Raw genomic sequence first — 88750 nt, 5'->3', positions numbered from 1 at the left:
GCGTCTGCCCAGTACGTTCTGATTGAAGCTGATCGACCCAACGTCTCATAGCAGTCTGACCCACATCTAAGGCACGGCAAGCATGTAAGATTGAATACCCTTGATCCAATACAAGACTAGCAGCTTCGAGTTTAAACTCTGGAGTAAATGTACGTCTTGGTTTCATAAGCACCTCATTGGTGAATCTATTATCACCTAATTGGGTGTCCAGCTTTATTAAACCACTACAAAGTCCCCCTTTGGAAAAGGGGGATTTAGGGGGATTTGAGGAGATTCAAACCTTACTTAATTTACTTAACCCTGAATCGCCGTGCCATAAGCAAACACTTCCACCATTCCGCCTTGCATCCCCATCTCGGTAGTACTTAAGCGTAAGCCCATAATATGGGTGGCACCGATTTTCTCGGCTTCCAGTTTTAAACGGATAATGGCTTCACGGCGGGCACGTTCAACCACACTTTCATAGCTGGTCAGACGACCTCCGAAAAAATTCTGGATATTGGCAATCACATATTTAAAGTAGTCATGCGAAATGACCACATTGCTGCTGACCAGTTGCCCCGGATGTGGAGAGGTCTTAAAACGGTTATTGTCCAAGGTGATATAGGCCAAACGCTGTTCTTGTTCATCCAGTTCAGTTAAATGCTTTGTTTCAGTATGGCGACCAAAGCCCCAGCCTATCGCAAATAAAATCACAAAAATGACGACTTTTAAAATAAAGGCATCCATGTCTTAGCCTTGCGTCGGGAAAGGATCTGGCAATTTTTGTGCATTTGCTTCAACCACCACCGCAGTGCCATAAACAAACAGTTCCGAAGCGCCTTGAGCAATATTGGATGTGGAAAAACGGATACCCACCACGGCATTTGCCCCCAGAGATTTTGCTTTCTCAATCATGCGGTTCATGGCTTCCTGACGCGATTCTTCCAGCAGTTCGGTATAAGCGGTCAGTTCACCACCTACAATATTTTTCAGACCTGCCAAAAGGTCACGTCCCACATGTTTACTACGCACAGTGCTGCCATAGACCACATCAATTTGACGGCGAATGGTATGTCCCGGAACAGATTCTAAATTACTCAGCAGCATGTTTTGATATTCAAATGAAATAGATTCTAGTGAAGATAGAAAATCAGGCTTTAAAAAGCAATAAAAAAGCCTGCATGGCGCAGGCTTTTTTATCACACTTGAAAACATTACTGAGCGCTGTTTTCCACTTTACGTTCAGCCGAAGAAGGTGCCTGTTGAACGGCATCACCGGTGTTGGCTTTAAGACCGCCGCCCAGTGTTTTATAGACTTCAACCTGGTTATTCATGTTGGCTTGTTCAAGCAACAATAAACCTTGTTCAGCTGCATAAGACGCACGTTGTGCATCCAGTACAGTCAGGTAACTGTCAATACCGGCACGGAAGCGGGCATTCGACAGTCGATAAGTGGTATTGGTTGCATCCACCAGACGGCGCTGTGCTGCTAAACGGTCACCAATATTTTGACGTACCGCCAAGGCATCATTCACTTCGCGGAAAGCGGATTGAATAGATTTTTCATAATCAGACAACGCAATTTGTTGATCTGTTTCTGAAATCTTGATGTTGGCCTTACGGGTGCCCCAATCGAAGATTGGAAGATCAATACTTGGACCAATAGACCAGACAAAACCACCCGATTTGAACAGGTCGCTTAAACTGGTTGAAGCATAGCCTGCATTACCGGTCAAACTGATGGTCGGGAACATACGTGCCTTAGCTGCACCGATATTGGCACCTGCTGCAGAAAGTTTATATTCGGCAGCACGCAGGTCAGGACGATTATTCAGCAAGTCACTTGGTAAGCCTGCACTCAGTGCATTGGATTTACTGATACGTGTTACGCGTTGGCTTGGCAACAGGTTCGCTGGAACCGCTTGACCGACCAGCAGATTTAACAGGTTCTGTGCCTGTGCAATCTGGGTCTTGTAATTGGCAACGTCGTTACGCGCCGTTTCGACAGAAATCTGTGCCTGACGAACAGGAACTTCACTGTCGATGCCGACATCGAAACGTTTTTTGTTGAGGTTATAAGACTCAAGTTGAGCTTTTAATGTTTGGTCTGCAAGTTTTAAATTTGCATTGGCAAACGAGTAGTTCAGCCATGCCTGAGCCACTTGACCAATCAGCGCAATCTGAGTGGCATCACGTGCACTCGAAGTTGCCAGGTAAGTGTCTAAAGCATTGTCTTTTAAGCTACGAACACGGCCCCAAAAATCCAGCTCATAGGCAGTTACACCTAGACCTACATTGTAGCTGGTCATGGCGCCACTGGTGTTGAGCGTGTCTTGACGAAGCACACTACCACTTGCTCCAATGGTTGGCAGCTGGTTGTTTTGGGTGATTTGATACTGTTGCTGTGCACGTTGAATGTTTAAGGTCGAAGTGCGCAAGTCACGGTTATTGGCTAATGCCAGATCAAGCACTTGAAGCAAGCGTTGATCGGCAAAAAAGTCTTTATAACCTTGCTCAGCAATTGAAGGTCCAGAATTAGCAGTTAGATAACCTTGTTCTGGAATATTTGCTTGAGCTACGGGCTCTGGGCCACGCATGCTTTGACAGGCTGTCAAAGCAAGCGCAAGTGCAGATACCGCAATGCTACGACCTGAAATAGACCATACCTTTTGCATCACGATGTTTGCTCCTGATCATTTCGTTTTTTAGGTTTGTATTTAAAGATACTTCGAATCCAGACATAGAACACAGGAATAAAGAAGATACCCAATAAAGTTGAACTGATTACGCCACCCAGTACACCATAACCGACCGAGTGCTGGCTACCAGCGCCGGCACCTGAAGCAATGGCCAGCGGAAGTACACCAAAACCGAAGGCAAGGGTGGTCATAATGATTGGACGTAAACGCATTTTTGCAGCATGCAAAGTGGCTTCAAGTAAAGGCTCGCCTTTATCTTCCTGCAGCTCCTTGGCGAATTCTACAATCAGGATCGCATTCTTCGCGGCCAAACCAATGACGGCAATAATCGCGACCTGGAAGTAAATATTATTCGACAAGTTTGGATCTTTCAGTACCACCATGCCGAGGAAAGTTAAGCCAATTGCACCGACAATACCTAAAGGAATCACCAACAGTACCGAGAATGGAATAGACCAGCTTTCATACAATGCAGCAAGACACAGGAATACAATCAGCATAGAAAGTCCGTATAGACCCGCGGTTTGCGAACCTGCTTCACGTTCTTCTAAAGATAAACCTGTCCATTCATAGTCGAATCCTGCCATGCCCATTTGCGGGAGCTTGGCAATGATTTCTTCCATTGCAAGCATCGCATCACCAGAGCTGACGCCCGGTGCAGGGGTACCCTGAATGTTCACCGATGAAATACCGTTATAACGTTCAAGACGTGGCGAACCATATGTCCATTCACCGGTTGCAAAGGCAGAAAACGGCACCATTTGTCCCAGGTTATTACGTACGTACCATTTGTTTAAATCTTCCGGCATCATACGCGCATCAGGTACGGCTTGAACATAGACTTTTTTCACGCGACCGCGGTCAATAAAGTCATTAATGTATGAGCCGCCCCAGGCAATACGCATGGTGTTGTTGATTTCAGCAATGCTTACGCCCATAGAGCTGGCTTTTTCGTTATCCACATACACTTTGTATTGTGGCGTATCTTCCTGACCGTTTGGACGTACACCGGCAAGGCGTTTGTCTTGCGCAGCCATACCCAGAATCATGTTACGTGCAGTGATCAGTTTTTCGTGACCGCTACCCGCAGCATCTTTCAACTGTAAGTTAAAGCCGGCAGAAACCCCCAGTTCTGGCATTGCAGGAAGCTGCAACGGCATCACATAAGAAGCATCTTTGGCAATCACGTTCAATGCCATACCACGCTGGATAATGGCACCGATTTGTGATTCAGGCGTAGTACGTTCGCTCCAGTCTTTCAATTTAATGAAGGCTAAACCGGCATTCTGACCAACACCTGTGAAAGAGAAGCCTGCGACACTGAATACAGAATCGACGTTGGCTTTTTCACCTTCCATAAAGAAGCCAGTCATCTGATCAATAACTTTCTCTGTACGATTAAGTGTCGCATTCGGCGGTAATTGAACCAGAGTCATCACCACACCTTGGTCTTCATTCGGCAGGAATGAGCTTGGCAGGTTCTTGAACAGGAACAATAGACCCGCAATCACCACAGCATAAATAACGCCGGCAATTACTTTATGGATTAATAGCTTACCAACCCATTTCTGGTAACCACCCGACATGCGGTCAAAGCTATGGTTAAACCAGCGGAAGAAGCGGGCGAACACACCATTACTTTCCGGCTTGTCTTTATCATGCTGTTTGAGCAAGGTTGCACAAAGGGCAGGGGTAAAAGTCAGGGCAATTGCGAGGGATAAAATCATCGCGGTCACAAGCGTGATCGAGAACTGGCGATAAATTACCCCGGTGGTGCCGCTAAAGAAGGCCATCGGTACGAATACAGCGGTTAATACTGTGGTAATCCCGACCAGGGCACCCGAAATCTGATGCATGGATTTTTCAGTCGCGCTAACCGGATCGAGATGTTCTTCCTGCATGACACGTTCAACGTTTTCGACCACAACAATCGCATCATCCACCAGCAGACCAATGGCCAGTACCATGGCAAACATGGTGAGCGTGTTAATCGAGAAGCCAAACAGGTTGATGATGGCAAAAGTACCCAATACCACCACAGGAACCGCCATGGTTGGAATCAGGGTTGCACGCCAGTTCTGCAAGAACAGGAACATCACCAGGAATACCAGGATGATCGCTTCAACTAAAGTGTGAACCACACTTTCAATAGAGAGTTTGATAAATGGAGTCGTATCAAACGCCAGTTGGTCTTTCAGATCACTTGGATAGTTTTTGCGAAGTTGTTGCAAGCGTTCTTCAACAGCTGTTGCTGTGTCGAGTGCGTTTGCACCGGTAGCCAATTTAATCGCTACACCACCTGCAGGTTTGCCGTTAAATTTAGAAGTGAACTGATAGTTATCAGAACCCAATTCAACTTTAGCGACATCACCAATCGTCACTTTTGCACCGGAACCGATATTTTTCAAGAAAATAGAACGGAACTGATCAGCTGTTTGTAACAGGCTTTGCGCGTTTACAGTGGCATTCAGTACCTGACCTTCAACAGCAGGCGCACCGCCCAATTGACCTACGGCAACCTGTGCATTTTGAGTACGCAGGGCAGCCACTACATCACTTGGAGTCAGTTGATAACTGCTGAGTTTTGCAGGATCCAACCAGATACGCATGGCATAAGAACCACCAAATACCTGTACTTCACCCACACCTGCCACACGGCTGAGTGGTTCAGAAATATTGGAGTTTACATAGTCTTTAATGTCGGCGTCAGTCATTGAGCCATTCGGTGAATAGAATGCTAAAACTTGCAGGAAGCTGGCACCCGATTTGGTCACCTTGAGGCCCTGACGCTGTACATCTTCAGGCAGTAGCGCAGTTGCAGACTGCAATTTGTTTTGTACCTGAACTTGGGCAATATCGGGATCGATCCCTTGTTCAAAGTTCAAGGCAATCGATGCCTGACCGTTACCTGCACTATTTGAAGAAATATAGCGTAAACCGTCAAGACCGTTCATTTGCTGTTCAATAATCTGGGTCACTGTATTTTCTACAGTTTCAGCAGATGCACCTGGATAGGTCGCAGCAATGGTTACCGTTGGCGGCGCAATAGTCGGATATTGTGCAATCGGCATTTTGCTGAGGGTTAAAATACCCGCCAGCATAATCACCAATGCAATCACCCATGCAAAAATCGGGCGATGAATAAAAAAGTGAGCCATTTAGTCTACCCCTTATGCATTTGAAGTAGCTTTTTGTTCAGTTTTCGGTTGAGCGGCTTTATTGGCTTCTGCTGCAGGTTGACCTGCACCTTGAGGCGCAGCGGCTTGAGGTTGGTAAGGCTTCGCAACCACAGTTGCACCTTCTTTCACCTTGGCAATACCATCAACAATCACTTTTTCACCAGTTTGCAAGCCCTTGGTCACAATCCAGTCTTTAGCTTGAACGCCGGCAGTTTCTACCGGACGTGTTTCAACCACACCTTTGGCATTCACGACCATGGCAATGGCTTGACCTGTTGGAGTACGGGTAATCGCTGCCTGAGGAATCAGCATGGCATTCGGAATCACACCTTGCACGATCTGCGCAGTCGCGTACATGCCTGGAAGCAATAAATGATTCGGGTTCTGGAACACCGCGCGTAAAGTTACTGTACCGGTTTCCGGGTTTACACTGGCATCCGAGAATGCAAGACGGCCTTCAACCGGGTAATAGCTGCCATCTTCCAGTTTAAGCTTCACTTTAGTGTTATTGCTGCTACCTAAGCTGCCTTGATTCAACTGCTGACGCAAACGCAATAATTCAGCACTAGACTGGTTAATGTCGACATAAATCGGGTCTAAACGCTGAATAGTCACCAATGGCCTTTCTTGGTTCATTGTTACCAAAGCGCCTGAAGTAACTGTTGAGCGGTTAGTCTGACCAGAAATCGGTGCACGTACAGTTGAGTAGCCCAAGTTGATTTCGGCATTCTTCAAGGTTGCACGGCTCGCATTCAAGGTTGCTTCAGCCAGTTTTACTTGCGCAGCGATATCGTCATATTCTTGTTTTGAAATGGCATTTGTACCGACCAATTGACGGTAACGGCCTTCTTTGACACGTAGAACATTCAGATTTGCTTCAGCGCTGGAAATAGAAGCACGGGCATTATCGACGTTTGCACGGTTTGTGCTGGAATCAATTTGATAAAGCGCCTGACCTTCACGTACATAACTGCCTTCAGTGAATAGACGCTTGAGAATCACACCACTGGTTTGTGGGCGGACTTCAGAAATTTCAAATGCCGTGGTACGGCCTGAAAGTTCTACAGATTGCTCTACGCTTTGTGGTTGGACAACAATGACACCGACTTCAGTAGGTGGCATTTGTTGGGCTGCTGCAGCTTGCTGCGCATCCTTAGGATCTTTGCTACAACCAACAAGTGCAATACTTGTTGCTAATGCGCAAGCGGTAAGGGCAGGCGCCCAGAGCTTTGCAGACATCATTCTTCCACCTCGATTAGATTATTATCTAAAAACTAATTTGTTTTCGCCCTACTCAATTTGGCATACAGCAGATAAAGTAGTGTGATCCAAATAAAACTTATGCTCCAACCGGCTAAGACATCAGAGAAAAAATGCACGCCAAGGTAAACCCTGGAAATTCCCATGATCAACAACCACATAAAAGCAACAATAACAATGATGTGCTGTTTGGAATGTCGAAGGCTTAGATAAATTGCAAGACAACCCAAGCTAGCGGCATAAACACTATGAGCGCTGGGAAATGCAGCACCATAGCTGTTGACCAGATGATACATTTCGGGTGGGCGAGGTCTTGAAATTACATATTTGAGCAGCCAAACCGTGGCTATACTTCCTATCAGTCCTAAACTAATGAAAATAACATTTGCATATTTTTTATACCCGGCTTGGTGGAAACACCAGACTGTGGTTAAAAATAACACAAACGGCATGCCACCTATAGTCGAAAGTGTGATGAATATCTTATTCAAAGGCAGGCTACGATGCTGGCTCAGCCATTCCGTGATCACCCAGTCGAAGTGATTCAAGGATGGATTTACTAGCATTAAAATACTGAAAATAAATAAGAAAAATCCTACACCAAGCAACAAGTAAGGCATGTAAGGAACCCGGGTTATGTTAGCCGATTGAAGTATGACTAATTCATGGTTAAAGTGTACTCATCAGTACACTTTATTTCAAGTGTGTGTAAATTATACTAATTTCTTTTTACCCATTTTTAACCAAGAAGTAAAACAAAAATAATAGATTACTTCTGTGAATATTTTTGTACCGGGCTAAGTTCATCGACTTCCAATGGGGTCTTCGGTGGCCAGAAAAAGTCACTCGGACGGGTTAGGAAGTGCATGAGTACCAGTTTGGCTAAGGGCTTCCATTGTTCAAAGCGAACACGACGGGCACGTAATGCCACAATAATGGTCAGGCTAAAACTGACAAACAGGTTGGTGAGACCAATCAGCAGTACACCTAAAAACGAAACAATAATTAAACCAATTTCTGGGCTGCCATTCACACAGAGTGTGCCTTGGATAAAGTTGGCCGCAGCAAAGGCAATATGGCGAATATCTAAAGGCAGGCCTAAAATAAACCCAATGGTTCCCATGCTGCCGAGCATAATCCCAAACAGGAAATTCCCTGCCAAGGCTCCTAAATTTCGTTCGATGTAGGCAGAAAATCTATCCAGGCGTTCTTGTCCCAATAGTTGCTTTAACTTGGCATGTGCTTTTAAACGTGGCCCAACTTTACGGTACACCGCCATATTGTCAAAGTAACCGGCGATCAGTCCCGAAAAGAACAAACACACACCGGCAATGGCAGCATGCGGAATCGCTAGGGATGTAAACGGATTCAGTGAATGTAAGGTCTTGGTGGCTTTGGCATAGCTTAAAAGTGGTTCATCCATGCCGTATTGCCAGAGCAGGGTAATCACTGCAGCAGTCGGAATGGCAATCGAGATATTGCCGAGAATGGCAATAAACTGGGTACGGATAATATTGATAATCAGCGCAGCCAGTTCAGCAATCTGTGCATTTTTAGAACCTTTTTGCTGCTGTACCGTGGCTGCCAGCGCGGCTGCTGTCATGGCGGGCTGTTTGGTGGCGACGGTGAAATGCAGGACATGAATCAACATGAAACCCAGTGAATAGTTCATGCTAAAAATAAACGCTTGCATCATCGGTGCCATGACCAGACGTGCAGCCAGAATTTTCAGGGTCGCCATGGTGGCAATAATCACACCCGCACCAGCGGCGGATTTGTACATCGACCAGAAGCCTTGCTTGTCGGTACTTACATAATGCTCACCGGTTTTACTGGCATTTTCGGTCACTTGCAAGGCAATTAATTCACTGTTATTTGCCAGTAAAGACCGCACACTGCGTTCACTATAAATGGCAGAAGTGATATCGACCAGCAAGGCACTGAGTGATTGATAACGAATTTTATCTTCTTCAACAATCAGGTTAATGAGCAGTTCGATCCGGTCTAAACACTGTTCCAGCAGTGACAATAAATAAGTCAGACTGATACTTACGCCAATGCGTTTAATGGCACGACGAATTTTTAACACGACATCACGACATTGCTCAATCATCACCAAGGCTTGTGAGGCATCGGGTGAAGCAATAATTGCCAGAGGATCGGTATTCTGATTCAGTGCCTTGTAATGTTGAATGAATTCATTGATTTCCCGGTTCTGTACCAGAAAAGGCGATTCATATTCGGTCAGATCAGGCTGGGCATTAATAAATTCGGGATAAAGCCCAATACCGCTAATCCGATAAGATAAAACAGTAATGGCTTTAATCAGCTCACTTTTAATTTGAAGTTTTTCTTTTTGGTTGCTATGCCCCTGATTGACTAAGGCAAACAGCTTTTGCCAGTCTTCATCGGCAATACTGTCCAGCCAGTATTTGTCACTGCGTTGATAAAAAACCCGACGGACCAAATCTTGCAGCTGGCTTTGATCATTAATCAGGGGAAGAAAATGAGCACCCAGGCGCTGAGCGAGCTGATTCCAGAAACCATCCAGCGACAAAATACCGGTATCAGCATATAGACTGGTTTGTTTGTAGTGGCTGATTAATTTTAAGATGAAATTTTGCAGTGTGGTGACTGCATGGGGAGTAATCAGTAAGGCTTGAATGAAAGCCTGAAATTTGCGGTTAATTTCTTCAACATCAGCCGGATAATCCGGCCGAATACGGTTCACTAATTCAATCAGCAGTGAACCATCCAGCACAGCTTGATTGGACTCAAGCTGTTGCTGCATTTTTGAAAATAAATCATTAAAATTGATATGCATAGGCAAGGGGTAAATATCTTCTTTCTAATCCCATCATTGAATTCGGTTTAAAGCCAGCTGGGTCAGGTTAATCAATGCCTGGCGATATTCGCTATCAGGAAGTGCATCCAGGGCATTCAGCGCAAACTGGGTTTCTTCGGTTGCACGTTGACGGCAATAATCCAGAGCGCCACAGGTTTGTACAATCTCGATCACACGTTCTAATTGGGCTGTACCACCCGTTGCAATACTGCGACGAACAATTTCATGTTCTTCATCGGTGGTTTTTTGCAATGCAGAGATTAATGGCAAAGTCGGTTTGCCTTCCATTAAATCATCGCCAATATTTTTACCTAATGTTTCAGCATCGGAAGTATAGTCTAAAATATCATCAATAATTTGAAAGGCATTACCAAAGTGACCGGCAAAGACGCGCAAAGGTTCACGGTACTCTGGTGTGCCCGATAAAATCGCAGCGCCTTCGGTGGCCAGTTCGAATAAACGTGAGGTTTTCCCGTGGATAATATCGAGATAAGTCTTTTCCGTGGTTTCTGGCTGATGCTGGGCTTGCAGCTGCAACACTTCACCTTCGGCAATTTCACAGGTGCCGGTGGAAAAGTCTTTCAGTAAGGTCATGTCGTTCAGATCGACCAGTAAATCGAAAGCACGGGAAATCAGGAAATCACCCACCAGAACCGCGGTCTGATTATTCCATGTGGCATTGGCTGTAGGACGACCACGACGCAAGCCTGATTCATCGACCACATCATCATGGACCAGCGTTGCGGTATGCAGCATTTCAATAATGGCAGCCAGTTTACGCTGACGTTCGATATCTTCTGCACCGCAGGCTTTTGCCGCCAATAAGCACATGATTGGACGCATACGTTTGCCGCCAGCTTCAACCACGTGTTTACTCACCGCCATTACTAAGGCAACTTTTGAAGTGATCCCTTCATTAATAAAAGTGTCCATCGCAGCAAAGTCTGAAGCAACAGGAGCGAGAATGTCTTGCTTAAAGTCGATGGCCATGTGAAGAGAAACCTCTAAAAATTGAATTGCTTATTATAGTGTAACAACTATAGCGGATATAAAGCCAAGATCTTAATATAGTTGTTTAAATCCTGCCTAGGCAAATGATTTTAAATTTGACTGGATTCTACTATTACACCAGATATGTGATCAAACTGGCATGGGGGTTTTATAGTAGCGAATTGATTTTAAAAATCTATTACATTTTATAAAATGTCAGCTTCAAATCTTCATGGTTATTTTTAATCAGTCTTAATCGTTTATAAAATCAACAACAGCTAGGCACAAAAAAACGCTGAAATGGCTTGTTGTTTGATTTATTATCACTTAATATGTTTGCCCTTAGATATCCCCCAGTGGCGTTCGTATTAAGATCGATATATTCCTTTATCGGCACGACGACACGGGCATGTTTGGAGTACATTATGTACGCAGTAATCCAAAGCGGTGGTAAACAACACCGTGTTGTTGAGGGTGAAACCCTTAAAGTAGAATTGTTGAAAGCTGAAACTGGCTCAACCGTTACTTTTGATGACGTGTTGATGCTTGTAAACGGCGAAAGCATTCAAATTGGTGCTCCAGTTGTTGCTGGTGCTACAGTAACTGCTGAAGTAGTTAGCCACGGTCGTCACGACAAAATCCGTATTGTTAAAATGCGTCGTCGTAAACATTACCGTAAACAACAAGGTCACCGTCAATGGTTTACCGAGTTGAAAATTACTGCTATTTCAGGCTAATTACGAGGAGTAAATAGACATGGCAACTAAAAAAGCCGGTGGTTCGACACGTAACGGTCGTGACTCAAATCCTAAAATGTTAGGTGTTAAAATGTACGGTGGTCAATCTGTGACTGCTGGTAACATTATCGTTCGTCAACGTGGTACAGAATTCCACGCTGGTACAAACGTAGGTATGGGCCGTGACCATACTTTATTTGCTACCGCTGACGGCGTGATCAAATTCGAAGTGAAAGGCCAATTCGGTCGTCGCTACGTATCTGTTGAAGCGTAAGCTTTAATAGAAAAAAACCCACATCTGATGTGGGTTTTTTTATGCTTGTAAATTGGTCAAAAATAATCTGAGTTCTTCATCATGATGTAGAAAAATCTACATTGAGCATTAATAACAATACAAAACTTCTTATTTTCTCAATTATTAGGAATAAAAATTGGTTTAAGATGGGACATTGAAGAAATTGCGATACTGCAAATAAAAAAGGTGATGATATGAAAATGCTTCGTAAAACCCTGTGTGCGATGACCTTGGGTGCTGCAACGCTTGCACCGGTAATGAGTACAACTGTTTTTGCTGCACCTGTAGCAGCATCGGAGCAGCAAGCAACGAACAATCTGGTTAAGCAGTTAAGTAATATTCGGACGTTGTCAGCAAATTTTGAACAAACCACCAAAGCAACTTCGGGTAAAGCTCCACAGAAAAAAGGCTTGACCGGACAACACATGAATCAAACCTTTAAAGGGGCAATGAAAGTCGCTCGTCCGGGAAAATTTTTCTGGGAAACCACCAGTCCTTCAAAACAAACCATTGTGACTTCAGGTAAAACTGTATGGATTTACGATCCTGATTTACAACAGGCAGTCCGTCAAAGTTTAGATGAACAAGTGGCTAATACCCCTGCATTATTATTGTCGGGCAATACCAGCCAGATTATGAAGTCTTATCGGGTGACTCAGCCGGATAAAGGCAAGACCTATTACACCTTGTATCCAAAAGTTAAAGATAGTGCATTCCAAAGCCTGACCATTAGTTTTGGTGCGAATAAGGCCCCAAGTTTGATGATTTTGCAGGATTCATTGGGTCAAACCACCTATGTGCGCTTTAATAATGTGAAATTGAATCCATCTATTGCTTCATCAACCTTTAATTTCGCACCGCCTAAAGGCACCGATATTATTGATCAATAATCAATTGATTGATCACTATTGAATTAAGTACTTATGTCATTTAAAAAGCAGTCCTACGTGGCTGCTTTTTTATTGGATATTCTGTTAAAAAAATGAGGGAAATTTTTATTCACTAGGCGTAACTGTACAAAAATATATTCGAGCCCGAACCTGGACATCATAATGCTCAATATTTCAAAATCAGCGAATGCACAGAAGGTGAGGGCTACCTGTTATCTTATGTGCATCATATCTATAAAGAATCATCCAAAGTGGTGATTCTAAAAGCGCAAGGTTTAATACTTCAGCCTCAAGCTGAAATTATTTTGGGTATACATGTGCCCTTGGGCTTTCATGGCAATTGGGTGGATTTGTCTTAATTTAAGCTGATTTTCATCTTTTTATGGATATATAAGTTTATCTTTTTTGAAGATACATATTTTAAATTTCATTTGCTTACTGAGCTTTGTATAGTGAAGCCGCATGATAACAGGCACTAGGTTGTTAAAATAAGATGAAAATACGCACGAATCAACAATGGCTCTGGGCTGTTCCAGTTTCTTTGGCTGTACTGGGCATGGCGGGTTGTCAGGAGCGACCTGCACCGCAAAAGGAACAGGTTAAGGTAGAAAAACAGGAAAATTCTTCTACAATTCCATTAATTCAAGCCAAAGTTGTTCCTGTGAAACTGAGCAAACCGGAAGCATGTGATGCAGAAGGATGTACCCAGTATGAAATTCAGACGGTAAAAACCAATCTGAAATGGGTGGATGACTATTTTATCGATCGGGTGAAAAAAGCCGATCCGATTGCGTTTTCTACAGCTCCCAATCAAAAGGTCAATACCGCCGAAGGGGCTACACCCAATTTAAGTCAAAGCTCGACCTATATCCGCTTTGTCAGTCAGCAGTATGACCGCGCAACTTTTGCCATTCAAACCTATACCTATTCATCCGGTGCTGCGCATGGCATGTATCATCAGGAATTTGTCAATTTCGATTTGAAAAACAAAAAGCGTCTGGCACTGCAAGATATTATGCTGAAAGGTACAGAACAGCAGTTACTGAATACCTTATATGATTCAAACAGCATCTGGCTGGAGCAGCACAGTATCGAAAGAGCGAAACTGAAATTAAGTGATAATTTTTATTATGGTGCCAATGGCATTGTATTTGTTTATCCCTTGTATGAGCTGGCTTCATATGCAGAAGGCATGACTGAGCTGACCTTGCCTTATTCGGCACTCACTAAACTGATTAAAGCTGAATATCTGCCAAGTTTGCCCAAGTATCCAACGTCATAATTTCAGCTTAATTCGGGTAAATTTGCTCTAATAAGCCCCAGCTGTCTGCTCGATCACTGTCTTTTTTAGTGTTTAGCGCTTACACTATAGCCAGTTTTTTTCTTTGCAAAAGATTGGCTATGATCGACCCGAAATTAATCAGAAATAATATTGAGGCTGTAAATTTAGCCTTGGCAAAACGTGGTGTACAGCTTAATGTAGAAGAGTGGGCTTCACTCGAAGCTCGCCGTAAAGAGCTTCAATCGAAAACAGAAGCTTTACAGGCAGAGCGTAATTCGGGTGCTAAACAAGTTGGCCAAATTAAAAAATCTGGTGGCGATGCATCTGAAATCATGGCGCGTATGGCAGCCATTGGTGATGAAATTAAAGCTGCTGAAGTTGCGCTTGCTGAATTGCAAACTGAAATTGAAACCAAGTCTTTAACCATTCCCAACATGCCGCATGAATCTGTACCTGAAGGTAAAGATGAAGATGACAATGTTGAAATTTTAAAATGGGGCACACCGCGTCAATTTGATTTTGAAATTAAAGATCATACTGATTTAGGTGAGTGGATGGGCGGTTTGGAGTTTGAAACTGCGACCAAATTAACCGGTACACGTTTCAGTGTTCTTAAAGGTTCATTGGCGCGTTTACAACGTGCATTGACCCAGTTCATGCTCGATACCCATACCCTGAAAAATGGTTATACCGAAGCGTATGTGCCTTATCTGGTGAATGCGGATTCTTTGCGTGGTACAGGTCAGTTGCCTAAATTTGAAGAAGACTTGTTCAAATTACAAGGTGAAAAAGAATATTACCTGATTCCGACTGCCGAAGTGCCAGTGACCAATTTCGTGCGTGATGAAATTGTTGATCCAGACCGTTTACCATTAAAATATGCCGCGCATACGCCATGTTTCCGTAGTGAAGCAGGTTCCTATGGCCGTGATACCCGTGGTTTAATCCGTCAACACCAGTTTGACAAAGTTGAGATGGTGCAGATTGTAAAACCTGAAGATTCTATGCAGGCTTTAGAAGAATTGACTGGCCATGCTGAAGGTATTTTGCAGGCGCTCGGTTTGCCATATCGTAAAATCATCCTGTGTGGTGGCGATATGGGCTTTGGCGCCATCAAGACTTACGATTTGGAAGTTTGGGTGCCTAGCCAAAATACTTACCGTGAAATTTCAAGTTGCTCATGCATGGGTGATTTCCAGGCACGCCGTATGAAAGCGCGTTACCGTGTAGACCAAAAGAAAACTGAATTTGTGCATACTTTGAATGGTTCAGGTTTGGCAGTCGGTCGTACCTTGCTTGCCGTGATGGAAAATTATCAACGTGCAGACGGTTCTATTGAGATTCCTGAAGCACTTCGTCCATACATGGGTGGTGCAGAATTTATTGATTAATCCTCGGATTGATCAATAAATTGATAAACGGCACAGTTTTGTGCATAAAAATTGCTTAAGACAGTCAGATCTAAAATACTGAGGTAGTTCGTGGATATCTTTCCAATCTCTTTAAAGTTGCAACAGCAACCTTGTCTGATTGTCGGTGGTGGACATATTGCCTACCGGAAGGCAGTCCTTTTGGCAAAAGCAGGCGCAATTATTCACGTGATTGCACCTGAAATTGAAAGTAATTTACTTGAGATTGTTAAATCAAGCCAAGGGCGATATGTCCAAGCACCTTTTAGCCCAGATATTCCATTACGTAATTACCGTTTGGTAATTGCGGCAACCAATGATAAAGCAACCAATATCCAAGTTTTTGAAGCTTGCGAAGCTGAAAGAATTCTGGTGAATAGTGTTGATGATCCACCGCATTGTCGTTTTATGGTTCCTGCGATTATTGACCGTTCACCCTTGGTGGTCTCCATTGCCACCAATGGCACCTCACCTGTTTTATCTCGTCAAATCCGAACCCAGCTGGAAGCTGCTATTCCTCATGGCATGGGCAAACTGGCAGATTTTTCTGGAAAATGGCGTGCTGCGGTGAAGGCAAAAATTGAAAATCCAGATGAGCGCCGTATTTTTTGGGAAGACTTATATGCCAGTCCACTCAAAGAACAGGTGTTTAATGACAACATTGCGCAAGCGGATCGTTTAATTGAACAAGCTTTAATGGAATGGAAAGCGCCTAAAGGCGAAGTCTATTTGGTTGGTGCGGGACCGGGTGATCCTGAGTTATTGACCTTAAAAGCATTACGCTTGATGCAACAGGCGGATGTGATTATTTATGATCGTTTAGTTTCTCCTGCGATTATGGACTTATGCCGCCGTGATGCAGAAAAAATCTATGTGGGTAAAGCTCGTTCCAATCATAGCGTTCCTCAAGAAGGGATTAATGCATTATTGGTGGAATATGCTGCCCAAGGGAAGCGTGTCTGCCGTTTAAAAGGCGGTGATCCATTTATCTTTGGTCGTGGTGGTGAAGAAATTCAAGAGCTCTTCGCTGCCGGTGTGGCTTTTCAGGTCGTACCAGGCATTACCGCTGCTTCAGGCTGTTCAGCCTATGCCGGTATTCCTTTAACGCATCGTGATTATGCTCAAAGTGTGCGTTTCCTTACCGGGCATTTGAAGGAAGGTTCGCCTGAATTGCCTTGGAATGAACTGGTTTATGAAAACCAGACCTTGGTGCTGTATATGGGCCTGGTTGGATTGGAAAAAATATGTGCGCAGCTGATTGCACATGGCCAGCGTCCAAATATGCCGGTAGCACTGATTTCTAAAGGTACTACACCAGAGCAAAAAGTTGTGGTGGGAACTTTAGCCGATATTGGATCGAAAGTGTCAGAACATCATATTCAAGCGCCGACCCTCACCATTATTGGTGAAGTGGTAAAATTGCGCGAACAATTACAGTGGCAAGGCTAATTCAGGCCTTGTTGCGTTGAAAGAGTAGAGAAATCCTGTGATTCATGTTGTTTTGTATGAGCCTGAAATTCCTGCAAATACTGGGAATATCATCCGTTTATGTGCCAATACCGGTGCGCAGTTGCACCTGGTAAAACCGCTTGGTTTTGAGCTGGATGACAAGAAGCTCAGACGTGCGGGTCTGGATTATCATGAATGGGCGCATATGAAAGTCTGGGAAAATTTTGCAGAGTGTCTGGCTCATTTAAAAGAGCAAGGTATTAATGATGATGCAATTTATCCTTTAACCACCAAGGGTTTTGAAACACCGCATACCTCAAATTTAAACCGTCCGGTTGCCTTGTTGATGGGGCCAGAAACCCGAGGTTTGCCTGAAGATGTGCGCATGATGTTCCCGAAAGAACACTGGATTCGTTTACCGATGGCAGCAAATTCACGCAGTTTGAACTTATCCAATGCTACAGCAGTTATTTTGTATGAAGCTTGGCGTCAACAAGGCTTTCAAGAATTAAAATAAAGATTGAGCCAATCATTAAAAACCACCTGAGGGTGGTTTTTTTTATGTCAGTTTGATGCATTTTGCCTTCATCATTTGATCAATTTTAGTTATAAAAACAGAATAAATAAGAATTAAAGTGAGTACACATTGAACTTGATATTGAATTGGATGAAGAAATATAAATTTTTAATTACTGGGTTGATTGCTCTTGCAATCGTTACAGCTATTATGCCAACAACTTCTTTTGCAGAATCTTCAGTTGCTCATCAGGCAGCAACGGAAATAGTAAAACCGATTACTCAAGCCGAAATTCAGCAAGGCTTAAAAGATATGCAGCAACGCATGAATCAGCAAATTGAAGCATGGGGCAAGACTTTAACGAGTGATGATTTTGAATGGAGTTGGCCTGGGCGGCAGCTTAAAAAAGAAAAACGTCAGCAAGTGTGCGGTATCTATCAAAATATCATTAATGACATCTATAGGCTGGCCGTTGAAAATAAAGCACGTTTGAGCGAGCAAGAGCAAAAACTGTTGCAGGATCGCAATGCCTTTATTCAGGTATTGGGTTATCAGGACAATCTTGTAGATAGCAAGATGGGATTTAATTGTCGGATTAAATAGCTTTGCGCTTAAAAAAATGACTTGATGAATAGGTATAAAAGGGGGGATGAAGCCTAAAAAACTCCTGAAAAAAATCAATGACCATAAAAAAGACGCATCAAGCGTCTTTTTTATTAAATCAAAACATTTATTTAGCGGTGAGTATCATCAAATTCATTATGTTGTGGAGCAGGGTGTTTAAAGCCCTTGGTCTTATAACCAAGATACAAAATCCCAAACATTGCCCACCATAGACCGAATTTCAAGGCAGTGTCTTCAATTTCAAGCCACATGGCAAAAATACTGATGAAACCGAGCATCGGAATAACCACAAAGTTAAGTATATCTTTAAAGTTTTTAGTACGGCCATCACGCAATGCATAACGTGAAATCACCGATAAATTCACAAAAGTAAATGCAGTTAATGCCCCGAAACTGATCATGGAAATCACGATATCCAAATTAATGAAGCCGGCAGTTAAAGCCACAGCGCCGACAATGAGGATATTGTAAACAGGGGTATAGCTTTTAGGACTAATGTGACCGAAGATTTTTTTATTGATCACACCATCACGACCCATTACGTACATCAAGCGTGATACGCCTGCATGGGCAGAAATACCAGATGCCATAACAGTCACAATAGCGAAATAAAGCACCACGGTTTTAAATGCAACGCCGCCAACAGCCTGAAGAATATCTGGCTGAGTTGCAGCTACATCTTCAAAGTAAGTTTTAGGATCATTCGGGAAGTAAATTTGCATGAAGTAAGTGCTGATGATGAAAATCACCCCGGCAATTAATGCAGTCAGGAAAATTGCTTTAGGTAAGGTTTTCTCAGTATCTTTGGTTTCTTCTGCCAGTGAACTCAGTGAATCAAAACCTGTAAACGAGAAGCATAATAAAGTTGCCCCTGTAATCAAGGCACCCACAGAAGTCATTGAATTCCAGAAAGGTTCCAGACTCCATAACTGATACTTGGCATTCACCAGAGAACCATCGGCATTTACACCGCCAGCCAGCAAGCTATAAACCATCCAGGTGAAGTAAACGATGACAGCGATTTGGACGAGTACAATCAGACCGCTAAAGTTCGCAACGAATCTGGCGCCACGGAGGTTCACCGCAGTCATAAATGCGGTTAAGCCAATAACCCAAATCCAGTGATTAATATCGGGGAACAAGGCTTCCAGGTAAATTACCGCCAAAATGATGTTGACCATTGGAGACAACAGGTAATCTAGCCATGATGACCAGCCCACCATAAAACCGACATTGGGATGAATCGATTTTTGCGCATAAGTATACGCAGACCCGGATGATGGGTAACGGCGGATCATATGTCCGTAACTGATGGAAGTAAACAGAATTGCAACTAGGGCAATAATGTAAGACGTTGGTACATGGTAATGACTTTCTTCGGAAACCAGACCGAACGTATCAAATAATGTCATTGGTTGAATATAAGCTAAACCAATAATAATAATGTGCCAGAGTCCAAGCGTTTTTTGCAGTTTAGCTGCCGGTTGAGTCCCAGAGATATTTGTCAACGGCGTTATCCTCTTATCGTTGATCAAGGATCAGTCATGTTTACAAGGATCGTTTGAGACGAACGATCCTCCCTAAATGAATAAAACAAAAGTGCGCCAATCTACTCTAGTTTGTTACCTTTTGCCAATATCTTTATGATTTTTTAATGCAAAAAATATGCCATCTGGTATAAAAAAGCAGCTTTAATTTTCCACAAAGCAAAAGCCTGATGCTTAAAAAAACATCAGGCTAATTTTTAGCTATATTCGCTTAATTTTCAATACTTACCAAGCTTTTTCTAAAATCGCTTTTAAATCACTAAACGTGGCTTCTTTAGGATTATAAATAATGGAACCATCATTTAATGCTTTATCTGCTACTTCATCTAATTGTGCTTCTGAAACTTTGCCAGTTTCACGTAAAGTACGCGGCAATTTGGTCAATGCATATAAGCGATCACGCATGGTTAGAATAGTAGCAATAGCTTTGTCAGCACGTAAATGTGCAGGCGTTTGTGCATAAATATCCGCACCGGCCAAAGGCAGCAATAATTCTGCAATTTTGTCACCATTGACTTCCTTATTGTACTCAAGCACATAAGGCAGGAACAGGTTCATGCATAGACCATGGGGCAAATGAGCCACCGCACCTAAAGCATGCCCGAGCGAGTGTACCAAGCCAACCATGGAGTTAGAGAATGCAATGCCGGCCATAGTCGAAGCTTGTGCTAATTCCAGGCGACCAAATTCATCTGTTGGATTATCCAGAACATTGAACAGGCTGTTGCTAACTTTTTTAATGGCAGCCGTTGCATAGGCATCACTGATTGGATTTGCTGCCATACAGGTATAGGCTTCAACCGCATGGGTAAGGGCATCCATGGCAGTCATGGCAGTTAAATGTGGCGGCAAGGTTTGCGTCATGCGCGGATCAAGAATCGCAGCATGCGGCATCAGGTAATACGATGCAAACGGCATTTTGACATTTTTTTCAAGATCAGAAACCACAGCAACCATAGTCACTTCTGAACCTGTACCTGATGTAGTCGGAATAACGAAGAATGGTTTTAATGGTTTTGGCAGGTTATGTGCACCTGAATATTTAAGCAGGTCATCACCACCTTCAGTCACCAGGATATTGGTTGCCTTGGAGGTATCGATCACTGAACCACCGCCCACGGCAATAATTGCATCACAACCATTGTCACGATAGGCTTGAGCTGCTTTACGTACGGTTTCTACGCTTGAATCGGGTGGAACATCATCAAAAATAGCACCAATCACGGCCTCTGTAGATTCAAAAGCAGCTTCAATTGGAGCAAGCAGGTTATTGCTGCGTACGCCTTTATCGGTAATGATCAGTGGACGTTTTGCACCTAAAGTGGCAAGTTCAAAAGGAATGTGCTCTAACGCGGCATGACCTGCGATCACTTTTACCGGACAGAAAAATTCGTAATAAGGCTTAGCCATGTTATGCACTCCGTTTAAAATAGGATTGAGCTAGTTTCAAATAAATATTTGTAGCTCCAGTAAGTTTTTCTTTTAGGCTCAACTCTGTTGGATATTGTTTTACAGCAAGCTCAGCAAGGAGTTTAGGTAAAATGAGCGCTTCCATTTTGTTTAAGCAACGTACCAGACGAATGGCAAATGAAATATCTCCATCAGCAATCATGCGGTCGTGGGCAAAAGCCTGTGCAGTGCTTTCCTGAAAAGAAAACACTAAAAAAGCATGACTTAAGTGCTTAAAAGTAATGGTAAGGTCAGGTTTGCTGTCTACAGATTGAAGTAATTGTAATTGATGGTCTTCCGTGACTTTTGCAATAAAAGCTGGGCCATTGGGAAATACTTTCATCGTTAGAACGAAACCCACAGGGAATTTAGCAACTTCCTGTTTTACTTCGGCGTCGACTTGACTCGCCATTACCAGACCTCTGCCAATCACATCCATCATGAGTTTGACGTAGGTCAGTTGTAAAGCGGGCTTAACGGATTTGGTTGAAATCACTCGTGTATCCCTTATCTAAAAAATATTTTATTAGTTTAGAGTAAATACTCTAATTTATTTTTATGTCAAAAGCAAAGTTATTGTTGCATGACTTGAACTTCATTAAAGTAACCGCTGTTGTGTAAAGTTTCAATGATATCGACGCATAAGTTCTCGAATTTAGGGTAGTCCTGGACTAAATCCTGAATACGGACCATTTCCAGACCGGCATAACCACATGGATTAATGGTATGAAAACCAAAAAGGTCACAATCAATATTTAGTGCCAAACCATGATAGCTGCGCCCTTTACGAATTTTAAAGCCTAAAGACCCAATTTTGCGCTCGGCTACATAAACACCCGGTGCATCCGGTTTGGCATAGGCTTCAATGCCGTATTTTTTCAGCAGTCCAATCATTAAATTTTCGGCATAAGACACTAGCGTGCGTACATTCCAGCCCAGACGGTTTAAATCAAACATGAAATAGGCCACCAGCTGACCTGGGCCATGCCATGTCACTTGTCCACCGCGGTCTGTTTGCACGACTGGAATATTACTCGGCAGCAGAATATGTTCCGGTTTACCTGCCTGTCCCTGGGTCAGCACATCATGATGCTGTAAAATCCACAGTTCATCCGGCGTGTTTTCATCGCGGTTTTCAGTCAGGGTTTTCATGTCCTGAAAACGATCAAGATAGGGAGTAAGCTGGTTAAATTGACGAATAATCAGTGTGGGTTTTAGAACAGCATCAGTCACGTAAAGTGCGTCCTTAAAAAAAGTTTAAATATTGTGAATGATTATAATGAAATCAGCATGGGATAGGGGATGATACCCAGAGGATTTGCTATTTTTATTAAAAGGGACTTAATGGTTTTTGTAGATATAAAAAAACACGCCTCGAAGCGTGTTTTTTTGATTTTCTTAAAGTGCAGTCTTAATCAGAGGACATGCAGCTAAATCTGCATAAAGCGCATGAACCTGTTCCAGCTCCACAAAGACAATCTGAGCAGTCAAAGAATGATATTTTCCAGTACGTGAAGGTTGTACCTTAATACTGGTACCATCGAAGTCGGGAAAATGTTTTACCAGGATTTCTACAACGGCAATGTGTAATTCTGTGCTGGCTTCACCAATCAGTTTGATTGGATAATTCATTGGGAAGACCCATAGATCTTCTCGGAGTTCGCGAGATGGCGTACGGTCTAACATGGTCATAGTAGTCCCCTTATATCAAACGCCTGCATGAATGCAGGCGTTATATGTCTTGAATACTAGATGGAGATACTTGGCAGTTTTTCAAGTCTCCATCGGTATCACAATGGCTTAGTCATTTTCCAAGAATGAACGTAAGTGTTCAGAGCGGGAAGGGTGACGTAATTTGCGTAATGCTTTGGCTTCAATCTGACGGATACGTTCACGTGTTACGTCAAACTGTTTACCGACTTCTTCCAGAGTATGGTCAGTTGGCATATCAATACCAAAACGCATTTTCAAGACTTTCGCTTCACGTTCAGTCAAGTTTTCAAGGACTTCTCGAGTCGCTTCTTTCAAGCCTTCTGAGGTTGCAGCATCAATCGGAGAGGTGATGTTGCCATCTTCAATGAAGTCACCCAAATGCGAATCTTCATCATCACCAATTGGCGTTTCCATAGAAATCGGTTCTTTGGCAATTTTGAGTACTTTACGCACTTTAACTTCGTCCATTTCCAGACGTTCACCCAATTCTTCAGGTGTTGGTTCACGACCCATTTCTTGAAGCAATTGACGTGATACACGGTTGATCTTGTTAATGGTTTCGATCATGTGTACTGGAATACGAATGGTACGCGCCTGATCCGCAATTGATCGGGTAATCGCCTGACGAATCCACCAAGTTGCATAAGTCGAGAATTTATAACCACGACGGTATTCAAACTTATCTACGGCTTTCATCAAGCCGATGTTACCTTCTTGAATCAAGTCAAGGAATTGCAAACCACGGTTGGTGTATTTTTTCGCAATCGAAATTACCAGACGCAAGTTGGCTTCAACCATTTCTTTTTTCGCACGACGGGCTTTGGCTTCACCAATCGACATACGTTTAGAAATGTCTTTAATGTCCTTAACATTCAAACCCAATTCTTTTTCGATGTCGGCAATCTTTTGCTGGAATGCCAGTACATCTGGACGTACTTTTTCTAAATAAGCTTTTTGCTCGGCAGGTGCCTTTGCAATTTGCTCATCTAACCAGGCTGGATTCGACTCCTGACCCGGGAAAGAAGTACGGAACTGGGTACGATCCATACGGCCACGACGTACTGCATAACGCATGACTTCACGTTCAGAAGTACGGATCTGTTCATGTGTGCCACGAATCATTTCAGAAATAATGTCAAATAAACGCGGGGTAAATTTGAACATCATGAACACAGTCGCTAAAGCTTGCAGCGCTTCTTCTGCCTGCTTGCTATTACGGCCATGCTTTTCAATCGCAGCTTTAGTTAGTTTCCATGCATCTTCCAATTCGGTGAAACGAATACGGGCAATTTCTGGATCAGGACCTGATTCGCCTTCAGAATCGTCATCACTTTCAGACTCTTCTTCGTCATCATCGTCCAGTTTTACATCTTTGGTTGTTTTAGAACTTGCTTCTTCATCTTCATCGATTTCAGCTTCCTCTTCTAAAACTTCTGGAATTTCTTCATCAGATTCCGGGTCTAAATAACCCGATAAAATATCAGCAAGACGACGTTCACCTTCAGTGACATCGTTATATTCTTTTAATACAACTTCAACTGCATTTGGCCAATACGCAATAGAATGAAGAACGTCACGAATACCTTCTTCAATGCGTTTAGCAATGCTGATTTCGCCTTCACGCGTTAATAGTTCAACCGTTCCCATTTCACGCATGTACATACGTACTGGATCGGTCGTGCGACCAGGTTCGCTTTCAACTGACGCAAGAACAGCGGCCGCTTCTTCTTCAGCAACTTCATCGGTTGTTTCAGTATTCGAGCCATCGAACATGGTGTCATCAGATTCAGGCGCACGTTCATGCACTGGAATGCCGACGTCTTGAAGCATCTGAATAATGTCTTCAATCTGTTCGCTTTCCGTGATCGAGTCCGGGAGATGATCGTTAACCTCAGCGTAAGTTAAGTAACCTTGCTCTTTGCCTCGGCTAATCAGAGCCGCTACTTGCGAAGTAGGGGAAGTCATATCGCTCATCTTTGCTTACTCTTCGTTGAATCTGTGGCAGTGAAAAACCGTGCATGATAGCACAATTCGATTAAAATTGTTTTGAATATTGATTGCTCAAGTCTCATTTAAAAAATATGAATTTGATTTAACAATTGTTTTCAATATGGGGCTGAAATTTTTTTTTTCAAGGCCGGGTGAGGGATCGCCTACAAAATATTTTGAGTTTGCTTTATCCGGCGTAATAAAAATTCTCAGCGTTCATAAATACACAATTTTAGAGGTAAAAAACAAGATAAAATGGTGTTTCTAAGATAAAAAAATAAAAATACTTGACAAAATTACATAGGTACGATAAATAGCGCCTAGGCCCATTCACTTTTTTTTCACCATGAGGTAGTTTTAGTGTCTTCTACAGATTTTGAACTAGATGATAGCTACAGTGATGATGATGTTAGTTTTGATGAAGTATCAAGCAAAATTAGTGCTAAAGAGTCGTTAGAAAAACGTCGTCTCATTGATGACCTTCTCGCACAACGTCGTTTAGAGCGTGAACTGAAAGATTTTGATTATGATCTTGATGATGACGACGATTTTGATGATGAAGAAGACTAAAATAGGATTCTGCACAGCCAGCTAAAATGCTATGCTATGCGGTAGTTATTTTACAAACTTGGATTTTAAATGAGTGCTTTAGATTTAGACCTTTTGAGCGATTATCTAGATGGCGACCAAAACGAATATGGTCTGGATTTTGCGGCAACTCATGGTTTTCTGTGTGCAATTGCAGTTGGCCCTGCTTTTGATAAGTGGCTCGATGAACTCTTTGACAACAATCAAAAGAAAGTTCCGAGTGAAATTATTGCACAAGTAAAAGCCTGGTTAGAATCGATTCGTCAAAACCTGGCGAACGAAGAGGGAATTGAATTTCCTTTTGAAATTGAAGAAGCAGATGTGGATTCAAGTTTAGGTGACTGGAGCGTTGGTTTTGTCGATGCCATGTTCTTAAACGAAGATGCTTGGTTTACGCCAGAACATGAAGAGCAACTGGTAGATTTAACTTTACCGATGATGGTCTTTAGTGGTGTAGATGAAGAAGATCCACAAATGGAATCTTTCCGCCGCAATGGTCAGCTCATGGATGAAATTGCTGAAGAAATTCCAGATAACTTGAATGAATTGTATTTGATGTACCATACGCCAGCGTGATGGTGCGCCTTGCGTCGTTCCAATAGCGGCTTATTTATTTACCCTAGATTAATTTGTTAAATAAAAAAGCACCATAAGGTGCTTTTTTATTTGTTCAACTAGCTATTTTCTGGATTTTAATTTCAAGAAGAGAGGACTCATCCACTGATAGGCAATAAAGAATAAAGCAAAATGTATTGCAACGATGAGCAACATAAATACGGCATAACCTGCTAGCCCCATTTTTTCAGCAGATTGAATAATTTGTTCTGCATTCGGGTTCATCATGACCAAAAAGAATATAATAAAACACTCTAAAGTAATGGCAATCGCGGTATTTCCCCAGACCAAGATATTGCGTTCTTGTGCAGTCGGCAAGCGTTGTTCTTTTTGCAGGAATTTAACCACATGACGAATCATGGTAACCAAAAAAATAGCGACGAAGAGCATCAAGCCAAGATTGGTGACAAACCATAGAAACAAAACGCTGAGAAGTAAAACCACGCCATAATCGATAGCAAAACTTTTTAGATATTGTTGCATTTAAGCCCCGGATAAAATCACAATTAGTTCTTCATTTTGCGTAGCTGTCTACGGTATACAATCCAGCCAATAAGGAGCACGACAATGACAATAATCACATCACTGACTTTACTAAAAATTTGCTGCATGAGCTGCTGATTTTCACCAAAATAAAATCCGACACAGGCAAGAAAAGTGGTCCAGATGATAGTACCCAAGCTGCTATAAAACATAAATTTCCAAAAGGGCATGTGGCTCATGCCCGCTGGAATACTAATCAGGGAACGTACGGCGGGAATCATACGGCCAAAGAATACGATGCGATGTCCATAATGCTCAAACCAGCCCAATGACTTTTTCACATCTTCAGATTTGATAAACAGATATTTGCCATAACGGTCTATAAATCGAAAAATGCCTTCATGCTTGAACTGATAGCCAATCCAATATAGAAAAGCTGCAGCGAGCAGTGAGCCGAAACAGCCTGCGATAATGACCCCAAGGAGTGTGAGCTGACCTTGTGAGGCTGAGTAACCTGCGGAAGGCATGATAATTTCAGAAGGAATCGGAGGGAATACATTGTCGAGAAACATGAGCAGGGCAATACCGAGGTAGCCCAGTTGTTCCATAATGGAAATAATCCACTCAGTCAGATTCATATGGTTATAAAAATAATAATGATATTTCAACCATCCTAAATATTATTCGGCTCAGGGTAAAGTATCCTTCTAAATACAGCAGGTTATTCTGGGCTATGGATTAAGGTATGGATATAAACTTTTCTTAAACTATAGGCTAGTGCAAAAGGAACCGCACTGAGCAGGGCGTATTCTATAAAATTAGGTGTAAGGTGATAAGCGATGAATATAGACAAGATACTGCCGATCATGGCACCTAATACCACAATAAAAAGATGTGATTCGTGCTCTAAAATCTGTTTTTGTTGTTCTATTTTTAGGTGATTTTTTTCCCGAACCTGGTGAAAACGACGGGTATAATCAATTGAACGGCTAATTGCTCTAGGCATAATTTTTATCCTTTTTCACGTTAAATATGAATAAGTTAGCTCTTATTGTGTGTTGTAGTTCTCAGATTAACAGATTATTGATGATTATATATACATTATTTGTGTGTCTTGGTATCTTTTTTTATCTTTTGTTTTTTTAGTACTTAGATTAGCATTTGAAGTGCAACACCATGTTGTTGCCATAATACCTGACTCGGACTTTTAAAGCCGAGTCTTTTTCTTGGACGATGATTCAATCGTTGAGTAGTTTCTGCAATATATGCATCCGCATAGTCATTCAAGTCACTGCCTTTTCTAATATATTGTCTGATCAATCCATTTGTATTTTCATTTGTTCCTCGCTGCCAGGCACTATAGGGATCAGCGAAATACCAGTCTACATCTAATTCCTGAGCAGCATACTCATGCAGGCTGAACTCTTTACCATTGTCCGCGGTAATTGTCTTTAGATGTGCTTTGATGGGTTCCAATAATTTGATCGTGGCTTGGCAAACTTCCTCAGCCTTTCGCGTGCTGCACTTTTTCAGCCAAAGATAACCCGTCTTCCGATCTACAATTGAAACCAGGGATTGTTGGTGATTCTTGCCAACAATCGTATCTATTTCCAAATCACCGAAGCGGGAGCGCTGCTCAATCTCAACAGGTCTATCGTGAATGCTTTTGCGGTTTGTCAGTTGGCCACGAGTCTCAATAGAGCCATATTTCCTCTTTCTTTGATTTCTGAGACGTAAGTTGTGGAAGAGCACACCGCCTCTGCTTTTATCCTGCTGTATAAACCTGTATATGGAATGTAGACTGACTGAAATATGAGAAGCAATCTGTTCGGGACTCCATTGGAGATCAAGATAAGCAATGACTTGTACCCAAATATCATAAGGGATTCTTTTGGGATTAGGGCAATGCCGTCTTTGAGCTAATTTATTAGCATGTTTAGCGAAATAACCATTCCTTGTTCGATTGCGTGCTATTTCTCTGGAAATGGTTGAAGGTGAGCGATTTAGCCTCCAGGCAATATAGCGCTTAGAAAAACCTTCACGTAACAACGTAGAAATCTGATATCTTTCTTCTTGAGTAAGATGAGTATAGTTCATGATGCAACTTTGACTTTGGTCGGTCGGAAGCAAAATGCTATCTCATCTTGCTTCCTTCCAATAATTTAATCTCTGTTGCACTTCATTTGAGAATCCAAGGTAAATAAAAAAGTCCTCTAAAGAGGACTTTTTAAAAGATTTTCTTAGTTTGAATTACAGACGTTTACGTTTAGCCGCTGCAATCTGCGATTGACGCATACGGAATCCGGCTTTCTGCTGTTCTGTGGTTTTGTCGATGCAGTATTTGCATGATACGCCATGTTCATAACTTGGAAGTTCAACTTCTTGAGGAAGTAGCGGCCAACCACAAGCATGACATTTAACGTTCTGACCTTCTTCTACACCGTGGGTAACTGCGGTACGGCCATCAAATACGAAACATTCGCCTTCCCACAGACTTTCTTCAGCAGGGGTTTCTTCCAGGTATTTTAAGATACCGCCTTTTAAATGATAGACTTCATTAAAACCTTCTTGCAGTAATAATGAAGTTGATTTTTCACAGCGAATCCCGCCGGTACAGAACATGGCAATTTTCTTGTCTTTGTGCTGTTCAAGGTTCTGTTTGACGTATTCCGGAAATTCACGGAAAGTTTCAGTTTTAGGATCAACCGCGCCTTTGAACGTACCGGCTTTATATTCGTAGTCGTTACGCGTATCAATCAAGATCACGTCATCACGTGCAATCAGTTCATTCCATTCTTTAGGATCAAGATAGTGACCGACTAAGTCGCGTGGTTTAACTTCCACACCCAAAGTCACAATTTCAGTTTTTAGTTTAATTTTCATTTTACGGAATGGTTTGTCAGAGCTGTGAGACTCTTTGTATTCCATGGCGTTAAAACCTTCATTCAGCAGAAATTGATGGATTGTATCAATCGCTGCACGGTCGCCCGCTACAGTTCCGTTAATGCCTTCACCAGCCACAATTAGAGTTCCACAAAGATTGATGGTTTTTACCAAATCAAGTAGGCGTTGTTGAAGATCGGCAGGATCTTGAACTTCTTTGAATTGATAAAGTGCTGCAACAACCCATTCAGTGGTCGCTTGCTGTTCTACAGGTGCAAGCTGTTCTACAGTAGCGTTCATGGAATACTCCAAATGTATTTAAGATAGGACAAAATTTAAGGCGCATATTCTAACGTGAATTGTCTGAATTAGCGAGAAAACCATGTATGAAATATGGTTTTTAATTTGCTGTTTGGAGATGTATTATGCCTGTGCTAATTGAATGTTAAATATAAAGTGGTCTTCATCTGTCAGACCTGAATGTTATTGAATTTCGGAGTTTATCTTGAATATTGATCGTCGAATTGCCTCTTTGACTCCATGTGCAGGGCGCTGCTCTACGGTGTTTGGTGATTCGGTATGCCGTGGTTGCCGTCGTTTTAATCATGAAGTGATTAAATGGAATACCTATACAGCAGAACAGCATACGGCTGTCTGGAAACGTCTGGATGCCCAGCTGGATCAAATTTTAGTGCCGATGTTGCCATTTGCCGATATTCGGCATGTCGAAGGCTTTGTATTATCTAAACGGGTTCGTTTGCGTGATGATGCCTCGAAGGGTCGTAAGCTGTATCACGCTTTAAAAATCTGTGAAAAGAATCGACATTTTACTGATGACAGTGGTTTAGGTATTCATTACAAAGATGTACGTCCTTTGTGGCAGGAATTTGAGCGTCGTGTACTGGCGCTGGCGACAGCAAGCTACGATTTTGCCTTTTTACGTGCCGATGGGATTAGTCATCACTTATTGCGTGAAGTGGAAGAGGATGACTAAGTCCTCTTTTTTTATGTGGTTTAAAATAATAAAAGATTAAATCAAGCGAGTTAGCCTGTGAATATTGGAGAATTCCTGCTGTATGTGGTTGCAGGTATTATTATGATTGCAACTCCAGGGCTGGTAATGTTACTGGTAGCAAGTGCTGGATTAAAAGGCGGCTATCGCAAAGCATTAAAAACCATTTTTGGAACCAATTTCGCTTCATTGATCCTGATCACTATTTCTATTTTGATCTTAAAAGGTTTTCTGGAGCTTAATCAGCAATGGTTTAACAGCATTAAAATTTTAGGCTGTATTTATATTGCTTATCTGGGTTTTCAGATTCTAACAGAAGCTTTCTCAAACTCAATTAAGGGTTATTCAGCACAAATAAAAGCAGCGGATGGCGGTTTTAAACAGGGTTTTCTGTGGGCATTTCCAATCCTAAAGACATTCTTTTCTTGGCTGCATTTTTCCCTCAATTGATCAATATTACTTCCGATCTGGATTACAGTTTAATACTTTTAACGCTGACTTGGATTATTTTGGATTTCAGCACATTATCAATGGTACATCTGGCTTTTAACCGGTTAGCTCGGTCAAAAATCTATCATCATTTAATGGCAGGATGTGGAGCGATTTTAGTATTGGTCGCAGTCTATGGAATTTATTCCGTATTATTTTAAAAATAAGAATGACTTAAATTCTTAGATGAAGTAGTAAAAAAGCCCCAGATAGTGGGGCTTTTTATCATGAATTAGACATTATGCGCTAAGCGGTATTGCACTAGTTCTTCAATGGTAATCACGGTTAATTGATGGGTTTGTGCATAAGACAATACCTGGATGCCCGATGCCATAGTGCCATCCGGATTGGTCAATTCACACAAAACACCAGCAGGTTTTAAGCCGGCCAAACGTGCTAAATCAATGGTGCCTTCAGTATGTCCACGGCGGGTCAAGACACCACCTTCACGTGCACGTAAGGGGAATACATGGCCCGGGCGGTTGAGGTCGCTAGCTACGGCACCATCTTTAATTGCTGCTTTAATAGTAGTGGTACGGTCTTTGGCTGAAACCCCGGTGGTTACACCTTCTGCAGCTTCAATCGTTACCGTAAATGCGGTTTTAAACTGGCTTGAGTTGTCAGCCACCATGGATGGAAGTTCCAGATGATTAGCCAATTCATCAGTTAAGCATAAGCAGACAATACCTGAACCGTCACGAATCATGCGTGCCATGGTTTCTACCGTTAATGTGTCTGCAGCTACAATCAGGTCGGCTTCATTTTCACGATCAAAGTCATCCATGACCAAAACGGGTTTGCCTTGGCGGATATCTTCTAAGGCTTTTTGAATACGTTGTTCAGCTGGGGGAAGGGCTGAAAAGAAAATTTCGGGTTGAATCAAACTAGACATTGAAACGCTCTCGTAAAATAAACATACGGTTGAACATTTCAGGACTGATGCAGAAATGGGGTCGCAGCGATATATCAAATATAAATATCCGTTACGTCGTCTTCTTTCATCCGGACTATACCGTCGGCTTTGGCTTTTCACCAAATCTGCGAGTAAACCATTTTTAGTTTACAGGCTCGTGGGCTGATTAAATGCTATAAAAATATAGTTTTAATTTACCACCGGTGGGGAATTACACCCCGCCCTGAAGCGATGTGCAATAAGTATAGACCTGTTTTGCAAGGATGACTTAAGTTTCTATAGATGAATCAGTCATATGTTTAGTCAAACTAAGCATAAATTAAAATGTGAAAAGTCGCGTATAAAAAAGCCCGCATGATTGCGGGCTTTTCATATCTTTAAATCTTAAGCCACTTGAACAGGAATACAGTTCGCTGTGTGATTTACAGTATTATTCGGGTTGGCATACACAAGACGTGGTTTGTGTGCATTTGCTTCAGCTTCGGTGAAATCACCAAATGTAGCAATGATCATCAGATCACCAACATCAGCTTGCAGGGCAGCACCGCCATTCACTGAAATAATGCCAGAATTTTCTTCACCACGGATGGCATAAGTGGTAAAACGCTTACCATTAGTCACGTTCCACATATGAATTTCTTCATATTCGCGGATACCAGCTAAATCCATTAACACGCCGTCAATTGCACAAGAACCTTCATAATGTAATTCTGCTTGTGTAACGACACAACGGTGAATTTTAGCTTTTAATAAACGAGAAAGCATGGCTAGCGTCTCCTTAGTTGACCTAAGATTTTGTCTTAGTTAAATCAAATCACTTCTTACTGGATCAGTAATCCGCAGAAAGCGCATTTTGCTCCGAAAAAAGCAACATGGCAAGAAGGAAAATTCAATTATTTGTAGAATGATCAGTTCGGTTTGTGAGCATTAATTTGATTCATGGCTTGCTGTATGTCACCGTTTACCAGCAATTTAATGCGAGATAAAGCGTGGGCAATGGCATCATCCATTAAATCTTGTTCGCTGCTCGGTGCTTTGCTGAGTACATGACCCGATACCCGCTCTTTGGAACCAGGATGACCAATACCGATACGCAAGCGATGGAAATTAGGGCCTGTATGCGGAACGATATCGCGTAAACCGTTATGTCCACCGTGACCACCACCTGTTTTCAGGCGGATGACACCGGGATTCATATCCAGTTCATCATGTGCGATGAGCATTGCTTCGGGAGCAACTTGATAGAATTTGGCGAAGGGAACAACACTTTTGCCTGAGGCATTCATAAAGGTTGTGGGTAACAGCAGACGGACGTCTTGACCTTCAATATTACCTCGACCACTGATTCCGTAGAATTTAGGATCGGCTTTGAGAGAAATGCCATATTGTTCTGCAAGGCGTTCAACGAACCAGAAGCCTGCATTATGGCGGGTTTGGGCGTATTCTTTACCAGGATTGCCCAAACCAACAATTAGCGAAAGTTTTGACACTAATTTACACCATCAACACTTATGCGCGTTTGAAGTCAGCGTGCATTGGAGTGTTTTTAGCTGGGTGACGTTGTAAAGCTTGGATTTTAACGCTTTCAACTTTATCACCAACTTTGATTTCAACAACTTCTTCAAAGAAAGCATTGTTTTCAAGTGCTTTAACAAGTTCGCGAAGTTCTAAAGTTACTGCAACAGGTTCACCTGAACCGTAGATGATTGCTGGAACTTTGTTTTGAAGACGAAGGCGGCGGCTCGAACCTTTCCCTTGAACTGCTTCTTCACGTGCTACTGCATTTAATACGAAGTTTGCCATGATAGACATTCCTAATTTAAGTTTAATTGACTAGGCCTTCGACCAGCCTAGTGATAGAAAACCCTGCCATAAGACAGGGTTTTGAAAATTCAGCGCTATATTATAGATAAGAATCGAACATTGCGCTAATAGATTCTTCGTTGTTAATACGACGAATTGTTTCAGCAACCATGCTAGCTACTGAAACTTGGCGAATCTTACCAAGTTCTTGGGCTTCTTGAGAAAGCGGAATAGTATCTGTTACCACAAGTTCGTCGATTACAGAGTTTTTCAAGTTCTCAATAGCTTTACCAGAAAGTACTGGGTGAGTTGCATAAGCAACAACGCGGCGAGCACCAAATTGTTTGAGTGCATCAGCTGCTTTACACAAAGTACCTGCAGTATCAACCATGTCATCTACGATGACGCAGTCACGATCTTTAACATCGCCAATCAAATGCATCACTTGTGATTCATTTGCTTTTTGACGACGTTTGTCGATGATTGCAAGATCGATATCACCCATTTGTTTCGCTACAGCACGGGCACGAACTACACCGCCTACGTCTGGAGAAACAACCATAAGGTTATGGTGTTGCTGTTGACGAAGGTCAGCAAGTAATGCAGGAGTACCGTAGATGTTGTCTACAGGGATATCGAAGAAACCTTGAATCTGGTCAGCATGAAGGTCGATCATTACAACGCGGTCAATACCTACAGTAGTGAGCATGTCTGCTACAACTTTTGCAGTGATTGGCACACGGCTTGAACGAGGACGACGGTCTTGACGAGCATATCCGAAGTAAGGAATAACAGCGGTAATACGACCTGCACTTGCACGACGTAAAGCGTCAGCCATAACAAGGACTTCCATCAGGTTGTCATTGGTTGGCGCACAAGTAGGCTGTACAACGAATACGTCTTTACCACGAACATTTTCAGTAATTTCGACAGCGATTTCACCGTCAGAAAATTGACCTACAGATGCTGCACCTAAAGGAATGTGCAGGTGGCTTACGACTTTTTGGGCGAATTGTGGATGTGCAGTTCCACTAAAAACGACAAGATTGGGCATGAAGCACCCTTGGCGGTTGGAATGTTTGAAAATAGATGGCAGGGGCGGCTGGATTCGAACCAACGGATGCCGAGATCAAAACCCGGTGCCTTACCACTTGGCGACGCCCCTAATGCGGCAGAACTTTAATATTTTTGCTGCTCTATGTCAAGGTGAATTAACAAATGAACAAGCAAATATTGTACTGTCTTTTTTGAGAAAATGGCAGGGGCGGCTGGATTCGAACCAACGGATGCCGAGATCAAAACCCGGTGCCTTACCACTTGGCGACGCCCCTAAATTCGATCACTGTAATATTAATTTAAACGACTGGTTTAAATGGCAGGGGCGGCTGGATTCGAACCAACGGATGCCGAGATCAAAACCCGGTGCCTTACCACTTGGCGACGCCCCTAATACAGTAATCTACAGATGAAAATGATGGCAGGGGCGGCTGGATTCGAACCAACGGATGCCGAGATCAAAACCCGGTGCCTTACCACTTGGCGACGCCCCTATCATATAACCTCGAAATGACGTAATGGTGATTCATTTAAACTATTAACCAAGTAAGCTTTACAAGGTGAATGAGCTAAAATCTCATCAATATTCATATCGGCAGTTACTTCAGTAAAAACACAAGCACCTGTACCTGTAAGTTTTGCAATACCGAACTGATCTAAATACTGCATCGCTTCATTGACTTCCGGATACAAGCTTCTTGCCAATGGCTCAAAGTTATTTCCGAAGTTAAATGGCTTTAACTGATAGGCGCAAAATTTAGTAGGCTTCGTGTCTCTTGTCAACGTTTTTTGTGAAAAAAGCAGTTGAGTGCTGATAAAACAGTCAGGTTTTAACACGATGTATTGTTTTTGATCTAAGTCTATGAATGTTAAGTGTTCACCAATGCCTTCTGCCCAGGCATTACGGCCATGAATAAAAATGGGCACATCGGCACCCAGTTTTAAACCCAGTTCTGCCAATTGCTCAATATTTAAACCGCATTGCCATAGTTGGTTTACCACAATCAGGGTGGTGGCGGCATCGGATGAACCTCCGCCCAGTCCAGCACCCATGGGAATGTTTTTTTCAATGCTGATATTTAAGCCTGAATATGCTTTTGCATAAGCTTTTAAAATCTGCGTGGCCTTGAAAATGAGATTTTGTTCCAAATCGACACTGCTTAATCCATCAATACTGATTTCAGGACTGGCTGATTGACTAAATTCTAGCCAGTCATACAGGTCAATCAGCTGAAAAATACTTTGCAATTCGTGATAACCGTTGTCACGGCGACCGGTGATATGCAAAAAAAGATTGAGCTTGGCAGGAGAGGGAACACGAATCATAGAATTTTGAACTTTTAAATAGACTTAACGATTTTGAATGAGCATTGTAATACGGTTTTCCTGACCGGACTCAAGGATCTGTTTCAAAATCAGCTTGTTCGGTAACTGGGCTTGCGTGTTATAACTCAGGTCGACGGTCCAGCCATCTTCCAGAAACTGGATGGGACGATTTTGCTCGTCTTTACTGATTTTTGCTTGTGTCGTTGCCGGTCGGGCCTGAACCCAGTCGACTAAATGGGTAATCGGCGCTTGCCAGCCGGTTGCACGTTCCAGTAATTCTTCAGGCGTACCCGCTTGAATCAGACCTGTTTTGGCACTGTTGAGGCTGACATTACCCGGTTGACCTGAAATCTGGGTTTTACCGACACCTAAAATTCCGCTTAACTCGATGTTAAATTCATCCTGCTGTTGTACCCAGGTGAAAAAAGCACTCCCTGATTGTCCGGGTGTTTTTACCCCAATTTTACCTTGCAGATTGAAATGATTGGCGGCTACCGGAGGTTGAGAAACGCCGGGTGCCTGAGGCTGGGTATATTGCTGGCATCCGCTTAGGATCAAGGTGCTGGTGGCAATCAGGCTTAAGCTCAATTTTGAAAAAATGTGCATACAGATAATTAACTCTTTTTCATTTGTTGCGGTAACAGTAACGATTTCAATTGCTCTAATTGCGGATCATTCGGATGATTTTTTTGTAATTGTTGTAACACTTTACTAAATTTTGTCAGATCACCTTGCATGTATAACGATTTTGCATAGCGCACCCCAATTTTCACGCTTTGACTCAATTGATAAGCCTGTTCTAACACCTGAGCCGAGGTTTTAAAGTCGTTTTGTAAAAAGGTGATATAGCCCAGGGTATCTAAAATAGACGCTTGTTCGGGAGCAAATTCCAAGGCATGTTCAACATACTTGCGGGCTTCGTTCAAACGCCGGTTTTGGAGTGCAAGGGTATAGGCATAGGCATTCAGATAGGTTGGGCTATTAGGCTCAATTTCCAGCAATTTTTGTAATAATTTATCAAGTTTGTCCCGATCTTGATAAGGATCGAGTAATAGCACTTCTGAATAGATCAGTTCCGGATCATCCGGGACATTTTTGATGGCTTCATCGAGCAGGCGAATGGCTGCCTTTTTATTGTCCATACGTTTTAAAATATCGGCCTGCGCCTGATATAAAAAACTGGCATATTGCGGATAATTGACCCGTTCTTGGGTCAGAAAGCGCAGTGCGTCAGTCAGCTGATTTTGGGCAGAAAAAATATTAATCATGTTGCGGCGTGAAACCGTGTACAGACTACCATCTACCAGCCGGTAATAGGCTTTTGCCGTTTCAAAATGCTGCTTTCTTTCGGCATTGACTGCCAGATAGTAATAAGCTTCATTCTGGTATTGGTTGGAAGAACGCAGTTCTACCAAATATTTTTCAGCGTGCTCATATTCTTTTAAGTCAATACTGGTCAAGCCGGCAATAAACAGCGCTTCTTCTTCATGGGGCCATTTTTTTAGTAAGCCTTGTAGTTTACTGAGGGCTTTTCCCGACTGATTGAGTTTAATCAGATATTTAATTTCGGCTAAACGCACTTCTAAATTGTTTTTATGTTTACGACTGGCTTTGTCATACCATTTTAAGGTTTCTTCTTCATTTCCCAAGGCACTAAGCAAATTGGCCTTCATCAAAATGAAGGCTGTGACATTAGAACGCTTCCTTAATGCACGGTTGATGGTGGTCAGTGCCTGTTCCAGCTGTCCGTTTTGTGCTTCTAGGCCTGCTATCAGTACCAGTACCGAGGGATTGTCCTGTTCTTTACTTTTGCGCAAGGCCTCAATCAATACTTCGCGATCTTCTGGCTGTTCCGGGGCAATACCGACTAGAATTTTTTCCAGGTCTGCATCTGGGTCGATGTTTAAAATCTTGTCCAGCGTGTCCGCAGCCAGTTCATACTCATGCGATTTCAGGGCAATATGTGAAAGATAAAATAAAGCTGGAACGTCGGTTGGTTCTTGAACCACCCAATGGGTGGCAATATCCAGTGCCGCCTTCAAGTCATTTTGCTCTAAAGCAACATTTAATGCGCGTTGTTTAACCGTGCTTGAATTGCTTTTAATTGCCAGCACGGTGTAGTTATGCAATGCTGTGGGAATGTCATGATAGGTCAATGCAAATTCAGCAATCATGCTTTGTTTTATGGCATTATAGTTTGAATTGGCATGATAAATTTCTCCAGATGCTCTAATATGAGCACTGGAAGCCATGCTACCCACAAGTAAGAATGTGGTAGAATATTGCTTAATTGTCATGCCGTTAATCCGGCCATTTGTTTGACGCAATTTTTCTTGATCCAAGTAATGCTTTTTATGACACCAATACCGCACAATAGCATAAATTTAGCGAAATGATGATCTGATATGTCTTTCTTTGCATTGGGTGTCAACCATCAAACCGCTTCTGTAGAACTGCGTGAGCAGATTGCATTTAATCCTGAAAAATTAATGCAATTGCTTAGCCTACAAAGCCAAAAACATGACCTGAACGATATGGTCGTGGTGTCTACCTGTAACCGCACCGAAGTTTATGCCATGTCTGAAGATGCAGACATGGTAATGAATTGGCTCGCCCAAGCAAATGGCATAGATGCTAAACAATTGTTTAATCATGTCTATCGCTATGAAAATGCACAGGCTGTAACGCATCTGATGCGAGTTGCCAGTGGACTTGATTCCTTGATGCTGGGTGAACCGCAAATTTTAGGACAAGTAAAGTCTGCACTTTCTCTGGCTAAAGATGCAAATACTGTTTCTGCAAACTTGAACGGTATTTTTGAATATGCCTTTTATGCAGCGAAACGTGTGCGCTCGGAAACTGCTGTGGGTAGCCATGCGGTTTCTATGGGCTATGCGGTTGCCCAGTTGGCCTTGCAAGTATTTAGCAAACCAGAAAAGCTGACCGTGATGGTGGTTGCTGCAGGTGAAATGAATAGTCTGGTGGCGAAACATCTGGCGGAAATGGGCGTGGGTAAGGTTTTGATTTGCAATCGGACCCGTGCTCGTGCTGAAACCTTAGCACAAGAAATTGCGCATCGTGTCGATGTGGAAATTATTGAATTTTCTGAACTGGCTGCAAATTTGCACCGTGCAGACGTCATTTCCAGCTGTACTGGAAGTTTGCACCAGGTCATTTCATATCAAGATGTCAAGACGGCTTTAAAAAAACGTCGCTATCAACAAATGCTGTTGGTCGATTTGGCTGTTCCGCGCGATATCGATCCCAAAGTTGAATCTCTAGATGGTGTCTATCTGTATGGCGTCGATGATTTACAGAGCGTGATTGATGACAATCTGGCCCAACGTCGCCAGGCTGCGGTTGAAGCAGAGGTAATGGTCAATCAGTTAGCTACAGAGTTGCTCACTCAGCAAAAAATTAAAAAAGCGGGTAGTACCATTCAAGCTTATCGTGAACAGGGTGAAGTACTTCGACAAGAAGAACTGGCTTTGGCGATGTCTCGTATGGCCAGTGGTGACAATCCGGAGCAGGTTTTACAGGAATTGTCGCATCGCCTGACACAAAAATTACTGCATCCGACGTCTATCTTATTGCGACAAGCCGCCAAGGCTGAAGATCCGGGTTATTTCGAATCGCTGCGTGATCAATTAGAAGATGTATTTGCCAAACGGCGTAACACCAAGCACGAATCATAAGCAGTAAATAACTGCCGCTCGCTTATTCTTCTAACAGGGTCAGTGAGCGTTTTTTATCAATCTCATAAATTTTCTGTTTCAGATTGCGCATTTCGGCAATGCTGGCAAATTTCTTCGATTTCAGTTTTTGTTGCAGGCACTGGTATTGCAGTTTAATGGAGAAATCTTCCGCCAGTTTATCGGCCTGCTCAGGTGAAGAGGTGTAATCACTGATATTGGCTTGCAGTAAAATATGTTGCAAGTCATGGTGATAAGCTGCGCAGGCTCCTAATACGTAATACTGCGACAACTCGATATCATCGGGTAAATCATCAAAAATAATATTCAAGATATTTAAAATTTTAAACAGCAGCTGATCAGGTGAAATCAAGGCCCGCAGCGGTTCAAAATGAATGTACAAATAAGGGTGATTCATTAAAATCGCAATCACATATTCTTCAGCATCAATCTTGGTGCTAAAGCTTAAGGATGCATCATTGTTGACTTGCGGCTGCCATTTGCGACTATAACCGAGCTTTTCACGGAAATATTGCTGTAGTAAATAACGATAAGAGCCATGTTTTGGTAGCAGTTCAGTGAGCTGTTTTAACTCACCCATGACCTGACTTTTACCTTCAGGCGATGTGCTGTTATGATTTTGAGTTAAATGCGCAAAAACAAACTCGGACAATAAAGGCGCGGCTTGCAACATGCGTTGGAAGCTTTCTAAGCCTTCACGACGAATCAGAGAATCCGGATCGTGATCATTGGGGAGTACAAAAAACTTCAGTTCACGGCCATCATTCAGCAGCGGCAGGGCTATTTCTAAAGTACGACTGGCAGCTTTTTGTCCAGCGGCATCTCCATCAAAAGCAATCGTGATACGGTTATTCTGCTTGAATAAAATATTCAGGTGTTCGGTGTTACTTGCAGTACCGAGTGTTGCGACGGCTCCAGCAATACCATATTGCTGCAAGGCAATCACATCCATATAACCTTCAACCATCAGCCAGTCTTGGGCTTTCTGTTTGCGGCCTTCATATAAACCATACAGTAACTGGTTTTTATGGAACACTTCAGAGTCAGGCGAGTTGATGTACTTGGGCTTGATTTCGTCATTTAAGGCACGACCACCAAAACCGACCACACGTCCTTTAGCATCACGGATCGGGTAAATCACCCGGTCACGCAGCAGGTCAAAATCACGGCCATTGTCACTGGTACGGATCAGACCAAGCAGTTTTAAGCCTTCGAGGTCTTGTGGAAAGGCCTTTTCAAGGTGTTGCCAATCTTCTGGTGCATAGCCTAAGCGCCAATAGTCAATGGTCTCTGCGCTTAAGCCGCGCTGCTTAAAATACTGTTGTGCACTGGCACTGTGCGGTAATTGACGTTGGTAATACTGGGCAATATTTTCTAGCAGATCAAACAGGTTGCCGTCTTGTGCAGTTTCCTGCATAGGCATCTGTTCAAAGGATGCAAAGGGGTCGTCATAGTAGTCATTTTCTTGAGCCTGAAATTCTGCAAAAGGATCAAAATGTGCTACAGGCGCTGCATTCGGTGCTTGATCGGGGCTGCCTTTCGGCTTATCTTGCACCTGTACTGTGGGAGCAGGTTTTGCTGCTTCACGTTTATATTTGATTTTATTGCTGTCGTTATTGTCTTTAGGCAGTTCAATCCCGGTTCGGCTCGACAGGTCCTTCATCACGTCGATAAAGTTGCGACCGTCAATATCCATTAAAAAGCGAATGGCGTTGCCGTTGGCCTGGCAGCCAAAACAATGAAAATATTGTTTGTCACGATAGACATGGAAAGATGGCGATTTTTCCTGATGAAAAGGGCAGCATCCTGAATAGGTGCGACCGGTTTTCTTGAGTTTCACGCGCTGACCAATCAGATCGACAATATCGGTACGATCCAGGATTTGATCAATCGTGTGTTGAGGAATAGCCATAGGTATGCAATCGGGTTGTGATCTATCTATAAATGACTGACAGATAAGCTGTCAGAATGTACGTAAGTTAAAATTGCGTCATGCGTTAAAAGTTAATTTGTATACCTTTTGCGCAAAATGATCAATATGATGCATTGAAATCACAAAAGGGCAAGTATGATAACTTGCCCTTCATGAAAATGCGACCGATTAAGCTAAGCTTATTTTGCGGCTGGTGCTTCAGTCGGTGTTTCTGGTTGAGGTTGTTGCTCTGGTGCGGGAGGAATGCTGCTTTCAGTTTTAGGACGATCCAGCAAACCAAAACTTAAACGATTGGTGAGACTGCGCTTTTCAGACTGTTCTGAAATTTGCTGTTGCTCTGCTTCGGTAGAGTTTTGCGCTTCACGACCAAAAACACCTAAAGTAGCGCGGTTAAACCAGCTACCTTCACCATGTGCGGCACGCATATTCACGCTACCGTCTGCTTTAACCAGATGAGGATAATTCAGCTTTAACACTTCAACGTATTGCTGTGAAGTTTGCGTATCGCCTAGCTTGTCATAACCATAAGCCATGGTCGCTAAAGCTTCAGGAACTTGAGGCGTTTGTGGATAGTGTTCGACTACCCATTGTGAGCGTTCAATAGCCGCTAGCCATGCTTTACGTTTAATATTAAAACGTGCTGCATTCATTTCACTTTCAGCCAGTTCATTGCCAATAAATTTCATGCGCTGCGCTGCATCTACCGCATAGGTACTCGACGGGAAACGACGGATGAAATCGACAAAGTTCTGATAGGCCACTTTTAAATAGCTGACATCACGGTGAGCCTGCTTTAATGAGGTATAACGCAATAGACTATCGTAGTTTTGTTCCATATTCGCTACGCCACGAACATAGTAGGCATAGTCCACATTTGGATGTTGCGGATTTAAACGAATAAAACGTTCGGCAAGGGCAATTGCCCCCTCATAATCTTTTTGTTGAAATTTAACGTACAACAATTCTAATTGTGCTTGTTGCGCATATTCACCTGTAGGGTAATAGGTATCTATGGCTTCAAGATGTTTGGCCGCGTCAGTATATTGACCACGTTCAAGGGCTTTTTCAGCTTTTTGAATATAAACTTGCTCGCTAGACTGCGGTCCTGTGTCCACCACATCTTTCTTTGGATTACTGCTACAGCCCACTATTGCCGACGCAACGCCTAAAGATAAAGCAAGCATTGTCATTTTATAACGTGGTAACGACATAAAAATTCCTCTGTTAATACGGGCAATGAGCTACAATTGCACTATTAAACCACTTTTGTCTGAATGAGCAAATGAGTCAAGCACAATCTTCTAATTCTAATGTCCCTGAAACTGATTTCAATTTACTTGAAGATTCTGAGGATGCAGATAACCATACTTCAGACTCAACTGCAACACGTTTATCGTTGCAATTTCAATTGGATGAAAGCTATTTGGGGCAACGTATCGATCAGGTTGCAGCGTTAATCTGGAATGATTTTTCCCGTGAAAAATTAAAGCAGTGGCTGAAAGATGGTCATTTGTTGGTAAATGGTAACACTGTTAAACCTAAGTATAAATGTGAAGGCAATGAGCTGTTAACGCTCGATGTTGAGCTGGAAGTTCAAACCACAAGCCAGCCGGAAAATATTCCCTTAAATGTGGTGTATGAAGATGACGATATTATTGTCATTAACAAACCGGTCGGCATGGTGGTTCATCCGGGTGCTGGAAACAGCTCGGGTACTTTGGTCAATGCCTTGCTTTATCATTATCCAAAATCTGCTGAATTGTCACGCGCCGGTCTAGTGCACCGTATTGATAAAGACACCAGCGGTTTGCTGGTAGTAGCAAAAAATCTGGAAGCACAATTTTCTTTAAGCAAGCAATTGGCGAAGAAATCGGTTTACCGTGTCTATGACCTGATTGTTTACGGCAATATTATTGCTGGCGGTACCATTGATGAGCCAATCAAGCGCCATCCGGTCGATCGCGTGAAAATGGCAGTATTGCCCGGTGGTCGAGATGCGGTTACCCATTACAACGTGAAAGAGCGTTTCCAGCATTTCACCCGTGTGCAGGCGCGTCTGGAAACCGGTCGTACCCATCAGATTCGTGTACATTTTAGTTATTTGGGCTTTGGTCTGGTTGGTGATCCGGTCTATATGAACCGTGTTCGTGTACCGGCAGGTGCTTCAGAATTGCTGGGTGATACTTTACGTAACTTTAGACGTCAGGCCTTGCATGCAGCCAAACTTGGCCTAGTTCATCCTCGTAGCGGTGAGGAAATGATGTTTGAAGCGCCATGGTCAGATGACTTCGCGCAACTGGTTGAGGTATTGCGTAGTGAAAATAAAGCCTATTAAGCCGTTTTAAGGCTGGGTATGAATCATAGGGAAAAGCACAAGGAAATAAACATGCAATTTGTTCAAGGGCTTCCACTAGGTGTATATGTTAGGCAGACCCGCGTGCATCATGAAAAAACGCTGGCCTCAGCTCAACCTGAACTTGCAGGATTTAACCTGGCATTGCATGTCCATGATGACGCAAAACGTGTACAACAGCACCGTATGGCCTTGCTGCAACAGTTTGCCGAGTTTGGGGTGGATAAAGTCACCTGGATGACACAAACGCATAGCACCATCTGCCATAGCATCAATGAAGAAATTTCTTTTCTGGCTTTGGAGGGAGATGGTCTGGTCACACAGCGTAAAGCACATGCTTTAATGATGATGACGGCCGATTGTTTGCCTGTCGTGCTTGGCAATGCAGATGGCACGGAAATCGCGAATCTGCATGCCGGTTGGCGTGGTCTGGCGGGTGGTATTGTGGAAAATACGATTGCGACCATGCAAACTCAGCCAACCTGGGCGTGGCTGGGTGCTGCAATCAGCCAGCCTTGTTTTGAAATTGGTGAAGAAGTCAAAACGGCTTTTTGCTCCAAATATCCTGAACTGGACAGTACTTTTAAAGCCGGTGAAAAAGCGGGTAAGTTTTATGCAGACTTATACGCTATTGCACGGTTTATCTTAAAGCAACACGGTGTTGAGCTGGTGCTGGGAGGCGATCAATGCAGCTATCAGCAGACAGGGGAATATTTTTCCTATCGCCGTGAAGCCAAAACAGGACGCATGGCGACATTCGTGTTTATGGCTTGAAACTGTTAAACTTGATTAAAATTTATTGTTTTTATTGATATGTCTTTATCTTCTAAATCGCTTGCCATCGTTTATCACAGCCCATATGGACATACCGCAAAGGTTGCTTCTTTTATTACACAAGGTGCCAAGCAAACGGGTATTCATGTGCACTGCATGAACATTGAACAGGTGGATTGGGAGGTGCTGGATCAGGCCGATGCGATCATGTTGGGTTGTCCTACCTATATGGGCAGTATTACCTCTGGCTTGAAACAGTTTATGGAGCAATCTTCCAAACGCTGGTTAGCACGTACCTGGCAAGGCAAGATCGCGGCCGGTTTTACCAATGGTGGCGGTTTAAGCGGAGATAAACTGGCAGTATTACAACAGATTAACCTGTTTGCCATGCAGCATGGCATGTTATGGACCGGTTTACCGCTGATGCCGACCGGACGTAGTTCGCAGGATCTAAACCGCATGTCGAGTTTTTTGGGACTCATGACCCAATCCGATAATGCGCCGGTTGAAGTGACGCCTCCCCAAGGTGATCTGGATACGGCAATCTGGTTTGGTGAGTACGTTGCGCTGTTGTTAAATAAATTCAAATAATCATTTTTGAGTATAAAAAAACCTCCTTAGTTGGAGGTTTTTTATTGATGCAAAATTATTTATGGATTATTTATGCATAATCCGGGCCTTATCGCGTTGCCAGTCACGATCTTTTTCTGTGGCACGCTTGTCATGTAACTGTTTACCTTTAACCAAGGCAATTTCCAGTTTGGCATTTGGACCTTTCCAATAACATGCCAATGGCACACAGGAATAACCTTTTTGGTTAATCGCACCCATAAGCTTTTCAATTTCACGGCGGTTCAGCAAAAGTTTACGTGTACGCGTTGCTTCAGGAACGACATGTGTTGATGCACTCAGCAAAGGCTGAACTTGTGCACCAAACAGGAAGGCCTCACCATTTTTAAAGGTAATATAGCTTTCTACGATGGTCATGCGACCTGCACGCATTGATTTGACTTCCCAACCTTGTAAAGAAAGCCCTGCTTCAAATTTTTCTTCAATAAAATAATCGTGGCGTGCACGTTTATTCAGTGCAATCGTGCCGCCGTTATTTTTTTTAACTACAATACTTGCTTTCGCCATAATCTGATACTTCCAAACTTACTGCTATTGTACCGCATCTTGAATTGAGTTGAAGTTTTTAAATTAATGGAGTTTCTTCACCAATAAATCAAGATTTTGCTAAAATACAGTTCTACATAACAAACAGGGTACAAATGGATGTCTAAAACTCGCGTGATTTATCCGGGAACTTTTGATCCAATCACCAACGGTCATATTGACCTTGTGACACGTGCATCAAAAATGTTTGATGAAGTCGTGGTCGCGATTGCTATTGGTCATCATAAAAACCCGGTGTTCAGTTTGCAAGAACGCGTAGAGTTGGCAAAAGCATCGCTTAGCCATTTGGACAATGTTGAATTTGTAGGCTTTGATGGTTTGTTGGTCAATTTCTTTAATGAACAGAAAGCCACTGCGGTGCTACGTGGTTTGCGCGCCGTCTCTGACTTTGAGTACGAATTTCAGTTGGCTAATATGAACCGTCGACTGGATTCCAAGTTTGAAGCGGTGTTTTTAACCCCTTCAGAACAATATTCATTTATTTCATCTACATTAGTACGTGAAATTGCACGTTTAAATGGTGATGTGACTCAGTTTGTACCGCAGGCTGTGGTCGAAGCTTTTAAACGGAAACAACAGCAAGGTTGGTAGCGTGTCTTTATATATTACCGATGAATGCATCAATTGTGATGTCTGTGAGCCGGTGTGCCCGAATGAGGCAATATTTATGGGTGAAGTCATTTATGAAATTCACCCTGATTTATGTACCGAATGTGTCGGGCATCATGATCAACCGCAGTGTCAATTATTCTGTCCAGTCGATTGTATTCCGCTTGATCCCCAGCATGTGGAATCGCAAGATGAGCTGATGGAAAAATATAAAAAGCTGATTGCACAAAAAAGCACCAGTAATTAGTGCTGGAATTTGTTAGCATACGCCCCGAAGTGAGCCAGACGATCGCTGCTGTGGAAATCTCCGTGATTGAAGCAGGGGAGGAAAGTCCGGGCTTCATAGGGCAGGGTGCCAGGTAACGCCTGGGCGGTGAAAGCCGACGGCAAGTGCAGCAGAGAGTAGACCGCCATCTTTGCAATTTCCTTTCGGGGAGACCAACAGAGATGGTAAGGGTGAAAGGGTGCGGTAAGAGCGCACCGCGTGTCTGGTAACAGTTCACGGCAAGGTAAACCCCACCAGAAGCAAGACCAAATAGGAATCCTTCAGGCACGGCCCGTGCTGGATTCGGGTAGGTCGCTTGAGCGTACGAGTGATTGTACGCCTAGAGGAATGATCGTTCACGACAGAACCCGGCTTATCGGCTCACTTCACCAGATTTTTTTACAATTATTGCGTGATATTTCTTGACATAAGATTGTTTGAAATAGATAATATGCGCACAGTTTTGGCTATGTAGCTCAGTTGGTTAGAGCACCGCACTCATAATGCGGGGGTCACAGGTTCAAGTCCCGTCATAGCCACCATTTTGATAGACCACGTTTCTAAAAGCGTGGTCTTTTTTTATGCTTAAGATTTATATTAAAAAATCATTATTCACACTGTATTGCACTAGCCTCGAGTTTTACTTTCGGAAATTCTTGATCATATTTTTCCAGAATCTGTTGCTTTTTATCTTTTCCAAATACAAGCAGTTGCAGTTATTTATTTTATGTTCTGAAACATAGAGTCGGGTGCAATGCAAGGCAATCTGGTTTTGCATGGCAATGGCTAATTTCTGATCTTGCGGAATCTGTTCAATTTGATAAAGTTTTTGTTGTGCTTTACTCAGCTGGGCAAGGTTACGTTTTTGTTGCATGCTCAGAAGCTGCTGATTGTTGATCCAACGTGCTACATCCATGCGTATCCCATTGTAGTTCACAAACAAGGGTGAAATCAGCTGGCAGGCTGTGGTGGTCAGGGTGATTAAACTGATAGTGATGAATTTGAATTGAGATATCTTTATCTCGACTTTTAAATGCTTTGTTGATGAGATTAAAGAAAAAATAGCATGAATAAATGGTGGTTTTGCTTAAATATTAACTGAAAAGAAATAAAGTGCTTAAACTCTGAACACTCATCAAATAAAGGGCTTGACGCTAATCGCTGAAATTTAGATAATGCGCACACAGTTTACGGCTATGTAGCTCAGTTGGTTAGAGCACCGCACTCATAATGCGGGGGTCACAAGTTCAAGTCTCGTCATAGCCACCATTTTTATAGACCATGCTCTCAGCATGGTCTCTTTTTTTGTGGGTTAAAAAAGTGGGTGTCATAACTAAATGGCACATATAAAAGAAACTTACAAATTTTCCTGAATGAACTGCTCAATAAATTGATGGGTGCTTTCACTTGAATAAAAGGGTGAAATCAATTCCTGAATAATACCGTCCAATAAACCTTGTTGTTCCAAAGCCTGAAGAGTGTAGGGTAAAAAGCGTCGTGCTTCTTGATATAAATCTTCTTCATTCAGTCCTACAGATTGCAACAGTTCCTGTAGATTGTAGTCGGAAAAGTAATCATAAAAACCTGCAACCACATCCAGAACTACTTGCTGTAGGTATTCACCTTGTCTGAGCTGTCGCCATGTTTCATAGACCAAGATGAAGAACTCTTCAAAGTCGATGGCCTGAAATTGAGAAAAAGCTTCTTGTAGGGTTCTTTGCTTAATATCTTCCCATAAATGCAGGCTGATATCAGCCAGTTCTTCATTGGGCAGTAAAAACAGATTGGCAAGCTGTTTAACCAAGGCGTGAGCCAGTTGTTGCTCAAGTTTGAGTTCAATATGCTGTTGCTGGTCTTGAATAAAACTTAATATTTTGGAACCCAAACCGGATTGATGGGTATTTAATCTACGTAGATGATCTAGCCACGGGGTATTGCTTTCAAGAATCTGATTGGCCAGCTGTAAGCTCACCTGCTTGACTTCAGGATTATGCTGCAGGTTGTCATGGATGTAATGACGCAATTGATCTAGTTCAAGTACCTTGTACAGCCATAATTCAAAGGAGTTATCCGACAACAGCTCGTTAATTTGAGTCTGGCTATTGACTGCGAATTGATGAACTCTTCGTGCAACCACGCCAATAAATTCCAGAATTTCAGGGCCTAAATTCAGCTCAAATGCATATTTTTGCACAACTTCTTGTAAAGACTGAAATGTGATGACCTGTTTTAACAAAACCTGTTCGGAATGGGTATATAGATAATGAACAAATTTTTCGATATAGGAATTATTTTGTTCTGCTAATAATTGTTTTTTTATAAAACGGGTTTGCTCAAGCAGAAGTGCTTGAGCAAACTGTTGGGCTAGGTCCTGCTTAGACACCTGGCACCCATCCATTCATGATTGGATAGCGGCGTTCGCGGCCAAATGTACGTGGACTAATACGTGGGCCAATCGCAGCTTGACGGCGTTTATATTCGTTACGGTCTACCAAACGAATCACTTTCTTCACCACCTCTGCATCAAAACCTTTGGCAATAATGTCATCCTGGCTAATATCTTCTTCAATATAAGCATACAGAATGGCATCAAGCACTTCATACGCCGGTAATGAATCCTGGTCTTTCTGGTCAGGACGAAGTTCTGCAGAAGGTGGACGGGTAATCACACGTTCAGGAATGACTGGCGCATCGGCAATGCTGTTACGGTATTTGGCCAGTTCAAACACAATGGTTTTATATACATCTTTAAGAACTGCATAACCACCGACCATATCGCCGTACAAGGTGCAGTATCCTACAGAAAGTTCAGATTTGTTGCCGGTAGACAGTACCATATTGCCAAACTTGTTCGACAAGCCCATCAACAAAGTGCCTCGAGCGCGCGCTTGCAGGTTTTCTTCAGTTGCATCAGCTGGGCTGTTGCCAAAGAATGGATACAGGGTTTGCATGAAGCTGTTCACAATCGGGTTGATTTCGGCAATACCAAAAGTCACACCCATAGTTTTAGCCTGTGCAGCTGCATCTTCCACACTGATTTGCGCAGTATAGGTATAAGGCATCATCACCGCCTGGACTTTATCTGCACCAATGGCATCTACGGCGATCGCCAAGGTTAATGCAGAGTCGATCCCGCCGGATAAGCCGAGAATAACGCCAGGAAAACCTGAGCGCTGAACATAATCACGGGTTGCCAAAACCAGACCTTGATAGATTTCGGCCATGGTATCCAGCACAGGGGTAACTTGTCCGACCTTAAAGGCTTTTTGTTCAGTTTCGTATTCTGCGTAATAAAGATCTTCTTTAAAACTTGGCGCCTGTAAGGCAATGCCGCCATCTTTATTGATCACGAAACTGGTGCCGTCAAAGATCAGATCATCTTGACCGCCAACCTGGTTGGCATAAACCAGATTAATGTTCAATTGTTTAGCCAGCTCACTCATGGTGCTCAGACGGTGCTGAGGTTTGCCGACTTCATAAGGTGAAGCATTTAACACTAAAGCAGTTTCAACATTGAGCTGAGACAATTGGTGTACGGTGTTGAGTGACCAGATATCTTCACAAATCAGCACACCAAACTTATGACCCAGGTATTCAAATACCAGATGCTGATGTCCTTCATTAAAATAGCGTTTTTCATCAAATACACTGTAGTTTGGCAAGTTTTGCTTGTTATAGATTCCAAGAACTTGACCATCTTTCATTACGGCAGCTGCGTTATAACGCTGACCATCTTCAGTTTGATTAACGAAACCAAACACCATCACAATATCTTTGACTTGGCTTAATTGTTCAAATGCTTTCTGCGTACGTTTCACCAAGCTAGGGCGAAGTAACAAGTCTTCTGCAGGGTAGCCTAATGTTGAAAGCTCTGGGAAGATAATTAAATCAGCTTTTTGTTTTTTGGCTTCATTCACCTGTTCAAGCATTTTTTGAGCATTTGCTTCGATATTGCCAATATGCGGAGAGAATTGTGCAAGGGCAATTTTAAAACTTTTCATTCCAACTTAATCCTATACCTATAGGGATGTATACACAGACTGATGATTGTTTATGGTTATTGATTCAACGCTGTGTATGCGATAATAAACAAAACAAAAAGAAGAATTAATCAATAATTAGCAATCCGATACTATATACGAATTGAGTCATTTGTAGAGAAAAAAACAAAAAAAAATCCGAATTTAGACAAAAAGCTACAGCGATCATGAGAAAATGAACAAGCGGTTCATTTGTAGTGGTGATGAGGCACAATGACATTTTTATGAAAGCTATTTGGCAAAGATTTAATCGCTTGTTTGAAATTAAAAGCCGAAAGCTGAGCGCAGGTGAGAGAAGGCTTGCGGAGTCGGTTTTTGGGCCTCATTTGCAGCTGGATGCTATTTGCATCGTGGCACATCGGGCGGTTTTGAAGAATTATGCAATCAGCCCGAACGGGCATATTTATTTCAATCCCAAGAACTGGTGTGAAGATTTTTCCAAAATGCCGCTGGGGAAACAATCCTGGTTTATTCATGAGTTAACCCATGTTTGGCAAATTCAGCAAGGTGTGGCGGTGGTGCGTAAAGCGCTATTTGACCGTAAATATCATTATGTACTGGAGCAGGGTAAACAGTTTTTGCAATATGGAGTAGAGCAGCAGGCACAAATGGTGCAGGACTATTTTATTAAAAAAATGCGTGGCGAAGAGTGCAGTGCATATGAAGCTTGTATTCCATTTTTGATACAAAAAGCCTGATTTCATCTTGTTCATCGAAAAAACGTATCAAATACTTTAAATTTTTTTATTTTAGATATTAAAAAACCACCCGAAAGGGTGGTTTTTTAAATCATCAATTCTTGAAGAATTAACGACCTTGGATGTCACGTTGAACTTCACCAGTGTAAAGCTGACGTGGACGACCGATTTTGTAAGGGCCGCTGTGCATTTCTAACCAGTGGCTGATCCAACCCACAGTACGTGCAAGAGCGAAGATTACAGTAAACATTTCAGTCGGGATACCAATCGCTTTAAGGATGATACCTGAGTAGAAGTCTACGTTAGGGTATAAGTTACGTTTGATGAAGTATTCGTCAGAAAGTGCGATACGTTCAAGTTCCATAGCCAAAGCAAGTTGTGGATCGTTGATGCCAAGAGCAGCAAGAACTTCATCACAAGTTTCTTTCATTACTTTCGCACGTGGATCGAAGTTTTTATAAACTCGGTGACCGAAGCCCATAAGTTTAACTTCTTTAGTTTTCACTTTTTCCATGAAGCCAGCAACATTTTCTACAGTGCCGATTTCATCAAGCATCTTAAGAACGGCTTCGTTCGCGCCACCGTGAGCAGGACCCCAAAGTGCAGAGATACCCGCAGCGATACATGCGTAAGGGTTAGCACCAGTAGAACCCGCTAAACGTACTGTAGAAGTAGACGCGTTTTGTTCGTGGTCAGCATGAAGCGTAAAGATACGGTCCATTGCTTTAGCAAGAATTGGGTTAACTTTGTAGTCTTTGTCTGCAGGAGTAGCAAACATCATGTACAAGAAGTTTTCAGCGTAGCTCAAGTCATTACGTGGGTAAACGAATGGTTGACCAACTGTATATTTGTAGCTCCAAGCTGCTAGCGTAGGAACTTTAGCAATCAAGCGGATTGCAGTAATTTCACGGTGGTTAACATCTTCGATGTCCAAGTTGTTGTGATAGAACGCAGAAAGCGCACCAACTACACCAACCATAATTGCCATCGGGTGAGCGTCACGACGGAAACCATTGAAGAAACGGCTAACTTGGTCGTGAACCATCGTATGGTTACGAACTTTAGCATCAAATTCTACTTTTTGTTCAGCTGTTGGAAGTTCGCCGTTTAACAATAAGTAGCAAGTTTCTAAATAATCTGCTTTAGTTGCAAGCTGGTCGATTGGGTAACCGCGGTGTAGAAGAACACCTTTGTTACCATCGATGAATGTGATTTTAGATTCACATGCAGCTGTTGCCATAAAACCAGGATCAAAAGTAAAGTGACCTGCGGCCAACACATCTTTAACGTCGATTACATCTGGGCCCAATGTGCCGCTGTAAATTGGTAATTCAATTTCTTTGCCATCAAGCTGTAAAACGGCTTTTTTGCCAGTTGCTTCAGACATTCAATAGATCTCCTGTCCTGGTGAATGTTTTATCTGACTCGTAGTACTAATCTTTTAATGCGCGAATCAGACGGGTCAAAAATTTGCTATAAGATTAGTGAGTACTGAAATTTTGTCAATTATACTTATGGATAAAAAGAGACGCTCTCGCAGGGATTTGGTCAAAAATAATCCAGTAGCGAAAAGGAAAATATCAGTATCGACGCAGTATAATATGTCAAATGAAAATAAGTTGCAGAAAAAAATATGCATGTTGTTTGAATTGTAAGCAATTTTTAATTCTTAAAAACTCTGATAAATCTCAGTTGTTTGTTGGTTTTTATATTCTAAATGATTAGGATTTTCGTAACTTACCTCTTTCTGGTGTTTTTGTTGTTGTTTTCTTGGTCATAATTAAAAGCGATAAGTGAAGCGTAAAATAAAGTTTGTTTGGTTAAAAAATAGCTGCTGAATATGTGCTGAAATGCTGTTTATTTGTTCAAAAGATGGAAAATATCCTATAATTTTGCTGAAGAATTAAGCGTGATTTTACTATGCAGGGAAGTTATACATAGACTAAGTGGTTATTTCGTTTCATGATGTTTAATAAGTATAATTTTAGTAAATGTTGTATATTTATATTAAAAATAAAATCTATTATAGAGAATGTAAATGTAGCTAAGGGTGTTATAAAATATAACAATTACTTGTTCATCTTTAGTCTAAATAAATTATTTAAATTATTAAAGTAAAAAACGATCAGTAGATTTGAACTTTAATTAATAAAAACCAACTATATAGGTTAATTTTGTTAGATTTATTTTGTCTGCATATATTGAACAATTAATGTTAATGATTCTTATTTAAGTGTTTTTTATGGAAAAGCTAAATGTGACTGTTTGTGTTTTGATAGTTCACGTTTTATAATTCAGTGTCGTTTTAAATTTAGGTATTGCTAGATATAGTAATGGCCTAAAAATGCTAGCTTTCCTTCGAATTAATTCCAACAAACTCCGGATGGAGTTTTTACTTACAGGATGCCCGCTGTGAAAAGCAACAGACCTGTCAATTTGTCCATGGGTCAAGTTTTAGAAGTAAACTTAAAATCCCCTGTGGCTATTGCATCAATTCTACACCGTCTTTCTGGTGTCATCGTATTTTTACTTGTACCGGTACTTTTGTGGCTTTTAGACAAATCATTGTCTTCTGCTGAAGGTTTTGCTGAAGTTCAGGCAATCTTTGGCGGCTTCATTGTGCGTTTTATCGTATGGGTATTTGTAGCCGGCTTACTTTTCCATTTCATTATGGGTGTTAAGCATTTACTTGCTGACCTTGGTTTTGCTGAAGAACTGCAAAGTGGTCGTGTAGCAGCTACTATTTCATTGATCTTGGCTGCGATTTCAATTGTCGCATCATTTGTATGGATTGTTCTCTAATGAAAAGTGCTACAGGTTTAACGGGTTCAGGTTCTCGCGATTGGTATATCCAACGTGTAAGTGCTGTTGTATTAGCTGTTTATACTGTTGTGGTATTGGGTTGGATCCTTTTTCATGGTGGATTCAATTACGAACAATGGTACGGCTTCATGATGACATTACCAATGAAGATTTTATCTTTATTGGCAGTCTTATCTCTTGTCACACACGCTTGGATTGGCATGTGGCAGGTATTCACTGACTATGTGACTACTCGTCAAATGGGTCCTTCAGCTTCAGGCTTGCGTTTGGTGCTGACTTCAGCAGTGATCATTGCTGTATTTGCATATGCAATCTGGGCGATCCAGATTTTTTGGGCGAATTGATAGGAAACAATCATGGGCGCTATAACCCCTAAAGAAGATTACACAAATATTCCACATCAAACTTTCGATGCAGTCATCGTGGGTGGTGGTGGTTCAGGCATGCGCGCTTCTTACCAACTTGCTCAAGCGGGTTTGAAAGTTGCAGTACTGACTAAAGTATTCCCAACACGTTCACACACTGTTGCGGCACAGGGTGGTATTGGTGCATCTCTTGGTAATATGCAAGAAGATAACTGGCACTATCACTTCTATGACACAGTGAAAGGTTCTGACTGGTTAGGTGACCAAGACGCGATCGAATTCATGACGCGTGAAGCGCCTCAAGTTGTTTATGAACTTGAACACCTGGGTATGCCATTTGACCGTAATGCGGACGGTACAATTTACCAACGTCCATTCGGTGGTCACTCTGCGAACTACGGTGAAAAAGCTGTTCCTCGCGCATGTGCTGCTGCCGACCGTACCGGTCACGCGCTTCTTCACACGCTTTATCAAAGCAACGTGAAAATGGGTACTCAATTCTTCGTTGAATGGATCGCGCTTGATTTGATCCGTAATGAAGCAGGCGATGTACTTGGTGTAACTGCAATTGACCAGGAAACCGGTAAAATCGCAGTATTCCAAGCGAAAGCAACATTATTCGCTACTGGTGGTGCTGGTCGTGTGTACCGTGCATCTACCAACGCATATATCAACACTGGTGACGGTCTTGGTATGGCAGCTCGTGCAGGTATTCCATTACAAGATATGGAATTCTGGCAGTTCCACCCTACAGGTGTTGCGGGCGCAGGCGTATTGTTGACTGAAGGTTGTCGTGGTGAAGGTGCAATCCTTCGTAACAAAGACGGCGAACCGTTCATGGAACGTTATGCTCCAACTTTGAAAGACTTGGCGCCACGTGACTTCGTATCACGTTCTATGGACCAGGAAATCAAAGAAGGTCGCGGTTGTGGTCCTAAAGGTGATTATATCCTTCTTGATATGACTCACTTGGGTGCTGACACGATCATGAAACGTCTTCCATCTGTATTCGAGATTGGTAAGAAATTCGCGAACGTTGACATCACTAAAGAGCCAATTCCGGTAGTACCAACAATCCATTACCAAATGGGTGGTATTCCTACGAATATTCATGGTCAGGTTGTTGTGCCTGAAAGCCGCGAAACTACGCCGCTTGAAGCACATTACAACAAAGAAACTGATGTTTATTCTACCAATGCTGAAGATCGTAACTTCACTAAACCTGTAAAAGGTTTCTATGCAATTGGTGAATGTTCATGTGTATCTGTACACGGTGCAAACCGTTTAGGTACTAACTCACTGCTTGACTTGGTTGTATTTGGTAAAGCTGCTGGTGAACACATCATCGACTACGTGACTAAACACCACGGTGATGAATATGCACCGCTTCCAACGACTGTACTTGAGCAAACTGTTGCACGTATTCGTAAACTAGACGAATCAGCTACAGGTGAAAACGCTCAAGAAGTTGCTGATGCAATCCGGGATATCGTTCAAGACCATGCGGGTGTATTCCGTACATCTGCGCTTCTTGATGAAGGTGTTAAGCAGATTCTTGCGATCGAGCCACGTGTTCGTAACATTCATTTGAAAGACAAATCTAAAGTATTCAACACTGCGCGTATTGAAGCTCTAGAAGTTGAAAACTTGTATGAAGTTGCTAAAGCGACCTTGATTTCAGCCGCTGCTCGTAAAGAGTGTCGTGGTGCGCATACAGTGGTAGACTTTGAATTGTCACCTGATCATGCTGACTACCCATATGGTCGTCGTGATGATGAGTGGATGAAGCACACATTATGGTTCTCAACAGATAACCATCTTGAGTACAAGCCAGTGCGTTACCGTCCATTGTCGGTTGATGCTATTCCACCTAAACCACGTACGTTCTAATTAGGAGAAGTAAGATGAGTAGAGGTACTCGTACATTTAATATCTACCGCTACGATCCTGATAAGGATAAAGCACCGTACATGCAAACTTTTAAACTTGAGTTGACTGACAAGCACCGTATGTTGCTTGATGCTCTTCTTGCGTTGAAAGTACAAGACGAATCTTTGACATTCCGTCGTTCATGCCGCGAAGGTATTTGTGGTTCTGATGGTGTGAACATCAATGGTAAAAATGGTTTGGCGTGTCTTTGGAACCTGAACGATTTACCGGAAGTGATTACGGTTCGTCCTTTACCTGGTTTACCCGTGGTAAAAGATTTAGTTGTGGATATGAATCAGTTCTACGATCAGTACGACAAGATTCATCCATTCTTGATTAATAACCAGCCTGCACCAGCGAAAGAGCGTTTACAGTCTCCTGAAGAACGTGAACACTTAGATGGTTTGTATGAATGTATTCTTTGTGCATGTTGTTCAACTTCATGCCCATCATTCTGGTGGAACCCGGACAAGTTCTTGGGCCCTTCAGCATTGTTGAATGCATACCGCTTTATCATTGACTCTCGCGATACTGCAACTCAAGATCGTTTGGCTCGTCTTGACGACCCATTCAGCTTGTTCCGTTGTAAAGGCATCATGAACTGTGTATCGGTTTGTCCTAAAGGTCTTAACCCAACTAAAGCAATCGGTCACATCCGTAGCATGTTGTTAGACCAAGCAGGTTAATCTGTACCTAGTTAAAAAAAAGCACACCTTGGGGTGTGCTTTTTTATGCTGATCATAGTTGCGTGGTATGAATGAGATATGAAATATCAATATAAATAACTTGCGGAGAGGCTGATAATGATTTTTTAAAGAGATATGGCTGATTAAAATAAAAACGAAAATGTGCTTAAAAATGATCTGTTTGTTGTGAGATTGTTTTATTCGACAATTTAAGCGCTAATTGCAAGTTTGAATCTGCAAAGTTGAGATTAAGATGTTATCATATAACGTATATAAAGAGGGCCCAGTGTAAAAATTGTGCTCTCTTTTGTTATATGTGGTGGTGAGGCTAGGACTATGGTCTACATTGAATCTAAATTTTAGATAAAGCACCATATGTTAGAGGAAAATGATATCTATGTATTTCGCCAAGTTATGGAGGGTATGTGTCAAAAAAATCAATTGTAACTGGAGAACATGTTACGATTTGACGCAAAGCTATATTTAAAAAAAGCCCTGTATTTACGTACATTTTTTCAACATTTGAAATTATGTATAAGGTTTATAAATAAATATAAATCGCTTTAGAAAAATTAAGTCGCGTAGTTATTTTTTCTAAGTCGATTTGCAAAAAATTGCTCGGTCTTGGTCGAGTATTTAAATGAGTGATGATGCCAATGAGGGCGTTATGATTCATTATTCACATTGGGTTATTCCTAATGTAGTGATAACGCCTCATGGCTTATGCCTGATGGGGACTAATGTCATATTACCAATTTGGCATTATTAATCATGGGTTCGCTTAAAAAGCATCCTGAAAATGTTTTTGCAATAGGAAATGGGTCCACAAATGCAAGAAGTTGCTGACGCACTGCGTCTTGACACTGAACTAAGCGCTGACAGTGCAGCGTATATTGAAGAACTTTATGAGCAGTATTTAACGTCACCAGACTCAGTTGGAGCTGACTGGCAGGAATACTTCGGTAAATTCCCTAAAGGTGATCAACCCCACAGCAATGTACGTGAGCAATTCCTTTTATTAGGTCGCAATTCAAGTCGCGTGCAACCTGTAGTGCAAAGTGCTGTAAGTTCTGAGCATGAACGTCGTCAAATTGGCGTTTTACAACTGATTGCTGCTTATCGTAACCGTGGTCACCAAAAAGCAAAATTAGATCCACTTGGTTTGGCTAAGCGTGAAATCGTGCCTGATCTAGATCTTGCTGCGCATGGTTTGACTCAATCTGACCTGGACACAGTATTTAACACGGGTAATCTTGCAATCGGTAAGACTGAAGCGACTTTGGCTGAAATGGTCAATGCCATGGAAGCAACATATTGTGCTTCTATTGGTGCTGAATACATGCACATTGTTGACACCAAAGAAAAACGCTGGATTCAACAACGTCTAGAAGGCGCTAAAGGTCAATTTGGTTTCTCTGCTGAGCAAAAGAAACACGTATTAGAGCGTTTAACTGCAGCTGAAGGCCTAGAAAAATTCCTCGGTAATAAATACGTAGGTGCAAAACGCTTTGGTGTTGAAGGTGGTGAATCTTTCATCCCGATGGTAAACGAACTGATTCAACGTGCAGGTTCTGTAGGTTGTAAAGAAGTTGTGATCGGTATGCCTCACCGCGGCCGTTTAAACCTTCTTGTCAACATCATGGGTAAAAACCCGGCTGACTTGTTTGGTGAGTTTGAAGGTAAATCACTGACCAAAAAAGGTTCTGGCGACGTTAAATATCACCAAGGTTTCTCATCTAACGTAATGACTCCGGGTGGCGAAGTTCACTTGGCATTGGCATTTAACCCATCACACTTGGAAATTGTTGGACCTGTAGTAGAAGGTTCAGTACGTGCGCGTCAAGTACGTCGTCGTGACATTGGTGGTGATGATGTATTACCAGTCATCGTTCACGGTGATGCTGCATTTGCGGGTCAAGGTGTAAACCAAGAAACCTTCCAAATGTCACAAACTCGTGGTTACACAGTGGGTGGTACGGTTCATATTGTTGTCAACAACCAAGTTGGTTTCACAACATCTGATCCTCGTGATGCACGTTCAACAGAATACTGTACTGACATCGCGAAAATGATCCAGGCGCCAATCTTCCATGTGAATGGTGATGATCCTGAAGCAGTACTGTTTGTTTCTCAATTGGCACATGACTTCCGTCATACTTTCCGTAAAGACGTAGTGATTGACATGTTCTGTTACCGTCGTCGCGGTCACAACGAAGCTGATGAGCCAGCTGCAACTCAGCCAATGATGTACCAAATCATCAACAAGAAAACCACGACTCGTACCTTGTACGCTGATCAACTGGTACAACAGGGTATTCTTGATCGTGCTGCTGCAGATGCAATGGTTGAACAGTACCGTTCAGACCTTGAAGCGGGTAAACACGTTGCCAATGCACTTGTATTGGAACCAAACACCAAAATGTTTGTAGACTGGACTCCATACTTGGGCCATGACTACACTGACATTTGGGATACGACTTTCCCTATCGAGCGTTTAAAAGAACTTGGCACTAAAATGCGCGAGCTTCCAGAAGGCTTCGTAATGCAACGCCAAGTGGCTAAAGTGATTGATGATCGCTTGAAAATGCAAACTGGTGAAATGCCACTGAACTGGGGTGCTGCTGAAACTTTAGCCTATGCCACCATTCTTGATGAAGGCTTCCTTGTGCGTTTAACGGGTGAAGACGTGGGTCGTGGTACATTCTCGCACCGTCATGCAAAATTGCATAACCAGGTAGACGGTTCAACTTACATTCCATTATGTAACCTGAAAGAAAACCAGCCACGTACTGCAATTTATGACTCATTGTTGTCAGAAATGGCGGTTCTTGCGTTTGAATACGGTTATGCAACCACATTACCGAAAAGCTTGGTGATTTGGGAAGCTCAGTTCGGTGACTTCGCAAACTGTGCGCAAGTGGTGATTGACCAGTTCATCTCATCTGGTGAAACCAAATGGGAACGTGTATGTGGTTTAACACTGCTTCTTCCACACGGTTTTGAAGGTCAGGGTCCAGAGCATTCATCTGCACGTTTAGAACGTTTCTTGCAGCTATGTGCTGAAGACAACATGCAAGTGATTACGCCAACTACACCGGCTCAGATTTTCCATGCGATGCGTCGTCAGGCAATCCGTCCAATCCGTAAACCAATGATCGTGACTTCACCGAAGTCATTGCTTCGTCACAAACTTGCAACTTCTACATTAGAAGAACTTGCAACTGGTACTTTCCAGACTGTGATTGATGAAATCGATCAAATCAATAAAGCAGACGTGACTCGTCTGGTACTTTGTGGTGGTAAGGTTTATTACGATTTGCTTGAAAAACGTCGCGAGCAAGAATTAAACAACACTGCAATCGTTCGTATTGAACAATTGTATCCATATCCAGAACAACGTATTGCTGAAGTACTTGCTTCTTATCCAAATGTTAAAGAAGTAGTTTGGACTCAAGAAGAACCGAAAAACCAAGGTGCTTGGTTGTTCATTGCGCCGCGTTTATATGACGATGTAATGAAAACAGGTAAACAAGTACGTATTAGCTTCGCAGGCCGTCCAGCATCTGCTGCGCCAGCTTGTGGTTCACCATATTTGCATGCAAAACAACAAGCTCAGCTGGTAAATGACGCATTAGCGATTGCAGCTGAACAATCAGGAGATTCTAAATAATGGCAACCGAAATTAAAGCACCGGTATTCCCAGAGTCAGTTGCAGACGGTACGATCGCAACTTGGCACAAACAACCAGGTGAAGCTGTATCACGCGATGAAGTGATCTGCGATATCGAAACTGATAAAGTTGTTTTAGAGGTTGTTGCTCCTGCTGACGGTACAATTGCATCAATTATCAAAAATGAAGGCGAGACTGTACTTTCGAATGAAGTGATTGCACAGTTTGAAGAGGGTGCTGTTTCTGGCGCTGCTCAAACTCAAGCAGTTCAATCTGAAGGTCAGGTAGAACAAGCCGCTGCTCAAACTGAAGCGGGTGCTGCACCTGTAGTTGAACGTAGCCAACCTGTTCAAGATCAAGCGCCTGCAGTTCGTAAGGCGTTGGCTGAAACTGGTATTGCTGCAAGCGATGTTGCTGGTACAGGCCGTGGTGGTCGCATCACTAAAGAAGATGTTGCAAGCCATCAAGCTAAACCAGCTGCTCCTGCTGCTGCGCCATTAAGCGTTGCTGTTGGCGAACGTATTGAAAAACGTGTTCCAATGACTCGTTTACGTAAACGTGTTGCTGAACGTCTACTTGCTGCGACTCAATCAACTGCAATGTTGACTACGTTTAACGAAGTAAACATGAAGCCAGTCATGGAAATGCGTGCGCAATATAAAGATGCATTCGAGAAACGTCATGGTGCACGTCTTGGCTTTATGTCATTCTTCGTTAAAGCGGCAACTGAAGCACTTAAACGCTACCCAGCGGTAAACGCTTCTATTGATGGTGACGATATCGTTTACCACGGTTTCTATGACATCGGTGTAGCAGTTTCTTCTGAACGTGGTCTTGTGGTTCCTGTTCTTCGTGATACAGACCGCATGAACTATGCTGAAGTTGAAAATGGTATCCGTGCTTACGCTGCGAAAGCGCGTGATGGCAAATTGGGCATTGAAGACATGACTGGCGGTACATTCACCATTACTAATGGTGGTACATTCGGTTCATTGCTTTCTACTCCAATTTTGAATACACCACAAACTGCAATCTTGGGTATGCACAAAATCCAGGAACGTCCGATGGCTGTAAATGGTCAAGTAGAAATCTTGCCAATGATGTATTTAGCGCTTTCTTATGACCATCGTTTAATCGATGGTAAAGAAGCGGTAGGTTTCCTTGTAGCGATCAAAGAATTGTTAGAAGAACCTGCTCGTCTTATCCTTGATCTTTAATTCTAAAGAATAAATCCATGGGCTTAGGGCGATCCTCTAAGCCCATTTTTTGGAGATAAACATGTCTCAACAATTTGACTTAGTTGTAATTGGCGGTGGACCAGGTGGTTATGAAGCGGCGATTCGTGCTGCTCAACTTGGTTTCAAAGTTGCTTGTATCGAAAAGCGTATTCATAAAGGCAAACCATCTTTAGGTGGTACTTGCTTAAACGTGGGTTGTATCCCATCTAAAGCTTTACTTGATTCTTCACATCGCTATGAAGATACCGTTCAGCATTTAGATGACCATGGTATTACTACCGGTGAAGTTAAATTTGATCTTTCTAAAATGCTGGCTCGTAAAGACAAAGTTGTAGATCAATTGACTGGCGGTATCGATCAGTTACTTAAAGGTAATGGCATCGAGTGGTTAAAAGGTACGGGTAAACTGCTTGCAGGTAAAAAAGTAGAATTTGTTTCTCACGAAGGTGAAACTCAAGTTTTAGAGCCTAAATACGTGATTCTTGCGACGGGTTCTGTTCCTGTAAATATTCCGGTGGCTCCTGTAGATCAAGACTTAATCGTTGATTCTACTGGCGCACTTGAATTCCCAGAAGTACCTAAGCGTTTAGGTGTGATTGGTGCTGGTGTAATCGGCCTTGAGCTTGGTTCAGTATGGCGTCGTCTGGGTGCGGAAGTTGTTGTATTTGAAGCAATGGATGCATTCTTGCCAATGGCTGATAAAGCCTTGGCAAAAGACTTCCAAAAACTGTTGACTAAGCAAGGTATGGATATCCGTATCGGTGCAAAAGTTGCAGGTACTGAAATCAACGGTCGTGAAGTAACGGTTAAATATAACCAAGCTGGCGAAGACAAAACTGAAACTTTCGATAAATTGATCGTTTGTGTAGGTCGTCGTGCCTATGCTGAAGGTTTATTGGCTGATGATTCAGGCATTAAATTGACTGAACGTGGTTTGGTTGAAGTAAACGATTGGTGTGCAACTTCTGTTGAAGGTGTATACGCGATTGGTGACTTGGTACGTGGTCCAATGCTTGCTCATAAAGCAATGGAAGAAGGCGTAATGGCAGTTGAACGTATTCACGGTCATGCTGCACAAGTGAATTACGATACAATCATTTCTGTAATCTATACACACCCAGAAGCGGCGTGGGTAGGTTTAACAGAACAGCAAGCGACTGAAAAAGGTCACGAAGTTAAAACCGGTCAATTCGGTTTTGCTGTGAATGGTCGTGCTTTAGCTGCGGGTGAAGGTGCTGGTTTCGTTAAGTTTGTTGCTGATGCGAAAACAGATCGTCTACTCGGTATGCACGTGATTGGACCTGCTGCGTCTGATATCGTTCACCAAGGGATGATTGCGCTTGAGTTTGTATCTTCAGTTGAAGATCTACAGTTGATGACTTTCGGTCACCCAACTTTCTCTGAAGTGGTACATGAAGCTGCACTGGCAGTCGATGGACGCGCAATTCACGCGATTCAACGTAAGCGTAAGTAATTCGAAAAAAGAGCGACTTAGGTCGCTCTTTTTACATTTGATAGTTGTTTTTATTAGAACAATCATCTAAAAATAAAGATAAGAATCATTTTTAAATTCTCAAAATACCAATATTGATTGAAAAGATATTGGTGAACGTAATAACAAAGTCAAATAAGTAATAAAAGGTTGTTCAATGAATTTACATGAGTATCAAGCAAAAGCGTTATTAAAAAAATATGGGATGCCGGTTCAAGAGGGTGTACTGGCAACCAATGCAGCAGAAGCTGTAGCAGCATTTGAGCAACTCGGCGGTAAGTTTGCCGTAATGAAGGCTCAAGTTCATGCGGGGGGACGTGGTAAAGCAGGTGGGGTTAAAGTCGTAAAATCAAGCGATGAAGCCGCTGAATATGTAAATGGCATTATTGGTACACGCCTTGTGACTTACCAAACCGATGCCAATGGTCAGCCGGTAAATAGTGTTCTTGTGTGTGAAGATGTCTATCCCGTTGAACGTGAATTGTACCTAGGTGCAGTGGTGGATCGTTCTAGCCGCCGCGTAACTTTTATGGCATCCACCGAAGGTGGTGTCGAAATTGAAAAAGTGGCAGAAGAAACCCCAGAAAAAATTATTAAGGTAGAAGTGGATCCTTTGGTGGGATTAATGCCTTTTCAAGCGCGTGAAGTGGCCTTTGCACTTAATTTAAAAGATAGACAAATCAACCAATTTGTCAAAATTATGACGGCTGCTTATCAGGCATTTATTGAAAATGATTTTGCTCTATTTGAAATTAATCCACTTTCAGTCCGTGAAAATGGTGACATCTTATGTGTGGATGCCAAAGTAGGCATCGACTCTAATGCATTGTACCGTTTACCAGAGATTGCAGCGATGCGCGACAAGTCTCAAGAAAATGAACGTGAATTGAAAGCTTCAGAACATGACCTGAATTATGTAGCTCTAGAAGGCAATATCGGTTGTATGGTCAATGGGGCCGGTCTTGCCATGGCAACCATGGACATCATCAAACTGTATGGTGGTCAGCCTGCAAACTTCTTGGATGTGGGTGGTGGTGCCACCAAGGAACGTGTGATTGAAGCCTTTAAAATTATTTTGGCAGACAGTTCGGTACAAGGGGTTTTAATTAATATTTTTGGTGGAATTGTACGTTGTGACATGATTGCTGAAGCCATTATTGCAGCGGTTCAGGAAGTTCACGTAGCCGTGCCGGTTGTTGTGCGTTTGGAAGGAAATAATGCAGAACTGGGCGCCCAGCTATTGGATGAATCTGGACTAACGTTAATTTCTGCATCAGGTTTGGCTGATGCTGCAGAAAAAATTGTTGCTGCTGTAAAAGCTTAAGGGAGTATCAAACATGAGCGTATTAATCAATAAAGACACCACTGTATTGGTACAAGGCTTTACAGGTAAAAATGGTACGTTCCATTCAGAACAATCCATTGCCTATGGTACCAAAGTCGTTGGTGGCGTAACCCCAGGTAAAGGTGGGCAGCAGCATTTAGGGCTTCCGGTTTTTAATACCATGAAAGAAGCTGTTAAAGAAACAGGAGCAACAGCAACTTCCATTTATGTTCCGGCACCTTTTGTTTTAGATTCGATTATTGAATCAATTGATTCAGGAATTGAGTTAATTGTGGTGATTACTGAAGGCGTCCCAACCTTGGACATGCTGAAAGCAAAACGCTATCTCGAAACTTATGGTAATAATGCACGTTTAATTGGGCCAAACTGTCCAGGCATTATTACACCAGGTGAATGCAAGATCGGCATTATGCCAGGGCATATTCATCAACCCGGTAAAATTGGCATTATTTCCCGTTCAGGCACATTGACCTATGAAGCAGTCGCGCAAACGACTAAATTAGGCTTGGGCCAGTCAACCTGTATTGGTATTGGGGGTGACCCGATTCCAGGCATGAACCAGATTGATTGCTTGAAGTTATTCCAGGAAGATCCGCAAACCGAAGCTATTATCATGATTGGTGAGATTGGTGGTACCGCAGAAGAAGAAGCAGCAGAATATATTCAGTCGCATGTGACTAAGCCGGTTGTGGGCTATATTGCAGGCGTGACTGCACCGAAAGGCAAGCGTATGGGACATGCGGGTGCGATTATTTCTGGCGGTAAAGGCACAGCTGAAGAAAAATTCGCAGCCTTTGAAAAAGCGGGTATGGCATATACCCGTAGCCCGGCAGAACTTGGCTCAACCATGTTTGAAGTATTAAAGAGCAAAGGTATGGCTTAATACAAACCTGGTAAATGTAATAAAAAGCCCTCGATAGAGGGTTTTTTATTGAGTACTATTTGATGGCTTGGCAATGATTGGCCATTAAAAAATTTAATATTGAAAAATGATGGATTGTAAGAGATGATTTTTTTGTAGTTAAAATTAAAGAGTGAACAAAAAAGACACTGATTAAATAAAGAAAATATCATAATTAAAGTAAAGAAATAAGTTAAAAACAATATAGTTTATAATTTAAATAACGTGATATATATCACATAAAATAATAAAAACACAAAACGAAACACAATATTTTGTTAATTGGTTATTTAAAGCACATATTGTGGACTACAATATGAACATTAATAACAATGAATAAAGAATATTTTAATTATGAACTTTAAACTCAATATACTTTTTTTATCTTGTGGAACTTTACTGTTTTCTACATTGTCATATGCAGAATTGATCTATAATGACGTTGTCGATCAACAACGTGAAAAGATTGTACCTTTAATTAAACAAGGCCAGGTGGATAGTGGATTACAAAAACTCAGACAATTATTGATCCGTTATCCCAATAATCAGAAATTGATTGCTGATTTTGTGGTGCTCGCCTATGAAAATAAAAAATTTACAGAATCAGATGTTCAGTACCTTAAGGGTATAAAAAGCCAACAATTTCCAGATTATGCAAAGGTGAATGTGCTTAAGGCCTTGCGTGATTTAAAAAAATTTGAATTAGGAGAATTTTGGGCAAAAAAATTCGCCCAAACAGATCAAAATCAGATGTGGACAGTATGGACCGGTGTTTTGCAAGCGGAAGCAGGCAAAACTGCTCAAGCAAAAAATACACTAAAGCCGATTGATATCAACTATGTAGAGGCCGATTATTTAGCACAACTCGCCTATACCTATCGACTTTTAAACATGCCGATCGAGGCAATCAATGCAGCGACTCTGGCCATTGAGAAAAATAAAGATTTAAGTACCGAAGAACAATATGTACTGGCACTTATGGCGAATTCAAATTATGCCAAAGCTGAACAGTACCTGGGCCGTAATGAAATAAGTCAACAACAGCCGCAACTGGGCACCACGGTAAAAATCAGTGAATTTACCCAACGTATTCAAAATGCGGTGCAATATATTAAATCAGCCAATTACCGTGTTCGTGGCAGTAATCCTTATCAACCGCTAGATAGTGTGCTGGCGGATATGGAAAGCTATGAAACCCAGATGCCCAGTAATAATATCAATTTAAAACGTCAATTTTACTATGAATATATCTATGCCTTAAATGCAAGAAATCGATCAAAAAAAGTGATCGAGCAGATTCCTAAAGTGGGTTTGCCAGTTGAGCAAATGCCGGTCTATGTACGTCAAGCGATTGCAGAAGCATATCTGAGTGATCATCAGCCTAAAGTGGCGGAAGTGCATTATAAAGATTTGATTAAGGACAAAAAGAATGCAAATTATAAAATGTATGCAGGTTTGTATTACGCTTTAATTGAACAGGAAAAATATAAGGAAGCGGATCAGTTCCTCAAAGATCTGGATAAATTGTTACCGACATTTTTCTATAGTAATGCTAAAGGGGTAGATAAAGTTACCCACGATGACCGTGGTGAATATTTGGGACTTGTGGGTCTTAATTATTTATATCGCAATGAAAATAGTAAAGCAGAAAAATATTTTGAAGAATTAGTAGCTAAGGCACCCAATAACGTGGTGTACCAAGCTAATCGTGCACAAGTGCAACGCACACGTGAAAATCCTCAGCGAGCTGAAATAATATTGTCGCAGTGGGATAGTATGGTGCCCGTTGATGAAAGTATAAAAATCAATCATATGCTGAATATGCAGGCCATGGGTGATATTCAACAATGGCGTGCTCAAAATGCTGACCTGATGCGAACCATACCGGAAGATACCGGGGTGGTAAAAAGTAAAAAAGAACTTGATGATCGTGATCATGCATCTATTCAACACCAAAGTCTTTTTTCAAAAAGTGAATCCGACAATTCTGCATTACTGAATCGTTTGAAGGGTAGTCGTGAACAGGAAAACTGGACACGTATAAATACGCCTTGGTTTTACGACAATTTCCGAGCTTATGTCGACCATAGTATTCGATCAGCTGATTACGAGGAAGGCAAGGTAGATGATCAGCGCGTAGGCTTGGGTCTGGAATGGGAATCGCGTCGCAAAGCTGCAAATATTATGCTGTCCCAAAGTATAGATGATGCACTGGGAAATGACCGCTTTGGCGTACTGGTGAATTGGTCACAATGGTTAAATGATCATTGGCAGTACACTTTAGGCTATAACAGTCAAGCTAATATTCCCTTACAAGCGGTAAAAAATGGTAATGAAGGTCAGTCTTATAATTTAGGCCTAAACTGGCAACAGCATGAATCTCGCGAAGCTGGAATGAACTATCAACTGACCGATATCGATGATAATAATACCCGTCATGAAGCGATGGCCTATTTTAAACAGCGGATTTTAAAAGGACCTCACCATATTACCAGTTTGTCTTTAGGAGGGTATTACAGTCAAAACGATCAAGTTGCGGTGAATTATTTTAATCCTAAAGAAAGTTATAGTGCGGAACTGACCTTACAGCATGATTGGAACACCTGGCGTAATTATGATGCATATTTCAACCAGCATTTTGAATTCAGTGCTGGAGCTTTTGGGCAAAATGGATTTTCCTCAAAGGCTATATATAACGTTTTTTATCAGCACGATTGGCAGTTTTCTCGAACCTGGAGTGTGAACTATGGCATAGGCTGGGGAGTCCATCCTTATGACGGGGAAGATGAAAAAAGAACTTATGGATCAGTAGGTCTGAAGGGGCGTTTTTAATGAAGAAAATCGAAAAATTTTTACTTGTTGTCTTCTTTAGTACTGTTTGGTTTACGCCAACAATGAGCATGGCGCAAAATGCAACAAAATCTAAAGCTGAAGTACCAAATAATTTATTTGTGACCATCACCTTTCACGATGTGCGAGACGATGTTACTTCAGGTGACAGCGATCTATACGCAATTAGTACTAAAAATTTGGCCCAATATTTTGCGTGGTTACAGCAAGAAGGATGGGTTCCGATCCGTTTGCAAGACATTTGGCTGGCAAGACAAAAGAAAAAGAACTTACCACCAAGATCCGTATTGCTGACCTTCGATGATGGCGCACTCAGCAGTTATACCCGGGTTTACCCTTTATTAAAACAATATAACTATCCCGCCGTATTTGCCATCGCTACAAGCTGGATTAATGGGAATACCAAAGATCCCTATGAAGCTTATGGCAAAAATAATTTAATGAATTGGGATCAGATGCGAGAAATGCAACAATCCGGCTTAGTCGAGTTTGCTTCCCATTCAGATAATATGCATAAAGGTATACTTGCCAACCCTCAACAAAGTATGGAGCCCGCTGCAATTACCCGTACCTATTTACCCCAATTAAAACATTATGAAACAGATGAAGCCTATCAAGAACGTGTCATCGAAGATTTAAAAAAGTCGAAAGAAACTTTAGATTTTGAATTAGGTACACAGACTCTAGCCATTTTTTGGCCCTATGGGGCAGTGACCAAAGAGAGTGAAGAGCTTGCGGTAAAGGCAGGATTACCACTGTCATTTAGTTTGGGTAGCATGTCGACACTTGCAGATGCAGGGGCCACATATCAACGGGCGCTGGTGATGGGTAATCCTACCCCGGAAATGCTACATACAGAAATGCTGGATTTCTTGACTTTCGCCAATGAAGCATACAAGCAACGTAAGAGCTTTGTTGGTTTTGATCTGGCTGAAATGGCCAGTCCCAATAATGAAATTTTTGATCAGAAACTTGGACAGTTGCTTGATCAAATTAATGCCTTAAAAACCAATACGCTGGTCTTAAAAGCAGTGGCTGATGAGAATGGAGATGGAAAAATAGATGTTGCCTATTTCCCGAATTCTCAGTTAGGTATGCGGCAAGACTTGCTCAACCGTACAGTTTGGCAAGCACGTACCCGTATTGATAATCGTGTATACGCAGAGCTGCCTATTGATCTAGAGACGAAACAGGGATTGAATCTGGCTAAATTAACTGGAGATATGGTTAAAAACAATACTTCTATTGAAGGCTTGATGATTGAAACTGGGGATGAATTTGCATGTGCTCTGCAAAATAAAACTTGGGATTCTGCTTGTACCCAAAAAGTGAAGCGTGTTTTGCAAATAAAAGAACAGACTAAACAACAGGCGAAGTACTACGCCAATATTAGTAATAATTACCAAACTGCTTTGAAAATAGGTTTAAAGAATAAGCATATTGATGGTCTGAAGCCTTTAATTGAGCATAGCTTGGCGGACAGTGACTTTCTTTATATTGAATTTGATCCCGTTGAACATCCTGAGATATTTAAGGCTGTGCAAAAACAGTTAGAAAAATTAAATGCTCAACAAAAGCAGCATCTGATTTTTAGTTTTACCGTTAATCCAAACTCCAGCAAGCATGAATGGAAACATTATCAACAGAATTATCAAACTATAAAAAATTTAGCGATACAAAAAGTTGGAATTAATAACTATCAGTTAAAAGCAGGACAGCAGATTCAGGAAAATCTTTATAGGGAGTTAAGCAACAATGATAGTCCGTTAACTTATCGCAATCCTTATAAGAATAATACTGCGAAAAGGAGACAATAATGGGGGAATTCAGTTCAATGAATGTGAGTGATTTATATTTTGGTTTTGCTTTTTTTTATCCATTATTTATGGCTTGGATTTGGATTGCAGGCGGAATCTGGTTTTATCTAAAGCATGAATACAAGAAACCGCCATTGCCTCATCCTAGCGAACAGGGATGCAGTATCATTATTCCTTGTTTTAATGAGGCAGCACAGGTTAGAGATACCATAAAATTTGTCATGCAAACTCAGTATCCAGATTTTGAAGTCATTGCAGTGAATGACGGTAGTCAGGATAAAACTGCTGAAATTCTGGATGAGCTTTTGCAAAAATATCCGAAACTCAGAGTTGTCCATTTGGCTGAAAACCAAGGCAAGGCCTATGCCTTACGTGCCGGGGCAATGGTGAGTCAAAATGAATATCTGATTTGTATAGATGGTGATGCCTTAATACATCCGCATGCAGTGTTATGGATGATGCATCATTTAACCAGTTACCCACGGGTTGGGGCAGTCACCGGGAATCCACGTATTTTGAACCGTTCCAGTATACTGGGCAAAATTCAGGTCGGCGAATTCTCTTCTATTATTGGATTAATTAAACGTGCACAACGCACCTATGGACGAATCTTTACTGTTTCAGGCGCAATAGTCGGTTTTCGTAAAACAGCCCTAGACCGGATCGGATATTGGCGTGATGACATGATCACAGAGGATATCGATGTATCATGGCGTTTACAGTTCGATCATTGGGATTTGCAATATGTCCCACGAGCATTGTGTTACATCTATATGCCTGAAACCTTCAAAGGCTTGTGGAAACAGCGTTTACGTTGGGCCCAAGGAGGAGTAGAGGTTTTATTTGCTTATTTACCGAGCTTATTTAAGTGGAATCGACGCCGTATGTGGCTTATTGCGCTGGAGTCTATTATCAGTGTGGTTTGGGCGTATGTGATGTTTGGTATTATTATCTTATATCTATATGGTCTGTTTTTTTCTTTACCAGGAGAGTGGGCAATTCAATCTCTCTTTCCACAATGGTACGGGATTATTTTGGGTTTAACTTGTCTGATCCAATTCTTTGTCAGTTTATGGATCGATAAACCTTATGATAAAGCCCGAATCTTCAGGAACTATTTTTGGGTCATTTGGTATCCACTGTTCTTCTGGATTCTGACCATGTTGACGACAGTGGTTGCATTACCTAAAACGATTTTCAAGACTCAAAAACGTGCGCGCTGGGTAAGCCCAGATCGTGGATTTAGAGGAGAGCCAGAAAATGACTAAAGTATATAAATTTTATTTAATTGAAGATGAGTCAAAATTGGAGCTGCCAGAATATATTGATCAACCTGAATATGTACGTAATAAAAACATGGGTTACAGTTTGCAAATCGTAGGTTGGTTTGTGTTTATGTGGTTATTTATGCCAGCGTTGACCATGCTGTTTTGGTGGTTTGAAGGTCAAACCATTTATCAGCAACTGGTCACAGAGGCTCAACCGGATAGCCAATTAAGTTTAATGAATATTATTGTACTGATTTTAAGCTTTATTAGCGTGCTCTTTCTTTGGGCAACTTATAACTGGGTCCGCTTTTCAGGTAAGGAGCGTAGAAAAACCCCATTAGCAATTGCGGTACCCCAACTTGCCAGTAGCTTTAAGGTGAATACGGCAGATATTATCAATATGCAACAGGCCAGGAATTTAACCCTTTATTATAACAATAAAGGGCTACTGGAGTTTTTTGAGACTAATCACCAGTTAAAAAAGCGGATTTCAGCTTAGAAGGCTGAGGATGTTCATGGACAAAATCATCGGGGTAATAACCAATATGTTTTACCCCGTGTTTTTCTAAAAACTTGATAGTATCCACAATTTCTTCGGTGGAAAGCTTCTGATCGTTTATCCAATTCAATGCTTGAAGTTCAAAGATCGTATGACTCAAATCTGGGTCGTATTTTTTTGACTGTCGTATCAGGTCTAAATAAAACTGTTGATGGTCATCCGCTTCTTCCATATAAGGCATGGCCATAATGGCATTGTAGTCATAATATTGATAAGTACTAGGCATGGATTGGCTAAACCAGTTTTCACTATGTGGCTCTAATACTACTGGTGCATACATATTGCGTGCAGTCAGAAGATTAGGCTGTTGCTGTTTAATGATTTTGGTAATGCCTGCAGCAAACTGATCCAGATAGGCTGTTTTGAATTTTGCAAATTCCAACTGTTTAGATTGTCGAGGTTGTTTTAATAATTGATCTGCACCGAATCCCCAAGCCCGGTACATGCTTTGTGCCGGAGCAGAGCTATCTTCATAATCGTTGAGCGTGACATCATCGTGATAGAGCACGCCATCCACCGCATTTGATTTTATAAAGTCTAAATAAATTTCGGAAACATATTTGAGATTTTTAGGATCAAAGGGTGAAACCCGAATATAACCATGTTTTCCACCGGCGTTGTGTGAAACATAGGTCAGTCTGTAACTTTTGGGAAACTCCCAAGCCATTAACGGTAGCCAGGCATAAATATGCTTAACCTGGGTCTTGCTACGAATCTGGCTGACCAGAACAGGGAAAAGATTATCTCTGGTCGGAATATGGCGGTTTTTAAAGTACACCTGATCGGCTGAACCATTGGCATCGGGGTCGGCAAAGGCTTGCAAGAAAATGGTATTCGGTTGTATCTGGATAATCCGTTGGATTAAATCTTGAATATTTCGTTGTTGCTGTTTTTTATCTTTATCATAAACATAGTCAATATCGATATGCATGATACGCATCTGATCGATTTTTCCGGTTTTTTTTAAGGGCGGCGCGACTGATTTTTGCGTCATATTTTGCTGTACAATTGCATCAATAGGATGCTGTTTGATTTGCACAATATCGGCAGAATATGCAGACAAGGGGAGACAGCTTAAGCTCCAATAAAGACAATGGCTAAGTCTATTCTGGTATAAATTTTTAAAATTATTCATTCTTATACTCACTTTTATCATTTATTGAATTTTTAAAAAATCTCAATTTATTCATTATTGTTTTATTATGCAGTGGCCCGGTTGCAGAGCGATCAGGCGCGAAGTAAATCATCAATCAACAGCTTTTTCATTTTAAACACCGCTGCCTGTGCACGAGGGTTTTGCCTGAGTATTTCACTCAAATTTTCAGGATGAATTTGCCAGCTCACACCAAACTGGTCTTTACACCAGCTACATTGACTTTCTGTACCTTTGAGCGTGATGCTATTCCAGTAATAATCAATTTCAGCTTGATTTTCGCATTCAATGATCAAGGATACGGCTTCATTAAATTCAAACGGTTGAGGAACGCCACTGTCCATGGCCATCAGGGTGAAGTGATTGGCGATCACTTGGGCATGTTTGATTTGTCCAGCGTACTCGCCCTCGCTATATTTTAAAATGCCTTGGGTGCGAAAATGATGAAATAGGCTTTGGTAAAAATTTAATGCAGCCAGACATTGTCCCTGATATGCGCCGCAATACATCAGCGTTGGGACAATCTTTTGCTGATTGGTATCGGATAATTTTCCCAAATAAAGTTGCCAGCTAAATCCATATTGATCTTGCAGCCAGCCATAATAATCACTCCATGCATATTGCCCCAATGCCATTTGTGCAGAACCGCCTTCAATCAATTGATTCCAGTAGCGATCAACCTCGGTTCGATTTTCACAAATCACCATAAAAGAAATTGAAGGATTGGGATGAAATGTAGGTCCATCATTAATGGCTAAGAACCGTATGCCCGCCAATTGTGCTTTTACCGCATACTGATTTTCTTCGATCAGGTGGCTATTGGGAAAAATAGAGCAATACCATTCAAATGCAGCTTTGGCATTTTTTTCAAACCACAGGCAAGGGTAGATAGAGTGTGTCATTATTATGCTCTATGTCTGCAATATCAGCAGATAATGCGACCTTCTACAGCCTTAACACAAGTAACTTTATAGAGCGTAATTGTATAAAAATTATTCGGATTGAAACGAGAAAATATTGTTTTAAGATGGCATATTCTCAGTTTTTAAAAACTTATTCAGATACAATAACTTGAGCCTATATTCATCGATATCAACCACAGCACTTTCCGTATACGGTTGTGGGTGGAGTGGGAGAGTGAGGGCAATAAATAGACCTAAAAATGATTCGAGATCAATGACCCACTTAAAACATAACCAGTTGCACAATGCCCAACAGTTGTATTGGGCAACGGATCATGCAGAAAATCCGTTAGGTGATGAATAACGACTTTCTATCTTGTTTTTATCTAAATGAACGCTATCTTTAGGTAAAACCATCAATACAAACAGGTTTGAATGCGAATTTTCATTTCCAACGCTTGTTGCACAATAAAGGTTTTCATCCAGTTCACCTGTTGTCCCATGGGATTGGTTTTAATGGCTGTATTTAAGAAATCTAATGACGGCTGACTGAACAACTGCGTTTCAATTGCATCTGTAAGCTGAGCGCTATTGGCGCTCAGTGGCAGGCTGACCAGATAAAATGCCTTGGGATAATTATAAAAGGCGTAGAGCAGGTTAAAGGCTTTTTGATCGGCCTTTAAATTTCCCGCACCGATTTCATAGCAGCGATCCTGGTTGCTATGGGTTACACCGATCAAAAAATCACATTGATTACCCGAAAGTCGTAGTCCAAATTGCAGTCCAATCTGGTCAGCACTCAGTTCATGCTGAACAAAATTATTCAGAATGGTACCATCCTCAGCCCAAGGTTCTTGTAAGACCAGTAAATGCTGATTGTGCTGATAGATATGACCAGCAAGCTGGGCGCGTTCTAGGCGGGACTTAACGGATTCAATGTTTGGGTCGGGTAGTGGCATAATTTAAAAAACACAGGAGATAGGAGAAAGTTCAGTTAATGTATGAAATTTTCAGGGCGAATAAAATATATGGCTTAGAGGAATTAACAATCAGCTTATATTTTGTACATTTTAATCTTTAGTTGTGATCCGGCCTATCCCTGAGTAGAATAACAAGAGGCTTAAGCTGATCATTAATAAAAACTTATACTCATTATCAGAGAAGCTTTATATGATAAATTTGCATATCAATATAATAAAACAAGCAATAGTCTGGATAACTAAATCTCTATAATGAATATATATATTTTTAAAAGTGTAATAAGTACACGTTGATCTGAGTTGGTGTTGTCAATGTCCATAACTGAGGAAAGACTTACTCATCTTAAACAGCTTGAAGCTGAGAGTATTCACATTATCCGTGAAGTGGCTGCCGAATTTGAAAATCCGGTCATGTTGTATTCTATTGGTAAAGATTCTGCAGTAATGCTGCATCTTGCTTTAAAAGCATTCTATCCTGCAAAACTCCCATTCCCGCTACTGCATGTAGACACGGGCTGGAAGTTCAAAGATATGATCACATTTCGTGACAACATGGCGAAAACCCATGGTTTCGATTTGATCGTGCATCAAAACAAAGAAGGTAAAGACGCTGGGATCAATCCGTTTGATCACGGTAGTTCTAAATATACCGATATTATGAAAACCCAAGGCTTAAAACAGGCTTTGGATAAATACAAGTTCGATGCCGCTTTTGGTGGCGCACGCCGTGATGAAGAAAAATCACGTGCCAAAGAACGTGTATATTCATTCCGTGACAGCAAACACCGTTGGGATCCTAAAAACCAGCGTCCTGAACTTTGGAATCTTTACAACGGTAAAGTGAACAAAGGTGAAAGTATTCGTGTATTCCCGTTATCAAACTGGACTGAGCTTGATATCTGGCAATACATCTACTTGGAAAGCATTCCATTAGTACCACTTTATTTAGCTGCAGAACGTCCTGTGGTTGAGCGTAGTGGCACACTGATTATGGTTGATGATGAACGTATGCCTTTAAAAGAAGGTGAAGTTCCGCAAATGAAATCGGTACGTTTCCGTACATTAGGTTGTTACCCATTAACGGGTGCGGTTGAATCAACTGCCAACACCTTGCCGGAAATTATCCAGGAAATGCTTTTAGCCACCAGTTCTGAACGTCAAGGTCGTATGATTGACCATGATGAAGCAGGCTCGATGGAAAAGAAAAAGCAGGAAGGTTACTTCTAAGAACCTAAAAATCTCCCCTTGCGCAGCAGCGCTGCTCATCTTTATGAAAGAGAGGAGAAAAAGTCCCTCTTTTATAAAGGGGAATTTAGGGAGATTTAGAAACCGATTTCAACGAATTTGTGGAGCTTTGAGCGATGTCTCATCAATCAGAATTGATTAGCCAGGATATCCTGGCGTATTTAAAACAACATGAAAATAAAGACCTGTTACGTTTCCTGACTTGCGGTAACGTGGATGACGGTAAATCGACTTTAATCGGTCGTTTGCTTTACGATTCAAAATTGATCTATGAAGATCAATTGCAAGCCGTAACCCGTGACTCTAAAAAAGTGGGTACAACAGGTGATGCACCTGACTTGGCGTTACTTGTAGATGGTCTGCAAGCTGAACGTGAGCAGGGGATTACCATTGATGTGGCATACCGTTATTTCTCTACAGAAAAGCGTAAGTTCATCATTGCCGATACTCCGGGGCATGAGCAATATACCCGTAACATGGCTACAGGTGCATCTACCTGTGACCTTGCAATCATCTTGATTGATGCGCGTTATGGTGTACAAACTCAGACTCGTCGTCATACCTATATCGCAAGCTTGCTGGGTATTAAGAACATTATTGTTGCGATCAACAAAATGGACTTGGTTGAATTCTCTGAAGCACGCTTCAATGAAATTCAAGCCGACTATGCAAACTTCGTAAGCCAGTTGGGCGACCGTAAGCCAAGCAACATCATCTTTACGCCAATTTCTGCATTGAATGGCGATAACGTGGTGAACAAGTCTGAGAATACGCCGTGGTACAAGGGCGAAACCTTAATGGGTACGCTTGAGTCTGTTGAAATTAACCGTGATACCGCGAAACGTGATTTCCGTTTCCCTGTGCAGTATGTGAACCGTCCTAACCTCGACTTCCGTGGTTTCGCAGGTACGATTGCACTTGGTGAAATCAGCGTAGGCGATAAAATTGTTGCTTTGCCATCGGGTAAGTCTTCAACTGTTAAAGAAATCGTAACCTTTGATGGCAACCTTGAACATGCTTTTGCAGGTCAAGCGGTGACATTAACGCTAAACGATGAAATTGACGTATCACGCGGTAATATGTTGATCCGTGCGGATCAGGGTATTCCTGCCATTTCACGTTCGGTTAAAGCAACTGTGGTATGGATGGCGGATCAACCGCTTGTGCTGGGCAAGTTGTATAACATCAAAATTGGTACGCAAACTGTTCCTGCCAAAGTGACTGGCATTAACTTCCGTACTAATGTGAATACACTTGAGCAAATGCAAGTGGATCATCTTGATCTAAACGCGATTGCCAATGTGACTGTTGAATTTGATGCACCAGTGGTATTTGACCGTTATCAAGACAGCCGTTACACCGGTTCGTTTATCTTCATTGATCGTTTGAATAACGTAACGATTGGTGCGGGTATGGTTGAAGAGTCTGTTGAATGGACTGCACATAGCAACCCTGTAACTGCGGAAGACCGTGCGGCACGTTTGGGTCAAAAACCTGCGTCAATTACTGTATCTGCTAAAGCACTGGAAAATGCACAAGCGCTTGAAAACTTGTTGCTTCAACAAGGTATTGTAGCGATTGCGAAAGCTGACCTTGATGCTGCTCAAGTTGCACTTCTTCGTGAAACGGGTATTGCAGTGATTACCACTGTTGCAGAAGTGACAGATGTAAGCTTCGCGCAAGAGTCGGTTGAAGAATTGGCTGAAAAAATTGTGGAATTGGTTCGTCTGTAAGACTGGACTGATTTTAGAAGACCCGCCGAAAGGCGGGTTTTTCATATTAAAGAATATTAATTTGGATTTGCGGATCGTCCAGGTTTGACAGAATAGACTTATAAATATTGTAATTTTCTTGATCGTAACAGACAAAATACACATGCTCGATATGTTCAAAACTAGGTAGGCTTGAAAGTACCGTACCAATTGCGATTTCGGTTGCTTCCTGTTTTGGATAGTTATATACATCTGTTGAGATATGAGGGAATGAGATAGTTTTGCCTTAACCTCATTGGCTTTAGATAAACTATTTAGATAAGCATTACAAAGTTCTTTAGTTTCGTTTTTTGAGCCGCCTAGCCAACGAGGTCAACTGTGTGAATGATAAATTGAGCAGGTAAATTACCAGCTGTGGTAACTACAGCCTGGCCATTAGGAAGAGAGCTACCAATCTCATTATGAATTCGGCTACATACCTTTTGCATCTCAGCACCGGCTTTTTTATGAATGATGTAATCTACACCTCCGCCACCAATCAATGATTTATTGGCTAAGTTTACGATAGCATCGACAGTAAATTTAGTTATATCATCTTGAACAAGAGTAATTTTTTGTAAAAAAGACATTTTATAGTACCAATAGAATATATGGTGATTTAACTAATTAGGACGTGAATAATGATTGAAAAGATATACATTGAACAACACATTCAGAATACTTGTGATTTAATCATTCAACATATAAAAAATGTTCTAATTTTTCAGAAAAATATTAATAAATCTTTAGGTTGGCATTCAAGATTCATGGAAAATTTATTTCATCCAGAAGATGCTTTGATTTTTAAAGGATATTCTAAAACTATATTTGATGATAAAGAGTCCGGTATTATAAAAACTCAAAAAGAACATATTGTCCCAATGACGTATCTTTTAAATGAATTATGGTTGTTGATAGAAAAGAAAGAATTATCGGATAAAGAACTTTCTGCCATTTTAAAACGAAACTTGGGAGTTGCTTATATTTCTGATAATGAAGCAAAAAAATTGGATACAAAATTTTCGGGTTTGAAAACAAAAATGCCTGATCATTGGAATATTATTAGTGATGACCCCTTAGATCGACTCAAAGCAGTTGGGATTATATTGGTAAACGAGGATGGTCAAGAAGTGAATACTTTAAAATAATTTATTTGTAAGCAATGAATAGCTAAGCATCAATAACTGAAAATTATTCTTTTAATGTTTAGACGATATTAACTGAATTACTTATCTTAAAAACACTTAGCAGACAGTTTCAATTATTTAAGAAAACGAAAACTATTTTTAGTCAGGTCTCTATTCAAAAAAAATAGGTTTGATTAATATATAAAATCTAATTAAGATATATCTTAGTTAATCTTAAGGTATATCTCTACTATGCCAAATTTTGACCTTGTTGCAGACATCGAAAGCACTTCAAAACCCCGTAAACGCCTGTTTGAAGCAGGGCATATGAAACTGTTGGTACTGCACCTGATTGCTCAAGCGCCTAAGTTTAGCTATGACATCATTAAAGACATGGCATCACTGGTAGGCGGGAACTACAAGCCGAGCGCAGGTACCATCTACCCAACGCTAAATTATCTCGAAGAACATCAATATATATGCTCAGCATTGAATGTAGATGAGCGTAAGCAATACAGCATTACATCTGCCGGTATAGAGCATTTAGAAGCAGAACAAACTACTGTAGAGAAAATCCTGTGCCGCTTCGATACACGCAAACAAATCCACAATAACGAACAGTTTATTGATATCAAACGTGCGATGGAAAACCTGAAAACTTCACTGCGTTTAAAACTATCCCAAGCTGAATTAAGCATTGAAGATGTTCAAAAAATTGCAGAACAGATTGATCAAGCAGCAGCGAACATTACCCGTTTGTAATTCAATACACGATTTAAAAAGATTAGGTTAAATGATGAAAAATACGCTCCCAAAATTTCACCCAAAACATCTGACTTGGCTGATGCCCCTCATCCTGTCAGGCATTATGAGTGGGGCAATTTCCTGCTTTAACATGCTACTGAATAAAGGCTGGAGTGACCAATTTATTTCATTATGGCTACATGCCTGGAGCTTATCATGGCTGATGGCATTTCCACTGATTTTGGTGATGCTGCCATTGGTGCGTAAATTTTTGATGCAATTTGTAGAAATGCCAAAATAAGAAACGATTCGGTTTGATTAAAAAATTATCCAAACCATAAATAGAGAGATGGGGTGAATGCATAAGATTTAACCCCGTTTTTTTATCAGCCAGATCACCAAGCGGGTCAACATAAGCAGTAGGGCAAAATAGATTTGAAAGACGGCTGCAAAAATCATGATCCAGCCGCTATTCCCGGGTGTCTTTCTTGCATCAAGCTCAATTACAAATACCAAAACAGCAATCCCAATTTCAAAAGCAATTACGGTTTTTAATAGCCATCTCCAGGGAAAACGCAACAACCACGTGAGGAAAATAATACCCAAACAAGGAAACAGACAAAATAGAAAAATAACTTTTAAATCCATAACAATTCGGTATTTTTTATTGTGGGGGGTCTTACAATATATTGAATAAAAATAGAAATAAAGCAATGTACTTGAAAAGACTATGCAATATTCAATTGGGTATTTTTATCATGTAACCATAATAATTTTAGATTAGTCCATTGAATCAACAATGCTTTTCATTTCATTCAAACTTTTTACCCCTGCAATCCGTTGCATGATTTGTCCATTTTTAAAAATCAGTGTAGAAGGCAAACCGTAAACGTTATAGCGCAAGGTCAAAATAGGGGATTGATCGATATTCACTTTGCCAAATTTGATCTTGGGTTTTACTTCAGCATAATGTGCAGCCAACTGTTCAAAGACAGGGAAGTTTTGTACACAGGGTTTGCACCAGTCGGCATAGAAACGGATGACTGCCAGACCTTCAAACCATTCAAAGTCACTATAATTATCTTCATTGTATTCAATGATGGCTGACATCAATTTTTCCTCATATTTTCCCGATCAATGCTTGGACCAAGTCATGCTTAATTCTGTATGACCAGTGTTTTTATCCATGGCTTGGCTGATGATTTTAAAGCCCTGCTGTCGATAAAAATTGACCGCTGCGGTATTTTCAGCATACACATTTAAATGCAATTCATCACATTGCTGTTTTAAAAAATCAATTAAACATTTGCCATATCCACAGCTTTGCTGATGAGGTGCAATAAAAAGTGCAGCCAGCACCGCCTCTGATCTTAATAAGGATGCAAACCCGAGCACCGTTTTATTATCTTTAATGACATAATTTTCGGCCAAAGGCAGATAAAGATCATGCATTGGAATCAGCTGCTTTTCCCAGTAAGTAGCAGGAATAAAATCATGTGCCTGTAAGGAAGCATTGAGCCAGATGCCTAAGATAGCGTCCATATCCTGCATTTCAGCTTTTTGAATGGTTGCCATGCCTATCTCATATCATTTTGCTGAATAGTAGGAAGATTATACATAAGTCCACGGTTATTCATTCCCGACTATTTCTATGTTCAAATAGGACGGTAAATTTAAAAAGTAATGAATAGATCAGGAAGAAACTATGTCACAAGCGACTATGCAACAAGTCATTATCACAGAACCGGGTGGCGTGGATAAACTCGCTTACGAAACTGTTGCAGTACCTGAAGCTAAAGCAGATGAAGTCTTGGTAAAGGTGCATGCCTTTGGTATTAACCGTCCAGATATCTTGCAGCGCCAGGGTCTATATCCAATGCCTAAAGGGGTGACGCCTGTGCCGGGTCTGGAAGTTGCAGGTATTGTTGAGGCTGTGGGTGGCGATGTCACCCAGTTTAAAGTTGGCGATAAGGTTTGTGGCTTAACCAATGGTGGTGGCTATGCAGAATATTGCGTGGTGCCTGAAAGCCAAACCCTGAATATTCCTGAAGGGGTAAGCTTCGTACAGGCAGCGGCGATTCCTGAAACCTTCTTTACTGTATGGGCTAACGTGTTCCAGATGGGTAAAGCCAAAGCAGGGGAAACGGTATTGGTACATGGCGGAACCAGCGGTATTGGTACCACTGCATTGATGCTATGTAAATCACTCGGTATTAAAACCTTTGCTACTGTAGGTACCGATGAAAAAGTTGCAGCAATTTCAGATTTAACTACTGCCATCAATTACAAAACTCAAGACTTTGAGCAGGTCATTAACGAGCAAACCGACAATGGTGGTGTCGATGTGATTCTGGATATGGTCGGTGCGCCATATCTGGAAAAGAACCTGAACTTGTTACGTCGTGAGGGTCGTCTGGTTTACATCGCTTTCTTGGGTGGGGCAAAAGCCAAAGAGGTTAAACTCGGTCAAATCATGATGAAACGCTTGACTATTACTGGTTCAACCATGCGTGCGCGTAATACTGCTGAAAAGGCTGAAATTGCTCAAGGATTAAAGGAGCATGTTGCACCGCTGTGGGCAAAAGGTGAATGCTTGCCGATGATCTATAAAACTTTCAAGTTTGACCAGATTCAGGATGCACATGCAGTGATGGATACTGGTGAACATGTCGGTAAAGTTGTGGTGGAAATCATCTAACCATTCAAGCTTTAAATAAAATAAAAGCCAACATATGTTGGCTTTTATTTTGCATGTAATAAAAAATGATAAGTAATTTAAATTAATGAATAGAAAAAAGGTCATAAAGTTTAAAAAATGGTAAAAAAATGTCTATTGCTCGACACAACCTGTCAGAACTAGGAGGTAAATTAAGATTTAAAATAATCCGACTAAATCGTTTGGTATTAATTGAAGTGTCATGTAATAAAAGGAAGTATATTATGAAAATAGTCTCAGCTCCTTATACATCTGAACATGGTTTACGTGCATTGAAAAGATTGCATAAGGCCATTATTTGCAATCAGGTATTGCCTTCTAATCTGCATCAATTTTATAAAGCCATGCTGCATCTTGAGCGTTATGTTGAACGGCTTAATCCTAAACCGCCGACAAAAGGTGTCACCAGCCGTTTCAAATCGTGATTCGAGTTTTTCCTATTAGGCTTAAGTTGAAATAAATATTTAAAATTAAGTTTTTGATTGGTAGTATAATTTTTAGATAATTTAAAAATTTTAGCATTTTAGGCATTGTGCTTTTATTGCACAAAGAGGGTGTTTATGAAGGGCAATGCGTCAACGCATGAGCGCCTCGCAGAGCGTTTGGCCAATATTTTAACCAAACTGAATATAGGGCATCAGTTAAGTGTACAAGAACTGGCGGGTGAGTTTCAGGTCAGTACCCGAACCATTGAACGGGACTTTGACCGGCTTAATTCATACTTGCCTTTGATTCAGGATGAAAACACTAAACGCTATTATCTGGAACCTTCCTATTTAGGCCGTTTTAAACTGCAGGATATCCAGAATTTTGCGCAACTGTCGGGAATTAGTGAGCTTTACCCGACGCTGGATATTTCTTTTTTACGCGAATTGATGGACGAGCGGGCGAGTCAGGTCTTCTCGGCAAAAGGCTATTATTTTGAAGATACCAAGCGGTTTGCTGAACATTTTAAGCTGCTTAGCGCTGCGATTTATAAACGTCAATGGATTGAGCTGCAATATCGTGATCAATGCAGAATCATCCAGCCTTATCGTTTGATCCATCATCATGGCATCTGGTATTTGGCGGGTGTCTTTCAGGAAAAACTGCAGACTTATCGCTTAAGTCAGATTCAGCAGGTGAAACCGCTATTTGAGGCAGAAAATTTCCAACATGATGCCGAGCTATTGAAAATACTGGCCGATGAGGAAAGCATCTGGTTTGGACAGCAAAAACAGCAGGTTTTTATCCAGGTAAAAGCTGAGGTTGCGGTATTTTTTAAAGAGCGGCGTTTGTTTCCGGAGCAACAGATCGAACAGGAATCCACATCGGGAGAATTATTGCTTAGCTGTCAGGTTCGCCACGAAATGCAGTTGTTGCCTTTGGTGCGGTATTGGCTACCACATGTCAGGATTATTCAGCCGGTTCATTTGCAGCAAAAACTGGAGCAGGATCTGGAGAACTATTTGCGCTCTGCGGGATAATACTCAAAGAGCAGAATAGGGGAATGCAATCCAGAATAAAAATCTGAGTTGCTAAATTTGAGGCATAAAAAAACCAGCTTAATGCTGGGCTTTTTATTTACACCATCTTAGTAGGCTAAGAATGGTGCCCGAGGCCAGACTCGAACTGGCACGCTTTGTGGGCGGGGGATTTTAAATCCCCTGTGTCTACCGATTTCACCACTCGGGCTTAACAAGATTGGAGGCGGAGGTCGGAATCGAACCGGCGTACACGGAGTTGCAGTCCGCTGCATGACCACTCTGCCACCCCGCCATCTCTTGTTGCTGCGTATATTATCAAGCCCTGAAAAAAAAACAATAGGAGATTTATGCAGATGTGCATAAAAACAGCATATAGCGGAAATTATTTAAAATATTCATGTAGAATGTGCGAAATTGATTCATATCAACACTTGGGAGAAGTGCCGTGGCATTAGTTTTAGATGGTCGTGCATTGGCAAAGCAAATTGAGGCTGATTTGTTAACTCGCGTAGAAGCGTTAAAAGCAAAATCAGGTCGTACTCCAATCCTTGCGACTATTTTGGTGGGTGACGATGGCGCATCTGCAACTTATGTGCGTATGAAAGGAAATGCTTGCCGCCGTGTCGGTATGGATTCACTCAAAGTTGAATTAGGCAAAGAGACCACAACTGAACAATTGCTGGCTGAAATTGAAAAACTCAATGCCAATCCTGATGTTCACGGTATTCTTTTACAGCACCCGGTTCCTGCCCAAATTGATGAGCGTGCATGTTTCGATGCCATTTCACTGGCAAAAGACGTAGATGGTGTAACTTGCCTTGGTTACGGTCGTATGGCAATGGGTGAAGCAGCTTATGGTTCTGCAACACCTGCAGGTATCATGACTATCCTGCAAGCCAATGACATTGAGATTGCAGGTAAACATGCAGTTGTGGTTGGGCGTTCTGCGATTTTGGGTAAACCCATGGCTGCAATGCTACTTGAAGCCAATGCAACTGTTACGATTTGCCATTCACGTACTCAAAACCTGGCTGACTTCGTTAAACAGGCAGACATCATTGTCGGCGCGGTAGGTAAAGCTGAACTGATTCAAAAAGACTGGATTAAACCAGGTGCAGTCGTGGTTGATGCTGGCTTCCACCCACGTGATGGCGGTGGTGTCGGTGACATCCAACTCGTCGGTATTGAAGAAGTGGCTTCTGCTTATACGCCTGTTCCAGGTGGTGTAGGTCCTATGACCATCACAACATTGATTCGTCAAACGGTTGAAGCTGCTGAGAAGGCTTTAGGTTAATCTTTTGATTAAAAGATAGTGAAGGCACGACGGAGTCTTACCGTTGTGACGATCGATGTAAGAAGCTCATATGTTACTTTTGTTTCGGCAAAAGTAACCAAAACCATTTGTCACCCGCAGAACTCGGCATTTTGTGTCATTTAATTTGAAATGTCGCAGAAACAATTTTAAATAAATTGAGGTCTGCCTCGGACAGCTGCGGATGACGTGGTCATATATCAAATCCCCTTATAAGTGCTAATAAGATTATCGCCAAGGCTTAAGCATGAGCTGTACTTTCCAATTCCCTAAAGCCCCACAACATTTAATTCAAGCTTTGCATGAAGTGATTCCAAGCTGTGAGCTGCTTGCCCAGCAATTGCCTGAAACCCCGATTTCACTGTGGCTAATTCCACCGGTATTTCCAACCGATAAACTCGATGATGAAGTGATTCGTCGGATCTGGAATGATACACCGTACTGGATTTTCTGTTGGGCATCAGGCCTGGCAATGGCACAGTGGCTCTTAGCTGAACCGCATCATGTCAAAGACAAGGTCGTACTCGACTTTGGTGCAGGATCGGGTGTGGTCGCGATTGCAGCGAAAATGGCAGGGGCTAAACGGGTGATCTGTTGCGATATCGACAGCGTGAGTCTGGATGCTTGTCGTGCCAATGCAGAACTAAATAATGTCGAACTTGAATATCTGGATGATTTATATAAAGCAGAGCAGGTCGATGTGCTGTTGGCCGCAGATGTACTGTATGACCAATGCAACCGCTTTTTCCTGGATGAATTTCTGAAATTTGCACCAGAAGTGTGGGTGGCAGATAGTCGGGTGAAAAATTTTAGTCATCCAAAGTATGAAAAACTGGATGAACGTAGTGCTACGACTTGGCCGGACTTAGATGAGTCGCCAGAATTTCGTAATGTCAGTTTTTATAAGACGCTATAAATAGCGTCTTATTTATTTGTATCTGTGGTTTTAAATTTTAAGAACAGGTATAACGAACCACGCTCAAGGTACTCGGGCGCGCATCTAAAGACTGGCGAGTGGCCATATTTTCACTGTTATACAAATCTGGGGTATTGCTTAAACTCACGCTGGTACGGCTTTGACCCAGTTGACGACCATATTGGGGTGTTTGTATTTCAGGGTTGGCAATTTCACTAATGCTTAAAATGGTTAATTTATATTGTTTATTTAAGCCCAATACTTTTTGACAGGCGCGTTGTAATTTCTGCTCATCCATTTTCTGGTTTTGACGAACAGCCAAAGTATAAGCCAGTGTTGCACGATCCGCCGACTGGCTTTCAATCTGATAGCCGACACTACCATTGTATTGACGCGGAGTACTTTGACAAGCACTAAGTCCAAGCGCAATCAAACCTAAACCTAATAATTTATATCTCTTGTTCATCTTCAAAAGTTCCCGGCGTTATTATTCCATTCAGTATGCCATAAGCCCGTTTTTTTAACGATCTTGACGTGGCGTATATTCCATAAAAAAGCTTTCCAAATGTGACCATCTGGAAAGCTTGTGAGCTGCTGATTGAACTGGATTAAATCGACTTAATCATCAGTAATCATGCTGTACTTTTGGGTGTCTTTCATAAAGAAATAAATAATTAAAGACAAGCCTATCATGAAGGTAATGTAGAAGAAGTGGTAGTTTTCATGATCTGCATTTTTAAAGCTGAGAGCAACCAGTTCTGCAGTACCGCTAAACAATGGATTGGCAATGGCATAAGGAAGCGCTACACCTAAGGCACGAATATGTGACGGAAACCATTCGGCTTTGACTACAGCATTAATTGCACTATAGTCAGTCACAATCACCATGGCTACTCATACATAGCATGAAGTCAGTAGCTAGATTGGTGATCGAGCCTAAACCAGTGAAGATTGGAATGGTGAACAATACGCCCAGAATACCAAAAGTAATCATAATTGGCTTACGGCCAATTTTATCTGACAATGCACCAACAGCCGGTTGTAACAGAATGAAGATAAAGATCGCTGCTGTGGTAATTTCGGTGGGGCTGTAGTTTTTTCAAAACCAGAAGTATTGACCAGATATTTTTGCAAATAGGTGGTAAATGTATTGAAAGCCAGTGTACCGCCGGCAGTCAATATAATCACGGTAAAGGCTTGTTTTGGATATTTGGTGAATAAAGCCAGCGCACCTGATTTAGGCCCGCCATTTTTTGCTTGTTCCTGAGCTTCTTTAGGTGATTGAGTTTCAACCAGTCCGCGACGAATCCAGAACACCACGACTGCTAACAATGCACCAATGGCAAAAGTTGAAGCAGTTTTACGGTGTCATCGCCTTCAGGGGAAAATTGGGAAGCAAAGTACAAGGTAAATGCGGCATAGACATACCATTCAACCAGGTTGCCTGCAGAGCCGCCGAGGATAGATTTAAAACGAGTTTTTCTATCAAGTGGCAAAGCTGCAACATGAGGAGATGAATCTGTCACAACAATTCTTCAAAAGAATGTTGGCAAAACACATCTTTTTAAATTCTTCAGCTGAAAAATTTAAAAACATATATTTTGTTGTGGAAGATAGAAATAAGGTTTTACAATTATGTTATATGCTGATGTTTAAGCTTCTACATTGGATTTTAGTCTATAACCCCAATCCTGTTTAAGCCAATGATTCCATAATCTGAATGATTGGCTTATTTCGATGGATTAATTGGTATGCACATACCGAAGCATAAATCCCACTTAAAAAGCCCGAAATACTACGAGCTTTACTTGTTACTAAATTGTATTGTCCTTTCAATAGGCTGAAAACGTTTCTATTTTATTGCGCTGTTTTAAGTGATATTCATCAGATTTTGGTAGTTGAACAGACTT

84 protein-coding genes, 8 tRNA genes, 1 other RNA gene, 5 pseudogenes and 1 riboswitch are annotated in these 88750 nt (G+C 41.7%); of the genes and pseudogenes, 47 read left to right on the top strand and 51 right to left on the bottom strand.

The annotated features are described in order from the left end of the window. The 9 genes from B9T29_RS12915 to sdsA all read right to left on the bottom strand — a co-directional run. The coding region (locus B9T29_RS12915) for a transposase (protein ID WP_143223894.1) at positions 1 to 166 on the bottom strand (166 nt) is incomplete at its 3' end. Between the two features lie 128 nt (positions 167 to 294). After that, complete coding sequence (locus B9T29_RS12910; RefSeq protein WP_086176304.1) at positions 295 to 729, bottom strand: YbjQ family protein; 435 nt, start codon at positions 727 to 729, stop codon at positions 295 to 297. A 3-nt stretch (positions 730 to 732) separates the two neighbouring features. Continuing rightward, positions 733 to 1089: a YbjQ family protein gene (locus B9T29_RS12905; RefSeq protein WP_086176303.1), complete on the bottom strand. Its 357-nt coding sequence runs from the start codon at positions 1087 to 1089 to the stop codon at positions 733 to 735. 107 nt (positions 1090 to 1196) lie between these two features. Beyond that, positions 1197 to 2657 (bottom strand): multidrug efflux RND transporter AdeIJK outer membrane channel subunit AdeK, encoded by a 1461-nt coding sequence (adeK, locus tag B9T29_RS12900; RefSeq protein WP_086176302.1) that lies wholly within the window; start codon positions 2655 to 2657, stop codon positions 1197 to 1199. Continuing rightward, complete coding sequence (locus tag B9T29_RS12895) at positions 2657 to 5839, bottom strand: efflux RND transporter permease subunit (protein ID WP_086176301.1); 3183 nt, start codon at positions 5837 to 5839, stop codon at positions 2657 to 2659. Before B9T29_RS12895 ends, adeK begins: the two co-directional genes overlap by 1 nt. A gap of 12 nt (positions 5840 to 5851) precedes the next feature. After that, positions 5852 to 7102, bottom strand: a complete 1251-nt coding sequence (locus B9T29_RS12890; RefSeq protein WP_086176300.1) for an efflux RND transporter periplasmic adaptor subunit — start codon at positions 7100 to 7102, stop codon at positions 5852 to 5854. Between the two features lie 32 nt (positions 7103 to 7134). Then, positions 7135 to 7740, bottom strand: a complete 606-nt coding sequence (locus tag B9T29_RS12885; protein WP_086176299.1) for a phosphatase PAP2 family protein — start codon at positions 7738 to 7740, stop codon at positions 7135 to 7137. 149 nt (positions 7741 to 7889) lie between these two features. Continuing rightward, positions 7890 to 9944 (bottom strand): site-specific recombinase, encoded by a 2055-nt coding sequence (locus B9T29_RS12880; protein ID WP_086176298.1) that lies wholly within the window; start codon positions 9942 to 9944, stop codon positions 7890 to 7892. A 33-nt stretch (positions 9945 to 9977) separates the two neighbouring features. Then, on the bottom strand, positions 9978 to 10955 hold the full coding sequence (sdsA, locus tag B9T29_RS12875) for an All-trans-nonaprenyl-diphosphate synthase (protein ID WP_086176297.1): 978 nt from the start codon (positions 10953 to 10955) through the stop codon (positions 9978 to 9980). Between the two features lie 425 nt (positions 10956 to 11380). On the opposite strand from sdsA, the gene rplU reads away from it, so the two are divergent. From rplU to B9T29_RS12830, 9 genes are all read left to right on the top strand, one after another. Further along, complete coding sequence (rplU, locus tag B9T29_RS12870) at positions 11381 to 11692, top strand: 50S ribosomal protein L21 (RefSeq protein ID WP_086176296.1); 312 nt, start codon at positions 11381 to 11383, stop codon at positions 11690 to 11692. Between the two features lie 19 nt (positions 11693 to 11711). Next, positions 11712 to 11966, top strand: a complete 255-nt coding sequence (gene rpmA / locus B9T29_RS12865; protein WP_067723977.1) for a 50S ribosomal protein L27 — start codon at positions 11712 to 11714, stop codon at positions 11964 to 11966. 215 nt (positions 11967 to 12181) lie between these two features. Continuing rightward, positions 12182 to 12877 (top strand): outer membrane lipoprotein chaperone LolA, encoded by a 696-nt coding sequence (gene lolA / locus B9T29_RS12860; protein ID WP_086176295.1) that lies wholly within the window; start codon positions 12182 to 12184, stop codon positions 12875 to 12877. A gap of 122 nt (positions 12878 to 12999) precedes the next feature. Beyond that, positions 13000 to 13236 carry a carotenoid oxygenase family protein gene (locus B9T29_RS12855; protein ID WP_086176294.1) on the top strand — a complete coding sequence of 79 codons (237 nt, stop codon included), beginning with the start codon at positions 13000 to 13002 and terminating at the stop codon, positions 13234 to 13236. A 134-nt stretch (positions 13237 to 13370) separates the two neighbouring features. Further along, entirely contained in the window at positions 13371 to 14159 is a 789-nt protein-coding gene (locus B9T29_RS12850; protein WP_086176293.1) for an RsiV family protein, read from the top strand. Between the two features lie 119 nt (positions 14160 to 14278). Then, on the top strand, positions 14279 to 15550 hold the full coding sequence (gene serS, locus B9T29_RS12845; RefSeq protein WP_086176292.1) for a serine--tRNA ligase: 1272 nt from the start codon (positions 14279 to 14281) through the stop codon (positions 15548 to 15550). Between the two features lie 90 nt (positions 15551 to 15640). After that, on the top strand, positions 15641 to 17017 hold the full coding sequence (gene cysG, locus B9T29_RS12840; protein WP_086176291.1) for a siroheme synthase CysG: 1377 nt from the start codon (positions 15641 to 15643) through the stop codon (positions 17015 to 17017). A gap of 37 nt (positions 17018 to 17054) precedes the next feature. Then, a complete protein-coding gene (locus tag B9T29_RS12835) occupies positions 17055 to 17534 on the top strand; it encodes a tRNA (cytidine(34)-2'-O)-methyltransferase (protein WP_086176290.1) in 480 nt (159 codons plus the stop codon). 150 nt (positions 17535 to 17684) lie between these two features. Continuing rightward, positions 17685 to 18137 (top strand): hypothetical protein, encoded by a 453-nt coding sequence (locus B9T29_RS12830; protein ID WP_228146612.1) that lies wholly within the window; start codon positions 17685 to 17687, stop codon positions 18135 to 18137. 131 nt (positions 18138 to 18268) lie between these two features. Here the strand turns inward: B9T29_RS12830 and B9T29_RS12825 are convergent, their stop codons facing one another. From B9T29_RS12825 to rpoD, 6 genes are all read right to left on the bottom strand, one after another. Next, positions 18269 to 19666, bottom strand: a complete 1398-nt coding sequence (locus tag B9T29_RS12825; protein ID WP_086176289.1) for an APC family permease — start codon at positions 19664 to 19666, stop codon at positions 18269 to 18271. A 264-nt stretch (positions 19667 to 19930) separates the two neighbouring features. Continuing rightward, the gene (locus tag B9T29_RS12820) at positions 19931 to 21115 is read right to left on the bottom strand and encodes an iron-containing alcohol dehydrogenase (RefSeq protein ID WP_086176288.1); all 1185 of its coding nucleotides are present in this window, start codon (positions 21113 to 21115) and stop codon (positions 19931 to 19933) included. 1 nt (position 21116) lies between these two features. Continuing rightward, positions 21117 to 21650 carry a hypothetical protein gene (locus B9T29_RS12815; protein WP_086176287.1) on the bottom strand — a complete coding sequence of 178 codons (534 nt, stop codon included), beginning with the start codon at positions 21648 to 21650 and terminating at the stop codon, positions 21117 to 21119. A 77-nt stretch (positions 21651 to 21727) separates the two neighbouring features. Then, positions 21728 to 22387, bottom strand: a complete 660-nt coding sequence (lipB, locus tag B9T29_RS12810) for a lipoyl(octanoyl) transferase LipB (protein ID WP_086176286.1) — start codon at positions 22385 to 22387, stop codon at positions 21728 to 21730. Between the two features lie 165 nt (positions 22388 to 22552). After that, positions 22553 to 22840 (bottom strand): YbeD family protein, encoded by a 288-nt coding sequence (locus B9T29_RS12805; RefSeq protein ID WP_171264055.1) that lies wholly within the window; start codon positions 22838 to 22840, stop codon positions 22553 to 22555. 114 nt (positions 22841 to 22954) lie between these two features. Then, entirely contained in the window at positions 22955 to 24841 is a 1887-nt protein-coding gene (gene rpoD / locus B9T29_RS12800; RefSeq protein WP_086176284.1) for an RNA polymerase sigma factor RpoD, read from the bottom strand. Positions 24842 to 25216: 375 nt separating this feature from the next. Here rpoD and B9T29_RS12795 point away from each other — a divergent pair, with 375 nt between their 5' ends. Both B9T29_RS12795 and B9T29_RS12790 read left to right on the top strand, forming a co-directional pair. Then, complete coding sequence (locus B9T29_RS12795) at positions 25217 to 25426, top strand: PA3496 family putative envelope integrity protein (RefSeq protein ID WP_086176283.1); 210 nt, start codon at positions 25217 to 25219, stop codon at positions 25424 to 25426. A gap of 69 nt (positions 25427 to 25495) precedes the next feature. Then, positions 25496 to 26020 carry a YecA family protein gene (locus tag B9T29_RS12790; protein ID WP_086176282.1) on the top strand — a complete coding sequence of 175 codons (525 nt, stop codon included), beginning with the start codon at positions 25496 to 25498 and terminating at the stop codon, positions 26018 to 26020. A 102-nt stretch (positions 26021 to 26122) separates the two neighbouring features. On the opposite strand, the gene B9T29_RS12785 is transcribed toward B9T29_RS12790, so the two are convergent. The 5 genes from B9T29_RS12785 to B9T29_RS12765 all read right to left on the bottom strand — a co-directional run bounded on the left by B9T29_RS12785 (position 26123) and on the right by B9T29_RS12765 (position 29725). Beyond that, a complete protein-coding gene (locus tag B9T29_RS12785; protein ID WP_086176281.1) occupies positions 26123 to 26542 on the bottom strand; it encodes an ABZJ_00895 family protein in 420 nt (139 codons plus the stop codon). Between the two features lie 23 nt (positions 26543 to 26565). Continuing rightward, complete coding sequence (locus B9T29_RS12780; RefSeq protein WP_086176280.1) at positions 26566 to 27180, bottom strand: DedA family protein; 615 nt, start codon at positions 27178 to 27180, stop codon at positions 26566 to 26568. Positions 27181 to 27263: 83 nt separating this feature from the next. Then, positions 27264 to 27548 carry an FUSC family protein gene (locus B9T29_RS12775; RefSeq protein WP_086176279.1) on the bottom strand — a complete coding sequence of 95 codons (285 nt, stop codon included), beginning with the start codon at positions 27546 to 27548 and terminating at the stop codon, positions 27264 to 27266. Between the two features lie 143 nt (positions 27549 to 27691). Beyond that, positions 27692 to 28639 carry an IS30 family transposase gene (locus B9T29_RS12770; protein WP_143223893.1) on the bottom strand — a complete coding sequence of 316 codons (948 nt, stop codon included), beginning with the start codon at positions 28637 to 28639 and terminating at the stop codon, positions 27692 to 27694. A 153-nt stretch (positions 28640 to 28792) separates the two neighbouring features. Next, positions 28793 to 29725 (bottom strand): rhodanese-related sulfurtransferase, encoded by a 933-nt coding sequence (locus B9T29_RS12765; RefSeq protein ID WP_086176278.1) that lies wholly within the window; start codon positions 29723 to 29725, stop codon positions 28793 to 28795. Positions 29726 to 29930: 205 nt separating this feature from the next. On the opposite strand from B9T29_RS12765, the gene B9T29_RS12760 reads away from it, so the two are divergent. Both B9T29_RS12760 and B9T29_RS12755 read left to right on the top strand, forming a co-directional pair. Continuing rightward, positions 29931 to 30419 (top strand): DUF1289 domain-containing protein, encoded by a 489-nt coding sequence (locus B9T29_RS12760; RefSeq protein ID WP_086176277.1) that lies wholly within the window; start codon positions 29931 to 29933, stop codon positions 30417 to 30419. A gap of 57 nt (positions 30420 to 30476) precedes the next feature. Next, a pseudogene (locus B9T29_RS12755) lies at positions 30477 to 31087 on the top strand (LysE family translocator). A 71-nt stretch (positions 31088 to 31158) separates the two neighbouring features. On the opposite strand, the gene ribB reads toward B9T29_RS12755, so the two are convergent. From ribB to B9T29_RS12695, 12 genes are all read right to left on the bottom strand, one after another. Further along, positions 31159 to 31818, bottom strand: a complete 660-nt coding sequence (gene ribB, locus B9T29_RS12750; protein WP_086176276.1) for a 3,4-dihydroxy-2-butanone-4-phosphate synthase — start codon at positions 31816 to 31818, stop codon at positions 31159 to 31161. 94 nt (positions 31819 to 31912) lie between these two features. Beyond that, a riboswitch (FMN riboswitch) is annotated at positions 31913 to 32073 on the bottom strand. Positions 32074 to 32223: 150 nt separating this feature from the next. Next, positions 32224 to 32604 (bottom strand): aspartate 1-decarboxylase, encoded by a 381-nt coding sequence (gene panD / locus B9T29_RS12745; protein ID WP_086176275.1) that lies wholly within the window; start codon positions 32602 to 32604, stop codon positions 32224 to 32226. A gap of 143 nt (positions 32605 to 32747) precedes the next feature. Continuing rightward, positions 32748 to 33329: an aminoacyl-tRNA hydrolase gene (pth, locus tag B9T29_RS12740; RefSeq protein WP_086176274.1), complete on the bottom strand. Its 582-nt coding sequence runs from the start codon at positions 33327 to 33329 to the stop codon at positions 32748 to 32750. 19 nt (positions 33330 to 33348) lie between these two features. Continuing rightward, complete coding sequence (gene rplY / locus B9T29_RS12735; protein ID WP_086176273.1) at positions 33349 to 33642, bottom strand: 50S ribosomal protein L25; 294 nt, start codon at positions 33640 to 33642, stop codon at positions 33349 to 33351. Between the two features lie 100 nt (positions 33643 to 33742). After that, complete coding sequence (locus tag B9T29_RS12730) at positions 33743 to 34696, bottom strand: ribose-phosphate pyrophosphokinase (RefSeq protein WP_086176272.1); 954 nt, start codon at positions 34694 to 34696, stop codon at positions 33743 to 33745. 36 nt (positions 34697 to 34732) lie between these two features. Next, positions 34733 to 34807: transfer RNA gene (locus B9T29_RS12725), tRNA-Gln, on the bottom strand. Between the two features lie 91 nt (positions 34808 to 34898). Next, positions 34899 to 34973 (bottom strand) — tRNA-Gln (locus B9T29_RS12720). A gap of 42 nt (positions 34974 to 35015) precedes the next feature. After that, positions 35016 to 35090 (bottom strand) — tRNA-Gln (locus tag B9T29_RS12715). A 27-nt stretch (positions 35091 to 35117) separates the two neighbouring features. Beyond that, positions 35118 to 35192: transfer RNA gene (locus tag B9T29_RS12710), tRNA-Gln, on the bottom strand. A gap of 1 nt (position 35193) precedes the next feature. Beyond that, positions 35194 to 36024: a 4-(cytidine 5'-diphospho)-2-C-methyl-D-erythritol kinase gene (gene ispE, locus B9T29_RS12705; RefSeq protein ID WP_086176271.1), complete on the bottom strand. Its 831-nt coding sequence runs from the start codon at positions 36022 to 36024 to the stop codon at positions 35194 to 35196. A gap of 24 nt (positions 36025 to 36048) precedes the next feature. Beyond that, the gene (lolB, locus tag B9T29_RS12700) at positions 36049 to 36630 is read right to left on the bottom strand and encodes a lipoprotein insertase outer membrane protein LolB (protein ID WP_086176270.1); all 582 of its coding nucleotides are present in this window, start codon (positions 36628 to 36630) and stop codon (positions 36049 to 36051) included. A gap of 8 nt (positions 36631 to 36638) precedes the next feature. Continuing rightward, positions 36639 to 38351, bottom strand: coding sequence for a tetratricopeptide repeat protein (locus B9T29_RS12695; protein ID WP_086176307.1), 1713 nt, complete (start codon positions 38349 to 38351; stop codon positions 36639 to 36641). 78 nt (positions 38352 to 38429) lie between these two features. Here B9T29_RS12695 and hemA point away from each other — a divergent pair, with 78 nt between their 5' ends. After that, complete coding sequence (gene hemA / locus B9T29_RS12690) at positions 38430 to 39719, top strand: glutamyl-tRNA reductase (protein WP_086176269.1); 1290 nt, start codon at positions 38430 to 38432, stop codon at positions 39717 to 39719. A 22-nt stretch (positions 39720 to 39741) separates the two neighbouring features. On the opposite strand, the gene B9T29_RS12685 is transcribed toward hemA, so the two are convergent. Both B9T29_RS12685 and B9T29_RS12680 read right to left on the bottom strand, forming a co-directional pair. After that, the gene (locus tag B9T29_RS12685; protein WP_086176268.1) at positions 39742 to 41649 is read right to left on the bottom strand and encodes a DNA primase; all 1908 of its coding nucleotides are present in this window, start codon (positions 41647 to 41649) and stop codon (positions 39742 to 39744) included. Between the two features lie 200 nt (positions 41650 to 41849). Continuing rightward, positions 41850 to 42881 (bottom strand): outer membrane protein assembly factor BamD, encoded by a 1032-nt coding sequence (locus tag B9T29_RS12680; protein ID WP_086176267.1) that lies wholly within the window; start codon positions 42879 to 42881, stop codon positions 41850 to 41852. A 71-nt stretch (positions 42882 to 42952) separates the two neighbouring features. Between B9T29_RS12680 and rluD the strand changes: the two genes are divergently transcribed. From rluD to B9T29_RS12665, 3 genes are read left to right on the top strand one after another with little or no spacing between them, the layout of a single operon-like run. Further along, the gene (gene rluD, locus B9T29_RS12675) at positions 42953 to 44005 is read left to right on the top strand and encodes a 23S rRNA pseudouridine(1911/1915/1917) synthase RluD (protein ID WP_086176266.1); all 1053 of its coding nucleotides are present in this window, start codon (positions 42953 to 42955) and stop codon (positions 44003 to 44005) included. 51 nt (positions 44006 to 44056) lie between these two features. Beyond that, positions 44057 to 44797, top strand: a complete 741-nt coding sequence (pgeF, locus tag B9T29_RS12670) for a peptidoglycan editing factor PgeF (protein WP_086176265.1) — start codon at positions 44057 to 44059, stop codon at positions 44795 to 44797. A 39-nt stretch (positions 44798 to 44836) separates the two neighbouring features. Continuing rightward, complete coding sequence (locus B9T29_RS12665; RefSeq protein ID WP_086176264.1) at positions 44837 to 45388, top strand: flavodoxin family protein; 552 nt, start codon at positions 44837 to 44839, stop codon at positions 45386 to 45388. A 66-nt stretch (positions 45389 to 45454) separates the two neighbouring features. On the opposite strand, the gene smpB is transcribed toward B9T29_RS12665, so the two are convergent. Further along, positions 45455 to 45934, bottom strand: coding sequence for an SsrA-binding protein SmpB (smpB, locus tag B9T29_RS12660; protein ID WP_086176263.1), 480 nt, complete (start codon positions 45932 to 45934; stop codon positions 45455 to 45457). A gap of 138 nt (positions 45935 to 46072) precedes the next feature. Here smpB and coaD point away from each other — a divergent pair, with 138 nt between their 5' ends. The 4 genes from coaD to B9T29_RS12640 all read left to right on the top strand — a co-directional run bounded on the left by coaD (position 46073) and on the right by B9T29_RS12640 (position 47389). Continuing rightward, a complete protein-coding gene (gene coaD / locus B9T29_RS12655; RefSeq protein WP_086176262.1) occupies positions 46073 to 46564 on the top strand; it encodes a pantetheine-phosphate adenylyltransferase in 492 nt (163 codons plus the stop codon). 1 nt (position 46565) lies between these two features. Next, a complete protein-coding gene (locus B9T29_RS12650) occupies positions 46566 to 46829 on the top strand; it encodes a YfhL family 4Fe-4S dicluster ferredoxin (RefSeq protein ID WP_086176261.1) in 264 nt (87 codons plus the stop codon). A gap of 26 nt (positions 46830 to 46855) precedes the next feature. Then, positions 46856 to 47239, top strand: an RNA gene (rnpB, locus tag B9T29_RS12645) — RNase P RNA component class A. Between the two features lie 73 nt (positions 47240 to 47312). Beyond that, positions 47313 to 47389 (top strand) — tRNA-Met (locus tag B9T29_RS12640). A 98-nt stretch (positions 47390 to 47487) separates the two neighbouring features. On the opposite strand, the gene B9T29_RS12635 is transcribed toward B9T29_RS12640, so the two are convergent. Next, positions 47488 to 47763: a hypothetical protein gene (locus B9T29_RS12635; RefSeq protein WP_228146611.1), complete on the bottom strand. Its 276-nt coding sequence runs from the start codon at positions 47761 to 47763 to the stop codon at positions 47488 to 47490. A 276-nt stretch (positions 47764 to 48039) separates the two neighbouring features. On the opposite strand from B9T29_RS12635, the gene B9T29_RS12630 reads away from it, so the two are divergent. Continuing rightward, positions 48040 to 48116, top strand: a tRNA-Met gene (locus B9T29_RS12630). An 88-nt stretch (positions 48117 to 48204) separates the two neighbouring features. Here B9T29_RS12630 and B9T29_RS12625 read toward each other — a convergent pair. Together B9T29_RS12625 and B9T29_RS12620 are read right to left on the bottom strand one after the other, a co-directional pair. Then, on the bottom strand, positions 48205 to 49230 hold the full coding sequence (locus B9T29_RS12625) for a hypothetical protein (RefSeq protein ID WP_228146610.1): 1026 nt from the start codon (positions 49228 to 49230) through the stop codon (positions 48205 to 48207). Continuing rightward, positions 49223 to 50848, bottom strand: a complete 1626-nt coding sequence (locus B9T29_RS12620; RefSeq protein WP_086176259.1) for an NAD+ synthase — start codon at positions 50846 to 50848, stop codon at positions 49223 to 49225. Before B9T29_RS12620 ends, B9T29_RS12625 begins: the two co-directional genes overlap by 8 nt. 263 nt (positions 50849 to 51111) lie before the next feature. Between B9T29_RS12620 and B9T29_RS12615 the strand changes: the two genes are divergently transcribed. Then, positions 51112 to 51585: a type IV secretion protein Rhs gene (locus B9T29_RS12615; protein WP_228146609.1), complete on the top strand. Its 474-nt coding sequence runs from the start codon at positions 51112 to 51114 to the stop codon at positions 51583 to 51585. A gap of 109 nt (positions 51586 to 51694) precedes the next feature. Here B9T29_RS12615 and gltA read toward each other — a convergent pair whose 3' ends face one another. Next, the gene (gene gltA / locus B9T29_RS12610; protein ID WP_086176257.1) at positions 51695 to 52972 is read right to left on the bottom strand and encodes a citrate synthase; all 1278 of its coding nucleotides are present in this window, start codon (positions 52970 to 52972) and stop codon (positions 51695 to 51697) included. Between the two features lie 1016 nt (positions 52973 to 53988). Here gltA and sdhC point away from each other — a divergent pair. From sdhC to pgaD, 14 genes and pseudogenes are all read left to right on the top strand, one after another. Next, on the top strand, positions 53989 to 54387 hold the full coding sequence (gene sdhC / locus B9T29_RS12605; RefSeq protein ID WP_143223892.1) for a succinate dehydrogenase, cytochrome b556 subunit: 399 nt from the start codon (positions 53989 to 53991) through the stop codon (positions 54385 to 54387). Further along, complete coding sequence (gene sdhD / locus B9T29_RS12600; protein WP_086176256.1) at positions 54387 to 54752, top strand: succinate dehydrogenase, hydrophobic membrane anchor protein; 366 nt, start codon at positions 54387 to 54389, stop codon at positions 54750 to 54752. Before sdhC ends, sdhD begins: the two co-directional genes overlap by 1 nt. A gap of 12 nt (positions 54753 to 54764) precedes the next feature. Then, positions 54765 to 56663, top strand: a complete 1899-nt coding sequence (locus B9T29_RS12595; RefSeq protein WP_086176255.1) for an FAD-binding protein — start codon at positions 54765 to 54767, stop codon at positions 56661 to 56663. A gap of 14 nt (positions 56664 to 56677) precedes the next feature. Next, the gene (locus tag B9T29_RS12590) at positions 56678 to 57388 is read left to right on the top strand and encodes a succinate dehydrogenase iron-sulfur subunit (protein WP_086176254.1); all 711 of its coding nucleotides are present in this window, start codon (positions 56678 to 56680) and stop codon (positions 57386 to 57388) included. 585 nt (positions 57389 to 57973) lie between these two features. Continuing rightward, a pseudogene (locus B9T29_RS16305) lies at positions 57974 to 58064 on the top strand (hypothetical protein); the annotation flags it as partial. 153 nt (positions 58065 to 58217) lie between these two features. Further along, the gene (locus tag B9T29_RS12585; RefSeq protein ID WP_086176253.1) at positions 58218 to 61058 is read left to right on the top strand and encodes a 2-oxoglutarate dehydrogenase E1 component; all 2841 of its coding nucleotides are present in this window, start codon (positions 58218 to 58220) and stop codon (positions 61056 to 61058) included. Continuing rightward, positions 61058 to 62275: a 2-oxoglutarate dehydrogenase complex dihydrolipoyllysine-residue succinyltransferase gene (gene odhB / locus B9T29_RS12580; protein ID WP_086176252.1), complete on the top strand. Its 1218-nt coding sequence runs from the start codon at positions 61058 to 61060 to the stop codon at positions 62273 to 62275. The genes B9T29_RS12585 and odhB overlap by 1 nt, the downstream gene beginning before the upstream one ends. Before the next feature lie 61 nt (positions 62276 to 62336). Further along, positions 62337 to 63770 carry a dihydrolipoyl dehydrogenase gene (lpdA, locus tag B9T29_RS12575; RefSeq protein ID WP_086176251.1) on the top strand — a complete coding sequence of 478 codons (1434 nt, stop codon included), beginning with the start codon at positions 62337 to 62339 and terminating at the stop codon, positions 63768 to 63770. Between the two features lie 175 nt (positions 63771 to 63945). Further along, positions 63946 to 65112: an ADP-forming succinate--CoA ligase subunit beta gene (sucC, locus tag B9T29_RS12570; RefSeq protein ID WP_086176250.1), complete on the top strand. Its 1167-nt coding sequence runs from the start codon at positions 63946 to 63948 to the stop codon at positions 65110 to 65112. A 13-nt stretch (positions 65113 to 65125) separates the two neighbouring features. After that, the gene (sucD, locus tag B9T29_RS12565; protein ID WP_086176249.1) at positions 65126 to 66016 is read left to right on the top strand and encodes a succinate--CoA ligase subunit alpha; all 891 of its coding nucleotides are present in this window, start codon (positions 65126 to 65128) and stop codon (positions 66014 to 66016) included. Positions 66017 to 66388: 372 nt separating this feature from the next. Beyond that, positions 66389 to 68866, top strand: coding sequence for a poly-beta-1,6 N-acetyl-D-glucosamine export porin PgaA (gene pgaA / locus B9T29_RS12560; RefSeq protein WP_228146608.1), 2478 nt, complete (start codon positions 66389 to 66391; stop codon positions 68864 to 68866). Beyond that, entirely contained in the window at positions 68866 to 70701 is a 1836-nt protein-coding gene (gene pgaB / locus B9T29_RS12555; protein WP_086176247.1) for a poly-beta-1,6-N-acetyl-D-glucosamine N-deacetylase PgaB, read from the top strand. Before pgaA ends, pgaB (B9T29_RS12555) begins: the two co-directional genes overlap by 1 nt. Further along, a complete protein-coding gene (gene pgaC / locus B9T29_RS12550; RefSeq protein ID WP_086176246.1) occupies positions 70701 to 71969 on the top strand; it encodes a poly-beta-1,6-N-acetyl-D-glucosamine synthase in 1269 nt (422 codons plus the stop codon). The genes pgaB (B9T29_RS12555) and pgaC overlap by 1 nt, the downstream gene beginning before the upstream one ends. Next, entirely contained in the window at positions 71962 to 72468 is a 507-nt protein-coding gene (gene pgaD, locus B9T29_RS12545) for a poly-beta-1,6-N-acetyl-D-glucosamine biosynthesis protein PgaD (RefSeq protein WP_086176245.1), read from the top strand. Before pgaC ends, pgaD begins: the two co-directional genes overlap by 8 nt. Here pgaD and pgaB (B9T29_RS12540) read toward each other — a convergent pair. The 3 genes from pgaB (B9T29_RS12540) to B9T29_RS12530 form a co-directional block, all read right to left on the bottom strand. Beyond that, entirely contained in the window at positions 72434 to 73591 is a 1158-nt protein-coding gene (gene pgaB / locus B9T29_RS12540) for a poly-beta-1,6-N-acetyl-D-glucosamine N-deacetylase PgaB (protein WP_228146607.1), read from the bottom strand. The genes pgaD and pgaB (B9T29_RS12540) overlap by 35 nt on opposite strands. Positions 73592 to 73755: 164 nt before the next feature. Further along, positions 73756 to 74583, bottom strand: a complete 828-nt coding sequence (locus tag B9T29_RS12535) for a VOC family protein (protein ID WP_086176243.1) — start codon at positions 74581 to 74583, stop codon at positions 73756 to 73758. 416 nt (positions 74584 to 74999) lie between these two features. After that, the gene (locus B9T29_RS12530) at positions 75000 to 75542 is read right to left on the bottom strand and encodes a hypothetical protein (protein WP_086176242.1); all 543 of its coding nucleotides are present in this window, start codon (positions 75540 to 75542) and stop codon (positions 75000 to 75002) included. A gap of 339 nt (positions 75543 to 75881) precedes the next feature. Here B9T29_RS12530 and cysD point away from each other — a divergent pair, with 339 nt between their 5' ends. Both cysD and cysN read left to right on the top strand, forming a co-directional pair. Next, on the top strand, positions 75882 to 76790 hold the full coding sequence (gene cysD / locus B9T29_RS12525; RefSeq protein WP_171264054.1) for a sulfate adenylyltransferase subunit CysD: 909 nt from the start codon (positions 75882 to 75884) through the stop codon (positions 76788 to 76790). A gap of 134 nt (positions 76791 to 76924) precedes the next feature. After that, positions 76925 to 78541: a sulfate adenylyltransferase subunit CysN gene (gene cysN / locus B9T29_RS12520; RefSeq protein ID WP_086176240.1), complete on the top strand. Its 1617-nt coding sequence runs from the start codon at positions 76925 to 76927 to the stop codon at positions 78539 to 78541. 46 nt (positions 78542 to 78587) lie between these two features. Here the strand turns inward: cysN and B9T29_RS16790 are convergent. Further along, positions 78588 to 79149: pseudogene (locus B9T29_RS16790) on the bottom strand (macro domain-containing protein). 51 nt (positions 79150 to 79200) lie between these two features. Here B9T29_RS16790 and B9T29_RS12510 point away from each other — a divergent pair. From B9T29_RS12510 to B9T29_RS12500, 3 genes are all read left to right on the top strand, one after another. Then, positions 79201 to 79707, top strand: a complete 507-nt coding sequence (locus B9T29_RS12510) for a hypothetical protein (RefSeq protein ID WP_086176239.1) — start codon at positions 79201 to 79203, stop codon at positions 79705 to 79707. Positions 79708 to 79938: 231 nt separating this feature from the next. Beyond that, positions 79939 to 80448 carry a PadR family transcriptional regulator gene (locus B9T29_RS12505; protein WP_086176238.1) on the top strand — a complete coding sequence of 170 codons (510 nt, stop codon included), beginning with the start codon at positions 79939 to 79941 and terminating at the stop codon, positions 80446 to 80448. Positions 80449 to 80482: 34 nt separating this feature from the next. Further along, positions 80483 to 80731 carry a DUF2798 domain-containing protein gene (locus tag B9T29_RS12500; protein WP_086176305.1) on the top strand — a complete coding sequence of 83 codons (249 nt, stop codon included), beginning with the start codon at positions 80483 to 80485 and terminating at the stop codon, positions 80729 to 80731. A 68-nt stretch (positions 80732 to 80799) separates the two neighbouring features. On the opposite strand, the gene B9T29_RS12495 is transcribed toward B9T29_RS12500, so the two are convergent. The 3 genes from B9T29_RS12495 to B9T29_RS12485 all read right to left on the bottom strand — a co-directional run bounded on the left by B9T29_RS12495 (position 80800) and on the right by B9T29_RS12485 (position 82005). Beyond that, complete coding sequence (locus tag B9T29_RS12495; RefSeq protein ID WP_086176237.1) at positions 80800 to 81078, bottom strand: hypothetical protein; 279 nt, start codon at positions 81076 to 81078, stop codon at positions 80800 to 80802. Positions 81079 to 81210: 132 nt separating this feature from the next. Next, complete coding sequence (locus B9T29_RS12490) at positions 81211 to 81540, bottom strand: thioredoxin family protein (protein WP_086176236.1); 330 nt, start codon at positions 81538 to 81540, stop codon at positions 81211 to 81213. A gap of 24 nt (positions 81541 to 81564) precedes the next feature. Then, entirely contained in the window at positions 81565 to 82005 is a 441-nt protein-coding gene (locus B9T29_RS12485) for an N-acetyltransferase (RefSeq protein ID WP_086176235.1), read from the bottom strand. A 130-nt stretch (positions 82006 to 82135) separates the two neighbouring features. On the opposite strand from B9T29_RS12485, the gene B9T29_RS12480 reads away from it, so the two are divergent. The 3 genes from B9T29_RS12480 to B9T29_RS12470 all read left to right on the top strand — a co-directional run bounded on the left by B9T29_RS12480 (position 82136) and on the right by B9T29_RS12470 (position 84612). Continuing rightward, entirely contained in the window at positions 82136 to 83128 is a 993-nt protein-coding gene (locus B9T29_RS12480; RefSeq protein WP_086176234.1) for an NAD(P)H-quinone oxidoreductase, read from the top strand. Between the two features lie 242 nt (positions 83129 to 83370). Continuing rightward, complete coding sequence (locus B9T29_RS12475) at positions 83371 to 83571, top strand: hypothetical protein (protein WP_086176233.1); 201 nt, start codon at positions 83371 to 83373, stop codon at positions 83569 to 83571. A 135-nt stretch (positions 83572 to 83706) separates the two neighbouring features. Beyond that, positions 83707 to 84612, top strand: coding sequence for a helix-turn-helix transcriptional regulator (locus tag B9T29_RS12470; RefSeq protein ID WP_086176232.1), 906 nt, complete (start codon positions 83707 to 83709; stop codon positions 84610 to 84612). Positions 84613 to 84734: 122 nt separating this feature from the next. On the opposite strand, the gene B9T29_RS12465 is transcribed toward B9T29_RS12470, so the two are convergent. Both B9T29_RS12465 and B9T29_RS12460 read right to left on the bottom strand, forming a co-directional pair. Next, positions 84735 to 84820: transfer RNA gene (locus B9T29_RS12465), tRNA-Leu, on the bottom strand. A 10-nt stretch (positions 84821 to 84830) separates the two neighbouring features. After that, positions 84831 to 84904: transfer RNA gene (locus B9T29_RS12460), tRNA-Cys, on the bottom strand. Between the two features lie 153 nt (positions 84905 to 85057). Here B9T29_RS12460 and folD point away from each other — a divergent pair. After that, complete coding sequence (gene folD, locus B9T29_RS12455; RefSeq protein ID WP_086176231.1) at positions 85058 to 85906, top strand: bifunctional methylenetetrahydrofolate dehydrogenase/methenyltetrahydrofolate cyclohydrolase FolD; 849 nt, start codon at positions 85058 to 85060, stop codon at positions 85904 to 85906. Between the two features lie 265 nt (positions 85907 to 86171). Next, positions 86172 to 86840 carry a class I SAM-dependent methyltransferase gene (locus B9T29_RS12450; RefSeq protein WP_086176230.1) on the top strand — a complete coding sequence of 223 codons (669 nt, stop codon included), beginning with the start codon at positions 86172 to 86174 and terminating at the stop codon, positions 86838 to 86840. Between the two features lie 37 nt (positions 86841 to 86877). Here B9T29_RS12450 and B9T29_RS12445 read toward each other — a convergent pair whose 3' ends face one another. The 3 genes and pseudogenes from B9T29_RS12445 to B9T29_RS12435 all read right to left on the bottom strand — a co-directional run. Further along, the gene (locus B9T29_RS12445; protein ID WP_086176229.1) at positions 86878 to 87306 is read right to left on the bottom strand and encodes a hypothetical protein; all 429 of its coding nucleotides are present in this window, start codon (positions 87304 to 87306) and stop codon (positions 86878 to 86880) included. 152 nt (positions 87307 to 87458) lie between these two features. After that, a pseudogene (locus B9T29_RS12440) lies at positions 87459 to 88366 on the bottom strand (MFS transporter). A 169-nt stretch (positions 88367 to 88535) separates the two neighbouring features. Beyond that, a pseudogene (locus tag B9T29_RS12435) lies at positions 88536 to 88750 on the bottom strand (IS982 family transposase); the annotation flags it as partial.

Source organism: Acinetobacter sp. ANC 3903, from assembly GCF_002135315.1.
Taxonomy (GTDB): domain Bacteria; phylum Pseudomonadota; class Gammaproteobacteria; order Pseudomonadales; family Moraxellaceae; genus Acinetobacter.
This window is presented reverse-complemented; position numbering and strand designations above follow the sequence as displayed.

Coding starts and splice junctions, on each gene's coding strand:
- B9T29_RS12910 (WP_086176304.1), bottom strand. CDS start 729: ATGGATGCCTTTATTTTAAAAGTCGTCATTTTTGTGATTTTATTTGCG.
- B9T29_RS12905 (WP_086176303.1), bottom strand. CDS start 1,089: ATGCTGCTGAGTAATTTAGAATCTGTTCCGGGACATACCATTCGCCGT.
- adeK (WP_086176302.1), bottom strand. CDS start 2,657: ATGCAAAAGGTATGGTCTATTTCAGGTCGTAGCATTGCGGTATCTGCA.
- B9T29_RS12895 (WP_086176301.1), bottom strand. CDS start 5,839: ATGGCTCACTTTTTTATTCATCGCCCGATTTTTGCATGGGTGATTGCA.
- B9T29_RS12890 (WP_086176300.1), bottom strand. CDS start 7,102: ATGATGTCTGCAAAGCTCTGGGCGCCTGCCCTTACCGCTTGCGCATTA.
- B9T29_RS12885 (WP_086176299.1), bottom strand. CDS start 7,740: ATGCCTTACTTGTTGCTTGGTGTAGGATTTTTCTTATTTATTTTCAGT.
- B9T29_RS12880 (WP_086176298.1), bottom strand. CDS start 9,944: ATGCATATCAATTTTAATGATTTATTTTCAAAAATGCAGCAACAGCTT.
- sdsA (WP_086176297.1), bottom strand. CDS start 10,955: ATGGCCATCGACTTTAAGCAAGACATTCTCGCTCCTGTTGCTTCAGAC.
- rplU (WP_086176296.1), top strand. CDS start 11,381: ATGTACGCAGTAATCCAAAGCGGTGGTAAACAACACCGTGTTGTTGAG.
- rpmA (WP_067723977.1), top strand. CDS start 11,712: ATGGCAACTAAAAAAGCCGGTGGTTCGACACGTAACGGTCGTGACTCA.
- lolA (WP_086176295.1), top strand. CDS start 12,182: ATGAAAATGCTTCGTAAAACCCTGTGTGCGATGACCTTGGGTGCTGCA.
- B9T29_RS12850 (WP_086176293.1), top strand. CDS start 13,371: ATGAAAATACGCACGAATCAACAATGGCTCTGGGCTGTTCCAGTTTCT.
- serS (WP_086176292.1), top strand. CDS start 14,279: ATGATCGACCCGAAATTAATCAGAAATAATATTGAGGCTGTAAATTTA.
- B9T29_RS12830 (WP_228146612.1), top strand. CDS start 17,685: ATGAAGAAATATAAATTTTTAATTACTGGGTTGATTGCTCTTGCAATC.
- B9T29_RS12820 (WP_086176288.1), bottom strand. CDS start 21,115: ATGGCTAAGCCTTATTACGAATTTTTCTGTCCGGTAAAAGTGATCGCA.
- B9T29_RS12805 (WP_171264055.1), bottom strand. CDS start 22,840: ATGTTAGACCGTACGCCATCTCGCGAACTCCGAGAAGATCTATGGGTC.
- rpoD (WP_086176284.1), bottom strand. CDS start 24,841: ATGAGCGATATGACTTCCCCTACTTCGCAAGTAGCGGCTCTGATTAGC.
- B9T29_RS12790 (WP_086176282.1), top strand. CDS start 25,496: ATGAGTGCTTTAGATTTAGACCTTTTGAGCGATTATCTAGATGGCGAC.
- B9T29_RS12785 (WP_086176281.1), bottom strand. CDS start 26,542: ATGCAACAATATCTAAAAAGTTTTGCTATCGATTATGGCGTGGTTTTA.
- B9T29_RS12780 (WP_086176280.1), bottom strand. CDS start 27,180: ATGAATCTGACTGAGTGGATTATTTCCATTATGGAACAACTGGGCTAC.
- B9T29_RS12775 (WP_086176279.1), bottom strand. CDS start 27,548: ATGCCTAGAGCAATTAGCCGTTCAATTGATTATACCCGTCGTTTTCAC.
- B9T29_RS12770 (WP_143223893.1), bottom strand. CDS start 28,639: ATGAACTATACTCATCTTACTCAAGAAGAAAGATATCAGATTTCTACG.
- B9T29_RS12765 (WP_086176278.1), bottom strand. CDS start 29,725: ATGAACGCTACTGTAGAACAGCTTGCACCTGTAGAACAGCAAGCGACC.
- ribB (WP_086176276.1), bottom strand. CDS start 31,818: ATGTCTAGTTTGATTCAACCCGAAATTTTCTTTTCAGCCCTTCCCCCA.
- panD (WP_086176275.1), bottom strand. CDS start 32,604: ATGCTTTCTCGTTTATTAAAAGCTAAAATTCACCGTTGTGTCGTTACA.
- rplY (WP_086176273.1), bottom strand. CDS start 33,642: ATGGCAAACTTCGTATTAAATGCAGTAGCACGTGAAGAAGCAGTTCAA.
- B9T29_RS12730 (WP_086176272.1), bottom strand. CDS start 34,696: ATGCCCAATCTTGTCGTTTTTAGTGGAACTGCACATCCACAATTCGCC.
- ispE (WP_086176271.1), bottom strand. CDS start 36,024: ATGATTCGTGTTCCCTCTCCTGCCAAGCTCAATCTTTTTTTGCATATC.
- lolB (WP_086176270.1), bottom strand. CDS start 36,630: ATGCACATTTTTTCAAAATTGAGCTTAAGCCTGATTGCCACCAGCACC.
- hemA (WP_086176269.1), top strand. CDS start 38,430: ATGTCTTTCTTTGCATTGGGTGTCAACCATCAAACCGCTTCTGTAGAA.
- B9T29_RS12685 (WP_086176268.1), bottom strand. CDS start 41,649: ATGGCTATTCCTCAACACACGATTGATCAAATCCTGGATCGTACCGAT.
- B9T29_RS12680 (WP_086176267.1), bottom strand. CDS start 42,881: ATGTCGTTACCACGTTATAAAATGACAATGCTTGCTTTATCTTTAGGC.
- rluD (WP_086176266.1), top strand. CDS start 42,953: ATGAGTCAAGCACAATCTTCTAATTCTAATGTCCCTGAAACTGATTTC.
- pgeF (WP_086176265.1), top strand. CDS start 44,057: ATGCAATTTGTTCAAGGGCTTCCACTAGGTGTATATGTTAGGCAGACC.
- B9T29_RS12665 (WP_086176264.1), top strand. CDS start 44,837: ATGTCTTTATCTTCTAAATCGCTTGCCATCGTTTATCACAGCCCATAT.
- smpB (WP_086176263.1), bottom strand. CDS start 45,934: ATGGCGAAAGCAAGTATTGTAGTTAAAAAAAATAACGGCGGCACGATT.
- coaD (WP_086176262.1), top strand. CDS start 46,073: ATGTCTAAAACTCGCGTGATTTATCCGGGAACTTTTGATCCAATCACC.
- B9T29_RS12635 (WP_228146611.1), bottom strand. CDS start 47,763: ATGGATGTAGCACGTTGGATCAACAATCAGCAGCTTCTGAGCATGCAA.
- B9T29_RS12620 (WP_086176259.1), bottom strand. CDS start 50,848: ATGAAAAGTTTTAAAATTGCCCTTGCACAATTCTCTCCGCATATTGGC.
- B9T29_RS12615 (WP_228146609.1), top strand. CDS start 51,112: ATGAAAGCTATTTGGCAAAGATTTAATCGCTTGTTTGAAATTAAAAGC.
- gltA (WP_086176257.1), bottom strand. CDS start 52,972: ATGTCTGAAGCAACTGGCAAAAAAGCCGTTTTACAGCTTGATGGCAAA.
- sdhC (WP_143223892.1), top strand. CDS start 53,989: ATGCCCGCTGTGAAAAGCAACAGACCTGTCAATTTGTCCATGGGTCAA.
- sdhD (WP_086176256.1), top strand. CDS start 54,387: ATGAAAAGTGCTACAGGTTTAACGGGTTCAGGTTCTCGCGATTGGTAT.
- B9T29_RS12595 (WP_086176255.1), top strand. CDS start 54,765: ATGGGCGCTATAACCCCTAAAGAAGATTACACAAATATTCCACATCAA.
- B9T29_RS12590 (WP_086176254.1), top strand. CDS start 56,678: ATGAGTAGAGGTACTCGTACATTTAATATCTACCGCTACGATCCTGAT.
- B9T29_RS12585 (WP_086176253.1), top strand. CDS start 58,218: ATGCAAGAAGTTGCTGACGCACTGCGTCTTGACACTGAACTAAGCGCT.
- odhB (WP_086176252.1), top strand. CDS start 61,058: ATGGCAACCGAAATTAAAGCACCGGTATTCCCAGAGTCAGTTGCAGAC.
- lpdA (WP_086176251.1), top strand. CDS start 62,337: ATGTCTCAACAATTTGACTTAGTTGTAATTGGCGGTGGACCAGGTGGT.
- sucC (WP_086176250.1), top strand. CDS start 63,946: ATGAATTTACATGAGTATCAAGCAAAAGCGTTATTAAAAAAATATGGG.
- sucD (WP_086176249.1), top strand. CDS start 65,126: ATGAGCGTATTAATCAATAAAGACACCACTGTATTGGTACAAGGCTTT.
- pgaA (WP_228146608.1), top strand. CDS start 66,389: ATGAACTTTAAACTCAATATACTTTTTTTATCTTGTGGAACTTTACTG.
- pgaB (WP_086176247.1), top strand. CDS start 68,866: ATGAAGAAAATCGAAAAATTTTTACTTGTTGTCTTCTTTAGTACTGTT.
- pgaC (WP_086176246.1), top strand. CDS start 70,701: ATGGGGGAATTCAGTTCAATGAATGTGAGTGATTTATATTTTGGTTTT.
- pgaD (WP_086176245.1), top strand. CDS start 71,962: ATGACTAAAGTATATAAATTTTATTTAATTGAAGATGAGTCAAAATTG.
- B9T29_RS12535 (WP_086176243.1), bottom strand. CDS start 74,583: ATGACACACTCTATCTACCCTTGCCTGTGGTTTGAAAAAAATGCCAAA.
- B9T29_RS12530 (WP_086176242.1), bottom strand. CDS start 75,542: ATGCCACTACCCGACCCAAACATTGAATCCGTTAAGTCCCGCCTAGAA.
- cysN (WP_086176240.1), top strand. CDS start 76,925: ATGTCTCATCAATCAGAATTGATTAGCCAGGATATCCTGGCGTATTTA.
- B9T29_RS12510 (WP_086176239.1), top strand. CDS start 79,201: ATGATTGAAAAGATATACATTGAACAACACATTCAGAATACTTGTGAT.
- B9T29_RS12505 (WP_086176238.1), top strand. CDS start 79,939: ATGCCAAATTTTGACCTTGTTGCAGACATCGAAAGCACTTCAAAACCC.
- B9T29_RS12500 (WP_086176305.1), top strand. CDS start 80,483: ATGAAAAATACGCTCCCAAAATTTCACCCAAAACATCTGACTTGGCTG.
- B9T29_RS12495 (WP_086176237.1), bottom strand. CDS start 81,078: ATGGATTTAAAAGTTATTTTTCTATTTTGTCTGTTTCCTTGTTTGGGT.
- B9T29_RS12490 (WP_086176236.1), bottom strand. CDS start 81,540: ATGTCAGCCATCATTGAATACAATGAAGATAATTATAGTGACTTTGAA.
- B9T29_RS12485 (WP_086176235.1), bottom strand. CDS start 82,005: ATGGCAACCATTCAAAAAGCTGAAATGCAGGATATGGACGCTATCTTA.
- B9T29_RS12480 (WP_086176234.1), top strand. CDS start 82,136: ATGTCACAAGCGACTATGCAACAAGTCATTATCACAGAACCGGGTGGC.
- B9T29_RS12475 (WP_086176233.1), top strand. CDS start 83,371: ATGAAAATAGTCTCAGCTCCTTATACATCTGAACATGGTTTACGTGCA.
- B9T29_RS12470 (WP_086176232.1), top strand. CDS start 83,707: ATGAAGGGCAATGCGTCAACGCATGAGCGCCTCGCAGAGCGTTTGGCC.
- B9T29_RS12450 (WP_086176230.1), top strand. CDS start 86,172: ATGAGCTGTACTTTCCAATTCCCTAAAGCCCCACAACATTTAATTCAA.
- B9T29_RS12445 (WP_086176229.1), bottom strand. CDS start 87,306: ATGAACAAGAGATATAAATTATTAGGTTTAGGTTTGATTGCGCTTGGA.